The organism is Hungatella sp. L36 (assembly GCF_014288035.1).
On record NZ_JACOPC010000001.1, the window covers coordinates 519044 to 634386 of the forward strand.

99 protein-coding genes and 1 tRNA gene (2 of these 100 running past the window's edge) are annotated in these 115343 nt (G+C 50.2%); 87 read left to right on the top strand and 13 right to left on the bottom strand.

The features are described from left to right. From H8S80_RS02175 to H8S80_RS02240, 14 genes are all read left to right on the top strand, one after another. Positions 1-280 carry the end of a carbohydrate ABC transporter permease gene (locus H8S80_RS02175; protein ID WP_002600522.1) on the top strand. Its footprint begins 560 nt before the window's first position, so only the last 280 of its 840 coding nucleotides appear in the window; its start codon lies off the left edge, out of view; it ends in the stop codon at positions 278-280. A 171-nt stretch (positions 281-451) separates the two neighbouring features. Next, positions 452-1840: an ABC transporter substrate-binding protein gene (locus tag H8S80_RS02180; protein WP_117630116.1), complete on the top strand. Its 1389-nt coding sequence runs from the start codon at positions 452-454 to the stop codon at positions 1838-1840. 80 nt (positions 1841-1920) lie between these two features. Further along, positions 1921-2730 (top strand): sialate O-acetylesterase, encoded by an 810-nt coding sequence (locus H8S80_RS02185; protein ID WP_117630117.1) that lies wholly within the window; start codon positions 1921-1923, stop codon positions 2728-2730. Further along, positions 2730-4466, top strand: coding sequence for a DUF2264 domain-containing protein (locus H8S80_RS02190; protein WP_117630118.1), 1737 nt, complete (start codon positions 2730-2732; stop codon positions 4464-4466). The genes H8S80_RS02185 and H8S80_RS02190 overlap by 1 nt, the downstream gene beginning before the upstream one ends. Further along, entirely contained in the window at positions 4450-5583 is a 1134-nt protein-coding gene (locus H8S80_RS02195; RefSeq protein WP_117630119.1) for a glycoside hydrolase family 88 protein, read from the top strand. The genes H8S80_RS02190 and H8S80_RS02195 overlap by 17 nt, the downstream gene beginning before the upstream one ends. 199 nt (positions 5584-5782) lie before the next feature. Then, on the top strand, positions 5783-7579 hold the full coding sequence (locus H8S80_RS02200; protein WP_181987844.1) for an ABC transporter substrate-binding protein: 1797 nt from the start codon (positions 5783-5785) through the stop codon (positions 7577-7579). Positions 7580-7588: 9 nt separating this feature from the next. Then, positions 7589-10123 carry a hybrid sensor histidine kinase/response regulator gene (locus H8S80_RS02205; RefSeq protein ID WP_117630121.1) on the top strand — a complete coding sequence of 845 codons (2535 nt, stop codon included), beginning with the start codon at positions 7589-7591 and terminating at the stop codon, positions 10121-10123. A gap of 509 nt (positions 10124-10632) precedes the next feature. After that, entirely contained in the window at positions 10633-11496 is an 864-nt protein-coding gene (locus tag H8S80_RS02210) for a metallophosphoesterase (protein ID WP_117630122.1), read from the top strand. Positions 11497-11610: 114 nt separating this feature from the next. Then, entirely contained in the window at positions 11611-12459 is an 849-nt protein-coding gene (locus tag H8S80_RS02215; protein WP_002600516.1) for a segregation and condensation protein A, read from the top strand. Next, positions 12419-13150: an SMC-Scp complex subunit ScpB gene (gene scpB, locus H8S80_RS02220; RefSeq protein ID WP_117630123.1), complete on the top strand. Its 732-nt coding sequence runs from the start codon at positions 12419-12421 to the stop codon at positions 13148-13150. Before H8S80_RS02215 ends, scpB begins: the two co-directional genes overlap by 41 nt. A gap of 60 nt (positions 13151-13210) precedes the next feature. After that, entirely contained in the window at positions 13211-13648 is a 438-nt protein-coding gene (locus tag H8S80_RS02225; protein WP_117621778.1) for a dUTP diphosphatase, read from the top strand. Positions 13649-13671: 23 nt separating this feature from the next. Further along, positions 13672-14466 carry a tetratricopeptide repeat protein gene (locus H8S80_RS02230; RefSeq protein ID WP_110326821.1) on the top strand — a complete coding sequence of 265 codons (795 nt, stop codon included), beginning with the start codon at positions 13672-13674 and terminating at the stop codon, positions 14464-14466. Positions 14467-14481: 15 nt separating this feature from the next. Further along, positions 14482-15729 (top strand): GTPase HflX, encoded by a 1248-nt coding sequence (gene hflX / locus H8S80_RS02235; RefSeq protein ID WP_117630124.1) that lies wholly within the window; start codon positions 14482-14484, stop codon positions 15727-15729. 268 nt (positions 15730-15997) lie between these two features. Then, positions 15998-18361: a ribonucleoside triphosphate reductase gene (locus H8S80_RS02240; protein ID WP_117630125.1), complete on the top strand. Its 2364-nt coding sequence runs from the start codon at positions 15998-16000 to the stop codon at positions 18359-18361. 35 nt (positions 18362-18396) lie between these two features. Here the strand turns inward: H8S80_RS02240 and H8S80_RS02245 are convergent, their stop codons facing one another. After that, positions 18397-19272: an AraC family transcriptional regulator gene (locus tag H8S80_RS02245; protein ID WP_117630126.1), complete on the bottom strand. Its 876-nt coding sequence runs from the start codon at positions 19270-19272 to the stop codon at positions 18397-18399. A 176-nt stretch (positions 19273-19448) separates the two neighbouring features. Here H8S80_RS02245 and H8S80_RS02250 point away from each other — a divergent pair, with 176 nt between their 5' ends. Then, complete coding sequence (locus H8S80_RS02250; RefSeq protein ID WP_117630127.1) at positions 19449-22031, top strand: glycoside hydrolase family 3 protein; 2583 nt, start codon at positions 19449-19451, stop codon at positions 22029-22031. A 115-nt stretch (positions 22032-22146) separates the two neighbouring features. Here H8S80_RS02250 and H8S80_RS02255 read toward each other — a convergent pair whose 3' ends face one another. Both H8S80_RS02255 and H8S80_RS02260 read right to left on the bottom strand, forming a co-directional pair. Next, complete coding sequence (locus H8S80_RS02255; RefSeq protein ID WP_117630128.1) at positions 22147-23163, bottom strand: response regulator; 1017 nt, start codon at positions 23161-23163, stop codon at positions 22147-22149. Between the two features lie 13 nt (positions 23164-23176). Next, complete coding sequence (locus H8S80_RS02260) at positions 23177-24955, bottom strand: sensor histidine kinase (RefSeq protein ID WP_029465977.1); 1779 nt, start codon at positions 24953-24955, stop codon at positions 23177-23179. A gap of 210 nt (positions 24956-25165) precedes the next feature. On the opposite strand from H8S80_RS02260, the gene H8S80_RS02265 reads away from it, so the two are divergent. The 8 genes from H8S80_RS02265 (at position 25166) to H8S80_RS02300 (ending at position 35273) form a co-directional block, all read left to right on the top strand. After that, entirely contained in the window at positions 25166-26536 is a 1371-nt protein-coding gene (locus tag H8S80_RS02265) for an ABC transporter substrate-binding protein (protein ID WP_117630490.1), read from the top strand. 45 nt (positions 26537-26581) lie between these two features. Further along, on the top strand, positions 26582-27493 hold the full coding sequence (locus H8S80_RS02270) for a carbohydrate ABC transporter permease (RefSeq protein ID WP_002600505.1): 912 nt from the start codon (positions 26582-26584) through the stop codon (positions 27491-27493). Further along, positions 27493-28365 carry a carbohydrate ABC transporter permease gene (locus tag H8S80_RS02275; protein ID WP_002600504.1) on the top strand — a complete coding sequence of 291 codons (873 nt, stop codon included), beginning with the start codon at positions 27493-27495 and terminating at the stop codon, positions 28363-28365. Before H8S80_RS02270 ends, H8S80_RS02275 begins: the two co-directional genes overlap by 1 nt. Positions 28366-28426: 61 nt before the next feature. Beyond that, positions 28427-30163: a glycoside hydrolase family 2 protein gene (locus H8S80_RS02280; protein WP_117630130.1), complete on the top strand. Its 1737-nt coding sequence runs from the start codon at positions 28427-28429 to the stop codon at positions 30161-30163. A gap of 21 nt (positions 30164-30184) precedes the next feature. Continuing rightward, positions 30185-32308: a glycoside hydrolase family 88/105 protein gene (locus tag H8S80_RS02285; RefSeq protein WP_117630131.1), complete on the top strand. Its 2124-nt coding sequence runs from the start codon at positions 30185-30187 to the stop codon at positions 32306-32308. A gap of 194 nt (positions 32309-32502) precedes the next feature. Next, the gene (locus tag H8S80_RS02290; protein ID WP_002600501.1) at positions 32503-32838 is read left to right on the top strand and encodes a hypothetical protein; all 336 of its coding nucleotides are present in this window, start codon (positions 32503-32505) and stop codon (positions 32836-32838) included. Next, positions 32835-33761 carry a DUF7916 family protein gene (locus H8S80_RS02295; protein WP_181987845.1) on the top strand — a complete coding sequence of 309 codons (927 nt, stop codon included), beginning with the start codon at positions 32835-32837 and terminating at the stop codon, positions 33759-33761. The genes H8S80_RS02290 and H8S80_RS02295 overlap by 4 nt, the downstream gene beginning before the upstream one ends. Positions 33762-33908: 147 nt before the next feature. After that, positions 33909-35273: a sodium-dependent transporter gene (locus tag H8S80_RS02300; RefSeq protein WP_117630132.1), complete on the top strand. Its 1365-nt coding sequence runs from the start codon at positions 33909-33911 to the stop codon at positions 35271-35273. A gap of 167 nt (positions 35274-35440) precedes the next feature. On the opposite strand, the gene H8S80_RS02305 is transcribed toward H8S80_RS02300, so the two are convergent. Both H8S80_RS02305 and H8S80_RS02310 read right to left on the bottom strand, forming a co-directional pair. Continuing rightward, a complete protein-coding gene (locus H8S80_RS02305) occupies positions 35441-36163 on the bottom strand; it encodes a tRNA threonylcarbamoyladenosine dehydratase (RefSeq protein ID WP_002600498.1) in 723 nt (240 codons plus the stop codon). Next, entirely contained in the window at positions 36153-36587 is a 435-nt protein-coding gene (locus H8S80_RS02310) for an RrF2 family transcriptional regulator (protein ID WP_002600497.1), read from the bottom strand. The genes H8S80_RS02305 and H8S80_RS02310 overlap by 11 nt, the downstream gene beginning before the upstream one ends. Positions 36588-36757: 170 nt before the next feature. On the opposite strand from H8S80_RS02310, the gene H8S80_RS02315 reads away from it, so the two are divergent. The 8 genes from H8S80_RS02315 to H8S80_RS02350 all read left to right on the top strand — a co-directional run bounded on the left by H8S80_RS02315 (position 36758) and on the right by H8S80_RS02350 (position 43937). Further along, positions 36758-37315: a putative signal transducing protein gene (locus H8S80_RS02315; RefSeq protein WP_117630492.1), complete on the top strand. Its 558-nt coding sequence runs from the start codon at positions 36758-36760 to the stop codon at positions 37313-37315. 222 nt (positions 37316-37537) lie between these two features. Further along, positions 37538-38992 carry a glutamate--tRNA ligase gene (gltX, locus tag H8S80_RS02320; RefSeq protein ID WP_025531858.1) on the top strand — a complete coding sequence of 485 codons (1455 nt, stop codon included), beginning with the start codon at positions 37538-37540 and terminating at the stop codon, positions 38990-38992. An 81-nt stretch (positions 38993-39073) separates the two neighbouring features. After that, positions 39074-40918, top strand: a complete 1845-nt coding sequence (locus H8S80_RS02325; RefSeq protein ID WP_117630133.1) for an ATP-dependent helicase — start codon at positions 39074-39076, stop codon at positions 40916-40918. 13 nt (positions 40919-40931) lie between these two features. Beyond that, positions 40932-41456, top strand: a complete 525-nt coding sequence (locus H8S80_RS02330; RefSeq protein ID WP_117630134.1) for a cob(I)yrinic acid a,c-diamide adenosyltransferase — start codon at positions 40932-40934, stop codon at positions 41454-41456. 150 nt (positions 41457-41606) lie between these two features. Continuing rightward, a complete protein-coding gene (locus H8S80_RS02335; RefSeq protein WP_002600492.1) occupies positions 41607-41951 on the top strand; it encodes a DUF1292 domain-containing protein in 345 nt (114 codons plus the stop codon). A 147-nt stretch (positions 41952-42098) separates the two neighbouring features. Continuing rightward, on the top strand, positions 42099-42749 hold the full coding sequence (yedF, locus tag H8S80_RS02340) for a sulfurtransferase-like selenium metabolism protein YedF (protein WP_117630135.1): 651 nt from the start codon (positions 42099-42101) through the stop codon (positions 42747-42749). Further along, positions 42749-43255, top strand: coding sequence for a DNA-deoxyinosine glycosylase (locus H8S80_RS02345; protein WP_002600490.1), 507 nt, complete (start codon positions 42749-42751; stop codon positions 43253-43255). Before yedF ends, H8S80_RS02345 begins: the two co-directional genes overlap by 1 nt. Positions 43256-43451: 196 nt before the next feature. Further along, the gene (locus H8S80_RS02350) at positions 43452-43937 is read left to right on the top strand and encodes a DUF6465 family protein (protein ID WP_117630136.1); all 486 of its coding nucleotides are present in this window, start codon (positions 43452-43454) and stop codon (positions 43935-43937) included. A 133-nt stretch (positions 43938-44070) separates the two neighbouring features. Here the strand turns inward: H8S80_RS02350 and H8S80_RS02355 are convergent, their stop codons facing one another. After that, the gene (locus tag H8S80_RS02355) at positions 44071-44649 is read right to left on the bottom strand and encodes a hypothetical protein (protein WP_002600488.1); all 579 of its coding nucleotides are present in this window, start codon (positions 44647-44649) and stop codon (positions 44071-44073) included. 207 nt (positions 44650-44856) lie between these two features. Here H8S80_RS02355 and H8S80_RS02360 point away from each other — a divergent pair, with 207 nt between their 5' ends. Then, positions 44857-46284, top strand: coding sequence for an RsmF rRNA methyltransferase first C-terminal domain-containing protein (locus H8S80_RS02360; RefSeq protein ID WP_117630137.1), 1428 nt, complete (start codon positions 44857-44859; stop codon positions 46282-46284). Here H8S80_RS02360 and H8S80_RS02365 read toward each other — a convergent pair. After that, positions 46236-47171, bottom strand: a complete 936-nt coding sequence (locus tag H8S80_RS02365; protein ID WP_117630138.1) for an RluA family pseudouridine synthase — start codon at positions 47169-47171, stop codon at positions 46236-46238. The genes H8S80_RS02360 and H8S80_RS02365 overlap by 49 nt on opposite strands. A 90-nt stretch (positions 47172-47261) precedes the next feature. On the opposite strand from H8S80_RS02365, the gene H8S80_RS02370 reads away from it, so the two are divergent. Together H8S80_RS02370 and H8S80_RS02375 are read left to right on the top strand one after the other, a co-directional pair. Further along, positions 47262-47531 carry a hypothetical protein gene (locus H8S80_RS02370; RefSeq protein ID WP_055660989.1) on the top strand — a complete coding sequence of 90 codons (270 nt, stop codon included), beginning with the start codon at positions 47262-47264 and terminating at the stop codon, positions 47529-47531. Between the two features lie 48 nt (positions 47532-47579). Next, positions 47580-48455, top strand: a complete 876-nt coding sequence (locus H8S80_RS02375; protein ID WP_002600484.1) for a YitT family protein — start codon at positions 47580-47582, stop codon at positions 48453-48455. A 58-nt stretch (positions 48456-48513) separates the two neighbouring features. Here the strand turns inward: H8S80_RS02375 and H8S80_RS02380 are convergent, their stop codons facing one another. Then, a complete protein-coding gene (locus tag H8S80_RS02380) occupies positions 48514-49845 on the bottom strand; it encodes a DNA polymerase Y family protein (protein WP_117630139.1) in 1332 nt (443 codons plus the stop codon). A gap of 159 nt (positions 49846-50004) precedes the next feature. Between H8S80_RS02380 and H8S80_RS02385 the strand changes: the two genes are divergently transcribed. After that, positions 50005-51276: a D-alanyl-D-alanine carboxypeptidase family protein gene (locus H8S80_RS02385; protein WP_117630140.1), complete on the top strand. Its 1272-nt coding sequence runs from the start codon at positions 50005-50007 to the stop codon at positions 51274-51276. A 117-nt stretch (positions 51277-51393) separates the two neighbouring features. Further along, entirely contained in the window at positions 51394-52245 is an 852-nt protein-coding gene (locus H8S80_RS02390) for a tyrosine-protein phosphatase (RefSeq protein ID WP_002600481.1), read from the top strand. An 11-nt stretch (positions 52246-52256) separates the two neighbouring features. On the opposite strand, the gene H8S80_RS02395 is transcribed toward H8S80_RS02390, so the two are convergent. Next, positions 52257-53888, bottom strand: coding sequence for a potassium/proton antiporter (locus H8S80_RS02395; RefSeq protein WP_117630141.1), 1632 nt, complete (start codon positions 53886-53888; stop codon positions 52257-52259). A gap of 176 nt (positions 53889-54064) precedes the next feature. On the opposite strand from H8S80_RS02395, the gene H8S80_RS02400 reads away from it, so the two are divergent. The 14 genes from H8S80_RS02400 (at position 54065) to H8S80_RS02465 (ending at position 71387) form a co-directional block, all read left to right on the top strand. After that, positions 54065-54910, top strand: a complete 846-nt coding sequence (locus tag H8S80_RS02400) for a YitT family protein (protein ID WP_117630493.1) — start codon at positions 54065-54067, stop codon at positions 54908-54910. A 112-nt stretch (positions 54911-55022) separates the two neighbouring features. After that, positions 55023-55619 carry a hypothetical protein gene (locus H8S80_RS02405; RefSeq protein WP_002600478.1) on the top strand — a complete coding sequence of 199 codons (597 nt, stop codon included), beginning with the start codon at positions 55023-55025 and terminating at the stop codon, positions 55617-55619. 272 nt (positions 55620-55891) lie between these two features. Then, the gene (locus tag H8S80_RS02410; protein WP_002600477.1) at positions 55892-57346 is read left to right on the top strand and encodes an acyl-CoA carboxylase subunit beta; all 1455 of its coding nucleotides are present in this window, start codon (positions 55892-55894) and stop codon (positions 57344-57346) included. A 17-nt stretch (positions 57347-57363) separates the two neighbouring features. After that, positions 57364-58131 (top strand): OadG family protein, encoded by a 768-nt coding sequence (locus H8S80_RS02415; protein ID WP_117630142.1) that lies wholly within the window; start codon positions 57364-57366, stop codon positions 58129-58131. Between the two features lie 20 nt (positions 58132-58151). After that, on the top strand, positions 58152-58529 hold the full coding sequence (locus H8S80_RS02420) for a biotin/lipoyl-containing protein (protein WP_002600475.1): 378 nt from the start codon (positions 58152-58154) through the stop codon (positions 58527-58529). A gap of 48 nt (positions 58530-58577) precedes the next feature. Further along, positions 58578-59723, top strand: coding sequence for a sodium ion-translocating decarboxylase subunit beta (locus tag H8S80_RS02425; RefSeq protein WP_002600474.1), 1146 nt, complete (start codon positions 58578-58580; stop codon positions 59721-59723). 24 nt (positions 59724-59747) lie between these two features. Next, positions 59748-61160 (top strand): oxaloacetate decarboxylase subunit alpha, encoded by a 1413-nt coding sequence (locus H8S80_RS02430; protein ID WP_002600473.1) that lies wholly within the window; start codon positions 59748-59750, stop codon positions 61158-61160. 194 nt (positions 61161-61354) lie between these two features. Then, positions 61355-62944 carry a response regulator transcription factor gene (locus tag H8S80_RS02435; RefSeq protein WP_117630143.1) on the top strand — a complete coding sequence of 530 codons (1590 nt, stop codon included), beginning with the start codon at positions 61355-61357 and terminating at the stop codon, positions 62942-62944. Beyond that, positions 62937-64757: a cache domain-containing sensor histidine kinase gene (locus tag H8S80_RS02440; protein ID WP_117630144.1), complete on the top strand. Its 1821-nt coding sequence runs from the start codon at positions 62937-62939 to the stop codon at positions 64755-64757. Before H8S80_RS02435 ends, H8S80_RS02440 begins: the two co-directional genes overlap by 8 nt. Before the next feature lie 90 nt (positions 64758-64847). Then, positions 64848-66254, top strand: coding sequence for an extracellular solute-binding protein (locus H8S80_RS02445; protein WP_055655644.1), 1407 nt, complete (start codon positions 64848-64850; stop codon positions 66252-66254). A 29-nt stretch (positions 66255-66283) separates the two neighbouring features. Continuing rightward, positions 66284-67174: a carbohydrate ABC transporter permease gene (locus H8S80_RS02450; RefSeq protein ID WP_117630145.1), complete on the top strand. Its 891-nt coding sequence runs from the start codon at positions 66284-66286 to the stop codon at positions 67172-67174. A gap of 14 nt (positions 67175-67188) precedes the next feature. After that, on the top strand, positions 67189-68022 hold the full coding sequence (locus H8S80_RS02455; protein WP_117630146.1) for a carbohydrate ABC transporter permease: 834 nt from the start codon (positions 67189-67191) through the stop codon (positions 68020-68022). Positions 68023-68035: 13 nt separating this feature from the next. Continuing rightward, entirely contained in the window at positions 68036-69967 is a 1932-nt protein-coding gene (locus H8S80_RS02460) for a hypothetical protein (RefSeq protein WP_117630147.1), read from the top strand. 19 nt (positions 69968-69986) lie between these two features. Beyond that, positions 69987-71387 (top strand): sulfatase family protein, encoded by a 1401-nt coding sequence (locus tag H8S80_RS02465; protein ID WP_117630148.1) that lies wholly within the window; start codon positions 69987-69989, stop codon positions 71385-71387. Between the two features lie 72 nt (positions 71388-71459). Here the strand turns inward: H8S80_RS02465 and H8S80_RS02470 are convergent, their stop codons facing one another. Beyond that, positions 71460-71738, bottom strand: coding sequence for a helix-turn-helix domain-containing protein (locus tag H8S80_RS02470; RefSeq protein ID WP_055655634.1), 279 nt, complete (start codon positions 71736-71738; stop codon positions 71460-71462). Between the two features lie 269 nt (positions 71739-72007). Between H8S80_RS02470 and H8S80_RS02475 the strand changes: the two genes are divergently transcribed. The 24 genes from H8S80_RS02475 (at position 72008) to H8S80_RS02590 (ending at position 100193) form a co-directional block, all read left to right on the top strand. Further along, positions 72008-72442, top strand: coding sequence for a hypothetical protein (locus H8S80_RS02475; protein WP_117630149.1), 435 nt, complete (start codon positions 72008-72010; stop codon positions 72440-72442). Positions 72443-72456: 14 nt separating this feature from the next. Further along, the gene (locus H8S80_RS02480; RefSeq protein WP_243007794.1) at positions 72457-73683 is read left to right on the top strand and encodes a bacterial transcriptional activator domain-containing protein; all 1227 of its coding nucleotides are present in this window, start codon (positions 72457-72459) and stop codon (positions 73681-73683) included. 126 nt (positions 73684-73809) lie between these two features. Beyond that, positions 73810-74274 (top strand): hypothetical protein, encoded by a 465-nt coding sequence (locus H8S80_RS34090; RefSeq protein WP_243007795.1) that lies wholly within the window; start codon positions 73810-73812, stop codon positions 74272-74274. Between the two features lie 40 nt (positions 74275-74314). Further along, the gene (locus H8S80_RS34730; protein WP_147338517.1) at positions 74315-79309 is read left to right on the top strand and encodes a vWA domain-containing protein; all 4995 of its coding nucleotides are present in this window, start codon (positions 74315-74317) and stop codon (positions 79307-79309) included. Beyond that, positions 79302-79961, top strand: coding sequence for a hypothetical protein (locus H8S80_RS02495; RefSeq protein WP_117630151.1), 660 nt, complete (start codon positions 79302-79304; stop codon positions 79959-79961). Before H8S80_RS34730 ends, H8S80_RS02495 begins: the two co-directional genes overlap by 8 nt. A gap of 2 nt (positions 79962-79963) precedes the next feature. Continuing rightward, on the top strand, positions 79964-80590 hold the full coding sequence (locus H8S80_RS02500) for a BsaA family SipW-dependent biofilm matrix protein (RefSeq protein ID WP_181987846.1): 627 nt from the start codon (positions 79964-79966) through the stop codon (positions 80588-80590). 75 nt (positions 80591-80665) lie between these two features. Further along, a complete protein-coding gene (locus H8S80_RS02505) occupies positions 80666-81559 on the top strand; it encodes a BsaA family SipW-dependent biofilm matrix protein (protein ID WP_117630153.1) in 894 nt (297 codons plus the stop codon). 31 nt (positions 81560-81590) lie between these two features. Beyond that, entirely contained in the window at positions 81591-82544 is a 954-nt protein-coding gene (locus tag H8S80_RS02510; RefSeq protein ID WP_117630154.1) for a BsaA family SipW-dependent biofilm matrix protein, read from the top strand. A 21-nt stretch (positions 82545-82565) separates the two neighbouring features. Next, positions 82566-83090 carry a signal peptidase I gene (locus H8S80_RS02515; RefSeq protein WP_117630155.1) on the top strand — a complete coding sequence of 175 codons (525 nt, stop codon included), beginning with the start codon at positions 82566-82568 and terminating at the stop codon, positions 83088-83090. After that, a complete protein-coding gene (locus H8S80_RS02520; RefSeq protein WP_117630156.1) occupies positions 83071-83910 on the top strand; it encodes a BsaA family SipW-dependent biofilm matrix protein in 840 nt (279 codons plus the stop codon). Before H8S80_RS02515 ends, H8S80_RS02520 begins: the two co-directional genes overlap by 20 nt. Before the next feature lie 32 nt (positions 83911-83942). Continuing rightward, the gene (locus tag H8S80_RS02525; RefSeq protein WP_117630157.1) at positions 83943-84902 is read left to right on the top strand and encodes a BsaA family SipW-dependent biofilm matrix protein; all 960 of its coding nucleotides are present in this window, start codon (positions 83943-83945) and stop codon (positions 84900-84902) included. 70 nt (positions 84903-84972) lie between these two features. Then, on the top strand, positions 84973-86565 hold the full coding sequence (locus H8S80_RS02530; RefSeq protein ID WP_117630158.1) for a BsaA family SipW-dependent biofilm matrix protein: 1593 nt from the start codon (positions 84973-84975) through the stop codon (positions 86563-86565). Positions 86566-86571: 6 nt separating this feature from the next. Beyond that, positions 86572-87384: a class B sortase gene (gene srtB, locus H8S80_RS02535; protein ID WP_117630159.1), complete on the top strand. Its 813-nt coding sequence runs from the start codon at positions 86572-86574 to the stop codon at positions 87382-87384. A gap of 176 nt (positions 87385-87560) precedes the next feature. Next, positions 87561-89666, top strand: a complete 2106-nt coding sequence (locus tag H8S80_RS02540) for an SH3 domain-containing protein (protein ID WP_117630160.1) — start codon at positions 87561-87563, stop codon at positions 89664-89666. Positions 89667-89686: 20 nt separating this feature from the next. Beyond that, positions 89687-91882, top strand: coding sequence for a cadherin-like beta sandwich domain-containing protein (locus H8S80_RS02545; protein ID WP_117630161.1), 2196 nt, complete (start codon positions 89687-89689; stop codon positions 91880-91882). A 168-nt stretch (positions 91883-92050) separates the two neighbouring features. Continuing rightward, on the top strand, positions 92051-92437 hold the full coding sequence (locus H8S80_RS02550; RefSeq protein ID WP_038256689.1) for a GntR family transcriptional regulator: 387 nt from the start codon (positions 92051-92053) through the stop codon (positions 92435-92437). Positions 92438-92757: 320 nt separating this feature from the next. Continuing rightward, complete coding sequence (locus tag H8S80_RS02555) at positions 92758-93333, top strand: UvrB/UvrC motif-containing protein (protein WP_002600466.1); 576 nt, start codon at positions 92758-92760, stop codon at positions 93331-93333. Then, complete coding sequence (locus H8S80_RS02560) at positions 93326-94360, top strand: ATP--guanido phosphotransferase (RefSeq protein WP_187049035.1); 1035 nt, start codon at positions 93326-93328, stop codon at positions 94358-94360. The genes H8S80_RS02555 and H8S80_RS02560 overlap by 8 nt, the downstream gene beginning before the upstream one ends. 73 nt (positions 94361-94433) lie before the next feature. Then, positions 94434-96884, top strand: coding sequence for an ATP-dependent Clp protease ATP-binding subunit (locus H8S80_RS02565; RefSeq protein WP_002600464.1), 2451 nt, complete (start codon positions 94434-94436; stop codon positions 96882-96884). A 99-nt stretch (positions 96885-96983) separates the two neighbouring features. After that, complete coding sequence (locus H8S80_RS02570; protein WP_002600463.1) at positions 96984-97397, top strand: hypothetical protein; 414 nt, start codon at positions 96984-96986, stop codon at positions 97395-97397. A 63-nt stretch (positions 97398-97460) separates the two neighbouring features. Further along, the gene (radA, locus tag H8S80_RS02575; protein ID WP_117630162.1) at positions 97461-98864 is read left to right on the top strand and encodes a DNA repair protein RadA; all 1404 of its coding nucleotides are present in this window, start codon (positions 97461-97463) and stop codon (positions 98862-98864) included. 94 nt (positions 98865-98958) lie between these two features. Continuing rightward, on the top strand, positions 98959-99435 hold the full coding sequence (locus H8S80_RS02580) for a metallophosphoesterase family protein (protein ID WP_117630163.1): 477 nt from the start codon (positions 98959-98961) through the stop codon (positions 99433-99435). Continuing rightward, positions 99432-100004, top strand: a complete 573-nt coding sequence (locus H8S80_RS02585) for a DUF6434 domain-containing protein (RefSeq protein WP_029466002.1) — start codon at positions 99432-99434, stop codon at positions 100002-100004. Before H8S80_RS02580 ends, H8S80_RS02585 begins: the two co-directional genes overlap by 4 nt. Positions 100005-100019: 15 nt before the next feature. Further along, entirely contained in the window at positions 100020-100193 is a 174-nt protein-coding gene (locus H8S80_RS02590; RefSeq protein WP_117630164.1) for an acetyltransferase, read from the top strand. 278 nt (positions 100194-100471) lie between these two features. Here H8S80_RS02590 and H8S80_RS02595 read toward each other — a convergent pair whose 3' ends face one another. Beyond that, complete coding sequence (locus H8S80_RS02595; RefSeq protein WP_117630165.1) at positions 100472-101359, bottom strand: LysR family transcriptional regulator; 888 nt, start codon at positions 101357-101359, stop codon at positions 100472-100474. A 153-nt stretch (positions 101360-101512) separates the two neighbouring features. Here H8S80_RS02595 and H8S80_RS02600 point away from each other — a divergent pair, with 153 nt between their 5' ends. The 11 genes from H8S80_RS02600 (at position 101513) to H8S80_RS02650 (ending at position 112828) form a co-directional block, all read left to right on the top strand. Then, on the top strand, positions 101513-101956 hold the full coding sequence (locus tag H8S80_RS02600) for a MarR family winged helix-turn-helix transcriptional regulator (protein WP_025530268.1): 444 nt from the start codon (positions 101513-101515) through the stop codon (positions 101954-101956). Between the two features lie 2 nt (positions 101957-101958). Next, on the top strand, positions 101959-103737 hold the full coding sequence (locus tag H8S80_RS02605; protein WP_117630166.1) for an ABC transporter ATP-binding protein: 1779 nt from the start codon (positions 101959-101961) through the stop codon (positions 103735-103737). Continuing rightward, positions 103734-105635 carry an ABC transporter ATP-binding protein gene (locus tag H8S80_RS02610; RefSeq protein ID WP_117630167.1) on the top strand — a complete coding sequence of 634 codons (1902 nt, stop codon included), beginning with the start codon at positions 103734-103736 and terminating at the stop codon, positions 105633-105635. Before H8S80_RS02605 ends, H8S80_RS02610 begins: the two co-directional genes overlap by 4 nt. 120 nt (positions 105636-105755) lie before the next feature. After that, positions 105756-107816: a methyl-accepting chemotaxis protein gene (locus H8S80_RS02615; protein WP_117630168.1), complete on the top strand. Its 2061-nt coding sequence runs from the start codon at positions 105756-105758 to the stop codon at positions 107814-107816. Between the two features lie 162 nt (positions 107817-107978). Then, a tRNA-Trp gene (locus tag H8S80_RS02620) sits at positions 107979-108049 on the top strand. A 192-nt stretch (positions 108050-108241) separates the two neighbouring features. After that, entirely contained in the window at positions 108242-108583 is a 342-nt protein-coding gene (locus tag H8S80_RS02625; protein WP_002600454.1) for a hypothetical protein, read from the top strand. A gap of 96 nt (positions 108584-108679) precedes the next feature. Beyond that, positions 108680-109201, top strand: coding sequence for a metallophosphoesterase (locus H8S80_RS02630; RefSeq protein ID WP_002600453.1), 522 nt, complete (start codon positions 108680-108682; stop codon positions 109199-109201). 327 nt (positions 109202-109528) lie between these two features. After that, positions 109529-109771 carry an HPr family phosphocarrier protein gene (locus H8S80_RS02635; protein WP_002600452.1) on the top strand — a complete coding sequence of 81 codons (243 nt, stop codon included), beginning with the start codon at positions 109529-109531 and terminating at the stop codon, positions 109769-109771. A 44-nt stretch (positions 109772-109815) separates the two neighbouring features. Continuing rightward, complete coding sequence (locus tag H8S80_RS02640) at positions 109816-109968, top strand: hypothetical protein (protein ID WP_181987847.1); 153 nt, start codon at positions 109816-109818, stop codon at positions 109966-109968. Beyond that, positions 109944-112322, top strand: coding sequence for an ATP-dependent DNA helicase (locus H8S80_RS02645; protein ID WP_117630169.1), 2379 nt, complete (start codon positions 109944-109946; stop codon positions 112320-112322). The genes H8S80_RS02640 and H8S80_RS02645 overlap by 25 nt, the downstream gene beginning before the upstream one ends. Further along, on the top strand, positions 112319-112828 hold the full coding sequence (locus H8S80_RS02650) for a GNAT family N-acetyltransferase (protein ID WP_117630170.1): 510 nt from the start codon (positions 112319-112321) through the stop codon (positions 112826-112828). Before H8S80_RS02645 ends, H8S80_RS02650 begins: the two co-directional genes overlap by 4 nt. Before the next feature lie 61 nt (positions 112829-112889). Here H8S80_RS02650 and H8S80_RS02655 read toward each other — a convergent pair whose 3' ends face one another. Further along, positions 112890-113765: a LysR family transcriptional regulator gene (locus tag H8S80_RS02655; RefSeq protein ID WP_002600449.1), complete on the bottom strand. Its 876-nt coding sequence runs from the start codon at positions 113763-113765 to the stop codon at positions 112890-112892. A 274-nt stretch (positions 113766-114039) separates the two neighbouring features. Between H8S80_RS02655 and H8S80_RS02660 the strand changes: the two genes are divergently transcribed. Together H8S80_RS02660 and H8S80_RS02665 are read left to right on the top strand one after the other, a co-directional pair. Continuing rightward, positions 114040-114636 (top strand): sigma-70 domain-containing protein, encoded by a 597-nt coding sequence (locus H8S80_RS02660; RefSeq protein ID WP_002600448.1) that lies wholly within the window; start codon positions 114040-114042, stop codon positions 114634-114636. Next, positions 114633-115247, top strand: coding sequence for a histidine phosphatase family protein (locus H8S80_RS02665; protein WP_002600447.1), 615 nt, complete (start codon positions 114633-114635; stop codon positions 115245-115247). The genes H8S80_RS02660 and H8S80_RS02665 overlap by 4 nt, the downstream gene beginning before the upstream one ends. Before the next feature lie 15 nt (positions 115248-115262). Here H8S80_RS02665 and H8S80_RS02670 read toward each other — a convergent pair whose 3' ends face one another. Further along, positions 115263-115343: the final stretch of a hypothetical protein gene (locus H8S80_RS02670; protein WP_002600446.1), read on the bottom strand. Its footprint extends 93 nt past the window's final position; only the last 81 of its 174 coding nucleotides appear in the window; its start codon lies off the right edge, out of view; its stop codon occupies positions 115263-115265.

Here is a 115343-nt window from a genome sequence, read left to right on the forward strand (position 1 = left end):
TCTGGCGCCGCTGATGAAGCCCTCCATTTTCTCCGTTATTATTTTTCAGACGCTCTGGAGATGGAACGATTACTTCAACAATCTGGTGTATATCAGCAGCGTGAAGAACTATACGCTGTCGCTGGCCTTAAAGATGTCGATAGACAGCCAGGGCGCATCTACACCGTGGAACCAGATACTGGCCATGTCTTTTCTGTCGCTGATTCCGCCGGTGCTGCTGTATTTCTTCGCACAGAAATACTTTGTGGAAGGAATCACAGCCGGAGGCATCAAGGGATAAGCACGTTATTATTTCACAGGACGAGTTTTCCTGTGAAGTAATAAAATGATAGGCTTATAATATGAAGATAGAATCTTATGATAGGCACCTGCAATCTGAGAAGGGGCTTGGAAAAATGGATTTGTGATAGAATACAGGTAAAGGGAAAACGATGAAGGAGGAAATATTATTATGAAGAAACAGTTAATGAAACGCGCGGCACTGGTGATGGCCGCTTCCATGGCGGCGGTGTCCTTGATGGGATGCGGATCGGGAGCAGGAGATAAGAAGACAGATACGACGGCGGCGGAAAGCAGTACTGCGGCAGCAGGCGCCAATGACAGTACGGCAGCTGGAACCACAGAAGCCAGCAAAGAACCCGTGACACTTCGCTTTTCCTGGTGGGGGAGTGACAGCAGGCATCAGGCGCTCCTGGCGGTGATCGAGGCCTATGAAAAAAAGAATCCCAATGTGAGCGTGGAGGCGGAATATCAGGGATACGATGGTTACTATGAAAAAATCATGACGACACTCTCCAGCAATACAGCGCCGGATATCATACAGCTTAGTAAGGAATGGCTGCCGGATATTCAGGGGGCGAAACACTATCTGGCGGATTTATCGACGCTGCCGGTGGATTTGAGTACGCTGAAGGACAATCTGCTGGAGATATCCGGCACTTATCGGGGAGAACCCAATATATTCCCGTGTACGGTCGGCGGTTCCACAATCGTATATGTCAATACTGACTTCGCAGAACAGTACGGAGTAGACCTGACGAAGAAATATACCTGGGATGAGATCAAAGAACTGGGTAAATCGATTCATGAAAAGGATAGTGACGTATACTTGATGACGGCTGATGCTGACATGCTGAACCGTCTGTACGTTCAGCCTTATCTGGCACAGATAACAGGAAAGCCTCTGATTGACGAGGAGACCTATACGATGAACTTTACAGAGGCAGACGCGGCAGCAGCATTCCGGAATATTGAAGAATTATATTCAACCAATACGATAGAACCATTCGGTGAGGCGGCGGCCTTTGCGGGGCAGGCAGACCAGAATATGAAATGGATCAACGGCAAGGTTGGCATGATCGTGGATTATACAGGAAGTGCACCGAAGTATATCGCCTCGATCGACAGCCCCCTGGAAGTAATTCCTCTTCCGGTCATTGAAAATGCAAAGACCAGCGGATCAATCTATGGAGGCGACCGCGGATACGCTATTAATGATAATTCCATAAATAAAGAGGAAGCTGCAAAGTTCCTGGATTTCCTGATGAACGATCCGGAGTCTATCAAAATCTGTAAAACAGATGTGGGTTACTGTCCTACCAAGCAGTCGGATGATATTTTGATAGCGGAAGGGGTTATAAGCGAGGTACAGAAAAAGGCAGTAGAAGTTTCTGCGGAGAACTCCTATACGAATAATATGATCAGCGGAAACACGGAACTGGAAGTAGTCCGAAAAGACCTGATTCAGGAGGTTATCTATGGAGATATCACACCAGAAGAGGCAGCAAAAGAACTGGTGGAGCAGTATCAGGAAATTTTGGATGAGCTAAAAACGAACTAATAGTAATATAACGTCAGGGCGCTGTGAAATATTTGGATTTTACAGCGCCTTTGCCAACCTTCAAAACAGATGGAGCTGATATGAAAACTGAAGCAGTGGATTTAATCATGTTTATGGGACAAAGCAACATGGCCGGAAGAGGGGATTTTAGAGCAGCTCCGAAAGTAGAATCGGGAGCTGCATATGAGTACCGCGCTGTTTCTGCGCCGGATGGCCTGCTGCCTTTAAAAGAACCGTTTGGTGTATGGGAAAATGATAAAGACGGAGTATATGAACCTGGTATGAAAACAGGCTCTCTGACCGCTGCTTTCGTTAATGCCTGCTTTCAGCAGACTGGGGTTCCGATTGCTGGGGTATCCTGTTCTAAGGGAGGCACCTCCATTTTGGACTGGATGCCGGAACAGGCCTATTATAAAGACGGTGTCAGGAGAATGAAACGGTGTGAACACTGGCTGAGTGAAAACGGATACATAATAAGACATCGCCTGATGGCATGGTGTCAGGGCTGTACAGACGGTGATCGCGGAATGGATAAAAAAGAATACCGGGAATATACAAGAAGATTTTTACATGCATTTATGGCTGACTGCGGGATTGAGGTCTGTTTTTTAATTCAGACAGGCAGCCATCGGGATAATCCGGAGCTTTATGTTCCCATACAGCTGGCACAGGAAGAGCTTGCGGCTGAAGAGAAAAACGTGATTATGGTGAGCAGGCAGCTAAAAACCTTTGCAGGCAGGGGACTTATGAAAGACGAATTTCACTACTGTCAGGAAGCCTATAATTTGACAGGGGACGAAGCTGGAAATAACGCGGGTAAGTATTTGCAGAGTCTGAAAACAGGAAAAGGAGATATCGCGCCGGAGAAAAAGGATCAGGAGGAAACATAATGAAAAAATTGTATTATCAGAATATGTTTTTAAAGATGGTAGAACCGCTCAAACCACACTACAGCAAAGACTGCGCCCATCTGGAACTGGGGGCGGCCGCGGCTGGATACGGCAGCCAGATCGCCGGAATGGAGGGATTCTCACGGGTTTTGTGGGGGCTGGTTTCGTACTGGGCCGGCGGAGGCACGGATGAAAGTCTTCTGCCGGTTTACCGGAAAGGCCTTTCTGCGGGCACGGACCCGGAGTCGGAGGCATACTGGGGGGATTTACACGACAAGGATCAGCGGATGGTCGAAATGGCTGCGATCAGCTACGGGATCCTGATGGTTCCGGAAAAATTGTGGGATCCGCTGGAAGAGAAGGAAAAGAACCGTCTGGCGGACTGGCTGTATCAGATCAACCGGTACTCCCAGGCAGACAACAACTGGCAGTACTTTAAGGTGATCACCAACCTGGCGCTGCGCAGCGTGGGAAGGAAATGGAGTGAAGAACAGGTAAAGGATGCCATGGACCGGTACGAATCCTTTTATATTGGAAATGGCTGGTATTCCGATGGAAAACGGCCGCAAAAGGATTACTACACATCCTTTGGAATTCATTTTTACTGCCTTCTCTATGCGGCTTTCATGGGACAGGACGATCCGGAGACTGCAGAACGGTTCAAGTGCCGTGCGGCGAAATTTGCAGAGACCTTTCTCTATTGGTTCGATGATGAGGGGAAGGCGCTTCCTTTTGGCCGTTCCTTAACCTACCGCTTCGCGCAGGCAGCATTTTTCAGCGCCTGCGCCCTGGCCGGTGTGGAGTGCATTTCATGGGGCGTGATGAAGGGGATTCTGGAACGCCACATGGAATACTGGATGGCGCAGCCGGTCTTTGACAATGGAGGTGTCCTCACCGTCGGTTATACGTATCCGAATCTGCTGATGTCGGAGAGCTACAATGCCCCTGGCTCGCCCTACTGGTCGTTTAAGACCTTCGTATGCCTGGCTCTGCCTGACAGCCATCCGTTCTGGAAGGCAGAAAGCGAGCCGCTTCCGAAGCTTTCGGAGGTTCTTGCGGTGAAGGAATGCGACATGGTGCTGTGTCACCGGAAACACGAGGTTGTGGCCCTGACCGCAGGCCAGTATCCGGTGATGGAGCATCCGTTTGCGGCGGAAAAATACGCCAAGTTTGCCTATTCGTCCGTATTTGGATTCTGCGTATCCCGCTCCTTTCATCAGCTGGAACAGGCGGGAACCGACAGCATGCTGGCTTTTTACGCGCATGGCATGTACTACGTCCGGAGGGCGTGTCTGGAATACCGTGTTTCGGAGAACGGTGTCTATTCCAGATGGAGCCCGGTGGAGGGCATCGAAGTGGAGACGTGGCTTCTGCCGGTGAAAGGCGGCCATAAGCGCAGACATAAGATAACCAGCACCATATCCTGCGTAGCTTATGACTGCGGTTTTTCCTATCCGAACTGTATGGAGGAGACGAAAAAGACGGAGGGAAGAGGAGCTGCGGAGGTATCCGATGATCATGGCAAAAGCCGGATCGAAGCCGAACATGGAGTCGGAGACGGCATTGTCATTACGGCTCTGCCCAATATGAATCTCATTTTCCCCAATGTCTGCATACCGGCAGTCCGTTTCGCGGTTCCGGCAGGAAAAATGGAGATCGGGACACTGGTAGAAACAGAATTTACGGATCGGAAGATTGTGATCGGAGGAGGAAACTGTTATGCTCTGGGAGATTGATGGTGAGACCCATATCTGGGCGGAGGAAATCTGGGGGAAATTAGAACGGAAGCTGGAGGCCCAGTGTCTCCGTCTAGGCTCCATGATGCCCTACGTTCCTGTAAACGGCGTCTACGAAGATATGGGAAAGAAGGAGCTTGCGGCCTGGACAAATGGGTTCTACAGCGGAATTCTGTGGCAGATGTATCATGCGGCAGGAAAGGAATGTTACAGAAAGGCCGCGGAGGGAATTGAGATGCGGCTGGATGAGGCTCTCGCTTCCTATATAAAGCTGGATCACGATGTGGGCTTCCTCTGGCTGCATACGGCTGTGGCCGACTACCGGCTGACCGGCAGCGAGGCTTCCAGAACGAGAGGCCTTCACGCGGCGGGAATTCTGGCAGGCCGCTATAATCCGAAGGCCGGATACTTAAGGGCGTGGAACGGGGAACGGTCCGGAATCGCGATTGTGGACTGCCTCATGAATCTGCCGCTTCTCTATTGGGCAGCGGGAGAGCTTCATGACAGCGCACTCCGTCAGATCGCGGTGAATCATACCGGCATGGCGCTGAAATACATCATCCGGCCGGATGGCTCCTGCAACCATCTGGTGGAATTTGACCCGGAGACCGGAGAATATCTGGGAAATCCGGGAGGTCAGGGCTATGAGAGCGGTTCCTCCTGGAGCCGGGGGCAGGCGTGGGCCATCTATGGCATGGCGCTGGCCTACCGGTATACCGGAAACACAGCGTATTTGGACGCATCGAAGCGGGTGGCTCACTATTTCTGCGCCAACGCGGCGATAAACGGATATGTGCCGCTGATCGATTTCCGGGCGCCGGAGGAGCCGCGCTACCTGGATACGACGGCGGGGGTCTGCGCCGCGTGCGGACTTTTGGAACTGGCCGGACACGTGAAGCCGCTGGAAAAAAATCTGTACGTGAAGTCGGCTGTCCGCTGCTTAAAGGCGGTTACAGATGAGTACTGCGAGTGGGACCCCAAAAAGGATTCGATTGTCTCCCATGGCTCCGCCAGATACGACCGGGCCGCCGACCGGGAGGTGCCTGTTATCTATGGAGATTACTTTTTGGTGGAAGGAATTCTCCGCCTTTTGAATAAAGACTTTTTGATCTGGTAAAGGAATCAATACTGTTTTTATATCGAGGTAATCTGTTCCGTAAAATGTCTGTAATAAAGGTTCCCTCCATTGTTCGTTCCAGTTTTTTATGTTATACTACATCGTGTACTCTGTCCATATGTGATTCTGATATGCAGAATGGATAGAAAACGAAATTGTGGAGGAATGAAAAGTGGGAAAATATAAAAGAGGGATGATTATGGGATTTTTGGTTTTTGCAGCAGCTGCAGGGTGTGTCGGCTGCGGAAGCCGGACGGTTCAAGCAGATAACCACATTAAGGTAAGTCTTTACGATTTTAATCTGTTGGGTGAATATACGGACTATGTGGAAGCGCAGGTGCCGGACGCAGAGATTGAATGGAGTGTGGGTAAGAACACACTGAATTTTTATACCTATCTGCAAAAGCATGACGATCTGCCGGACATTATGACAAGCCGGCGTTTTTCGGTGTTGGATGCGCAGACTCTGAAGGACAGTCTTCTGGATTTGAGTGAGACGGACCTGGCTTCCTCCTACCACAGCGTTTACTTAGATAAATACAGAAACGAGGAAGGCACGGTGAACTGGCTGCCGGCTCCGGGGATATTTGACAATCTGGTTGTCAATAAGGCGTTATTTGACCAGTATCAGATTCCGCTGCCCACGGATTATGACAGCTTTGTAGAAGCCTGTCTTGCGTTTGAAGAGAATGGAATTCGTGGGTTTGTCAGCGATTATGCCTATGACTATACCAGCATGGAGATCATTCAGGGGCTTTCCATCGAGGCTCTTTCCTCACTGGAGGGGAAAACATGGCGGCGCAAATATGAGAACAGGATGACAGGAGGGCTGGACAATGTTGTATGGCCGGAAACCTTTGAGCGTATTCAGGATCTGATTGATAAGGGCGTCATAAAGGCGGATGAGGCAGACTGGGATTATTATAAGGTGAAGGAGGAATTTGTCAACAATCGTATCGCGATGATCCGGGGAACCGGCGCAATTGTCTCGGATCACGTCAATAATGACAAGATGGATGCGGTGGCACTGCCTTACTTTGGAAGCTCCGGGGAAGAAAACTGGGCGCTGACCTACCCGGTATTCCAGACGGCGGTTAATCGCAGTACAGAGAAAGACGAGAACCGTAAAAAGCTGGTGCTGGACGTGCTGAATGCCATGTTAAGCCGGGACGGGCAGCTTATTTTAAACGAAAAGATTGGCGCGCAGATCTCCTACAACAAAGACATTACCCTGCCGCTGCTGGAGGAAATGTCCCGGATGGAGCCGCTGATTAAAAAGAATCATATTTACATCAGAATCGCTTCCAATGACTTTTTTAAGACTTCTCTGGAGGTCTTTTCTGGGATGATGTCAGGGAAATACGATGCAAAACAGGCGTATCAGGCATTTGATGCCAGCCTGAATAGCGCAGGGGATGAGCCGGAGCAAACAGCGGTTACCTTTGAACAGAGTTATCCGTATACGTGGGATTCCGAAAAAGGGAATGTAGCCGGTTCCAGTGTCGCCAACACGGTCTGCGAAGCGTTGGGGGCAGACGTGCTGGTCATGCCGTTTTTTAACGTTACATGCGGAATTTATGCCGGTGAGCAGACCAAGGAGGAAATAGGATTTCCCGCCCAGGGGCACTCGATTGTCATGGGGACAGTCACGGGAAGCGAGCTGGAGAATTTATTGAAGCAGTTGGTTGCACAGACCAGTGTGGTATATCAGCTTCCGGTCGTCAGTGGAATCACTATGGAAATCAAAGAGACGGAGAATGGCTTTGAACTAACTGGCCTGAAGATCAGGGGAACAGAACTGTCCCAGGATAAGGTGTTTACCTTTGCTTATTCCGATAAAGCCGGGAAAAACGTGAAAAATGCGCTTCAATACGTCGGGGGAAGCGATAAGTTTTCGGCAGTGGAGGGCGAGAGCCTGCAGTCGGTCTGGACAGGATATCTGACCAGGGGGAATCAGCCGCTGCCGCCATCGGACTATCTTGTAATAAGCAAATAGGAGAGAACTATGAAGGTAAAGCTGCGTCGCATTATCCTGCAACTTTTATTAGGTGTGGCAATTATACTTCTGTTATTTGTCCCATATACCCGGTATATGAACCGCCAGGTTCGCAATGAGAGCGCCCAACATCTGGAAGAGCTGTTTCTTCAGGTCAACAACACATTCTCCAATGTTGTGTCCCGCACATGGAATATTCTGCATGGCTGGGAAATGCCCATTCAGGAAAAAAGCGGAGATCAGAAAGGTCAAGGGCAGCTGGAAGCGTATATGGAAGAGCAGAAAGAAGCCTGGGACTTTATCGATGTCTACTTCCTGGATAAAAACGGAAATTACATGACTCTTTCAGGAGAAAATGGCTATTTTGATTTAGGGGACAGTCTCTTTTCCCTGATGAACGAGGATATGGATATCGTAGTCAACAATACGCTCAGCACAGGGGAACCGATCTTTCTGTTTGCGGTTCCTATAAACGAGGGCAGGCTGGGTGACTTTACTTATCGGTCGGTCGGTGTCTCCTTTCATCAGAATACCTTGATGAATTTGTTGAAAATCAACGCCTTTGACAATCAGGCGAATTGCTTTGTCATTTCGCCAAATGGTGCAATTGCCATGTCCGGACTGGAGAAAAAAGAGAAAATAACCTACAATTTCTTTGCTTATTTGGAAAACAACGCCCGCTTCCGGCATGGAACTCTGGATTCATTTCGCTCAGATATCCGGAACAAGAAAATGGGAATGGTAGAGTTCTATGAGGACGGCGTGGATTACTATCTGTCTTATCTTCCGGTTGGTCTGGAGAATTGGACGATGCTGGGACTCGTTCCCAAGGATGCGGTCAATGCCAATACCAACAGCCTGCGCATGGTCACGACTGCTGTAATCGGAGCGCTGTTTTTAGGACTGTCTGTTGTGGTCATATTCAGTCTGATGCGCAGAAACCGTGATTTAATCCATGGCAAGGACGTAGAACTGAAATACCGGGAGCAGTTGTTTAACCTGCTGATTACCAATGTAGATGATATCTTTGTCATGTATAGCCCGGGGGCGGTAAGTGCCGAGTATGTGAGTCCAAACGTGGAACGGCTGCTGGGGCTTTCCCAGAAGCAGGTTCAGGCGGATGTTTTAAAATTGGAGTGCGCCGTACTTGGGGATACATTATTGTTTTCGGATTTGGGAGAACTTCCCATTGGGGAGAGCCGCCGTCAGGATGGTTACATGCGCAACTTAAGCACAGGGGAACGGCGCTGGTACTGCGCTGTGATGTACCATGAGATGGTGGAGGGCAGTGAAAAATACATCCTCATCCTGTCGGACCGCACCGATGAGAAGAAGAATGATGAGCGTCTGGGCCAGGCCCTGGATGTCGCGCGGAATGCAAATGCTGCAAAAAGCACGTTTTTATCAAATATGTCCCACGATATCCGGACACCTCTCAATGGGATTGTCGGAATGACAGTCATTGCTCAGGCCAACCTGGACAATCGGGCCAAGATCGAGGACTGTTTAAATAAAATTTCGTTTTCTTCGAAACATTTGTTAGGATTGATCAATGATATTCTTGACATGTCGAAAATCGAGAGTGGTAAAATGACGCTCAATTACGAACGCTTTTCCATTGAACAGCTGGTGGAGGGCATTATGGAAATCATACAGCCCCAGACGGTGGCGAAGAAGCAGACGTTGGAGACTTCAATACAGGTTAAGAACCATGAACTGCTTGGCGATACCCTGCGGCTGAACCAGGTGCTTCTCAATCTGCTGTCAAACGCCGTGAAATATACGCAGGAAGGCGGGAAAATCCTGTTCTCCGCAGAAGAGCGGGAGAGAACATCGGCTAACTATGTAGGATTTCGTTTTACGGTAGAAGACAATGGGCGGGGAATGACAGAAGATTACATAAAGACCCTGTTTGATCCTTTCTCCAGAGAGAAAAGCGCGGAGGTGTCTAAAATACAGGGGACCGGGCTGGGCATGTCCATCTGTAAGGGCATCGTAGAGCTGATGGGAGGAATTATTCAGGTAGAAAGCGTCCCTGGGGAGGGCAGTACGTTTACGGTAGATTTGTCTCTGCGAATCGAGAAGGAGACGCTTGTAATTCAGGAAAGTGCCAAAGCCGGGGAGTATGGTAATTTTGACTACCACAACAAACACTTTTTGGTCGCCGAGGATAATGAATTGAATGCGGAGATCATTTGCCAGCTTCTGGCTATGGAGGGAGCCGATGCTGTCTTAGCCGGCAATGGCCGGGAGGCAGTAGAGATATTTAAACAGTCCGGTGAGCAGTGTTATGACGCTGTCCTCATGGATGTCCAGATGCCGGTTATGAACGGTTATGACAGTACACGGGCGATCCGCGGTCTTGACCGGCCCGATGCCCGGAGGATTCCGATTATAGCGATGACGGCAGATGCTTTCGCGGAGGATATCCAGAAGGCGAAGGAGGCGGGCATGAATGCCCATGTGGCAAAACCTATTGATATGAAGCTATTGTCGGAGGCACTGAGAGAAGTAGTGGGGGAACGTGAAGATACGATTGTGTAAAAGCATATCCCGCCCGCGTGTTTGCTCCTGTTCCATCGGCTCACTGTATGGAATGACAGCCCGTTATCGCTGCTCTACGCCAGGGGCAGAGCAAGGCTTTGGCTGGGCCCAACATCATAAACTTAAAAAGTTATAAAAGGAATCTGTCACACCCAGGCGGATTCCTTTTATTAGGTATTAGGGAAAAGTGACAGTATGAGTAATGGGTGAACAGACTCTACTGTAATGTGTTCTTGAAATCTGAGACCATCTGCCCGTCTCCCCTTTTATATTTCTCTTCTAAAAAAGATAGTTCCATTTTGCGTCCTGTAAACATAGCAATCCTTCTTTCTAATCCCATTCAGGAAAGCCCGTTCGGATAAACGCGAAAGCTTAAGTATGCTTTGCCTTGACGCAGCATACTTTTTCAGTGTATGATGATACAAAATCAAAAGCTGTCAAAAGAAATAAAATGAAATAATATTAAATAAAATGAAGTGGAAGACTGGTGAAAGATGAGGAAGAATGATATGTGGCTTGCCGCCGGTGTGCTGTCCGCCGCTGCAGGAGCGGGACTTTTGCTTCGCTCGCAGTATGAGAGGGAGCAGCTGTCCGTAGAGAGGACGGAGATTCTGACTGAAAAGATAACGAGAGACTGCCGGATGGTGTTCCTCTCTGATTTACATGATCATGAGTTTGGTGATCATAATAAACGCCTGCTCCATGCGGTCGATGAGGTAAAACCTGACGTGATCCTGATCGGGGGCGACATGATGGTCAGCAGGGAAAGCGCGGATCTGCGGGTATCCCTGGAACTGATCGGGGAACTGACGAAACGCTGCCCCGTCTATTACGGCAATGGAAATCATGAGACGCGGATGAACCGGGAACGGAAGAATTTCGGGATGCAGTATGACATCTATGTGAGGAAGCTAAAGAAAATGGGAGTCCATTTCCTTTCCAACAGGACAATGGAGTTCCGGGATGATATCGCCGTCACCGGAATCGATCTGGCAGAACGGTATTATAAGAAGTTCCATCCCGACCATCTGCGGCCGGAGGAGATTGGAAGGCTGGCGGGACCGGCTGAACGGGAGCGGTTTCAGATCCTGCTCTGCCATTCGCCCCTCTTTTTCGATTCCTGCCGGAAATGGGGCGCGGATTTGACGCTGTCCGGCCATTTTCATGGGGGAACCATACGCCTTCCGTATCTGGGCGGGGTCATGACCCCTCAGTTTCAGTTCTTTCTGCCGTGGTGCGCCGGAACATTTGAGGAGAGCGGGAAGTACATGATCGTGAGCCGCGGCCTGGGGACGCATTCCATCAATATCAGGCTGAACAACAAACCGCAGCTTGTGGTGGTGGATTTAATAAGATGCAGCCGTACTCTGTGAACTGCAACGTTCTTAATGCCCAATCAAAGAGAAAATCAGGTTAAATATTTACAGAAGCCGATGGATTTGATATACTAATCGGTAGCGCTTACTTTCTGATGCCGGGAGGAAACTATGGGAATATCCTATAAGCTGGAGAATTTTGAGGGTCCTCTGGACTTGCTGCTCCATCTGATTGAAAAGAATAAATTGAATATTTATGACATTCCTATTGTGACGATTACGGAGCAGTATCTCGATTACGTGAGCCACATGGAGACCGAGGATTTAAACATTGTCAGTGAATTCCTGGTGATGGCGGCGACGCTCATCGACATCAAATCCCGCATGCTCCTGCCGAGAGAAGTGAATGAGGACGGCGAGGAGGAAGATCCGAGGGCTGAACTGGTGGCGCGTCTTCTGGAATATAAGTATTACAAATACATGGCGTTTGAACTGAAGGAGAAGGAGGTCGGCGCGGACCGCCTGCTTTTTAAGGGGCCTACGGTGCCTCCGGAGGTGGCGAAGTATGAGCCGCCGGTGGACTTGGATGGCCTGTTGGACGGCCTGACGCTGGCAAAGCTTCAGGAGATTTTCAAGTCCGTGATGAAAAGGACAGAGGACCGGATCGACCCTGTGAGGAGCCGGTTCGGTAATATTACGAGAGAACCGGTGAGTCTGGAGGACAAGATCACCTCGGTTCTGAGTTATGCCAGGCTGCACCGCAAATTCTCTTTCCGGGGAATGCTCGAAAGGCAGGCGGACAAGACGGAGGTCGTGGTGACGTTTCTTGCGCTTCTGGAGCTGATGAAGATCGGTAAGATTCATCTGACCCAGGAGCATTTATTCGACGATATGTTTATTGAGACGCTGGAGCCGGAAGGCGAGGAAGAGGATCTGGACTTATCGGAGTTAGAGGAAGATATCGAAGGGTATAAAAAAGATGAAGAAGAAGTGGGAAGCGCAGGAGTCGCTGCCGATTGAGGAACTGAGAGAGATTACGAATGAAGAGCGGGAGTATGAGGCCGTGATCGAAGCGGTCTTATTTACCATGGGTAATTCCGTCGAGGTGAGACAGCTGGCAGCCGCGATCGGACAGGACGAGGAGACGGCAAGATCCGCCGTAAAACGGCTCATGAAGCAGTATGAAGCCGGACGGAAGGGGATGCAGATTATCGAACTGGAGAGCAGCTACCAGATGTGCACCAGGCCGGAGTATTATGAGAATCTCATCCGTGTGGCCGCCACCCCGAAAAAACAGGTGCTGACGGATGTGGTCCTGGAGACGCTGTCGATCATCGCCTATAAGCAGCCGGTCACGAAGATGGAGATTGAGAAGATCCGCGGCGTCAAGTCCGATCACGCGGTGAACAGGCTGGTGGAATATAACCTGGTATACGAGGTGGGCCGTCTCGATGCTCCGGGCCGCCCCGCACTGTTTGCCACGACAGAAGAGTTCCTTCGCCGGTTCGGAATCGGCTCGACTCAGAATCTCCCCACTCCGGACCCCGAAACCGCTGCCGAGATCCGCATGGAGGTGGAGGAGGAGTTAAAGGGAAGCGGAGAGCTGCTCCCCGAAGATGAGGCGCTTCTGGAGGAAATCCCCCTCACCGAGTTGGGAGACGGGATCGCGGAAGCGGCTGTAACCCGTGAGGACGATGGAAACACAGAATAATTACTGCACGCAGGCGGCTTAGAGACAGTCGTTTCGTGCTCACAATCAGGAGGACATACAGTGACAGAGAAGATCAGAATAAAATATTTTACAGATAAAATCGAGCGTTTATGCTACATTGGAGGCAAATCCGACTGGATCGATTTACGTGCGGCGGAAGAGGTTGAACTGAAGGCGGGAGAGTTTCAGTTGATTCCGCTTGGAATCGCCATGGAGCTGCCGGCCGGCTATGAGGCCCATGTGGTGCCGAGAAGCAGCACGTTTAAGAATTACGGTGTGATCCAGACGAACAGCATGGGAGTCATCGATGAGACGTACTGCGGGGACAATGACCAGTGGTTTTTCCCGGCTTATGCCCTTCGTGACACGGTGATTCACGCCAATGACAGAATCTGCCAGTTCCGTATCATGAAGCACCAGCCGGAGCTGTCATTTGAGGAAACGGACAGGCTTGACCATGAGGACCGCGGAGGCCACGGAAGTACCGGAAAGCAGTAACTTCCCCGGATGGAGAATTTAAGATGAAAACATGTTCCAGAGTAAAAATGGGTTCCAGATTAAAGCTTCTCGTCCTGACGGCAGGCGTATGCATGAGCTTAACCGTAGGATGCGGAAAGAGTGAAAATAAATATACGTACCGCGATGCGGGAATAGAAGCGCTGAATGCTGGGGATTATGAGAGTGCGATCGCTTCTTTCGACGAGGCGATTAATGCCTCCAACGCGCTGGTGGGCGCATTCGATATTGACGTACTGAAATACCGTGCGGAGGCGGAATACCGTGCCGCAGATTACCAGGCTGCCTCGGATACCTACGGTATCCTGATCCAGGTGGATAAGGAGCGGCCGGAATATTTGAACATGCGCTGCGTCTCCAAAGCGCAGACGGGAGACTTAAGCGGGGCGCTGGACGATTATAAGCGTGCAGCCGAACTGGATACGGAGAAAAATGCTCCGGGCAGGGCGGAGGCGATTCTCGCGGCCGGAGCGGCGCTGGAGAACCAGGGAGCATCCGCCGAGGCCATGACGCTCTATGAGAGCGCCCAGGCGGAAGGAATCGAAAATGCCGAGCTGTACAACCGGATGGGCCTCTGCAAATTCGGGGAAAAAGATTATGAGACGGCTATTACCTATTTCGCCCAGGGATTATTAAAGCCGGACGCGGCCTCGGTGCCGGACCTGATCTACAATCAGGCGGTTGCATACGAGTACAAGGGAGACTTTGACAAGGCGCGGGAGCTGATGGAGCAGTATGTGGCAGGAAACAGCTCAGACGAAGAAGCCGCGCGGGAACTGGAGTTTTTAAAAACAAGGTAATGGATTAGGAGATCAATGGCTGATTTAGTGGAGTTAAAGGAAATCGAAGAGCGGGTCATTCTGGTGGCCGTGAGCACGGAAGAGGAAAGCCTGGCAGCAGCCTCCTTAGAGGAGCTGGAGGAGCTTGTGGAGACGGCGGGAGCCGTCACGGTGGACAAGATCATCCAGAACCGGGAACGGATTCATCCGGGGACGTATCTGGGCAAGGGAAAGATCGAAGAGGTGAAGGAGCGCGTCTGGGAGCTGAATGCCACTGGCATTGTCTGCGATGACGAGCTGTCGCCCGCACAGCTTCGGAATCTGGAGGAGGCACTGGATACGAAGGTGATGGACCGTACCATGGTAATTCTCGACATTTTCGCTTCCAGGGCGACAACCAGGGAAGGTAAGATCCAGGTGGAGCTGGCCCAGTTGAAGTACCGGGCGGCCAGACTGGTGGGACTGAGAAATTCGCTCTCCCGTCTGGGCGGCGGAATCGGAACGAGAGGTCCCGGCGAGAAGAAGCTGGAGGTGGACCGTCGTCTGATTCACGACCGGATCGGCCAGCTGAAAGCGGAACTGGAGGATGTGAAGCGCCACAGGGACGTGGCCAGGCAGCAGCGGACAAGGAACCATACTCCGGTGGCAGCCATTGTGGGTTACACCAACGCGGGAAAGTCCACGCTGCTCAACACGCTTACGGACGCCGGAATTCTGGCGGAGGACAAACTCTTTGCCACGCTGGACCCGACAACGAGAAACTTAGAGCTTCCCGGCGGGGAGCAGATTCTTCTGACTGACACGGTCGGATTTATACGGAAGCTGCCCCATAATCTGATCGAGGCGTTTAAGAGCACACTGGAGGAGGCAAAATACTCGGACATCATTCTTCATGTGGTGGACTGCTCCAATCCCCAGATGGATATGCAGATGTATGTGGTCTATGAGACGCTGAAGGATTTGGGCGTTCACGACAAGGAAGTGATCACAGTCTTTAATAAGATAGACGCGGCAGGTGAGATGAGGATTCCCCGCGACTTATCTTCCGATTACCAGGTGAAGATTTCGGCAAAGACCGGGGAGGGACTGGACGAGCTCCTGAATCTGCTGGAGAGTATTTTGAGGAGCAGGAAAGTATTCCTGGAGCGGATATACCCCTATCAGGATGCCGGAAAGATACAGCTGATCCGGAAATACGGCCAGCTTTTGAAGGAAGAGTACCGGGACGACGGTATTTTTGTCAGCGCCTATGTGCCTGCGGAGATGTATGCAAACCTGATTTAAAATGGCAAAAAGCATAAATGTACGGCTGCGGAGCACACCGGTCGAATTGGTGGTTGAGAAACTGTGTAAGGTGTGCTATACTGACAGACAGTCCGCAGTTTTGCGATAAGTGACTCGAAGCTTATAAGAAAACATAATAAGACACAATATATGGTTTTAATGTTTTTTGCGAAACCAGATATTGTGTTTTTGTTTCTCTTCTGCTATAATAAACAATGCACCGGTTAAGGCGGTGTCAGGGTTGTAAAAGGAAAGGAGTCAGGTATAAATGATATCAGTATTGAAAAGAGATGGGGAGGTCGCTGAATTCAGTCTGAATAAGATAACGGAAGCGATAAAGAAGGCATTTAAGGCTACAAAGAAGGATTTTAATAATGAGATTCTGGAGCTGTTGTCCCTCCGTGTTACGGCGGACTTTCAGGAAAAGATGAGAGACGGCCAGGTAACGGTTGAGCAGATTCAGGACAGCGTTGAGCACGTCCTGGAGCAGACCGGTTACACGGATGTGGCAAAGGCCTATATTTTATACAGAAAACAGAGAGAAAAAATCCGTAACATGAAGAATACCATCCTGGACTATAAGGATGTGGTGAACAGCTATGTGAAGGTGGAGGACTGGCGTGTCAAGGAGAACTCGACCGTTACCTATTCCGTAGGCGGCCTGATCTTAAGCAATTCCGGTGCGGTTACGGCAAATTACTGGCTGTCCGAGATATACGATCAGGAGATCGCGGATGCCCACAGGAATGCGGATATCCATATCCACGATTTGTCCATGCTGACAGGCTACTGCGCGGGCTGGTCCTTAAAGCAGCTTCTCATGGAAGGTCTGGGCGGCATTCCGGGCAAGATCACATCATCCCCTGCAAAGCATTTATCCGTGCTCTGCAACCAGATGGTCAACTTTTTAGGCATAATGCAGAATGAATGGGCAGGCGCTCAGGCATTTTCCTCTTTCGATACCTACCTTGCTCCTTTTGTAAAGATAGATAACTTAACCTACCCGGAGGTGAAGAAGTGCATCGAGTCCTTCATCTACGGCGTTAATACGCCAAGCCGCTGGGGTACTCAGGCGCCGTTCTCCAACATCACGCTGGACTGGACCGTGCCGGGCGATATGGCAGAGCTTCCGGCTATTGTAGGCGGTAAGGAAGCGGACTTCAAGTACAAAGACTGTAAGACAGAGATGGACATGATCAACAAGGCCTTCATCGAGACGATGATCGAGGGAGACGCCAACGGACGCGGATTCCAGTATCCGATCCCGACCTATTCCATCACCAAGGACTTTGACTGGTCCGATACCGAGAACAACAGACTGCTGTTTGAGATGACCTCCAAGTACGGTACGCCTTACTTCTCCAATTACATAAACAGCGATATGGAACCCAGCGATGTCAGAAGTATGTGCTGCCGTCTGCGCCTCGATCTCCGTGAGCTGCGCAGGAAGACGGGCGGGTTCTTCGGATCAGGCGAGAGTACCGGATCGGTGGGCGTCGTAACCATCAATATGCCGAGAATCGCTTACCTGGCAAAGGACGAGGCCGATTTCTACAGCCGTTTAGACCATATGATGGACGTTTCCGCAAGGTCCTTAAAGACGAAGCGGGAAGTGATCACCAAGCTGCTGAACCAGGGACTGTACCCTTATACCAGGAGATATCTGGGAACCTTTGAAAATCATTTCTCCACCATCGGCTTAATCGGCATGAACGAGGTTGGCCTCAATGCCGGATGGCTGGGCGAAGACATGACAAGTGTACAGACACAGGAATTTACAAAGAATGTATTAAACCATATGAGAGAGCGCCTTTCCGATTATCAGGAGAAATACGGCGACTTATACAATCTGGAGGCTACACCGGCGGAGTCCACGACCTACCGTCTGGCCAAGCATGACAGGAAGAGATATCCGGATATTAAGACGGCCGGAGCCGAAGGGGATACGCCTTACTATACCAACAGCTCTCATCTGCCTGTCGATTATACGGCGGATATATTCGATGCTCTGGATATTCAGGATGAGCTGCAGACCTTATACACCTCGGGAACCGTATTCCATGCCTTCCTGGGCGAGAAGCTTCCTGACTGGGCGGCCGCGGCGAGACTGGTGCACACCATTGCGGAGAACTACAAGCTTCCGTATTACACGCTGTCACCGACGTATTCCATCTGTGCAGAGCATGGCTATCTGATCGGCGAACACAGCGTCTGCCCGATCTGTGGAAAGCGCGCTGAGATCTACAGCCGTATCACCGGCTACTACAGACCGGTACAGAACTGGAACGAGGGCAAGACGCAGGAATACAAGAACCGTACCACCTACGACATCACTGGATCGGTACTGAAGAAGGGAAGCAAGAGTGCGGAGACGGTGAAGGAAGCCGTTCACAACGCAGAGATTCCGGCTGGTTCCTACCTCTTCACGACCAAGACGTGTCCAAACTGCAAGATGGCAAAGCAGTTCTTAAAGGACGTGGATTATGAGGTAGTGGATGCAGAGGAGAACGCAGAGCTGGCGGAACAGCTTGGCATCATGCAGGCGCCTACCCTGGTAGTCGTGAGAGATGGCCAGGTGAAGAAGATCGCCAATGCCTCCAACATCAGGAAGTATGCGGAGACCATCGCATAATACATCATGAATCAGTAAATATAAAATGCCGCAAATCACGGAGTAAAAAGTGATTCTGCGGCATTTTTTGCTGCGGATTTTGCAGCAGATTTCCGTATCTTCTGCGGAGTTGTCCCATACATTTCCTTAAAAACCCGCATGAAGACCTTGTAATTCGTAAGGCCGTTCTGTACCATCAGCTGCGTAATGCTTTCATCCGATTTCAGGAGCTCTTCGTAAAAATTCATGGTGCGCACAGAATTTACGTATGCCAGAAATGTCTGGCCCGTATATTTCTTAAACAGGCGGCAGAAATACTCCCGGCTTAGGCCCTGGGAAGCGGCGGCATCGTTAAGCGTCAGCGGCCTGCGGAAATTCCGGCGGACGTAGTCCATAATTCCGGCAATCCGCTTCATATCCCGGCTGGAATTGTCGTCGCCTCCCGATTCGTTCCAGTGGGAACAGCAGCGGTAGAGATAATAGAGAAACTCATAGAGGTGGGCGGTTACCAGAAGCTGATAGCCGTCCGCCTGTTTTTCGTATTCGCTCACCATGGCTTCCAAATGGAAGAACATCTCCTTTTGATCCGGGCTTTGGATTCCTTTCGTGATCAGTGTCTGGAAATGGAGCGCCTCAAAGTTTGGGAAAAAGCGCCTCATCTGCTCCGCCGAAATCTGAAGCAGCACATAGGTGGTAAGGCCTGCGGTCTGTGTCATATGAAGCTCGTTGGAATTGATGACCAGCAGGCTTCCCGGCTCCGGCTGATACGTTTCGGCCTGGATGACTGCCGTCAGGCGGCCGTCGATCAGGCACAGGATCTCTAAGTATTCGTGCCAGTGAGCCGGTATGGTCATGGGCATACAATGGACGAGCTCCAGCTTTGCCGGCAGATTGATGTTCTCGGAAACTTCTTCGTGAATGATGTGATCCATCCTGCGTTCCTTTCTCTGTTGTATATCAATAGTGACAGGAATATCTGCTTTTATTCTACTAAAAGTTTGCGATTATATCAATATCAACCTATAAAAGGTTAAAAAAGTATCTAGCGGCCGTCGAGGCAATCGTGCATAATAGAGAAAAACAGACAGATACCATTTGGAGGTCAGATATGAAGTTAAAAAACAGGACATTTACCGGTTCCACATCAGACGCGGTAACGAAAAGAGAGCAGGAAAACAGGGAGATCGCCCGCAGAGCGGCTTCCGAAGGATTTGTACTTTTAAAAAATGACGGTCATCTGCTGCCGCTTGCTGCAAAGGGAAAAATCGGGCTTTACGGAGCAGGGGCAGTAAAGACCATAAAAGGGGGCACCGGCTCCGGCGATGTCAATGAGCGGGACTGTGTTTCCATTTATCAGGGGTTAAAGGCCGCAGGCTATGAAGTGACCAGCGATGCATGGCTCTCCTCTTATGAGACCATTTACGCGGATGCAAGACAGGCCTGGAAAGAGGCGGTCCTGGATAAACTGAAACAGTATGACGGCAACTTTTTCCAGGCGTACTCCACCACACCGTTTGTCGTTCCCTGCGGCAATACGCTGGACGAGGAAGCTGCAAAGGCGGATGGAGCCGACACGGCGGTATTTGTGCTCAGCCGTATTGCAGGGGAAAATGCGGATCGTCACGATACGGAAGGCGATTACTTCATCACAGAAGAAGAAAAAGCGCTTCTGGCACAGGTTTCTGCTTCCTATGACAACGTAGTTCTCGTTATCAATACGGGAGGTCTGATTGACCTGGCCTTTACTGAGGCGTTTGCAAATATAAAATCCATCGTGCAGTTCATGCAGGCCGGTCAGGAAGGCGGTTCGGCGTTTGCGGATATCCTTTCCGGCGCCGTAAATCCAAGCGGAAAAATGACGGATTCCTGGGCTTATACCTACGCAGATTACCCCAACGCCCAGACCTTCAGCCATAAGAACGGCAACATAGAGACAGAGAAGTACGAAGAGGGGATTTTCGTCGGATACCGTTATTTCGATACCTTCGATGTACCGGTTCGCTACGGTTTCGGCTTCGGATTGTCCTATACGGAATTTTCCGTTGTGGGAACCGGAATCAGCGCTTCCGGTTTGGACACAGACCAGCCGAAAATCTCCGTTACGGCTTCCGTGAAGAATATCGGACATACGTATGCCGGAAAGGAGGTTGTGGAAGTCTACGTATCCTGTCCGCAGAATGATATGCCAAAAGAGTTCCGCCGTCTGGCCGGATTCGGAAAGACCGCGCTTTTATCTCCTGACGAGACCCAGGATTTAACGATTACCTTCCCGCTGTATCAGCTGGCCTCCTATCATGAAGATAAGGCGGCATGGATCCTGGAATCGGGTACATACGGCATCTGGGTGGGGAATTCCCTGGAAGCCTCCAGTTTATCCGCTACGATCTGTCTCGACGCGGACGTCGTGATGGTGCAGTGTGAAACGATCTGTGAGAGAAAAGAAGACTTAACGGAACTGGTGCCGGATGCCGGTAAGACGAAGGCAAAAGAGGAAGCGTGGAAGAGTCTGGCGGAATCCTTAAAGCTTCCTGGCATATCGGTCTGTGCGGACCAGATCGTGACAGAAACCGCCGTGTATCCGGAACACTTAGGCGTGACGGAAGGAAAAGCCGGAGAGATCGTGAGCACCTTATCCGAGGAACAGCTGATTGCACTTGCCACAGGCGATCCTGGAAAAGGCCAGGAAAGCGCCCTTGGCTCCGCAGGACTTACGGTGCCGGGAGCTGCGGCTGAGACATCCTCCGCTGCAATAGATTCCCCATGGAATGTGGCCAGCATGGTACTGGCAGACGGACCTGCCGGTTTAAGGCTCCATAAGACGTATCAGGTAGTGGACGGTATGATCAAAAAAGGCGGGTTCCTCCAGGCCTTTGAGGGCGGCTTCTTTGCCGATCCGGAGGAAGTGGAAGGCACAACCTACTATCAGTACTGTACCGCAATCCCGGTCGGTACGCTTCTGGCACAGACATGGGATGTCAGTCTTCTGAAGGAAGTCGGTGAGATGATCGGCCGTGAGATGGAACTGTTTAACGTGACGCTGTGGCTGGCGCCTGGCATGAATATTCACCGGAATCCGCTCTGCGGCCGGAACTTCGAATACTATTCCGAGGATCCGCTTCTGTCCGGTATGATGGCGTCCGCAATCACTCTCGGTGTCCAGAAAATTCCGGGATGCGGAACTACGATCAAGCATTTTGCCTGCAACAATCAGGAGGATAACCGTATGGGGTCTGATTCTGTCCTTTCCGAGAGAGCGCTGCGCGAGATCTATTTAAAGGGATTTGAAATCGCAGTGAAGAATTCGCAGCCCATGTCGATTATGACGTCCTACAACCAGATCAACGGCGTCCATGCGGCAAATTCCTACGATATCTGCACAAAGGCAGCCAGAGACGAGTGGGGCTTTGCAGGCGCAATCATGACAGACTGGACCACCACAACAGCCTCCACCGCAGGCGTATGCACGGCCGCGGGCTGTATGCGGGCAGGCAATGATATGGTAATGCCGGGCGTGAAAGCAGACCATGACAATATCCGTCAGGAGCTGAAAGAGGGAACTCTGGAGCCTGGAGCACTGCAGAGATGCATCTGCAATACCGTGAGTCTGGCTCTGCAGTCTAACCAGTATGAGGAGGCAGTCAGCTATGGCAGCCAGTTTGATGGGCTGGGGACATATATGACGGTGGATTAATATAACAGGAGTACGAAACAGGAACATAATACAGGAACATGATATGATAGAGCCCCGGACCGCAAAAGGTTTCGGGGCTTTTGCGCGGCGTCAGGTAAAGTACGGCGGGAGCAGCCTATTTATTCTCTGCAAATTGTGACGGCGTAGAGCCTGTATATTTTTTAAATACCTGGCTGAAATACTGGGGATTGCTGCCGAATCCCACAGCTTCCGCGATGACGTGAATGTGATCGGCGCCGCTCTGGCGCAGAAGTCTCTGGGCTTTCTCGATGCGGCTTCGGTTTATGTAATTGGAAAATTTCTCACCGGACTGCTTCGTAAAGGTTCGGCTCAGATAGCTGACATTGATGTACAGCAGGTTTTCAGCAATGTATTTTAATGAAAGGTTTTCATCGTCTAAGTGAGCGGACACATAAGCCTTCACTGTATCGGCAAGAGACGTTTTCGCAAAAGCTGATTTCTGTTTGCTGTCGGTAAACAGAAGGCTTATAATCTGTCTGCTGATAATGTCTCTCAAATTCATCACATTCTGTTCGCTCAGGATCTGTTCCGTAAAATGAGACAGGTCTTCGGCGGAAGGCGGCAGGAATTGGGTATGAAGCTCCATTAGCAGATTGAGGCCGACAGGACGCAGCTCTGCCGGTTTGGCAAAATGAGTAAAAAAGTGATCTAACAGCAGCCGGGCCTGTTCTGTATTCCCTTCCTGGCGGCAGACTAAAAGACGGGATACCAGATCGGCAATACCGGGATTACTGTAGACCGGGAGAGACTTTTTTACGTGGTTTACAGCATCTATAATCGCCTCCTCACTGATAGGCTTTAATAAGTATTCACGAACACCGTATTTTATTGCGCGGCGTGCGTAGTCGAATTCCGGGTATCCGGTGAGAATGATGAATTGAATATGAGAATCCAGGCTTTGGAGCTTCTCGATTAAGTCCAGTCCGTCCAAACCGGGCATGCGGATGTCGGTCATTACGATGTCTGGTGCCGTATCCATGATTGCATCCAGGGTTTCCATGCCATTTTTACAGCTTGCGGTAATCTGGATATCCAGGGCCTCCCAGTCGATTAATTCCACAATGGCTTCACGGATAAGTTTTTCGTCGTCTGCAATTAGTAATTTATGCATAGTAATACTCCTTTCACGATAGGTCAGAAGAGGAGGCTTCTGCCTTCCTGGGAATTGAAAATGACACAATGGCCATATTATTTCTGTTATCAAAATTTAAGTGGTAATCGTCTCCGAATAGGATGCGGAGGCGGGAATCGATATTCAGGAGGCCGATTCCATTTCCTTTCGGTTTCACCGTCTGATCCTTTAGATGCTCCAGAATCCGGGTATCGATGAAGGAACCGCTGTTTTCCACCTGTACCTTTATGAGCGTGTTGTTTTCCTCCGTAACGGACAGACGGATCACGTATTCATCCTGCGGTTCCTCCTGGGAATGGAGTATGGCATTCTCCACCAGAGGCTGGATGGTCATCTTTGGAAGCTCTGATTCCAGTGCGGACGGATCAATGTTCATTTCTACTACCAGGTCGTCAAACCGGATCTGCTGGATCTTAACGTAGCAGGATACGATTTCCAGCTCTTTTTCAATGGAAATCATATTTTCCTGGTTATTCAATGTGCTCTGAAGCATACTTCCCAGGGACTGGGCAATGGTGGATATATCCTTTGACCCAGCTCTCTTAGCCAGCCAGTTAATACTGTTTAAGGTGTTGTAGAGGAAATGCGGATTTACCTGCTGCTCCAGTGCCTTAAGCTTTGCCTGGGTAATGAGAAGCTCATTTACATAGCTGTCCTCAATCAGCTTTTTTAACTCTACAACCATCTGATCAAAGGATGCATTTAAAATGGTCATTTCGTCCTGACTGTTGGTGGATGGCGTCAATGCAGCCTGCGGTTTCATAATTCCCTCTTTTTTAATCCGTTCCATTTTTTCCACCAGCATATTGAACTGATAGGAAATATTTTTTACAATGCGTCCGGCCAGAAATGTAGCAATAGAAATCGACAGAATCAGAGAAAACACGAACACAGGAATCAACCGGTTAATAGAATGGAAAATATTATCATAGGGAACAGCCAGGGAGATCCGCCACGTTCCGTTTTCAACCGGCAGTTTTGCAAAGGTTATAAACATGCGCCTGCCGTCAATATTTTTAATGGCGTAGGGCTGGGTATCAGAGAAAAGCTTCTGGTAATGACGGAGATAGCTTTCATTGTCGGCCGGATAGATCAGCTGTTCGCCGCTGCTGATGAACAAATCAAAATGCTGACCGTTGGAATAGCGGGACTTTAAGATGTCCTGTACCGTATCCTGCAAGTCAATTTCAATGATTAAATATCCCATGGGTTTTAAACTTAAATTTTTTACCTTCAGTATTTTGCGGGCGCAGAGAAGGCGGGCACCTTTTTCGGAAGGACGCCAGACCAGGCGCCCGTTGGCATTGTCACATGCCTCCATCAGACGTTGTGTGGCTTCCTCCGATTCAGAATAGCTTGTTTTCCCCCACCAGATTTTCTTTCCATTAGGCGTAAGGGTAGTTAGATGAACCATGTCAGACGTATAATACTGGTTAAAGATAGCAATAATTTCGTTTCTTGCCTTTTGTGCAGGAAGCGGCGACGATTTGGAGGTGCTGCAGACGGCCAGGTTTTCCTGAAAGGCGGAACCGTAAGCGATATAGGAGGAGACCGTCTCAATGCTTTCCAGCTGATACATTAATTCGTCAGAGACGAAGGAAAGCGAGTTGGCAGTCTGGCCATACAGAAGTTTGTTATACTGGTGGATTACATAGTTGAACCCAAATAAAGTAAAACCGGTAATGGTAGCGGCCACAACAATAATGATAAGAATCAGTCTGTGTTTTAGTTTTAGATCGTTAAACGAATAGGTAAAATGCGGAAGCTTCATAAGCAGTATCCCCTGTGTAAAATGCCGGATTATATCCTGTGTTTGGTTTGTAATATAGCATGATTTTGGCCGAAAGTACAGGCTGTTTGTGTAAAAGGTAATGAAATTGAACAAAACAGGTAAAGAAATTTGATTAAAATGTACGAAAAAGCGTGATATGATTTTACCAGCAGCGAAAATCAAAATCATGAAGAAGAGAGGTTGACGATTATGAAAGTTTGGAAGCGTGTAGCAGCACTTGCTATGACAGGGGTCCTTGCAGCGGGCATGTTGGCAGGGTGTGGTTCTAAGGATTCGGAAAAAACGGCAGCAGGAACCGCAGAAGGGACGACAGCAGGAAATGCTGAAACAACGAAAGGGGCAGCAGCGGAGGGACAGACCGTAATCCGTGTATGCTGGTGGGGAAATCAGACCAGAAATGACGGGACCGTTAAGGCTCTTGAGATGTATGAAGCAGAGCATCCGGAAGTAAAATTTGAAGTGGAGTTCTCTGACTGGAATGGCTACTGGGATAAACTGGCGACACAGGCGGCAGGAGGAAATCTTCCGGATATTATTCAAATGGATTATGCATTCTTAAGCCAGTATCAGGAAAAAGGGCAGTTAGTAGACTTGAATCAATATATTGAAAGTGGTGTGATTGATACCACTAACGTACCAGACAGTATTATGAAGAGTGGTGAGATCGATGGAGGTACCTACGCCATTGTAGCAGGAACCAATGCAAAAGCGCTGTTAGTTAATACCGCAGTAATGGAAGAAGCTGGTGTAACACTTCCCAAACAGCCAACCTATGAAGAGTTCTTTGCAGCTGCAAAAACGATTTATGAAAAAACCGGCCAGCAGATCGCGATTCCAAGCAACGATGAACAGTCCATGCTGTTTATGGCAAGAGCCCTTGGACAGACTATGTTTACGAAAGACGGAACAGCACTCGGAATGCCGGATGATACGGTAGCCCTTCGTTATTACACCAGACTGAAGGAGACGCTTGATGAGGGCTTCCATGTTTCCCCGGAGGTCATGGCAGAATCATCTACCAATCAGTTAAGCAACTTTGCAGCAGGAAAAGAGTGGTGCCAGCTGACCAACTCCAACATGATTGTCAATACCATTGCCCAGTGCGAAGATGATGTACAGTACGATATTTATATGTACCCGACAGAAGCAGATGCAGTTTCTCAGCCGATCTTCATTAAGCCGTCTCAGTTTTATAGTGTGACGAAAGACTCTGAAAATCCGGAAATTGCGGCAGATGTCATCAACTTCCTGACAAACTCTGTAGAGGCTAACACAGAAGCCTTAAAGGGAGAGAGAGGCGTGCCGATCTCCAGTGTTGTGACAGAAGCTGTTAATGGAGTGGTAGATGAGTGCACCGGAAGAATCAATGCTTATGTGGCGGAGGTTGCAAAAGTAGCTGCGGAAATCGATCCTCCGTTCCCTCCTGCATCGGCGGAAATCGGCAAAATGATCAGCGATCTGGCAGATGCAGTTCGTTACCAGGAGATTACTCCGGAAGAAGCGGCTCATAGCTTCTATGAGCAGGCAGCAGAGCTTCTTCAAAAAGGTACGGCAGAATAATTCAGACTCTTGCAAAGGGGCTGGCGGCCAGGAGGTGGCGCAGTGATGAAAAATGAAAAGCGGATGAACTCCGCAGTAAGAAGAGAAGCAGTTGCGGGATATCTGTTTATTATGCCATTTATTATCGGTTTTCTGGCATTCTCCGCGATTCCCATTCTGATTTCTTTATATCTTTCTTTTACAGAATACGATGTTTTGGGAAGTCCGAAATTTATTGGACTCCAAAATTACATAAGAATGTTTACGGCTGACCCGAAGGTTTGGAAAACCTTCGGAGTCACATTCTTCTACGCAGCAGTATCGGTTCCTCTAAAGCTGATTATGGCACTGGCTGTTGCCATGCTGTTCTTAAAAAATACTCGTTTTACAGGCTTTATGAGAGGGGTCTACTACCTGCCTTCCATCATGGGCGGAAGTATCGCCGTAGCCGTTTTATGGAGAAGACTGTTTGCCAGCGACGGTGTCATAAATGCTCTTATGGCTCTGGTGGGGCTGCCGGGCGATATTGCGTGGCTGGGAAGAAAGGATACAGCCATCTGGACCCTGATTATCCTCGCCGTATGGCAGTTCGGTTCTTCCATGCTGATCTTTCTTGCGGGCTTAAAACAGATTCCGGCCAGTCTTTATGAGGCAGCTACCGTAGACGGCGGCTCCAGGTTCAGACAGTTTATAAGCATTACGCTTCCCATGCTGACGCCGGTTCTCTTCTTTAATCTGGTGCAGCAGACGATTAATGCGTTTATGGCCTTTACACAGAGCTTCGTGATTACTGGCGGCGGCCCCAGGGATTCAACCCGTTTTTACTGTGTTTACCAGTATCAGAGGGCCTTCGAGTTTCATGAGATGGGATACGCCAGCGCCATGGCCTGGTTTATGCTCGTGGTAATTGGTATCCTGACAGCTCTGATCTTTCAGTCGTCAACCAGGTGGGTTTATAATGAATCGAAGGAAGGGTGATGCGCATGAAACATAACAGTTCCGTAAGAACACAGGAAAAAGTCAGCGCCGGACAGGTGATAACCACAATTCTGGTTATTTTAGGCGGACTTACGATGATATATCCGCTGCTGTGGATGGTTATGAGCTCCTTGAAAGAAAACAATGAGATATTCAGCAGTGCAAGCAGCCTGATTCCAAAGGAATTCCATTTTGAAAATTATGCAAACGGCTGGCGCGGATTTGCAAAGATCAGCTTTGCCACATTTTTTAAAAATTCCTTCTTTATCGCTGCAGTGGGAACCATCGGCGCTGTCTTTTCCTCGGCATTTATTGCATTTGGATTTGCAAGACTGAAGTTTAAGGGACGTAATTTCTGGTTTATCTGCATGCTTGTTACCATGATGCTTCCATTCCAGGTTATTATGATTCCGCAGTATATTATTTTCAACAAATTGGGCTGGGTAGGCACATTCCTGCCCCTGATCGTACCGAGCTTTTTTGGCGGATCTTTCTTTATATTTCTGATTATTCAGTTTATATATGGAATTCCAAAGGATCTCGATGAGGCTGCTAAAATTGACGGATGCGGCTACCTGGATATCTTTATCCGCATTATCATACCGTTAATCGTGCCGGCTCTTGTGACCTGCGCTATCTTCTCCTTCATGTGGAAATGGGATGATTTCATGGGATCACTTCTGTATTTAAACAAGCCGAGCATGTATCCGGTAACGATGGCTCTTAAAATGTTTGCAGACCCGACCTCAATTACTGACTGGGGCGCCATGTTCGCCATGGCTACGCTGTCTATTATCCCGATTTTCCTTATATTTGTATTCTTTCAGAAATATCTGGTAAATGGTATCAGCACGGAGGGCTTAAAGGGATAGCGCGTATGCTCTGCGGAGTGAAAAGCAACGAAAATTAAGTATGCAAAGAGGAGATAAAAACGTGGGTACAGAGATGAATGCAGTTTTGCGCCCGGAATTTCCGCGTCCGGATTTTGTGAGAAATGAGTGGAGTCCTTTAAATGGGACCTGGCAGTTTTCCTTCGATCAGCCGGTGTTCGACCGGAGTATTACAGTTCCATTCTACTATCAGTCCACCATGAGCACCATTGGAGAGACGGAGGACCATGATGTGGTATGGTACCGCCGTGAATTCCTTGTGGAAGCTGAAAGGCTAACAGGAAAACGTCTTCTGCTGAAATTTGGCGCAGTGGATTCCGAGGCCTCCGTATGGATTAACGGTGTCTATGCAGGCGGCCATACAGGCGGTTATACTTCTTTTGAACTTGACATTACAGAACTTGTAAAAGAAGGAAGCAATGAAGTAACGGTAAAGGCCGTGGATGATACAAACAGTGACAAGCCGAGAGGAAAACAGACATGGACCGGCGAGAAATTCGGCTGCTGGTATACCCCTGTTACCGGTATCTGGCAGAGTGTCTGGCTGGAGTACGCAGGAGCATGCTATTTAAAGAGAGTGAAGGCAACACCGCAGTTAAGCGATTTGACGGCTCTCTGTGAAGTGTTTGTCTCCTGTGATGAAGAGGTGGAAGCAGAGGTTACGGCTTATCTGGAGAATGGGAACGTATTTCTATGCAGGCAGACGATTCCCTGCCGTCATGGCTACGGCAAGTTAAGCCTGGCATTCCCGGACTATGATATAAGGCGGGGAGAGCTGCTCTGGACGCCGGAAGAGCCGAATCTGATTACCTTAATTGTGAAAATAACCGGTAAAGGTGGGTGTGCCGACGAGGTGGCAGCGTACTTCGGAATGCGAAGCATTGAATGGGAAAATGGAATCATCAGCTTAAACGGCAGCCCTTATTACCAGCGTCTGGTACTGGATCAGGGCTACTGGCCGGAATCCATACTGACGCCGCCAAGTGACGAGGCCATCCAGGAGGATATCCGTCTGACAAAGGCGATGGGCTTTAACGGCGCCAGAAAACATCAGAAGATCGAAGATCCCAGATACTATTACTGGGCGGATAAGATGGGGCTTCTGGTATGGGGCGAGCTGCCGAGCGCCTACGAATTCAATGACAATGCGATGGAAGCCTCTTCCAGGGAATTGATGGAATTTGTTAAACGTGACTATAACCATCCCTGTATCGTGACCTGGGTCCCGGTCAATGAGAGCTGGGGAGTCCGGTCCATAAGAGGGAATTTACAGCAGCAGAATTACTGCCGTATGCTGACGTACCTGTTAAAAGCCATGGACCCGGTCCGCCTCGTAAGCGCCAATGATGGCTGGGAGCAGGTAAGTGACACGGATATCTGTGCCCTTCACGATTACGCTCTTTTCCCGCAAACGGAGAAAAAGTATGATGATATGGAGAACGTATTAAAGACGTATTGCGAGTCCCGCCGCTTGTTTGCAGAAGGAAACAGCTATCAGGGACAGCCGGTTATCTTAACCGAGTACGGAGGCATTGCTTTTGAAGGAGACGGAGCGGAAGGTTCCTGGGGGTATTACGGAAGAGTAAAGGATGAGGAACAGTTTCTTGGAATCCTGGAGCCGATTACGGAATTCTTAATCCGCAGCGGCCATTTCAACGGCTTCTGCTATACCCAGCTGACGGATGTCATGCAGGAGGTAAACGGGCTTTTAACGGAGGACAGAAAACCGAAGGTATCCATAGAGCGCCTTCACGATGTTTTTGCAAAGAGAATCTATTAGTATTCGGAGAGAGGGAAAGCGATGGAGACATTTAATACGTATTTTGACAGCAATATCAGTATGAAATCTGGCAATGCGCCGCTTCATGATATTTTGAGTACCGTTGCGGGGAGGTACATAGGACAGAACCCGGCCGGCTCTTTCCGATTCCGGGCGTTTCGTGATGATTCCTTTCTTCCTGATGCAGACGGAAGCTATAATCTGGATTTGAATGCTAAGCTGCCGGAGGCTTTGATGGGTCAGTATGCATTAATTGCCGCTAAGTTTTACAGCAGTGGTTCCGAAAACAGAACACTCCTGATACGGTGTTACAGTCAGGCAGATGTGTATTTTAATGGCAGCCTGCTGTGGGAATCCACTCCTTATGAAGAAAATAATGAGCAGAAGGTGACCTCCGTTGTATTGCCCTGCGGTGCCGGCTGGAATTCGCTGATGCTTCGCTGCTGTAAACGAACCTCCGGTTTCGGCTGCCATTTAGAACCGGAGCTGTCAGTCTGGAACTGGATTCCGTTTCTGACGCCTTTTGCAGAAAGAGAAGGACAGGGCGGATTGGTATACAGCCAGCCGTTTGACGGCCCAAGAGTCAATGTCCCGGACATTGATCTAAATGGAAACGAGGCGGATACAGGGCTTTGCTGGTATCCTGCTCAGACGCGTGAGACAATGGAATCTCCCGGGGATCTGGAGGCTGTCTTTGGCCGCCGGCCAGGAAAGTGGGCCTGTATATGGAGTAAAATCCGACAGAATCTGCCGGGAAAACAGACGGCTGCCTTTACCTGTTTTGGCGCTGAATTTTATTTGGATGGAAGACGGATCGAGTCCGGTGACATTACAGTAACTGCGGGAAACCACGATCTGCTGGCCTGTTCCCGCTGTCCGGAGGAGAGCAGCTGGACTGTCAGGTTTTCAGCAGAGTATGAAGACCGTACAAAGCTGAAGCTCATGAATCCTGGGGCAGATGGAGTGAAGGGGCCCTGCCTTTACCTGGGACTGTTTGATGCAAAGCCTGACTGGAAGCTTCCGGGCTTTTACGGCTTGTTCGGTGATTCTGAGAAATGCTACTGGAAAGCAGCTGAACATACGGTGGTTCGCCCCTATCTCGAGAATCCCTGTTTTGGCCGCTGGAATTATCCTTTAGGTGTAACGCTCTACGGCCTGACCCAGGCCGCCCGGGTATTAGACAGGCCGGACATTACGGAATATGTAAGAAAACATATCCATGAGTGTGCTGCCATGCATGAATACAGTCTGTGGGATGCAAAGACGTATGGTTACCCGGAGATCAATAACCAGCTTGTGGTTCTGGACTCGCTGGATACCTGTGGCTCCTTCGGCTCTGCCATGCTGGAATTTTACAAAGACAAAATGGACGGGAATGTCAAAATGACGGCCGACCGGATCGGCAGCTATATCCATAGCGGACAGTCCCGAAGGGAAGATGGGGCCTTCTGCCGCCTGGGAGAGGGCCATACGACCATGTGGGCCGATGATCTCTATATGAGTATTCCGTTTTTATGCCGGTACGCAAAAATGACCGGAGACGCAAAGTACCTGGATGACGCGGCGAATCAGGTACTGATGTTTAAAAAATATCTGTATATGCCGGAGTATAAGATCATGAGCCATGTATACGATTTTCATGTGGAAGCGGCCACACAGGTACCGTGGGGAAGAGGCAATGGATGGGCGCTGTTTTCCATATCGGAGCTGTTGGAATATCTGCCTCAGGACCATAAAGACAGAGGCAGTATCCTGGAATTCTTTACAAGCCTTTGTGAGGGATACGTGGCCTTGCAGGGAAGCAGAGGATTGTGGCATCAGGTGCTGACGCTCCCGGAATCCTATGAGGAGGCTTCCTGTACCGCCATGTTTATATACGGCTTCAGCCGGGCGGTCAGATTTGGCTGGATCGAAGACGCTTTAGGCAAAAAACTCCTGGCATCGGCCATGAAGGCGTGGGAAGGCTTAAAACAGACAGCTCTGGACCGTTTTGGCAATGTATATGGAATCTGCCGCGGCTCCTTCTACTCCTTCTCCGGCGATTATTACCGGGATACGCTTGGATGGACGCTGAATGATACCCATGGTATTGGGATTGTATTATTGGCGGGAATTGAGCTGGACCAGGCAGTTCGTATGGAATAAAGAGAATGAATGAAGTATGACTGCTGAAGCGGCTGCGCTCCGGCGCGAGAGTCCGGCTTGCCGGACTCTTTTTCGTTTTAGGAATAGTTGCTGGCTGTTGCAGTATATGAAACAGGCTATGCAAAATAATTGTATTATGGGGATTCTTCCTTTATAATAGTATCAAGTATTAAATATAAAGGGGGCGGGGATATATGGATTTTATTTTTCTGTTTACGGGTATGATATGTCTGGGGGAGGCAGTTTTCCTGTTTCTGGGGAAAGACATGCTGATCTTTAACGGAACGACATTTAAACAGAAGGACTACGATATGAAACGTCTTTCCAGGGTGGAAGGGGCGCTGTTTCTCGTGGATGCGGCCGCTTGTCTGGCGCTGGGGGCGCTTCATCTGGAGATGAGATATCAGATGGTCTGTCTCGGTATCGTGTTTGTTACGCTTCTGTTTCACGGAAGGAATTTCAGCAGCGGGAAATATAAGGTGAAACACGGGAACCAATCATTTCCAACGGGAAAGGAGAAAAAGCAGTGAAACGTTTTTTAAATTGCAATGCATCGGATTTTGAGAAAATGAACGGAAAAGAACTGGTGGAATCCATTGCCTCCAGCGAGGGCCGGGTGCTGGTCTGTGAGACCATCGGAAATTTGCAGCCCATGCTGGGAGATGTGAGCAATGCGGAGCTGGCTGCGGCCATGGGCGCCGATGTGATTCTGTTAAATATCTTTGATGTGGATAACCCTGTAATCAACGGTCTTCCGCCTGTTGACAAAGGGAATCTGATCCGGAAGGTGAAGGAGCTGACCGGGCGTCCTGTGGGCATCAACCTGGAGCCAAAGGAACAGGGCGTGGAAAGCTCGGTGGAGGCGGACTCCATGTGGGGAATCACGGGTGGCCGTCTGGGAACGCTGGAAAATGCGAGGAAGGCGGTCGATATGGGTGTCGATTTCATCGTTCTGACAGGGAATCCGGGTGTCGGTGTCACCAACCGGGCCATCGAGGAGACGCTGGCGGTCTACCGGAAGGAATTCGGTGACAGCATTGTCCTGGTGGCCGGAAAGATGCACGCGGCGGGAATTCTCTCTGAGGCGGGAGAGAAGATCATCACGCGGGAGGATGTGAAGCTGTTTCGCGAAGCGGGAGCCGATGTAATTCTTATGCCGGCTCCGGGGACGGTCCCGGGAATTACCATGGAGTATATCCGGGGGCTGGTCTCCTTTGCTCATGAGCTGGGGGTTCTGACGCTGACGGCGATAGGAACCTCCCAGGAGGGCTCAGATCCGGCTACCATCCGGGAGATTGCGCTGATGTGCAAGATGACGGGAACGGATATGCATCACCTGGGAGACGCCGGATACGGCGGCATGGCACTGCCTGAAAATATCCTGGAATATGGAAAGGTGATCCGCGGAGTGCGCCATACGTACCACCGGATGGCGGCTTCCATCCGGCGTTAGAAACGGTATCGTATACAGTATAATATGAAGTAGCCACAACAGAGATTCTGTGCTATAATGGTACAGAATCTTTGCCGTTTTGGCCAGAAGGAAGCTTATTTTGGCTGATCCGGCGGATCGAATTTAAACAACCAGGAGAGAAAGAGTATGGGGAGAGAAAAATTTTCATCCCGGCTGGGCTTTATTCTTATTTCAGCGGGATGCGCAATCGGACTCGGCAATGTATGGCGTTTTCCATACATCGTAGGCCAGTACGGCGGCGCGGCATTCGTATTAATTTACGCGGTATTCTTAGTGATACTGGGTCTTCCGATCGTAGTCATGGAATTTGCAGTGGGACGGGCAAGCCAGAGAAGTGTGGCGCTGTCCTATGATGTGCTGGAGCCAAAAGGAACGAAGTGGCATTACGCCAAATATCTGGGCATGGCAGGAAATTACATCCTGATGATGTTTTACACCACGGTCGCCGGTTGGATGATCTTATATTTCTTCAAGATGGCAAAAGGTGATTTTACGGGTCTGGATGCCGCTGGTGTCGGCGCGCAATTCGAGGGAATGCTGGCAAATCCGGTTCTGATGGCTGTATTTATGATACTTGTGGTAATCGGATGCTTCGCGGTCTGCGCGAAGGGGCTGCAGGGCGGTGTGGAAAAGATCACCAAGGTGATGATGGTCTGCCTTCTGGTTCTGATGGTGATTCTGGCGGTACACTCGGTCATGATGGACAACAGCGGACCGGGACTGGAATTCTATTTAAAGCCTGACTTCGGAAAGATTCAGGAAGCCGGACTGGGAGAAGTAATCTTCGCAGCCATGGGACAGGCGTTCTTTACGCTGAGCCTGGGAATCGGCGCCCTGGCGATTTTCGGAAGCTATATCGGCAAGGAGCGCAGCCTGATGGGCGAGGCGATTTCCGTTACGATTCTTGATACCTTCGTAGCCTTTATGGCCGGACTGATCATTTTCCCTGCATGCTTTGCGTTCAGTATTGAACCGGGTCAGGGACCGAAGCTGATCTTTGTGACACTGCCGAATGTATTTAATAATATGGCGGGCGGAAGACTGGTGGGATCGCTGTTCTTCCTGTTTATGTCATTTGCGGCTGTATCCACGGTTATCGCCGTGTTCCAGAATATCGTGTCATTTGCCACGGATTTGACGGGCTGCACCATCAAAAAGGCCGTACTGTGCAACGCGGCTGCAGTGATTTTGCTTTCCCTGCCGTGTGTGCTGGGATTCAATCTGTGGAGCGGCTTCATGCCATTCGGCGAAGGCAGCAATGTCCTGGATTTAGAGGACTTCATTATCAGCAACAACCTGCTTCCGCTGGGAAGTCTCATCTATCTGGCCTTCTGTACCACAAGATACGGCTGGGGATTTGAGAATTTTATGAAGGAAGCCAACGAAGGAAAGGGAATTAAGTTTCCGAGATGGGTGAGAGGATATGTGACATTTGTCCTGCCTCTGATCGTGCTGGTAATCTTTATTCAGGGGTATATTGCAAAGTTCTAGAGAGGCGATATGGCGCTGAGCAGAGGCTTCACGGGTAGATAAAGTAGATAAAAGATGTATAAGAAATGGAAGCGTTTGAGAGGCCGGGATATAATGAGCGGCCCTTAAATGCTTCCGTTTTTTTTGGTTTTGCATATTTGTTTGCAGCAGAATTTACTGTCCTGCATCTAATTCTTCCCTGTCAGCCCGCGTATCACTTCCCCTGCGATGAGGAGACCCGCGACTGGGGGAACGAAAGAGACGCTGCCTGGCACGGCGCGCTTCGAGGTGACTTCTGTGCTGGTTTCCAGCGGCTTCAGCGGTTCTTCCCTGGAGTACAGGACTTTCAGAGAAGTGATGCCCCGTTTTTTCAATTCCCGGCGCATGACTTTGCAGAGCGGACAGACCGATGTTTTCGATAAATCCGTGATCTCAAACAGTTCCGGGTGAAGCTTGTTGCCGGTTCCCATAGAGGCAATGAAAGGGATTTCGTGGTCAATGGCGTATTGGGCCAGGGCCAGCTTGGCTGTGACGGTGTCGATGGCATCTATGATGTAGTTGACTTTACAGGGAATCTGTTCAAACAGATTTTCTATGTTATCGGGCAGGACAAAGGTCTCAAATGCAAAGACTTCCGCCTGTGGATTCATGTCCAGAATCCGCGTCTTCATGACCTGAGTCTTGTACATGCCGACGGTGCTGTGATAAGCGATGCTCTGCCGGTTGATGTTGGTGATCGAGACGGTGTCGTTGTCGATCAGGACGAGACGGCCGACGCCTCCTCTGGCCAGGGCCTCGATGCAGTGGGATCCCACTCCGCCGACGCCGAAGACGGCGACACAGGAGCCTGCCAGCTTTTCCATGGAGTCCTTTCCCAGAAGGAGTTCACTCCGTGAGAATTCATGAATCATGACTGTCACCATCCAGTTTCTTCTGTTCTTCCACCAGATCGGCGAGCGTAATGCTGTCCACAACCCCGTTAATCGCCTGATCCAGCTGTTTCCACACGGTTAAGGTAGCGCAGTGGCCGGAACGCACACACTGGTTTAATTCGTCCTCCATACACGCTACAGGGGCAAGGCTGCCCTCGGTGAGACGCAGGATCATGCCAACCGTATAATCGGCAGGCTCCTTCGTCAGATAATAGCCGCCCTGGGCGCCTCTCATGCTCTTGACATAGCCTGCGCGGCTTAAAATCGTCACAATCTGTTCCAAGTATTTGTCTGATATCTGCTGGCGTTCGGCCACCTGGTTGATTTTCGTACATTCACCCGGATGCAGAGCGAATTCCAGCATCATACGAAGGGCATACCGTCCCTTTGTAGAGATTTTCATGGTGTCGTTCTCCTTCCTATCATTCTTATCTGTTTAGTAGGATATAAAGTATTTTACACGATGCGGAGACAAATGTAAACAGTTTTTACACACAGGGATTTTATGGTATAATGGATGAAAAGAATGGCCGCCTGTATGCCGAAAGTGGCCCGGAAAGGGAGGTATGTGCTATGACGATGAAGTGTCCCAATTGCGGCGCGGAGTTTTTCGATGGAAGAGAGGTATGCACGGACTGCCAGACCCCGCTCGTCAAAAAAGAGGAGGGGAAAAAAGGTAATGTGGAATTTGCGTCTGAGGGTGTCGATGTGGAGATGCTGACGACGGTCAGCGATCACATAGAGGCGAAGCTGCTGCAGGGAATATTGGAGAATCATAGAATTCCATCGTACTCCATGGATGAGGAAAGCGGCGAATATATGAGGGTCTACATGGGCTACTCGATTTTCGGGGAAAAGATCTATGTGCGCGCCTCCGATCTTTTGGCTGCCCAGGGATATCTGAAGGAGTGGGAGTGCATGAAGGAGGACGCGGAGGTCGATGAGGATTATGTGGCTGCTGAGGATTCGGAAGCGGAGGGGGATTTGGACGATGACGGAGACTCGGAAGAGGAGGAGGGTGAAAACGGCTGGAGGAATCCTCTGATTTTAAAGGACAGGCGTCTGGCGGCGATTATTATTATCGCAGCGGTTATTCTGGGGATTATCTCTGTGTTCCCGCCGATTCCGTAAGGGAAGAAAAAGTGGGGGACAGCTTACCAGGAGCTGTGTACAACTGCGATCCTTTTATTCACAGCCATAATTATTCTTAGGATTATTACGGATTCCCGCCGGTTCCATATACGGCGGAGGAACCGGTGATTTCCTGCCAAATTTCGATGAAATGATTGTTTTTTCCAGTACTTCGTTATATAATAGGGTACGCGTAAAATAATAATTTAGGAGTGTGCCAAAATGAGCAAAGTAAGAACGAGATACGCACCGAGCCCTACAGGACGCATGCATGTCGGCAATTTAAGGACCGCGTTGTACGCATTTTTAATTGCAAAGCATGAAGACGGAGAGTTTCTTCTCCGTATCGAAGATACGGACCAGGAACGGTATGTGGAAGGTGCTGTCGAGATTATCTATAGAACGCTTGAGGAGACCGGACTGGTTCATGATGAAGGCCCGGACAAGGATGGCGGCGTGGGCCCTTACGTTCAGAGCGAGCGTCAGGCTTCCGGTATTTACCTGGAGTATGCGAAGCTGCTGGTGGAAAAGGGCGAGGCGTATTACTGCTTCTGTACGCAGGAGCGTCTGGATTCTTTAAAGCAGACGGTGGAAGGCCAGGAGATTATGACCTACGACAAGCATTGCCTCTCCTTATCCAGGGAAGAAGTGGAGGCCAATCTGGCAGCCGGCATGCCTTACGTCATCCGCCAGAACAATCCAACCGAGGGAACTACCACGTTCCACGATGAGATTTACGGTGACATCACCGTGGACAACTCCGAGCTGGACGATATGGTACTGATCAAGTCGGATGGATACCCAACGTATAATTTTGCCAATGTAGTCGATGACCACTTGATGGGAATCACCCATGTGGTCCGCGGCAATGAATACCTTTCCTCCTCACCGAAGTACAACCGTCTCTACGCTGCTTTCGGCTGGGACGTTCCGGTATACGTGCACTGCCCGCTGATTACGAACGAAGAGCATAAGAAGCTGAGCAAAAGGAGCGGACATGCGTCCTACGAGGATCTGATCGAGCAGGGCTTCATCTCCGAGGCTGTAGTGAACTACGTGGCACTGCTGGGATGGTCTCCGGTGGACAACCGTGAGATTTTCTCTCTGGCAGAGTTAATAAAGGAATTCGATTACCATAATATCAGTAAGTCTCCGGCCGTATTCGATATGACGAAGTTAAAATGGATGAACGGCGAATATATGAAGGCCATGGAGTTTGACCGGTTCTTTGAGATGGCGGAGCCTCATATCAGGAAGGTCATCACGAAGGATCTCGATTTAGAGAAGATCGCCGCCATGGTGAAGACGAGAATCGAGATTTTCCCGGATATTGCAGACCATATCGACTTCTTTGAGGCACTTCCGGAGTACGATCCGGAGATGTACGTTCATAAGAAGATGAAGACGAATAAGGAGACCGCATTGACGGTTCTCACAGAAGTTCTGCCGATCCTGGAAGCACAGGAGGACTTCAGCAACGACGCCTTATATGCGGCGCTGTCAGCGTATGTGGCGGAAAAGGGCTATAAGACCGGCTTTGTTATGTGGCCGATCCGTACGGCGGTTTCCGGCAAGCAGATGACACCGGCAGGCGCTACGGAGATTATGGAAGTGCTTGGCAGGGAAGAATCCATTGCAAGGATTCAGACGGGAATCGAGCTGTTGAGCCGTCAGTAAAGAGAAGATATAAGGGTTTTGAGCGTGTCTGATCAGACGTTTCAGACGCGCTCTAATTCCCTCTGAGAGAAGGGAAAACCAATGAGTTCAGAAGTAATATTTGAAGGTGCACAGAAAGCGGCGGTGACTCACGATAAGGGTCCCATGCTGGTGCTGGCCGGTCCGGGTTCGGGAAAGACATTTACCATAACCCACCGGATTAAGTATTTAACGGAGGAATGCAGAGTGAATCCGTCCAGTATCCTGGTCATCACCTTTACGAAGGCGGCGGCCATGGAGATGAAAGAGCGATATGAGAGTCTGTGCGGCGGGGGACCGTCATCTGTCAGTTTCGGCACATTTCATGCCATATTTTTCCGAATCTTAAAATTTGCATACAGGTATGACGCGCGCAACATTGTGCGTGATGAACAGCGGATGCAGTACATCAGGGAACTGATCGAGACAAACCATGTTGAGGTGGAGGATGAAGCGGAGTTTGTGAGCTCCATTTTGTCAGAGATCAGCTCCGTAAAAGGGGAAATGATCCACTTGAACCACTACTATGCGAAGAACTGTTCGGAAGAGATATTCAAGAAGCTGTATTCGGGCTACGAGGAGCGGCTGAGGAGAGCGAATTTAATCGATTTTGATGATATGCTGGTCATGTGCTACGATCTGTTTAAGGAGAGGAAGGACATCCTTGGCGCATGGCAGAGGAAGTATCAGTACATACTGGTAGATGAGTTTCAGGACATCAACCGGGTTCAGTATGAGATCGTGCGGATGCTGGCGGCTCCTGAGAACAACCTGTTTATTGTGGGAGACGACGATCAGTCCATCTACCGGTTCCGCGGCGCGAAGCCGGAGATTATGCTGGGCTTTGAGAAGGACTATCCCGATGCCGAGCGGGTCCTCTTAAATATCAATTTCCGCAGTACGAAGGACATCGTGGACACGGCTGGTAAGCTGATTGCCCATAATAAAACGCGTTTTCCGAAGGAGATCGTCACGAAGCAGGGCAGGGGAAAGCCTGTGGTTACGAGAGTCTGGAAGGATCCGCAGGAGGAGACGCTGGAGATCGTCCACGAGATCACGGATTACACCGGAGCCGGATATGCCTGGTCCGATATCGCAGTCCTGTACCGGACGAATCTGGGGCCGCGTCTGCTGATCGAGAAGCTGATGGAATACAATATCCCCTTCTGCATGAAGGACGCCGTGCCGAATCTTTACGACCACTGGATTGCGAAAAATATCATCGCCTATTTAAATGCCGCTGCCGGTGATTTAAGCCGCTCCTGCATTCTCTCGGTGATCAACCGCCCGAACCGGTACATCAGCCGGGACGCACTGGAACTGCCGGTGGTGAGCTGGGAGGCGGTCAAGTCCTTTTATCAGGACAAGGGCTGGATGGTGGAGCGGATCGAACAGTTGGAATACGATCTGAAATTCCTGAGGCAGCTGGCGCCTGCCGCCGCGGTGAATTACATACGCAAAGCGGTGGGATATGACGATTACATCAGAGAGTACGCCGAGTACCGCCGTATGAAGCCGGAGGAGCTGTTCGAGGTTCTGGACCAGCTGGCGGAGAGCGCCGCGGGATTTCAGACGGTGGAGGCGTGGTTCGCCCATATGGAGGAGTATGCCAGAGAACTGAAGCTTCAGGCCCGATCCAGGGAGAAGCGGACGGAGGGCGTTTCCCTCATGACGATGCACAGCTCCAAGGGGCTGGAGTACCGGATCGTTTACATTCTCGATGCCAACGAAGGCGTTACACCGCACCACAAGGCGGTTCTGGACGCGGATATGGAAGAGGAACGCCGCATGTTCTACGTCGCCATGACGAGGGCGAAGGAGCGGCTCCACGTCAATTACGTGAGCGAGCGGTACAGTAAGAAACAGGAGGTGTCCCGGTTTGTCAAGGAGTATCTGGGACGGGAGTAGAAAGGAGCATAACATGGATTCGTGTGTACACATCTATTGCGGCGAGGGAAAGGGAAAGACGACGGCCGCCGTCGGACTGGCCGTCCGCGCGGCCGGATGCGGCAGAAAGGTACTGCTTACCCGGTTTTTAAAGACCGACCATTCCGGTGAGGTGGCGGCGCTGGGGCTGATACCTGGAATCTCGGTCACACCGTGTGAGAAGAGCTTCGGATTTTTCTTCCGTATGACAGACGAACAGAAGAAGGAGGCGGCGGTGTATTACACGGAGCTGCTGGATATGACGCTTAGGAAAGCGGTGGATGGCGCCTTCGATCTGCTGGTTCTCGACGAGATCATGGCAGTCATGAATTATGGACTGGTGCGGGAAGAGACGGTGAGAGATTTTATAACCGGACGTCCCTCCGGCCTGGAGGTCGTGATGACCGGGCGCGGGCCGTCGGAGGAACTGATTTCCATGGCGGATTACGTGTCAGAGATCCAAAAGATCAAGCATCCTTACGATCAGGGGATCCAGGCGCGAGAGGGAATTGAGTATTAAGTATGCAGTAAACGGTGACTTATACAGTCAAGTTTATTCCGGATCAGACAGAAATCCCTTGATTTTTATACCATTGTCTGATAGAGTGGAAAGAGACGAAATAGTCGTCAAAATAATAGAAAAGAACATTACAAAAAGAGAGGTATCGACATGGCACAGGATCCGAATTTAGACCAGGAGAACATGGAAGAGCAGGAGGAAATGACCGTCACACTGACTCTGGACGATGGTACAGAAATCGAGTGTGTGGTTCTCACCATTTTTACGGCCGGCGAACGCGATTACATTGCTCTGCTTCCGATGGAAGGTGCTGAGGCGGAAGAGGGAGAGGTTTACTTATACCGTTATTCCGAGTCAGAGGATGGACAGCCGAATCTGGAGAATATCGAAGATGATGATGAATATGAGATCGTAGCCGATGCATTTGACGAATTGCTGGATGATGCGGAGTACGATGAACTGGTAGGCGAAGACGAGACAGAAGAAAACGAATAAAGAGGCTGAGCTATTGTCTTCGGATGATAGCTCTTCTTTTTTAACGGCGTTATATGTGATATTTTATACTGAATTAATGCAAAGCTGTGCTGGTGCCTCCCGACGTATTTACGCCGGGAGGCACTAGACGGCCGGAAAGGAGATAAGATGAAGAAAATCGTTGATGCAAAGGGACTTCCCTGCCCCCAGCCTGTGATTAAGGCAAAAGAGGTACTGAAAGAGATGACGGAGGGAACCGTCGAGGTTTTGGTGGACAATGAGATCGCCGTACAGAACTTAATGAAGCTGGGCGGCTATTTTGGACTGAAGCCGGTATCGGAAAAGCTAACAGAGGAAGAATTCCGGGTGAGCTACGATGTCACGGAGCGGAAGGCGGCAGATCCTCAGAAAGAGGGAAATACCGCCAATGAGGCTGCAGAAGCAGACGTGAAGGCGGAAGCCTGTATTCCGGATGCCAGGAGGAAGGGCCAGGTCGTGGTGATTTCCTCCGACTGTATGGGAAGCGGGGATGATGAGCTGGGAAGGCAGCTGATGAAGGGCTTTCTCTATGCGCAGACCCAGCTGGACGTGCTGCCCGATACGGTCCTGCTCTATAACGGCGGTGCAAAGCTGTCGGCGGAGGGATCGCAGTCTGTGGAAGATTTAAGGAGTCTGGAGGCGCAGGGAGTCGAGATCCTTACCTGCGGCACATGCCTGAACTTTTACGGCCTTTCCGAGAAGCTGGCGGTTGGAAATGTCACCAACATGTACGATATCGCCGAGAAGCTGTCCGGGGCCAGCTCCGTGATCCGGCCATAATGCAGAAGAAAAACAGAGAGGAAACGGTCGTTCATACCTTCCAGCCGGTATACGACGAAAACTCCAGAGTTCTCATGCTGGGCACCATGCCGTCTCCAAAATCCAGGGAGCAGGGCTTCTACTACGGTCATCCGCGCAATCGTTTCTGGCCGGTCCTGGCGGATATTTTAGGGGAGCCGGCGCCTGGGACGATTGAGGAGAAGAAGAGCCTGGCACTGCGCCGCCGGATCGCCGTATGGGACGTCCTTGCAGGATGCGATATCTGCGGAGCGGACGACAGCTCCATTAAAAATCCGGTACCCAACGACATGAACGTGATCCTTTCCCGGGCAGACATAAGGGCCGTGTTTACGACAGGGACAAAAGCGGACGAATTGTATGAAAGATACTGCTTTTCCCAGACGGAGATTGCCTCCATCCGGCTTCCGTCGACCAGCCCAGCCAACTGCCGGACCAGTTACGAAGAACTGAGGGCTGCCTATTCACAGATTTTAAAATACCTGTAAAATGCAAAATTTATGTAATTTTCCTCTAAAATCCTGCATAAATAAGTAAAAAAGCAGGGTTAATGCGAGTCATTTTGTTGACAAAACGATATTTTCGTTTTATAATTCACTCAGCTAAAATATAAACATCAGAAGGCAGGCTGAACTTATACACGTCAACAGTAGAAACAGATGAATCTGTTTGAGGAGGAGAATTATGATGAATACTAAGAGTGAAACTAAGGCAGCAACGAAGACGGCAGAGACGAAAGCTGTAGAGACGAAAACAGCAGAAGTCAAGACGGCAGAAAAGAAGCCGGCGAAAGCAGCTCCGTCCGAGGCTAAGAAGGCACCGGCAGCAAAACCGGCGGCTGAGAAGAAAGCGGCTGCACCAAAGAAGGCTGCTCCGGCTAAGAAGGAAGCTGCGCCGAAGGCTGCACCTGAGAAAAAGGAAGCTGCGCCAAAGAAAGCTGTTGCTAAGAAGCCTGCAGCCGGGAAGGAAGTAAAATCTTCCGTAGTAATCGAGTTTGCTGGAAAGCAGATCGCTGCAAAAGATGTTCTGGAAGCTGCAAAGAAGGCTTATGAGTCCATGAACAAGGGCGCTGTCATCGAGACAATCGAGATTTATGTGAAGCCGGAAGAGCATGCTGCTTACTACGTTGTAAACGGCGAAGGTTCTGACCAGTATAAGGTTATGTTATAATTGAATACATAGAACACGATACGGTGCTGTAAAAGGAATGGACGCGTTTTTTGCGGATGATGTTCTTTTTACAGCACTATTTTTCTGCCGGCAGCGAGTCAGATGGCGTACCTGCGGGCGGTCTGCGGCGTTTTTAGACTTTGTGCTTCAGACTGTAGTAACCGTCCCTGGATGATGTAACACGACGGTACAGTCTGATGAGCATCAGAGTACAGGATACGGTAAAGAATATTTCCAGCGCGCTGCTGACGATTCCGGCCAGACACAAGAGCATGGCCGACAGCACAGTGATGATGTTCAGACAGATGAAGTAGGGACGGTATACTTCCCGGTTCATGCAGTAGAGCTTCCACACGATCAGGTAGAGACAGGCCAGCAGCAGCACGGAGGCGCTGAAGGCGAAGATCACGTGGAGAAATGCCCGAAAGGGCCTGTTTTCGGGAAGATAGGGCGTGGTGACCGCGAAGGCCAGCAGGATCAGAGCGCTGACGCTCGTAACCGTCTCCTTCCGGTTGCGTGGGAGGTGATGAATAATTTTTCTCAGCACATAGTAAAAATAGATGCCCACGATGATTCCCCATAAGAGAAAGGCATTCTTGCGGTTGGCCAGACTGCCCAGTACGGAGAAGTTCAGCCTGAATAAATCGGTTCCCCAGGCAAAAAGAAACGTGTAAACGGGAATAATAAAGTAAGCGGTGATGTTTAATATCATGTCGTACCTCGCAGGTTCATTAGTTGAAGAATCGTTTTAACGTCTCCTATATATTTTTATCATATAGTTCGAAAATATTTATAAACAAAGTGTGTAATTTGTCGAAAAAATTGGGAAAATAAAGGAAAATTATTCCGGAACATTGACGGAAAAGGCCGAATCTGGTAATCTGGTGGAAAGAATTCTTGAGAAAAATGAGGAGTTGTGATGATAGAGCTGCCGGAGGCATTTAAAAAAAAGATGATGGGCCTTCTTGAAACGGAATATGAGGCGTTTCTGGAAAGCTACGAAAAGGAGCGGGTGCAGGGACTGCGGCTGAATCCCGGAAAGGCGGAGGCGAAGGAGTTTTTAGCGAAGGCCCCGTTTCACCTGACAAAGATTCCGTGGGCGAGGGAAGGCTATTACTACGATTCGCATGACCGGCCCGGAAAGCATCCGTACCATGAAGCGGGGCTGTATTACATTCAGGAGCCCAGCGCTATGGCAGTGGTGGAACTTTTGGAGCCGAAGCCGGGAGACTGTGTGCTGGACCTCTGCGCGGCGCCGGGCGGCAAGACGACTCAGATCGCCGGACACCTGCTGGGAGAAGGCTTTTTGCTGAGCAATGAGATCCATCCGGCCAGGGCGAAGATCCTCTCGCAGAATGTGGAACGCATGGGAATCCGGAACGCGGTGGTGGCCAATGAGACGCCGGAACGGCTGGCAGAGCGGTTCCCTCAGTTTTTCGATAAAATCGTGGTGGACGCTCCATGCTCCGGCGAAGGCATGTTCCGTAAGGACGAGGAAGCCCGCAGCCAGTGGAGCCCGGATCACGTGGTTATGTGCGCGGCGAGGCAGCGCCAGATTCTGGATCATGCAGCGCAGATGCTGAAGGCCGGAGGACGCATGGTCTATTCCACCTGCACCTTTTCCCCGGAGGAGGACGAGCAGACCATCGAGATGTTTCTTTCGGATCATCCGGAATTTGAGATCGAGGATATGGGGACCCGGGAAGGCCTTTCACCGGGGAGGCCGGAATGGGGAACCCTGTCCATGGAAACACTCCGGAAAACCTACCGGATATGGCCCCATTTATCGGAGGGGGAAGGCCACTATCTGGCCGTGCTTCGCAAGACGGGGGAGGACGACGGGACGTGGAAACGAAAGGGGCCGAAGTATTTGAAAGACAAGGCCGTGTGGAAGGAGTATGAAGGCTTCTGCAGGGAGCTGTTTACGGAACCGGAGCGATACCTGGACAGGGAAGAGTATATCCTGTTCGGGGACCAGCTGTATCTGCTTCCGCCTCAGATGATCGATCTGGCCGGCCTAAAGGTGGTGCGTCCCGGCCTTCATATGGGAACGATGAAGAAGAACCGCTTTGAGCCATCCCACGCCCTGGCGCTATCCATGAAGGAAGAGGAGGCGGTGCGCCGTTTCTCCATGAAGGCAGATGGGATGGAGGCTGTCCGGTATCTGAAGGGGGAAACGCTGAGGATCGAGGAAGCAAAAAACTGTGATTTAAACGGACAGAAGGGCTGGGTCCTGATGACCGTGGACGGCTGGTCCCTGGGATTTTCCAAACTGGCCGGTGGAATCTTAAAAAATCATTATCCGAAGGGACTGCGCTGGATGGGAGGGACGGTATTCGTCTCCTGACCGAAGAGCCGGCGCATATCCTCTGGAAGAGGGGCCTCGAAATGAAGGGGCTCCTTTTTGATGGGATGAATAAAATCCAGCTGCCAGGAATGGAGGGCCTGCCTGCCAATCAGGCGGTAGTCGGGATTATAGAGAAAATCGCCGGGCAATGGGTGGCCGATATGCTTCATGTGAACCCGGATCTGATGGGTTCGTCCCGTCTCCAGGCGCAGCTCCACTAAGGAACAGTCGGTGTCACGATTGTAACACAGCGTGCGGTAATGGGTTCTGGCAGAATCCCCGTGTTCAAAGTCCACACAGCGCTCGATGGTGGAATCGCCGGCTCTGGCGATGGGGGCGTCGATCACGCCTTCCGGGGGAACCAGACCGGAGGCCGCAGCCAGATAACATCTGCGTATGGCATGGGTACGGACCATCTCGGACAGCATGCAGGCGCTGAGTGCGTGCCTCGCCAGTATCAGCAGGCCGGTGGTATCACGGTCCAGGCGGTTAATGGCCCGGTAGGTAGCGGCCTCTCCCTTCTCCCCCAGATACCAGGCGATTCCGTTAGCCAGTGTATTATCGTGATTTCCCTGGGACGGATGAATGGGGACGCCGGCGGCCTTATTGACGACGAGAAGGTCACGGTCCTCGTACCGGATGTCCAGGTCCATGGGAACGGGAACAATATTCTCTGAACCGTGTTCTTCGGGCAGTGTGACGGCGAGGGAGTCGCCCTCGTCCAGCCTGTACGTCGTATAGACAGGGCTTCCATTCTTTAAAATGGATTGCTCCGTGTGGCGCAGCCGGCGGATCAGAGCTGCGGAATAGCCGTTTGACAGCAGAAACTGTTCTACGGTCTTTTGTATGTCCTGTTGTTGAATGAGGTATGTCATAGTCGTTTTCATGGCATAAATTTTATCATGGCTGGGTGAGATTGACAAGAAATTTTAAAAATGTATAATTGTCTTATGGAAAAGAAGAAAGGACATACGATTATGATGAACGAAGAGCTTTATGAGAAACTGGAACAGGAATTAGAGAAGAATCATGTAGAGGAAGATGTGGAGGATGTGCTCCTCGATCTGGCGGAAAATATAGCAGAACGCGGAATTATGGATAAAGAAGTCATCTTTAAGCAATCCTATGGAAGGACGGAGGTTCACGGCTGCGGAGTCTGCGCGGAGGAAGACGGAGAGACCAGCGTGCTGATCAAATGGATTCGTGTAGGGAAAAAGGAGTTTGAGATCGACGATTATTTCCTCTAGAGACAGGCCGTATCAGCTGCACGGAGATGAAATGGAGGAAAGAATCAAATGACTGGAATCAGACAGCAGTATACAGTAAAAGACCTGGGAATCGACCTGCTCTGCGATATCGCGGGCGCATTCCTTTTCAATATCGGGATCTATAATTTCGCGGTGAACGCGGAGTTCGCCCCTGTCGGCGTCTCCGGTATCGCCCTTATTTTGCGCTACTTATTCGGACTTCCCATGGGTATCGTGAGCATCCTGCTCAACATACCGATCCTGCTTGTCAGCTATAAGCTGCTGGGAAGACGGTTCCTGCTCCGCTCCATGAAGAGTATGGTGATATTCGCGTTTGTGCTGGACTATGTGATGCCCATCATTCCTGTCTATGACGGAAACCCGTTCTATGCATCGATCTGTACCGGTATCTTTTCGGGACTGGGACTTACGATTGTTTACCTGCGGGGCGGTTCCACAGGCGGCACGGACTTCCTGGTCATGGCTATCAGGAAGCTGTTTCCCCACCTGACGATCGGCCAGATCTCTCTGGTGGTGGATGCCGTAGTCATCATGGCCGGCGGCTTCGTGTTCCGCAATCTGGACGCGGTGATCCTGGGTATGATCTCCTCTATCGTGACCACCATGGTCATCGACAAGATCATGTACGGTCTCGGCGCCGGAAAGCTGATGCTTATCGTTACGTCGTGCGAGGCGGCGGTGGCAGCCGCCATCGAGGAGGCCACAGGGCGGGGCTGTACGTTTCTGGAAGGACAGGGCTCCTACTCCCTGGACGAGAAGAAGGTCGTCATGTGTGCATGCAATAACAGCCAGGTAATCCCCATCAGACGCGAGGTCCATGAGATCGATAAGGGCGCGTTTATCATTATCACAGATTCGAATGAGGTGTTTGGAGAGGGCTTTAAGCCAATTGAGATCATATGACAGTAAGAGCGGGAAGCAATCGTATTCCCGCTCAAATTCTATCTTATCAGCATTGTTATCAATACGTTTCATTCCATCCTCTTTTATAATCCCGTACTTTGCCTGATCCGCCGCCCTCTGAACCTTTTTCGTCTTCCTTTAAGGCGGAATGGGAGAGATGCTTTTGCTTGCTGGCGGCGTGATCGACGATGGAGTCCTTCTTTAAGAAGCTGGCCCGTTTGATGATGTCGGTGCCGAATTTGCTGCGGATCTGGTCAACCGCCTTTTCCATCTCCTTCATCTTCTTGGACTGCTCCGATTCGAACAGGCTGATCTGGCTGAACTCATCGTCAGATATCTTCGTTGCGCGCACTCCGATCAAGCGGAGCGGCGTGCGGTCCCAGAACTCCTTCAGCAGACGGCAGGCGTTCTCGTAAAGCACCGTGGTGGAATCCGTGGGGCTGTTAAGCGTCGTCTGGTGGGATTGTACGTGAAAGTCCCAGTCCTTGATTTCCACACAGACACAGTCACAGATCACGTGATCTGCGCGGAGCCGCGCTCCTACAGTCTCACAGAGGGACAGGAGCACGGTGAACGCCGTATCGAGGTCATCCACATCGCGGGACAGCGTGGTGCTGTTGCCGTAGCCCTTGTTGATGGGCTCGCGTTCCGCCACGGGGGAAGGATCGATGCCGCAGGCATAGTCGTGAATCTGTATGGCATACTTTTCGCCCAGAATGGGTTTTAACAGTTCCACATTGCAGGCGGCCAGCTGGCCGATGGTGTGGATTCCGATTCCCTCCAGCTTATTCTGGGCGGAACGGCCCACGAAAAACAGCTCCCGGATGGGAAGCGGCCACATCTTCTCCGGGATCTCATCGAGAAAGAGGGTGTGGCACATGTCGGGCTTCCTGAAATCGGAGGCCATCTTGGCCAGAAGCTTGTTGGGGGCAATCCCGATATTCACGGTAAAACCCAGCTCCCGGCAGATGCGTTCACGGATCTGATTGGCCGTGGTCCACGGATCCCCGAAGAGATGGATGGTGGAGCTCATGTCTAAAAAGGCTTCGTCGATGCTGAATTTTTCAATATCAGGGGTGTAGTCGGATAAGAGGTTCATCAGGAGAGTGGAATAGTGAATATAGACATCGAACCGCGAGGGGACGACACACAGCCCCGGGCACTTTCGAAGCGCCTGAACCAGCGGCTCCCCGGTGGTGACCCCATACTTTTTCGCCGGTGTGGACTTAGCCAGCACGATGCCGTGACGGGAAGCGGCGTCCCCTCCTACCGCGGAGGGAATCGTGCGGAGATCCAGCGCCTCCGGATCCTCCGTCAGACGGCAGACAGACTCCCAGCTTAAAAATGCGGAATTAACATCAATATGAAAGACAAGCGGACTCTGTGCCATAAGATTCCCTCCCTGTGTAAATGAAGAAATGATCTGCTTCTATTATATCGAATATATGTTCGCAAGTAAAGAGGAAACTTAAAGGCCAGACCTCTTAACCGGAATAAATGAAAAATAGAAGGAATAGGATAAAATAAAATCATACAGGGTGGTATGAGGATGAAGCAGGTCATACTATTTATTCTGTGCCTTGTGCTGTGCACGGGAATATGCGGCAGGGTTACGGCGCAGGCGGAGACGGACGGGCAGGAACAACAAAATCAGAAGGATGAACTGGGGCTGTATGCGCAGTCGGCTGTTCTGATGGATGCGAAAACAGGCAGAATCCTGTATGGGAAAAATGAGGGAGTGGCCCGTCCCATGGCGAGTACGACGAAGATCATGACCTGCATCATAGCCCTGGAGTATGGAAATCTCTCCGACACTGTGACGGCGTCCCAGAATGCAGCGGCCCAGCCGAAGGTTCATTTGGGCGTGTATAAGGGGCAGACCTTCCGGCTGGAGGATTTACTCTACAGCCTGATGCTGGAATCCCACAACGACGCGGCCGTGATGATCGCGGAGCATGTGGGCGGAAGTGTGGAGGGCTTTGCGGTCCTGATGAATCAGAAGGCCAGGGATTTAGGGTGCGGCGACACGTATTTTATCACACCCAACGGGCTGGACGCCAGCAAGGAGGAGAACGGCCAGATGAAGGAGCACTCCACGACTGCTGCGGATTTGGCCCGCATCATGAATTACTGCATCGGCACGTCACCGAAGAAGGATGAATTTCTGAAGATTACGGGGACACAGAGCTATTATTTCACGGATCAGGAGGGGAAACGGTCCTACAGCTGCCAGAACCACAATGCACTGCTGACCATGATGAGCGGCGTATTCTCCGGCAAGACCGGATTTACGGGCGGAGCGGGCTACTCCTATGTGGGGGCGTTAGAGGACGGAGAGCGGGAGTTTACCATCGCGCTTCTGGGCTGTGGATGGCCACCTCACAAGACGTATAAATGGTCGGATGCCAGGAAGCTGTTCGGGTATGGAAAGGAACACTATCAGTACCGGGAGGTCTACCAGGAAAAGACATTACCTGAAATTCCGGTGGAAAACGGAGTCCCCCTTTCCGGAAACCTGGGCGATCCGGTGATGGTTCACGCCGATTTAAATCTGAAGGATGAGGAGAAGAGCTTAAAGCTTCTCATGGCAGAGGACGAGGAAGTGACCGTATCCGAGGAGCTTCCGGACCGCTTAAAGGCGCCGCTTAGGAAGGGGCAGACCGTGGGAACGGTGACTTACCGCCTGCAGGGAGAGACCGTAAAGACATTTCCTGTCTATCTCACCGAGGATGTGGAGAAAATCACCTTCCGGTGGTGCATCGACCGTGTGATCCAGCTCTTCCGGTCACCATTTTCATTTGTAAATGGCATTGCGGAGTGAACAGCAACAAATGAACTGCCGGGGCGTGATGGCCTAAGCAGGGGCTTTTAGGAATGGGGCGTTTGTGATATACTATGAGCATTGAGAAAGAATGAACGAAAGAAAGAGGCGTACAGAATGGAAGAGAATTTAAACGGAACAGCAAAACATTACACAGGCAGAATCCCTCTGGAGGGGCTGCCCAATACGAGAGATCTTGGCGGCATACATACCATGGATGGAAAGCAGATTGTACCGGCACGGCTGATTCGGAGCGGAGCGCTCTATGAGGCTACGCCGGCGGACATAACGCGTCTGGCAGGGGAGTGCCGTCTGGGGACGGTGGTGGATTTCAGAACCTCTGTGGAGAGAAGCCAGAAGCCGGACCCGGAGATAGACGGCGTCATCAACATTTTCAATCCGATTCTGAATGAGGAGACGGTGGGGATCACCTTTGAGGACGAGGAGGAGGGAAAGCCGAAGCAGGATGCCATAATCGGAATGCTGGAACACGCCTCTTCCCTGGGCGGGAATCCGGAGCTCTATGTGGATAAGCTGTATGAGAATCTCGTCATGGATGAACATGCTGCGGCGTATTACAGCCGCTTTTTCGATATCCTTCTGGAGGCAGACGACCGCGCGGTGCTCTGGCACTGTACCGCCGGAAAGGACCGGGTGGGTGTGGGAACAGCCCTTCTGCTGTCCGCCCTATCCGTAGACCGGGATACGATTATCCGGGATTTTATCCGGACGAATGATTACGTGATGGAAAATGCGGTGAAGACCGCGGATATGGTGCGGGAAAAGACGAAGGACGTGAGGCTTGCAGAGTGTGTGAAGGTGCTTTTGACGGTATCGGAGGATTATATCCGCCATGCGTTTTCCGCCATGGAAACCGCCTGCGGTTCCGTGGATGCCTATCTGAATGAACGGATTGGCATAAATGAGCGGAAGCAGGCGGAACTGAAACGAAAATTTCTTATTTCATAAAAAAGCGGATTTCATAAGATAGCGGAAGCCGCCGCCGTGTGCGTTACCGGCTGCGCATTCAGAATCAGGACATCTCCGTCGCGGACGTGGGTCTGGCCCGTCGGAACGAGGGAGCGGCCGGCCCTGCGTATGAGAAAGATCAGGGTGTCTGCGGGAAGCGTAAGCTCCGACAGCGGTTTGTTCACCCATGGATGGTACCGGCCGATCCGGACTTCGCGGAGCTTCATGCCGCTTTTGTCCGCATAGGCCGGACTGTTCAGGATGATGGTGTCATCCGCTGTGATGAACGTGCTTCCGTTGGGAATCAGCGTCTTCCCATCCCGCAGTACCATGACGGCCAGCATATCCTCCGGAATGGAGATATCCTGGAAGGTATGGCCGATCCAGGGATGTCCCTCGGGGAGACGGACCTCGGTCAGATGGATGGACTGGTCTTCCTGATAGTCGTTAAAGGTCTTGAAGATATCGTCGGTGGAACCGATTACTTCCAGCTTCTTCGCCATCCATGGAAGCAGAGAGCCCTGAATGGCGACAGACAGGAGGCAGACGCAGAACACGATATGAAAGATGTCGTATTCCATGGCGGCCGGACTCAGGACTGTGGTGATGGCAAAGACGATGGAGGCGGCTCCCCGCAGGCCGGCCCAGGAGATCAGCAGCTGCTGGCGGAATGGAACTTTAAAGGGCCGCAGTATGATGTAGACGGCCACAGGCCGCGCGATCAGAAGCATGAAGGCCATAATGCAGACGGAAGGGACCAGTACGGGAATGATCCTGGACGGAAAACACAGGAGCCCCAGCAGGAAAAACAGAATAATCTGCATCATTCCGGTGATGCCGTCAAAAAAGTGGACGAGTTCCACTTTTCCTTTTATCTGGCTGTTGCCCAGGATAATGCCGGCGATATAGACGCTTAAGAAGCCATTGCCGGAGACTGAGGCCGAGAGACCGTAGGTTAGGACTGCAAGGGCCATGGTGAGAATCGGAAGCATTTCCCCGGAAAAAAACTGTTCGGAGTTTAAAAGCTTCGATCCGGCCAGGCCGGCTGCCACGCCGAACAGGATACCGTACAGCACCTGCGCCGAGAAGACGAGGGCGACGGAGCCGGCGGAAGAGTGGCCCGCCATCATGCCCAGTACGATTGTAGTCAGCATATAGGCGACGGGATCGTTGCTTCCGCTCTCCACCTCGAGGATGGACGCCATGCCGTCTACAAGGTTAAGCTTTTTCATGCGGAGAATGGAAAATACGCTGGCGGCATCCGTGGATCCGAGTACGGAGCCGATTAAAAGTCCTTCCAGCAGGGAAGTCTTCAGAATAAAATGGCAGAAAAGGCCGGTTAAGAGTGCGGTAAGTATGACGCCGGCGCTGGAAAGCAGCACGGCTTTTTTTGCCACAGGCCTGGCGGCCTCCCAGTTGGTGCAGAATCCTCCATAAAACATGATGAAAATCAGGGCGACGGAACAGATGCTCTCCGCGAGCCCATAGTTGGAAAAGGGAATCTGCAAGATTCCGTCTGTCCCGAACATCATGCCCAGAATGATGAAGAGGAGAAGGGAGGGGACGCCGATGCGGGTTGACAGGCTCCCTGCAAAGATGCACAGGATGCAGATAAATGCAGCCATAATTAAATATAACTCCATGTGTTCGCTCCTTTCTGAGTATAAATTTTCATCATAAAGTATAACAGGAGGACGGCGGAAAAAGTAAAACGGAGAGGAATTGAAACGAAATCTTAACGGCGGGGGTTTTAAGAAACCGGGGATTATGCTATACTGGGAGGCGGTGTTATTTACCGATGAAAGGAAGACAGATCTGTATGAATATGAAAAAAATAATAACCGTGCTGGCGGGAAATACGCTCTACGCCCTGGCCGTGTCCCTCTTTATCCTTCCAAACGGCCTCATCACCGGCGGGACGACGGGTCTTGCATTGGTGGCCCAGTATAAGTTCGGGATTCCCATCGCGGCGTTCGTCGGCGTTTTTAATGTGGTGATGTTTGCGGCGGGTGCGGCGGTTCTCGGCAAAGCGTTTGCATTTACGACAATCATCAGTACCTTTTACTATCCGTTTATTCTCGGCGTTTTTGAAGGACTGTTCGGTTCCTCTCCCATCACCGGGGATACGATGCTGGCGACCGTCTTTGCCGGACTCTTGATCGGCGCGGGAATCGGCATGGTGATCCGTGCGGGGGCATCGACCGGAGGCATGGATATACCGCCGCTGATTCTCAATAAGAAGTTCCGCCTTCCGGTCTCCATGACGATGTCGGTGTTCGACTGCCTGATCCTGCTGACCCAGATGGTGTTTGCAGGCAAGGAGAAGATCCTGTACGGAATTCTGCTGGTGCTTCTCTACACCATGGTGCTGGATAAGGTGCTGATGATCGGACAGAACCAGATGCAGGTCAAGATCATCAGCGAGCAGTGCGAGATCATCAGCGAGGCGATCCAGAACCGGATGGACCGGGGAACGACGCTGCTCCTGATCGAGGGAGGCCATTTGAGAAAGGCATCCTATGCGGTGCTCACGGTCGTATCGGGCCGGGAGCTGTCGAAGCTGAATGAACTCGTCATGGGGCTGGACTCCAATGCATTTATGATTATCAACCAGGTCAGCGAGGTGCGCGGCCGTGGATTTACCCTTCACAAGGAGTATAAATAAGGGAAGAATCTTACAGAAAACTGACTAACATTTACAGTTTTGGAAACTCTATTGACTTCCGCTTCTGCGTGGTATATACTTTGCCCGAAGCGCAGAAAGGAAGTGTGCACTTATGGTGAGAAGAGGAAAGATTCTGGCCGTTCTGCTGGCTGTCATCACAGTGCTGGCGGCGGGCGGCTGTTCAGGGAAAAGCGCGTCTGAGGCAGTGGGAGCCGCAGAGACGACAGCGGCGAAAGCCACAGAGGCTGCGAAGGATGAGGCGGCGCCGTTTCGCGCAGAGATAGAAAAAGAGGAAGAGACGACTCCGGAAGATATGGAGAAAGAGGCCCGGGCGGCAGCTGGTCCGGGAGCAGAGGACGGCGGCGCGGCAGAATCGGAGGCAGGAGATAAGGATATCGAGGCATTTGCAGAGCTGGTCCAGGAAGCGGTAGCGGACAGGGACATGGAGGCTTTGGCAGATCTGGCCGCGTTCCCCTTAAATCTGGAGACCGCTGATGGAGAGAAGATGACTTTTGCAGACAGAAACGAGTTCTTAAAACAGAATCCGGATCTGATCTTCGGGGACGATTTGATGGTGGCGATCGCAGGAGTTGACACGGCGACACTGGAAGCGAACGCGGATGGCGTGACCATGGGAGAGGAAAATCCCCATATCCGCTATAAAAAGACAGAGGATGGTACATTTCGCATAATGGACATCCGGGAATGACGTGTGCAATAGTTACAAATTAGACAACGAAAACTTGTGTATTTCGCTGGAAGTTAAGAAAGATTGTGAAAAAATGCTGACAAGTTATTAGGACTGCATGATGTGGATTATGAAAAATCCATAGAATGCAGTTCTTTTTTTTCCAAAAAAACCTTGAAATTTGTCATAATTAATTATACAATTATAATCGGCAGAAATTGGTGTTATTCTACGGATCTTTGTTAATTACTTAACAGAGCCCGTACAAATATTACAAAATGGAGGATTGCAAAATGAGTAATTCAGCACAGACATCAGCAAGCAACAGAATCAATGCTTTGCTTGATGAGAACAGTTTTGTTGAAGTCGGCGCCTATATCACGGCCAGAAACACAGACTTCAACATGACATCAAGGGAAACCCCTGCTGACGGTGTTGTTACCGGTTACGGTACCATCGAAGGATGCCTTGTGTATGTGTACAGCCAGGACGCATCCGTACTGGGTGGTTCCATCGGCGAAATGCATGCAAAAAAAATCGTTAATCTTTATGCGGCGGCCATGAAGACGGGCGCTCCGGTCATTGGCCTGATCGACTGCGCAGGCTTAAGACTTCAGGAAGCTACCGATGCCCTGGACGGATTTGGCCAGCTTTATTTAAGCCAGACCATGGCTTCCGGTGTGATTCCGCAGATCAGCGCAGTGTTTGGAACCTGCGGCGGCGGTATGGCGGTTTCCACAGCTATGGCTGATTTCACATTTGTGGAAAGCAAGAACGGAAAGTTATTTGTGAATTCCCCGAACGCACTGGCTGGCAACTATACCGGCAAATGCGACACGGCATCCGCTGATTTCCAGAGTAAGGAAACCGGACTGGCAGATTTTACAGGCGATGAGGCGGAGATTTTAAGCGGTATCAGAACCCTGGTTACCATCCTCCCGGCCAATAACGAAGATGACATGTCCTACGACGAGTGTAACGACGATTTAAACCGTGTGTGCTCCGACCTTGCAAACTATGTGGGAGACACGGCTATCGCGCTGACACAGATTTCTGATGATAATTTCTTCATGGAAGTGAAGAAGGATTACGCTCCTTCCATGGTAACCGGATTCATCCGTATGAACGGAACGACGGTGGGCGCTGTTGCCAACCGCACAGAATCCTATGATGAGAGCGGCTTAAAGACTGCTGAGTACGATGCGGTTTTAACCTCTCAGGGCTGCACCAAGGCTGCGGAATTCGTGGAGTTCTGCGATGCATTTAATATCCCGGTGCTTACGCTTGTCAATGTAAAGGGCTATAAGGCCAGCAAATGCACAGAGAGAAAGATCGCCAAAGCGGCGGCCAAGCTGACGTATGCATTTGCCAATGCAACAGTTCCGAAGGTAACGGTTGTCATCGGACAGGCGTTCGGAACCGCTTATTTAACAATGAACAGCAAGTCAATCGGCGCCGATATGGTTTACGCATGGCCGGACGCTTCCATCGGCATGATGGATGCGAAGGAAGCGGCGAAGATCATGTATGCGGATGAGATCGGCAAGGCGGACGACAGCGTTTCCTTAATCAATGAGAAGGCGGAAGGCTATCAGACTTTACAGTCCAGCGCACTGGCCGCTGCAAAGAGAGGCTATGTTGATGATATCATCGATGCAAGCGAGACAAGAGCCCGCGTGATTGCTGCATTTGAGATGTTATTCACGAAGAGAGAGGATCGTCCGGATAAAAAACATGGCACGGTCTAGAATGAGGTGACAGGTATATGAAACTGAATATGAAACGAGTAGCATTAGGACTTTGCATGGCAGCCTGTCTCTTTTCATTATCTGCCTGCAGTAAGGCTGACACCGCTTCCTCAGAGATCGATGTCAACATTCAGGCTCAGTTAAGCCAGATGGCTTCCGGATATTTAAGCTCTTACGTGAACATTCCGGATGATCAGCTGGACGAGGTGAGAAGCCAGACTGCAAAACAGAGCGAAGCTCTTGCCGAGGGTGTGGACTCCTGGAAGAACGTCAAGCATGACCTTGGCGCCATGATTTCCGTAGAGGACACGGCTGAGGTAGAAGAGATTGACAGCGGCTACAGCGCAACGGTTCATGCGGTTTTTGAGAAGAGAGAGATGGACTTCGGTATCACGACCGACAGGGAAGGTGCGATTACCAGCGTTTCCTTTGTCCCGGAGTATACGTTAGGCGAAAACATGGAACAGGCCGCCATGAATATGGTTATGGGTATGGGAACCGTATTTATTGTCCTGATCTTCATCAGCTTCCTCATCGGCTGCTTCAAATATATTAACCGTTTTGAAGAGAAGATGAAGAACAAGGGAAAGAAAGAAGATCCGGAACCATTAGCGGCAGCAGAACCGGCACCAGTTTACCAGGCAGTGGAAGAGAACCTGGCCGATGATCTGGAACTGGTAGCAGTCATTACAGCTGCGATTGCAGCATCTACAGGAACGAGCCCAAGCGGTCTTGTCGTACGCTCCATCAGACGTGCACCGGCAGGGAAATGGAAAAAAGCATAATAATCAGGAGGATTATCATCATGAAGAATTATACAATTACAGTTAATGGTAATGTTTATGACGTAACCGTAGAAGAAGGAACCGGAAGCGCAGCACCAGCAGCGGCACCAAAGGCAGCGCCGGCGGCAGCACCGAAGGCAGCTCCTGCAGCACCGAAGGCAGCAGCACCGGCCGGAGCAGCCGGATCCGTAACGGTAGCGGCTCCAATGCCAGGCAAGATTTTAGGCGTGAAGGCAAATCCTGGACAGGCAGTGAAGAAGGGCGACGTAATCGTTATTCTTGAAGCCATGAAGATGGAAAATGAAATCGTAGCTCCTCAGGATGGAACAATTGCAAGCATTAATGTAGCAACCGGCGATTCCGTAGAAGCAGGCGCAACACTGGCTACATTAAACTAAGGCAGAGCTTCCGCCAGATAGAGGCGGATTCCATATGGAGGGATTAACATGGATATATTTAGCACATTGAACAATCTTCTTCATCAAACAGCATTCTTTAATCTGACAGGCGGCAATCTGCTCATGATTCTGGTTGCGTTCGTATTCTTATATCTTGCGATCAGACATGGATTTGAACCGTTACTGTTGATTCCTATTTCATTCGGTATGCTGCTTGTTAATATCTATCCGGATATTATGAAGGAAATTGGTGCAGATGGTTCCGGCGGCGGACTTCTGCAGTACTTCTTTAAACTGGACGAATGGAGCATCCTGCCTCCGCTTATCTTCATGGGCGTCGGCGCGATGACGGATTTCGCTCCGTTAATTGCCAATCCGAAGAGCTTCTTACTCGGTGCGGCTGCACAGTTTGGTATCTACAGCGCCTATTTCCTGGCGATCCTCTTAGGATTCAACGGAAAAGCGGCAGCTGCTATCTCCATTATTGGTGGTGCTGACGGCCCTACTTCCATCTTCCTTGCGAGCAAGCTGGGACAGACGGCTTTAATGGGACCGATCGCCGTGGCGGCTTACTCCTACATGGCCCTCGTTCCGATCATCCAGCCACCGGTTATGAAACTGCTTACTACCGAGAAGGAACGTAAGATCAAGATGGAGCAGTTACGTCCTGTATCCAAGCTTGAGAGAATCTTATTCCCGATCATCGTAACCGTTGTCGTTTGTATGATCCTCCCGACCACAGCGCCACTCGTTGGTATGCTGATGTTAGGTAACTTATTCAGAGAGAGCGGCGTTGTGAAGCAGCTGGCAGAGACAGCAAGCAACGCGTTGATGTACATCGTAGTTATCCTGCTGGGAACTTCCGTAGGCGCAACCACGAGTGCAGAAGCATTCTTGAACTGGAACACATTAAAGATCGTATTCCTTGGTCTGGTAGCATTTATCGTTGGTACGGCAGCCGGAGTGCTGTTCGGAAAGCTGATGTGCGCGCTGACTCACGGAAAAGTAAATCCGCTGATCGGTTCTGCCGGTGTATCCGCAGTTCCAATGGCGGCACGTGTATCCCAGAAGGTCGGTGCCGAGGCAGATCCTACCAACTTCCTGCTGATGCATGCGATGGGCCCGAACGTGGCAGGCGTTATCGGTACCGCAGTTGCGGCCGGTACCTTCATGGCTATCTTCGGAGTGAAATAATAAAGATTATTAGGAGGTAAAATAATGGCAGAAATAGAGAAAAAGCCAGTTAAGATTGTAGAGACTGTCCTTCGTGACGCTCACCAGTCTTTGCTTGCTACGAGAATGACAACCGAGCAGATGCTTCCGATTGTCGATAAGATGGACCAGGTCGGCTATTACGCTGTGGAGTGCTGGGGCGGCGCCACATTTGACTCATGCCTTCGTTTCTTAAAGGAAGATCCGTGGATCAGACTTCGCAAGCTGAGAGACGGCTTTAAGAACACAAAGCTGCAGATGCTGTTCCGTGGACAGAACATTTTAGGCTACAATCATTACGCTGACGACGTGGTAGAGTACTTCGTTCAGAAGTCTTTATCAAACGGTATTGATATTATCCGTATTTTCGACTGTCTGAATGATATCCGTAACTTACAGACAGCTGTAAAAGCCTGCAACAAAGAAAAGGGCCACGCACAGGTTGCACTTTGCTACACTCTGGGCGATGCTTATACACTGGATTACTGGAAAGATATTGCCAAGAGAATCGAGGACATGGGCGCCGATTCCATCTGTATCAAGGATATGGCAGGCCTTCTGACACCTTATAAGGCAGACGAGCTGGTACGCGCGTTAAAGGAATCCACCGCGCTTCCGATCGATCTTCATACCCACTACACCTCAGGTGTTGCTTCCATGACCTACTTAAAGGCAGTAGAAGCAGGCTGCGATATCATCGATACCGCAATGTCACCTCTGGCACTGGGAACCAGCCAGCCGGCTACCGAGGTTATGGTTGAGACCTTCCGCGGAACACCGTATGACACAGGCTTTGATCAGAACCTGCTGGCTGAGATCGCTGACCACTTCCAGCCGATCCGTGAGGAGGCTCTTAAGAGCGGCCGCTTAAATCCGAAGGTTCTTGGTGTCAATATCAAGACCTTACAGTACCAGGTACCTGGCGGTATGCTTTCCAACCTGGTAAGCCAGCTGAAGGAAGCAGGCCAGGAAGACAAGTACAGACAGGTTCTGGAAGAAGTTCCGAGAGTAAGAAAAGACTTCGGCGAGCCGCCGTTAGTTACCCCGTCTTCTCAGATCGTGGGTACGCAGGCCGTATTAAACGTGATCAGCGGCGAGCGCTACAAGATGGTAACAAAAGAGTCCAAGAAGATCCTTATGGGCGAGTTCGGCCAGACGGTAAAACCGTTCAATGCGGAAGTTCAGAAGAAGATCATCGGCGACGAGACACCGATCACCTGCCGTCCGGCAGACTTGATCGCTCCGCAGCTTCCTCAGTTCGAGAAAGATTGCGCGCAGTGGAAGCAGCAGGATGAGGATGTACTGTCCTATGCGCTGTTCCCGGCTGTAGCGAAGGAATTCTTCGAGTACAGAGCGGCTCAGCAGACCGGTGTGGATTCTGCTGTGGCGGATAAGGGGAGCAAGGCTTATCCGGTATAAAGTAAAATAGAAAAGGATTGTGTTTTTAATCGTTCTGATTAAGAACACAATCCTTTTAAACATTCCCGGTTCAAAAACCGGACAGAACAACTGACAGGAAACGATCACCGTATGCTTTTTGTACGAGTTACCGTAACAATCAGAAGGCGGGCGCGTAGACCCGCCTTTTCTATAATATGGAGAAGGAATGAAACATGTACAGACTGATTATTGTAGACGATGAATGGGAGGCCCTTAAGGGGATGAGGGATACTCTTCCATGGGAACAATGGGGATTTGAAGTGGCAGGCGCGGCATCCAGCGGAGAAGAGGCCTGGTCACTCGTTGAAACAATCATCCCGGATGTGCTGCTGACGGATATCCGGATGGACGAGATGAGTGGGATTCAGCTGATTGATCGTGTTCATCAGAAATATCCGGAGATACGGTCCGTGATTATAAGTGGATACAGCGATATTGAATATTACCGAAAGGCATTGGAGTACAAAGTCTTTGATTACATATTGAAACCGTCACGAGAGGAAGACTTTTCGAAGATTTTTGGTAATCTTCGGACGACTCTGGATCAGGAACGGAGCAAGGAAGAGCGATACCATTATTTTAAGGAACATTGGAACAAGAGCAGGGAGGCCCTGCTGGAAAGTTTTTTCTGTGATCTGTCAGAGGGAATTTACCGGGAGATCGGAGAAATTAGCGAGAAGGCGTCGGAATTCGGTATCTTACTGCCGCTCAAAGGTTATGTGGTGGAAATTGGCTTGCGCGTAGAAGACGGAGAAGAGGACGATGCGGGCAGAACAGAGATAAGAAGATGTGCGCAGAAGTATTTCCGGGGAAATGACGGCTTTGTATTTGTGAATAAAAAACAGTTGGTGACAGTGATTTCTCCGGAGGTTGTGGGCGAGGCACAGCTGGAGAGAAAGATTCGGGAAATGCTGAGGGAAGCGTGGGCTGAATGGGGAATCGGGCTCTGTTTTGGAATCAGTTCCTTAGTCGGTATGAAAGAGATGGCGGAAGGACTGAAAGAGGCGGATATTGCACTCCATCAGATGATATTTATGGAAACGGAACAGATATTCAGCTATCAGGATCTGATTTTCGACGAAGACTGTGTAGTGGTTCAGTTACCGGTGGAGCCGGTTGTTAACGGTGTTTTTTTAAATGGTGAAGCCGACTGGGAGCGGGAGCTGGAACGCTTTTTCAGCCATTTTAAAGGGAAATACATCTACGACTACAACCATTTGGATTTCTTGTGTATACAGATGTATCTGGAACTTCTCCGTTATGCAGATAAGCGGGAAATTGTTGTATTGGAGACGTGTTCCAGAGCAGAATTCGCAGAAGAACTGGCAAACATTTATTCTCTGAGCGGGAAACAGGCGTTCTTGACTGCAAAAATAAGCCAGATGGCCCATTCTGCTATGGGAACTGAGGTGAAATCAAGGCTGGTACGGGATATTGAACATATTATCAAAGAGGATTATTCCAGTGCCAATATGTCTTTAAACTATATTGCAGATAAGACTGGGCGGACGGTGAATTATCTTTCTGCTGTTTATAAAAATGAAACCGGTAAAAACATTAATGATGAGATTGTGCGGTACCGTATGGAAAAGGCAAAACGCCTGGTGGGAGATGGACAGATGAAAATGTACCGGATCGCAGAATCCATAGGCTATACGGATAGTTCCTATTTTGCAAAGCTATTTAAACGCTATACAGGACTCAGTCCGGCAAGCTATCGGGAGACCGTTGCCAGGCAGAAAGAGGAGAAACTCTATGATTAGGAAATGGACCCTGAAGCGCAATCTTGTAGTGGTGAATGTTATTCTGCTGACTGCCGCTCTGCTGTACAGTTCGATCATGCTGATTCGTTACAGCGGAGAGGTATCCTTGAAGAATCTGATTAACAGTTCGTATGATATGCTGACCTATGTATGCAGAAGTGTGGACGATTTTATCACGACTGAGGTAAAGATCAGCACGGAGATCATGCAGAGTGATTCGGATCTAAAAGAGCACCTGGAACGAAGACCAGAGGATTATGAGAACCCGCATGATAAACTGGTTGATATTTATCTCATGAACCGCTATCTGACCCGCAGAAATTCGTATTCCAGAGTGAGTGGGGCTCTGGCGGGAATTATCAATAAGAATGGAGTTGTTTATAATCTCCAGTATCCTATGGATATGGGGGATGAGGCAGAAGCATTTGCAGAGACGCTGATGAATAAAAAAAAGCGCCTGGAATACGGTTATGACTGGTATCCGCTTCAGATAAACTGCTTCGCTCCTGAAACAGGAAATATCCGTTATGACAGAATGATTCCTGTGTTTAAGAATCTTTTGCTGGATGGCGGCGGTTATCAGGGAACACTGATTTACAGCCTCAGCGAGGAACAGATATATGAACAATACAAGAAGTCAAAGCTTTTGGAAGAAGGTTATCTGTATATTATCAATGGGAATGGCAAATTAATTTCTCACAGTAATGAGGCAATGCTTCTTTGTCCAGAGGAAGTGGAGAACCAGATATATACGCAGCGGGTGATGGAAGGCACCGGAAACTATTTTATTGAAAACCGGGAAGTCGTGATGTCACAGCGTCTTAATGATGGTAATTGGATCGCAGTGGCAGTAATTCCTTTGGACAATATGATTGGTGAGGTTGTGGGAATCTATAAACGGTTTATCTTCGTAATTGCAGTGATTCTGATTATATCTGTATCCGTATCTGTCCTGCTGTCAAGAGAGGCCATAAAGCCTTTGGAAACCATGATTGCCTCTATGGAAAGAGTGGAAAACGGCGACTTTTCTGTTCGGGTGGATGAAAAGGGGCCTTCTGATATTGCACGGTTAATTCATCATTACAACAATATGCTGGAAAATACGGAACGTTATATCAGAGAAGAGTATCAGATAAAACGGATGAAAAAAGCAGCTGAACTGGATGCTCTTGTGGCGCAGATTAATCCGCATTTTCTCTATAATACACTGGAATCCATTGTGTGGCAGGCAAGAGCGGCTGGCGCATATAAGATCAGCGACATGGCTTATTCTCTGGGAAAAATGTTTAATATTATGGTAAATAAGGGACATAGTATGCTGGCTGTGGAAAAGGAGCTGGAGCATGTAAAGCTCTATGTGCACCTGCAGAATAACCGTTACAATGACAGGTTTGATCTAAGGATTGACTTAGATGATGAGGAACTGTTACAGTATCGTACCTTGAAGCTGATTCTTCAGCCGATCGTTGAGAATATTATCCTCCATGGTTTTACAAAAGAGCAGGAGGACTGTACGATTCATATCGGAGTCTATTTAAACCGCGGTATGCTGGTCTACGATGTGGAGGACAATGGAATCGGTATTCCAAAGGCTGAACTGGAAAGCATCAGGGCGGGATTGAAGGAACAGAATGTGATGGAATATGATGAACAGAATGCAAAACTCAGAAGGAACAGCGGAAGGGGAATCGGACTGCAAAACGTCCATCAGAGAATTGGCCTCTATTATGGAAATCAGTATGGCCTGGAGATATACAGCGAGGAAGGTGAAGGGACGGAAGTGATTATCCGGATACCGACAGACGAATCGTAAAAATGTACCGGAAATCGTAGTTCTTTTTTATGGCTGCGGTACGGACCCAATGCTATACTTGAGCCATAAAGAAAGAGAGGGGTAACTACCATGAAGAAAAAATTGAGTTTTGTATTGGCGCTTGCTATGGCTGCTTCTGTGATGGGCGGCTGCAAGGGGGCAGATACGGCGCAGAGTGCATCGGATCCGTCATTAGCAGCAAAGGAAGAGGGAAAGGAATCCTCTGAAAACGAGGAGTCAAAAAATGAACAGCCAGCGAGTGAGCAGTCGGGGGAAAAGGTTCACTTAAAATGGGCGGTGAAGGCCAGTGAGGCCGGACGGGCAGAATTTGAAGAGATGGCGGCTATGGCGGAAGAAGCCTGCAATGTAGATATAGAGATAATTGCACTCCCTGATCCGGGAGCGGGAGAGGCCAATAAGCTTTTGATCAGTCTGATGGCTGGAGATGAGTTTGATATTGTAGAGGATGCCTATTCCAATATGAAGCAATTTTATGAAGCCGGGGTGATCGAGGACCTGGAACCATTGGCGGAAGCAGCAGGTTACGATATCGAAAAGATCTTTGGTGATTATCCGGCGTCTTTTGACGGAAAAGTCTATGGCCTTCCTGCCTATGTAGATAAGGCGATCACGATCTATAATAAGGAGGTGTTTGACCAGGCTGGTGTCTCTTATCCGGAGGCAAAGGACTGGACATGGGAGAAGTTTATCGAGATTGGAAAGAAGCTGACAGATGAAAAGGCAGGTATCTATGGTGCGTACAATCCGGACTGGGTTCATTACAATTATATGTATGCCATGCAGAAGGGATTCAGCCACTATAAAGAGGATGGTACCTCCAATTATGACGATCCGCTGTTTAAGGAGAGTGTGAAATGGTATTACGATCTGGGAAATACTGAGAAGATTCAGCCTTCCTACCTGGTACAGAAGAGTAAGCAGATGCCGGTGGATTACTTTACCACTGGTAAGGTAGGAATGAGTGTCTGCGGCGGATGGACAACAAACTGGATTATTGATCATGATAAGTATCCAAGAGACTGGAAGGCGGGAGTACTGCCCATGCCGCATCCGGAGGGAGAAGATCCGTCTGTCAGCGTTGTAGTCAGTAACGTATGGGTTCCAACAACTTCGAAAAATAAAGAAAGAGCATTTGAAGTAGTGAAGCTGTTTGCGGAAAAACAGTATACTTTGGGATATGGACGTATTCCGGCAAGAATTGATTTGACTGACGCTGAAATCCAGGATTACATCAGAGATCAGATACTGCCGGCATTAGAACCGGACGGAATTACGGTAGAAGATATCCAGGCAATGTGGTTTGATCCGGATGTAAATATATTCGATGAGAAACCGGTTGGAACAGCGAGCACAGAGATTAAAAATATTATTGTCGATGAATGCGGTCTTTATGGAATCGGTGAACAGTCACTCGATGATACAGTGGCGCATATCAAGACAAAGGCGGACGCGGCTATTGAAACTGCTGAGAAATAACAGAATAGAGTGGAAAGGGATGATAATACGTGACTTCTTCTTTGCGTAAAAAAGAGGCACTCACCGCATGGCTGTTTATCACGCCATACTTGATTGGATTTACACTGTTTCATTTTCTGCCTGTTCTGCTGTCCGCAGTACTCAGCCTTACTGATATGAGATATATCAGCATGATTGATAAGACTCATTTAATTGGACTGGGGAACTATATTGAGATGAGCCGCGATCCGGAATTCTGGAATGCATTTCGCAACAGCATCGTTTATTCCGTATGCTTTGTACCATTCGTCATGGCTGCCGGCCTTTTGCTGGCAGTCCTGGTAAATCAGAAGATTCATTTTCGCAATGGGATACGGGCGATGATTTTTATGCCTTACGTCTCCAATATGGTAGCAATTGCCATTGTATGGTCTATTCTTTTAGATCCGGTAGATGGAATTGTGAATCAGACATTGCGCGCCTTGGGGTTCACCAATGCGCCAATGTGGCTTATGGGATCGAAGACGGCTCTTTATTCGGTGGTAATGATCGCTGTCTGGAGAGAGGTGGGGCTGCAGTTCGTTACGTATCTGGCGGCACTGCAGGAAGTTCCGACGGAGCTGAAGGAGGCAGCCCAGATTGATGGAGCTGGCCGATTCCAGCAGTTCATCTATGTAACATTGCCGCTCATAAGAAATACCACATTTTTGCTGATGATTACTTCTATTATTACTTCACTGAAGAATTTTACGATCATTCAGGTGCTCACAGCCGGGGGACCGGGAAATTCTACTACGGTGCTGCCTCTCAACATTGTTGATACGGCTTTTGCGTCCGCGCGGATGGGATATGCCAGTGCCCAGGCCATGGTCATGTTTATTCTGGTTATGGGAGTTACTATTGTTCAGTGGGTTGGCAAAAACCGCAGCGAAATTTATTAGGAGAGGGCATCGGTATGAAACAAAATAAGAAAAAGGTTGGAAAGAATGTGATGACAGCAGTGCTTCTGATTTTGGGAGCAGCAAATATTTTTCCATTTATCTTTATGCTGTCCGCTTCTTTCAAACCATTAAACGAAATATTTGTCTATCCGGTGAAGCTGATACCGGAACATTTTATCACCAGCAATTATAAAGAAGTTTTTTCCGCGCAGTACAGTTTTGTACGATGGTATTTTAATACGTTCGTTATGGTGGGAACGATACTTGTGCTGAAGGTTGGAATTGTGACTCTGACAGCATATGCGTTTGCCAGACTGCGTTTTAAGGGAAGGGATATACTTTTTGTCGTATTGCTGTCCTCCATGATGATCCCGCCGGATGCGGTTATTATACCGAAATACGTGATTTTTAAAGCATTTGGGATCACAGACTCCATGTGGAGTATCGTTCTTCCATCAATTTTTGATGTATTCTTTGTTTTTATGGTGCGCCAGTTCTTCCTGGGAATACCGGAGACGCTGAGTGAGGCAGCTATTATCGACGGCTGCGGTCACTTTAAGATTTACTCTCAGATTGTTCTCCCTCTGGCTAAGCCGGCAGTCATTACCATGATCCTGTTTACTTTTATCTGGGCATGGAACGATTATATGGGACCCTATATATTCATCACTACGCCAGCCAAACAGATGCTGTCTGTCGGAATTAAGATGTTCCAGGTGAATAATTCTGTGGACTATGGGCTTCAGATGGCTGCGGCTACGATGGTTCTGATTCCGATTATTGTGATGTTTCTGTTCTCTCAGAGATACTTTATTGAAGGAATCGCGACCAGTGGAATGAAAAATTAGCAGGAGGCCTGAAATGAACTATATATTGCGCGCAGTGATTCATGAGGATCAATGGGAGCGGCAGCTGGATGATATCGTCTGGGTGTGTCATGAAGCAGGGATTGAAGAGGTTTATTTAAAGGAACAGTGTCATCAGATACTAATGTCCCCATTTCCTATGGAAAAGCACCGCAGGATGGCAGAGATATATGGGAAAATGGCGGAGCGGCTAAGAGAAGAGAGAATTACATACAGTATTAATCTTGCTACCAGCGTAGGACATGTGGACTGCAGGCTAAAGGATAAAGATCTCCTCCCATATGGAAAGTTTACAGGGGAGAGTCTACAGCCGGCAGATTCTGTATACTGTATTCTGGATGAGGGATGGCAGAATTACATTGCAAGTGTATGTGCTGTCTATGCATCTACTCACCCCGCTGTTCTGATGGTGGACGATGACTTTCGAAGCCTGAATCATTCGGCTGCATTTGGCTGCTTCTGTCCGATCCATGCGAAGGCTGTGTCTGAAAAACTGGGGAGAGAATTGGATAGCGGCCAACTTCTGGCTGCGGTTACACGCAATTCGGAAGAAGGGAGATCGGTGAGAAGAGCGTGGCTGGAAGTCAATTTTGAGGGCCAGAAGAAGGCGGCAGCAGGAATAGAACAGGCGGTGCACCGCGTCGATCCTGCTATAAGAATTGGATTGATGAACAGCGGGGAGGCGGCTCATGCACTGCAGGGGAGGGACATGGAAACGCTCCTGCGCACGTTTGCAGGAGCGAACAGGCCCCTGTCAAGGCCTCTTGGAGGAGCGTACTACGACTGTCTTCATCAGGATCTGGTCGCGGTCCATCAGGGAATGGCACTTAGTATGGCCCAGCTTTCTCCGGAAGTGGAAATTATCAGTGAAGTAGAAAACTGGCCTCATACGAGATTTACGAAGAGCCTGAACATGACAGGACTGCAGATGGAGCTGCATACACTGGCGGGGGCGGATAAGATTTCTCTGAATGTTTTTGATTTTATGGCAACACCTTATATACAGGAAAAGCCCATGGTTGAATTGATCAGGGACAGGAAACAGGAACTTGATAAGGCGGCAGAGCTTCGCAGGGGAAAAGCGCAGGATGGGCTGGGGCTCTTATGGTATCCGGGGCAGGAAAATCTGCTGGAGACACCAGGAGGAAGGCTGGAAGAGCTGATTATAAAGAGGGAGTTCGATACACTCTTTCCGCTGATTGGTATTCCTGTATGTTTCCAGGAGCGGGAGGTGAACCTGCTGTCTGGAGTCAATGCGCTCTGCTGCAGCCGTGAGGAACTCATAAGGCTGCTGAAAAAGGGTTTGATTCTGGATGGGGACGCGGCCAGATATGTATGCAGGCGTGGGCTGGGAAGTTATATCGGCTGTGATGATGTGGGGGACGAGTTAAATTCGCCATCGGCAGAGCTTTTATGTGGGGAAGAATTCCATGGAACATTTGCCGGGAATCTGCTTCCAACTGACTGGCTGCGGCTGGAATATAAAAAAATCAGAATTCCTCTGCTTCAATATGATTCTGCCTGCAGAGTTCTGACTAAATTTGTTGACAAAGACAAGAATGTATTGGGAAATGGAATCACATTGTACGAAAACAGACTGGGGGGAAGAGTCTGCGTGATTCCCGGATATATAGGAACATGGCAGTTTGCTTATCGCAGCAGGAGCTGGCAGATGATGCGTATTGTGGATTGGCTGTCAAAGGGGGAGTTTCCTGTTCTTGTGGAAGACAGTCCCAATATTGCGCCGCTTTATTATCTGGACAGAAAGACAGGAGAAGGTCTTTTGGCCCTTGTAAACACGGGACTGGATAAACAGAGGGTCTGCCTTCGCTGCGGTCCAAAGCTGTGTATATGTGAAGACGATATGGAGGAAGTATACAGACTGGAGCCATTGGAACTGCGCATGCTCAGAACGTGCATAAAATAAATGAAAGGGAGAGTGAATCATGAAAAAGCCTAATCTGCTTGTCGTGTTTGCAGATCAATGGAGAAATACAGCAAGAGGTCTCCACAATCCTCAGATTGCAACACCTAATATGGACCGGTTTGCGGAGGAGGCGTTTAGCACCGATCAGGCAGTGAGTGGCTGTCCGTTATGTTCACCCTATCGAAGTGAACTGCTTACTGGACGCCGTGCCGTTCATACAGGAGTCATTGGAAACTGCATGACAGGATATGATATGTGCCTTTCTCCGGATGAATTATGCATCAGCCAGGTGCTTAAGGAGTCTGGATATCGGACCGGCTATATAGGAAAGTGGCACTTGGACAGTCCTGAGCTAAACTCAGGCAGTCAGCCATTATCAGGAGCGGAGGGCTGGGATGCTTATACGCCACCGGGAAAAAAACGGCATGCTTTTGAGTACTGGCATGCGTATAATGCATGGAACGATCACCTGCATATGCATTATTGGGAAGAGAGCTGCGAAAAAATCTTCACGGACCTCTGGTCGCCGGTTCATGAGACGGATAAAGCACTGGAGTTCATGGAGAGCAGGAAGAAGGAGCCTTTTGCACTGTTCCTCTCCTGGAATCCGCCCCATCCTCCTTTTGAAAAGATACCGGAAAAGTATTATGACCTTTACCGTGATTTAGAACCGGATTATTCGCCTAATGTCGAAGGGGACCGTTTTGACAATCAGACGGGAGAACCAGGGTTCAAGAGCCGCGAAGAACTGGACGAGGCGATCCGTTGCTACTATGCGGCGGTTACGGGACTGGATGAACAATTTGGCCGAATTATTACCTGGCTGAAGGAGAAGAAGCTTTACGACCAGACTATCGTTTTATTAACTGCTGACCATGGCGAACATTTGGGGGCTCATGGTTATGTGGGAAAACACACCTGGTATGAGGAATCCATCAATGTTCCCTTTCTGCTGAGATACCCGGAAAAAATACCGGTAGGCCGCAATGATATCTCGATAGAGACCGTGGATATATTTCCTACGCTGTTAGGGCTTATGGATATTGCAATACCTCCTTCTGTGGAGGGGCGTTGTCTGGCAGACTGGCTTATATGTGGTAAAAGACCGGAGAATGAAGCGGTATATTCCTCCGCCTATATCAGCCGTGACATTTTTTTAGAAGCTTACAGGGAGAAAGGGCTGGATCCTAAAAGAAGCGGTTGGCGCTGTATCAGAACACCAGAATACAAATATGTGATTGAGAAAGGGTATTTGCCGGAGTATATACCAAGATATTTATTGTTTAACAGGAAGGCAGATCCATATGAAATAAATCCGTTGATATCTCATTCTCCCTGGGAGCACACTTTGATGGCACAGATGCACAGACGGCTGATCAAGCATCTGGAGGAGACGGGAGATTTTATTAAATTAGAGTAAAAAGGGGCTGCCGCACGAAAACGTGCGGCGGCCCCTTTTTCTGCTGCAGATAACTGTGTAAACAGAATCGGATCAATGGCGTCGGATATCGTTAATAATTTGCTGGATATGTGCAATTTGTTCCACGGTCAAGCCTGAGACTTCCAGATAGAAGCGGTTATCCAGCTCCAGAAGATAGTCGGTGCTGACGGAAAAATAATGGGAGATCTTTACCAGCATATCAATAGAGGGAAGTATATTATTATTTTCCCAGTTCGATATCGTTTGTTTGGTCACATTCAGTTGAGCAGCCAGTTGTACCTGATTCAAATTTCTTGATTTTCTCATCATTTTAAGCATTTCACCAAACATATGATTCTCCTTCCCCATAAGTTTATCCTGAAAAAAGAATGTTTACAAAATACTAAAGTATTGCTATAATGGACTTTGTAACGGAAGAAAAATGTACATAAAAGTCGATATATAGACCATAGATTAGTTGTTTACAAATCGTGGAAAAGATATTCTTGTATAAACTAAAAAATACTTATATAAAAGTAAAATATACTTTTGTAAAAAAAGGCGCATTTCCGTAAAAAGAAATAGGCGGTCAGGAGTACAAGAGGAAGTCAGGTGATGGCATGGAAATCAGCTATGACGGTATGATACCCGGAGGAGTGATCATCAGCGTGGATCACTATGAAAATGATGAGATGAGCGGAAGGCTGTATCATCTTTACGCAGATGAGTGTGAGAAATTTCACAGTGTATTGGATATGGTGAAGACTCTGGAACGGTTATTTGACAGGATACAATCTCCAAAACGTGCAATGGAAGAGAGATATTTCCATTCGGAGACAGAATCTCAGAGGGTAAATGAGGAAAGACCGGATGTTCCGGTTATGAAGCGTCCCATTGTGCGAAAAGGCATGAAAGCGACCTTTGCGGTCTATGTATGCTATCGCCGGAATGCCAGCTGGCAGGGACAGGTGATGTGGGAAGAGGAAAAAAAGAAAGTGAATTTCCGAAGCGTGCTGGAACTGCTGAAGCTGATGGACAACGCGATGGGAGATTAACAGAGGGAACAGAGATGGAGAACAGAATGTTTGGAACGATGGAGATTCGGATGCTGGGGGGATTTACCATATCTTACGATGGGCAGGAGATAGCCCTGGGACGCAGCAGCACAGCCAAATTTATTCAGCTTCTTCAGATCGTATGGCTCCATGGGGAAAAGGGCATCTCGAAGGAACAGGTGATGAACAGCCTTTATGACAGGGAGCAGGTTTCCAATATTAATAACAGTTTGAATAATCTGATTTACCGTATGCGCAGACAGATGGTGCAGGCCGGATTGCCGGAAGCCATGTATATCTGCAATCAGGACGGGCTCTGCGTAATCGATGAGTCGATTCCGGTAAATGTGGATGCAGCTGAATTTAAAAGATTGATGGAAAAAGGAAATCTTTCAGTTGGAGAGAGTGAAAAAGCTTCTTATTACGTGAAGGCGGCAAAGCTTTATCAGGGAGAGTTTCTGCCGGCGCTGTCCACGGAAACCTGGGTTATGATGGAAAGCCTTCAGTTAAAACGTGTATTTGAAACGTGTGTCAGGTGGCTGGGAGACTATTTAAAGAAGCAGAAGGATTATGAAGCGGCATACCGGCTCTATACGAGAGCGGCGAAGATCTATCCCTTTGACGACTGGCAGGTTCACCAGATTGACAGCCTGATCTGCCGGGGAGAATATAAGGAAGCGTACCGTCTTTATGATAAGACTGTGAAACTGTATTCCGATGAACTTGGAATCCCGCCGTCGGGTCCCATGCTGAAATGTTATCAGAGGATGAGCGGGAAATTAACCTGCTGTCCCAATGAGCTGCAGGTGATCAAGTCGGAACTGGAAGAATTTGAGGAGGAGGGAGGCCAGTATGGAGAGGGCGCATACTGCTGCTCTTATCCCAGCTTTCTGGATGCGTACCGTTTGATGAGCCGTATTATGGAGAGAAGCGGCCAGTCCGTTTTTTTGATGCTCTGTACACTGGTTGACTATGAAGGGAAAATGATTCAAAACCAGGAAAAACTAAAAAAACGCTCGGATCTCCTGAAGAATGCAATACAGCAGTCTTTGCGCCGCGGAGACGCTTATACAAAATACAGCAATTCTCAGTATCTCGTACTGCTGGTGGGAACGAAGCAGGAGGACTGCTCGGTGGTATACCGCAGAATTAACCGTAAATTAAAGGAACTGGCGGGGCCGAGAGCAGAACTGAGTTTTAACGTCACATCACTTTCCAACCTGCACAGGGCCCTGGATTAGAATAAAAGTATCCGCATATCAGAGGATACTTTTATTGCGTTCAGAGCAAAAAATACAAAATTTTCCATTTGCGTGATGGGTTTGATGATATGTGAATTGATAAAGTAGATACATAAGGTGATCAGTATGGAAAATATTAAGAGAATGATTTCAGCACCAAACCTGCTGAATATTTGTATAGACAGCAGTAAAAACGGAGAGTGCGGCGGACGAATCTGGTACTTGTATAAGAACTGGCCCGTCCCATTTTCAAATACTGTAGATTTAATAAAGAAGATGGATGGTTTTTTCGATACGTTGAATTACCCGGAGGCATCAACGGTAAGCCGGACATTTTATATGGAAGAGAAAAGCCGGAAACCGGAGGAGAAAAAGGAGGCAGTGGCGCAGATGGCTGTTCAGGAATTGTTGGAGAAAAAGGGCGATGAGGCTACATTTATTATTTACGTAAAGTACAGACAGAACGCAACCTGGCAGGGTGAAGTCATCTGGGCGGATAAAAAGAAAAAGAAGTGCTTCCGCAGCGCACTGGAACTGCTGAAAATGATAGACAGCGCGTTGGATCATGGAAAGATTGATACAGAAGGCTGAACGAAAGGGTCTGAGAAAGGCAGGAGTTATGATGAGTTTTGTGAATAGACAATTTTATGAAAAACATAAAAAACGCCGGCTGGAGAAGCTGTGGCGGCGCAGCCTGGCCTGGCTTCTGGCCGTTTGCATCTGTCTGGGAAATGTGAACATTGCTGCTTTTGCTGCGGAATCCGTGGAAACAGGAGGAACTGGTGCGACTCCCAGCAATGCAAAGAAAGAGAATTCTGCAACACCGAGCAACGCAGACCGTTCTGCATCGGAAATATGGCTTCCTGATGGAATGATGAAGGGAGCAGAGCTGTTAGAAGAAGCGGAACGGGCGGTTACGAATGATTACCGGTTCGATTTTAACAATTTAATGAAAATGATCGATGCAGGGAATCCGGACGAAGAGGATGACGAAGCGGAAGATGAATCGGATACCGGCAGCGCTGAGCGGTATAAGAAGTTATTTAAGGGATATGACAGTTTTACTCTGTTTTACGATAATGGAAAGTTTGGCCGCCTGGGAGGCGACAGCGAGGAAGCGTATGCATATATCCTGGTGCGTGTTCCAAAAGAAGCCTATCATGCTTATCTTACCGGAGAAGATTCCGTCAGGACCGCAACTGCTTCGGAGGCTGATGCGGCAGAAGGCGGCTACAAGTTAAAGGGGGATGAGGATATCATCTTCCTCTATGTAAATGCCGGTGAGCAGGATGTGTCCTTTTACTTGAATCTGGAGGATGTCGAAGCTGGTGAGGTGACAGTTCCAAACGCGGATGCGATTTGGGAAGAACCGGATAAGCCTGATAAACCGGAAGTGAGTCTGCCGGCTGAAGGCGGTGTAAATGGAACGCCGGCGGAAAGCCCGGATCCGGATACAGCGGCTGATCCCGGCAAAAATAAAGATGAGGCAAATCCGGAGAACCCCGCACCTGACCGGAATGAAGAAATTGGTGAAAATGAGGAGAGCGGGGGAGCGAAGGAAACCGGAGGGACGCAGGAGAACGGCGGAAAGGCGGAGGCCGGAGTGACGCAGGAGAGTGGCGGAAAGGTGGAAGTTGGAGGAACGCAGGAAAGTAGCGGAAAGGTGGAAGCCGGAGGAACGCAGGAGAGTGGCGGAAAGGTGGAAGCCGGAGGAACGCAGGAGACCGGAGGAAAGCAGGAAGCCGGAGGAACGCAGGAGACCGGAGGAACGCAGGAAGCCGGAGGAACGCAGGAGACCGGAGGAAAGCAGGAAGCCGGAGGAACGCAGGAGAATGGCGGAAAAGCGGAGGCCGGGGGAAAGCAGGAGAATGGCGGAAAACAGGAAACCGAAGTAAAGCAGGAGACCGGAGGAAAGCAGGAAGCCGAAGTAAAACAGGAGACCGGAGGAAAGCAGGAAGCCGAAGTAAAACAGGAGACCGGAGGAAAGCAGGAAGCCGGGGGAAAGCAGGAGAATGGAGGAAAGCAGGAAGCCGGGGGAAAGCAGGAGAATGGCGGAAAGTCGGAAGCCGGAGGAACACAAGAGGGTGGAGGAAAGCAGGAGAATAACGAAAAACCAGAAACTGGAGGATCGCAGAAAACCATCAATACTGCCGGAAATAAAGCTACATTTATAAACGCGGATACAAGCAATAGGAAAGAAAACTCTGAAGCCTCAGAAACGGAGAAATCGGCAGGAAATGATACTCAGAATCCTGAAGCGAAATCGAATGCCGCTGCTAAAACAGAGTTAAAGATTTCCAGTTCCAGACATAACGTGTTTACTTTAATGGAACCGTTGGCCGATGAGGAAGAACTGAATGAGTCTGAGGACGAGATGACCTTTGAAGAGTGGCAGGCGATGATAGGGGATGATCAGGACGAGGATGAGTATGATGACAGCGATAATGCGGTTTATGATGAGGAAGAGGGAATTATCCATTTAAGTCTGAATGTTCTTCCGGCAGCCGTGGCGGAAGTAAAGAAAGAACAGACAAAAAGAAATTTCTTCAGCAGAGCGCTATTTAAGGCACAGGATACTACAGAACGAGCGGTGCTGCAGGCGGGTGTTACCAGTGTAAGCAATTTAGTGCCGAAGGTTTCGGGGGCGCATAAGCAGATTGAATACCTGGGCGGAGATGATTACAGGCTGCATCTGGATATTGCGGGAGGCGGAACTCCGCTGGATATTTTACTGGTGATTGATACTTCAGGGAGTATGGCGTGGAATTTGACAAACGACAGTATGAACTTTAACGGAAATTCAAGACTGGATAAGATAAAAAAGCTGCTTGGCTATAAAAGTGGGCGAACAGAGGTGGATGGATTTATTGACAGTATTCTGGAGAAAAATTCAGAGAGCCGATTTGGAATTGTTTCCTTTGATCAAGCGGCGAATGCGAAATTGTCGTGGTCGAATAACTTAAGTAAGATAAAGGAAGCGGTGGGCAGCTTAACTGCTCAAAATGGAACCAACTGTGAGGACGGATTATGGGAAGCGTCTAAGATGTTAAAGAATGTTGAATCAGGCCATATTCCCTATATGATTTTTCTCAGTGATGGTCAGCCTACCTTTTACATGTCACAAGGCAAGTATGGAGGAGCGGATACATTTGAGGGTATTGATTCAAATGGTACAAGACGCGGCTCCGGTTATACGAATGAAGATTATACAAGTCAGACTATTTCAGCAGTTACCTGTAAAAATGGATTCAGAGAGTTAAACAGAGGATTGATTTCTTATGCTGTCAATATAGGCGGCGGTGCCAGCAATAAGTTACTAAATGCCATTGCAGAAGATCCGGGCAGAGTCATTACCGCAGCGAATGATACAGCACTGACATCAGCATTTACGGCAATTTTAGAGTCTATGGAATTAAAGAATGTAAAGATAACAGATACTCTTAGCCAGTGGGTTGAGCTGAAAGATCAGTCTCTCTCAAATGCGGTAGTTAAGGTGACGACAGATGGCGAAGAAAAGGTACTCGATCACAGTAAATACCGTTTGGGTTACGATAACCAAACGAGAACAGTAACACTGGATTTATCAAAAGCTACTTCCAATGGTATTTTTAACAGAGATGCAGCTTACAGTGTCTCTTTTGAAATAAAGGTCAGCGATAGTGCAAAAGACTATTATCATGAGACGGGTCAGTATCCCGATACGGGCGAAGATGAAACGGACTATGGGGGAAATACTACCAGCAGCGGCCAGCCAGGGTTTTTCTCAAATGACAGTGCCAAAGCAATCTGGAGCGGCAATACAGAAGGTTTTACATATCCCAGGCCAGTTGTGCAGGCTCCATATGAACCGGATTATCAAAAATACATTAAGGATAACGGCAATGGAACGTATGATCTGACTCTCAATGTAAGATCAACAGTAGAGTCCACAAGCAGCACAACGACAGAAAAAGTTCCGGCTGATATTGTGTTTGTACTTGATAAATCAGGAAGTATGGCACAATCAATGTCAGGTGGGGATAATCCTGCAAAAGGTAAATCCAGACGAGAACTCGTCAATGCGGCTGTAAAAAAACTTATCGAAAGTCTGGGCAAAAAGGGGTGCGATGTAAGATATGCGGGAGTGCATTTTTATGGAATTAGCTGGTATGGCCAATACTATGGAAAAGCAGATCAGGTGCTTCCCGCCAATGGGGAGAATGAGTGGCCAAGCGTAACAGACAAATATAGAACGGAATTAAACATTGAGAATCCTGTATTGGGAACTTATCCGTATCTGGGTCTGGAGAAAGCGATTGAATTACTGGGTACAGGATCAACGGCACACCAGGGTGCAGAAAACCTGAAACGATACATTGTGTTTTTGACGGATGGAGAGCCTTCAGAGGATGATGAAAAGGAAGATGCGACAAAATCCAAAGTTCAGCTTGAGAAGCTAAATAAGCTGGGCGATGTTACCTTTTTTGCAATTGGGTATTCTCAAGATGCGCTGAGTGAAGATGGTTATTTAAATATAATTGAGAACTATATGAAGACTTCAACACCAAATATCAAGACAAATTTCCTGCCAGCGGCTGGAGAAGGAGATACGGATCCCGTATTCAATGCCATTGAGAACGAAATTCTGAATACACTTCAGAAAAATACATATGGTGTGACCGGTGTAACAATTACAGATGAGTTAAGCGATTACGCCGATTTTGTTACGACGGATCCATCAAAAGTAACGATAGCCATCAACGGTAAGGCAATGACTGCTGAAGAGTATGGGAAAGCAGTTTCAAGCATAGCGATTTCTGAAAGAACCGGAGAGGCGCCGGCGAAAATTGTCGTAACATTTAAGGCAGACTATGAATTGAAAAAGGATGCTGTATACAGTGTAACATTTGGTGTGAAACCGACGGACAGAGCGTATCAGGACTACGCAGCCAATACAGCCGTGAATCCTGACGATCCCTATGGTGGAATCATGGGTGACAGGGGTACCGATGCTCCTGGCAATGATACCAGTTCCGGCAAACCCGGATTTCATACAAATGCGGAGGCGACTCTTCAGTATTCTGTAGGCACCTCCCATGGGACTCTGGAATACGATCATCCGGTACTTCAGGTAAGTGTCGGGAAGGTAAGACTTACAAAGATTGTCGATGGAGCCGCAGGAGATCCGGAGGATCAATTTCTCATCCATATGTACCAGGGGGATTCCAGTTATACGTCGGCTGCCTTGAAAAACGGAGAGATAAGTCCATATATCCCTGTTACGAAAAGCGGGGTATTCCGGATTGATGAATCGGTTCCCATGGAATATCGGAAGGCCGGGACATTCCTTGTGGTGAAGGATGCAAAAAGTGGTAATGTGGCAGACGGACGGCTGAACGGAACGGAAGTTACGGTGAATCCGGGTGATGATTTATTGATTGAGGTTCATAACGAATTCGGGCACAAACCGTATTTTCACGCGGCAGCAGCAGTAACGAATTATACCAATGGAAGCGCGGAGGTCCCCTTTAATCAGGAGGGACCGGTAAATACCTCACTTCCGGAATCACCGGTAGCAGCTGCCGTAGATCCGGGGGAACGGCGTGTGGCAATCAAAATATTAGAGGAGGATGAGAGGCTTGCCTGAGAAAAAACGAAATATTGTAAAAATAATGAGTCTCGTCTTTCTTGTGATTGCGGCTGTTGGAATCGGAGTTACGGGAGCAAGTATCAGCCACAGAATGGAGCTGACGAACCAGATTCGAACACCGACGGTGAGTGTGGAGGTTCGTGAAGAGGTTGGATCGGTAGAGGAAGGACTGAAGACAAAAAAAGTAAAGTTTGAAAATACAGGTAATGCAGATGTATTCCTCCGCGTCTCATACGGTGAGACATGGACTTATCAGGAAGGGGAGCAGCGTATGATTCTTCCCAATGAGCCGGAGGGAAAAGAAGCTGCTGTAAAAAATTGGAATACAGACGGAAGCTGGCAGGAGGGCGGAGATGGCTGGTTCTACTATACAAGGGTTTTAAAACCGAAGGAAAGTACGCCGTATATACTGACGGCCGTAGATTTTAGAAGAACTGCGGAACTGTCTGACCAGCGTTACCGCACAGCTGGGTACGAACTGTATTTCCGAACAGAGACGGTGCAGGCCAGCGACCAGCTGGAGGCTGCGTTGGACGCGGTGGGAGCCGTATTCGAAACCAGCTTTCAGGTGAAAGATCAGAGGCTGACAACGGAGCTCTGGAAGAGCAGCAAAGATTCGTTATTACTTGACTGGAGAGGAGGAAACTGATTTTGAAAAGGAAATCCCTAAAATTAGCTGTTATCCTCGCAGCCTTTGTCCTTTTAACAGGGATAGGAGGAAGCTGGGCCAGCTATAGTAATACGGTACAGATCAGAAATCCCCTTGCAACAGAAAAGAGTGGTGTGGAACTGGTAGAAAATTTTAATCCCAACAGCACATTCCTTCCGGGAGAAACCGTTGAGAAGAAGCCCTTTTTCCGGAACACAGGCGAGTTGGATTTGATTCTTCGGGTTAAGGTTTTAGAAAGCTGGAAGGACAGCCAGGGGAATCCCGTGACGACAAATCCGCCGGATACCGAAAAAGTGAGCAAAAACTGGACAGATTCGTGGAAAACAGACTGGTTTCTAGTCGGTGATTATTACTACTATAAACATGTTTTGAAGAAATCCGGATCAGAAGGAAGTGTGACGGAAGATATTTTAAAGAGTCTGACACTCAGCCCGGAGGTGAGCAATGATCATCATGACTATGATTACAGCGGCCTCGTCTATGAACTGAAGTTTACGTCAGATGCAGTACCTGCGGACAGTCTTTCTCTGGATAGCTGGAGCGGACAGATTAACGGGGAAAATACGAAGGGGATTGCCTTTGACTGGAAGGGACTTCTCGCACCGTAAGAATGAAAGGTTTGTTATCAAAGGCGGTTTTATCCGTCTGCAAGATAAAAAGGAAAATTCAGGAGGAAAATCATAATGAAAAAGAAAAACGTATTAGCTTTGGCAGGGGTACTGGCCGTTTGTGCAGTTGGAGGAACCATGGCGTATTTTAATCAGACCATGGAGGCAGAGAACGTATTTGATACAGGAAAATATGGCAGCACCATGGTGGAGGATTTTAAACCGTCAGAGGGCCAGAATTGGGAGCCGGGTGCAACCGTAAATAAGGTGGTTAAAGTAGTCAATACCGGAAATTTACCGGTTGTAGTACGTGTAAAGATGGATGAAAAATGGATCAATAAGGATAAGGATACGTTAATCAAAGAAGTCAGCACGGCAAAAGCGGCATCTGATGCTGCGAAGGCAGCTGGCGTGGCTGGAGCGAACCAGTTGGTAACGGTTTATCAGGGAGATCCGGAGGATGGACAGTGGGCAGTCGATGATTCCGTAGTAAAGAAAGCATTGAACGAATCCGGGAAATGGATCTACCGTGAAGAAGATGGCTATTACTACTATGCCGATGAATTAGGAGCGGGTGATCCGACCGAAGCGTTCCTGGAGTCAGTAACACTGATTGAGAATGCGGATATGGGACAGTATGCCAAAAAGAAATACTATACGTTTGATGCAGATGAAGCAACGGAAAACTGGGTGGAGTTTCCGACCAACAGTAAGGGTGAATACGTATCGGAAAAAGATTTGAAAGCAGAAATAGGAGAAGAGAATTATGCTAAAATACAGCATTTCAAATCGGATATTATACCTGGGGCAAATCCTGGATACAGCAATGCCGACTATACGCTGACCATTACAAGCCAGACCGTACAGGCGACAAAGCAGGCAGTAAATGCAGTTTTCGGAAATAACAGTGAATTTACACTTACAGGAACAAGCTGGTCATTGAGAGATGAGACGGTCGGCAATCAGTAATTATTGAAAAAAGGAACAGGAGGAATTACATATGAAATTAAATAAGAAAATATTTGCAGTAAGTGGTCTGGCGGCACTGGCAGTGGTTGGCGCTACATGGGCTTACTTCAATCAGTCAACATCCATTACGAACCCGTTGAGCACAGGAACTTATGCAACCTCCATGGTTGAGCGGTTCACCCCTAAGACAGATTGGCAGCCGGGCGTAACCGTTGACAAGTGGGTCGCAGCAGAGAATACCGGCGATTACGATGTGCTGGTACGTGTAAAAATGGATGAGTCATGGACGAGAAAGAGCGAGAGTAAGCCGTTCGCTACGATTAAGAGTATTAACGGAGTACCTTTTACAGACGTGGATGCGGAAAGCCTTCTGGCTATGCAGTATGATGGAAAGGCCTTCTCGGAGGACGGAGCCAGAGACGGCCTGGTACCGGCCTATGAAGCTGTCTCGGATGATGCCGCTTTTGATGCACAGGATCACACGGTTGTGTATAAGAATCTGGACGCAGCAAACTGGGAATATCATACCGACGGTTACTGGTATTATAAGAAAGTATTGCCGGCAGCTGCGAAAGCTGCCGATGGCAAGGCAGTTGCCTCCACAACAGAGACTCCGCTTATGACTGCAATTACGCTTGCTAAGAACGTAGATACCGGTAAGTATACAGACGGAACACTTCTGGATTATGCAGTAACAGAAGAAGGCGATAAGAGTAAGATTGCAGATGATGTCTGGAAATCAAGCGGACTCTCTTCTTTAACAGATATCTATGATAAGAAATTAAGTGAGGCTGAGAAAGCGGAGATTGATGCAGGGAGAGAATATCTCTGGAGCCGTTCCACATCGAAGACAGAGGATGGTCTGGAGGGCTACTCTGATGCCAACTATGCATTAAATATCACGACAGAATTCATTCAGGCGACGAAAGACGCGGTAGAGAGCGAATGGGGAACAAATTTACCCGTTTCAGGATTGTTACAATAATAAACCCAGCAGGGAGATACCATGAAAATAGTAAAAGGATTGGTCGGCATAGCATCCGGGATCGTTTACGCCTGTATTCTCTGCTATCTGCTGATCGCCTCACCAATGATCGCCGGATACAAACCGGTTGTAGTACTCAGCGGCAGTATGGAGCCAACGTACCATGTAGGAAGTGTAATTTACTATAAACACACCGCTTTCGCCAATATCCAGGTAGGTGACACCATCACATTCCGTGCAGGAACGGATGGTATGGTAACCCACAGGGTGACATCGAAGAGTGAACTGTCAAGAACCTTTACGACAAAGGGAGATGCAAATCCAAGCGAGGACCCCTCTCCTGTGGAATACTCGAATGTAATTGGTAAAGTTCTGAAATTCAGCGTTCCATATGCGGGATACTTCGTAGCATACAGCAAGAATTTTACAGTAATCGGTATGATGGCTGGTATTATCATACTGAATATAATTTTAGACAGCCTTTTCCCCAAAAAGAAGAAGGAGGAAGAAAGGACAGAGAATAAAAATGAGGAGAAACTATCGTAAGGCAAGACAAATAGTTTCCCTGGGAGCACTGGCCGTTGTTCTGATTATTGGCGGTACCCTGGCCTATTTTAATCAGGATTTGTCAGCCTCCAATGTATTTCTGACCGGCAAATATGATACAGACCTCCATGAGGAATTTAAGCCTCCGGGAGACTGGCAGCCGGGGGTGGAAATTCCAAAGAAGGTCGACATAAAAAATAAAGGAAATGTAGATGTTGTGGCAGTAGCCAGGATGACAGAGAGCTGTGTGCGAAAAGAGGATGTCTTCATAACGACCTATGAAACGGTGGATGGCCGGAAGACAGAACGCCAGGAAAAGGTAGCATCGAAAGGTGATGTGCTTCCTTTGCAGTTTGAAGCTTCAGATGGGACGCAGCAGGAATTTGCTCTGAAGAATTTTGGCAGTGATGTCGTGCCGTATGCAGAAGCGAAATCGCCCGAAGAGTATCGCAACAAATGGGTTTACACCTACGATGAGAACAGTAAGGCGTATTACTTTATCTATATGGGGCTGATTGAAGGCGGAAATACTTCGCCCGGTCTTCTTGAGAGTGTTACCATGAATCCCAGGGCACAGGCAACCGTAACACATACGAAGCTGGTATCGGATTACGATAAGGAGAATAAAAAAGACCGATATACATTCTCTTATGATACGAATTCGTTTGGTTACGACAGTGCGGAGTATCGGCTGAATATTACGGCAAAGACCGTCCAGGCCACAAAGGACGCGGTTGACGAAGTGCTTACAGGGAACCGGGAAATGGTTCCGGAAAACTTTGATAAACTGGCTGCTTCTTTAAAAGAGATGTGCCGGTGAGAACAAGATGAAAAAGAAAGAGGATAAAAAAGATGAGAAAAAATAAAAAAGCATTCATGGGCCTCGCCGCCCTTGCAGCAGTAGCCGTAATCGGAGGAACCTGGGCATACTGGAACCAGGATTTAAGCGCGGTCAACGAGTTTGAAACAGGCAAATACGATACGGACATTACCGAGACCTTTACCCCTCCGGCTCCTGGCGAATGGGTTCCTGGCGTAGAGGTGGAGAAAAAGGTAACCGTTACCAATAAGGGCGACGTAAAACTGGCGGCTCTCGCAACCGTTAATCAGGTATGGGTCAGAACCGAGGATGTAATCGATACGGATGACGAGAACGAAGGCCAGCCGATTCCTCCAGAGGCAGGAGAATATTTTGACCTGATGTTCCAGAACGGTGATGCGATGGAATACGCTTCGATTGTAAGCTGGGGCAGCGAAGTGGTGGCGCTTGAATCCGTAAAGGATGCGGCAGCAGGTATGGGCATTACAGCAACGGTAAGCGGTCTTGACGATACAGCAGCAGCTGGAAAATGGGTGATGGTAAACGCAGTGAATACGAAGGATACAGACGGAAAAGAAACAAACTCCGACGGAAAAGGCTTTTCTGACGTACAGTTTATCTACAACGGAATTGTTGAAGCAGAGGGAACCGACGGCAAAGATGCAACCCCCTTGCTGTTAGAGGGCGCTACTTTGAATAAGGCCATCAATACGACCATCACCGCGAAAAAGACAACCACCTCTGTCGATGAAAACGGAAATACGGTAACCAGGACAGAGACTACAAAGAATGCAGCCTCTGGTTATGACAGTGCGAAGTATACCATGACAATCAATGCCACCACCGTTCAGGCGACAAAAAGTGCGATTGAAGCGATTTTCGGCGCTAAAAATATAAACAAGGACCAGATTGATGAATTCCTTGCTGTAAATGGAAATCATCTGATGGCGGAAGAACTGCCGGCAGAGACGAATGAAACCGTACAGCCATAATCCGGTGAGCGGTGGAGGCCCCTGTTATCAGGCCCCTGATTTTAAAGCAGCAGACAGGAGATAGAGAGATATGAGGAAAGGCGGACACAAATTATTAGGGCTGGCGGCGCTGGCATCACTGATGCTGATCGGTGGGACGTGGGCGGCATGGACTCAGGAGATAACGGCAGGCAATGAGTTCATGCCTGGGACCTATGAGACCTCTCTTGACGAAAAGTTCACTCCTCCAACGGACTGGTCCCCGGGTACGGAACAGGAAAAAAGGGTCCGGATCAGCAATAAGGGGACCGTTCCGGTGATGGCTAAGGCTGTTATTACGCAGAGCTGGATTCGCAGGGAGGATGTCTATGCCACACGGTTAAACGCTTCCGGTGATGTTGTGCAGGAGCCGGTGGCACCTTTCAAAGGCGAAGCGTTTCCTCTGACCTTTCAGACGGATGAAGGTGAGGAGTATGCCTCTATCCCTAATTTCAATAAGAATGCAGTGGTACTCCTGGACTCCGGAAAGACGGCGGACAGCTCGCTCAGCCTGGGGCTTTCGGCGGTCAGTACCGTGGACGCGGCCAGAGGGAAATGGCTTCTGTTGAATGAAGTGCCGGACGCAAAGGGCCAGTACACGCTTTATTACATGGGAATCATCGAACCAGGCAGTTCTACGCCGGAATTTCTGGAAAGCGTGACGCTGAACCGGAAACTGGGAAGGACGATTACCGGAAAAGAAACCCGTTTTATCAAAATGGAGGACGGTTCCACAAAGAAGGTTACCATAGACAGCGTCAACGCCGAGTTTGGATATGACTCTGCCAAATACACCATGGACATCAAGGGCTCCACCGTGCAGGCGACGAAGGCGGCTGTGGAGGAGATCTTCGGAACGGGAGATGAGACGCTTGCCTATCTGGCCGGCCAGGTGGCGGAAAGCGGGATATTTGAATCCGCCGAGGTGAAGACCCTGAAATTTGAGGAGTCAAACGGCAGGATGGTATACGTTCCATACAGAAGTGAGGAAGGAGCCGAGACGGGCAACTGGTTCATGAGCTTTACCGACATGGTTCCGGGCGGAATCTATAAGGATAAGCTGTCCATAGAAAATGCTTCGAAAAAGAAATACAGACTCTATGCACAGGTGGTCCCGAGAGAACAGGATACAGTCAAAGCCCAGCTTCTGGACTTAATTACTATGAAAGTATACTATCAGGGGACACTGATTTACGATGGAAAAGCTACGGGAGCGTCTCTCATTACCGAGGAAGGACTGAACCGGGCGGTTCCGCTTGGAACCTATGCCTCCGGGGATAAAGGAGTCATCGAGGTTGAGTTATCGCTCGATCCGACGCTTAAGCTGGGAGACGGAAGAAGTGAGAAGTATGCAGGAGTTCTGACGAAGGTTGACTGGAAATTCATGGTGACCGAGGTGAAAGCTCCTGATGGAGGCGGCTCAGACAATCCGGGTAAGCCTGATCATAATACAGTCGTTACCATTCCCGACAGCCCGGTTCCGGCAGGCGACTTAACGGTAATTGAAGACAGTCCGGTGCCCCTTGCCCTGATTCCAAAGACCGGAGATACCACACCCTTAATCCCAATGATTGCGACAGTCATCGGAAGCGGTATCGCCTTACTGTACCTGGCCGAAAGGCTTCGAAGGAAAAAAGAAGATTAAACCGATATGAAAAGAAGAGTATATCAGATTTTATTTCCAGTGATATTGGCCGTGTTCCTGATTTCGTCCGGATTCCTTGTGAAAACACTGTATGAATACCGGAAAGCAGAAGAGGAATACGCAAAAATAGCCGGGCAGACGGTAAAAGTGCTGCCCGGCACTTCTTATAATAAGAGTGCGGATAATAAAAGTACAAATAGTAAAAATACAAATAGTAAGAATACAGAATCCGTGGATTTGGAGCGGATTCTGGTGATTGATTTTGACAGCCTGCGGCAGACAAATCCTGATATAACCGGATGGCTTGATATTCCAGGGACATCGATCAGTTATCCGGTGGTCCAGGCGCAGGACAATGCCTTTTATCTGAGCCACGGAGTCGGCAGGCAGAAAAGCGGATCGGGCGCTGTGTTTATGGATTACAGAAATGAGGCCGGTCTTTCTGACGATAATACGATTCTCTATGGCCATAACATGCACAGCGGCTCGATGTTTGGCGGTCTGAGAAAATACAGGGATTCCGAGTACCGGGAAAGCCGGCCGTTCGTTGATTACTACGTGCCAGGCCTGCGGATCCGTTATGCCGTCTATGCCTGCTATGAAGAGGAGGCCGAAGCGGAAAAGTATTCCGTGAAATTCGGCGGTGAAAGCGAAAAAGAGGCATTTATCTCCGATGCAGTCGAAAAATCACTTTATGCTACAGGAATTGTTCCCGATCCGGCCAGCCATACGATGATGCTCTCCACGTGCACGGGAAACGGATATACCAGGAGATGGGTCGTACAGGCGGTCGAGCAGGAGCGCCTGCCGCTGGAATAAGACGGAATAGCGTCTCCCCAAGAGTTTGAAGATTTTCTTACAAATACTGCCAATTGTGTGAACTTTTCGTGTTGAGGTTGACACATGGCAGTATTTGTCATTATAATAAATTGAATGCTAAATTTACATAAATTAGTATAATTGGAAAAATACTGAGGACATGTTGGGAGAGACAGATGAGGAGATATAAAAAAGCTCGTAAAATGGCGGCTTTACTGGCCAGTGTCCTGGTGATTGATTCCCTTGTGGGATACGTTTCACCGCACATAGAGAGTATGGCATACATGGAGAGGTCGGCGACGGTTAACGCTTCTTCGCTGAATGTGAGGAGCGGTCCTGGTACGACCTATTCTATCGTTACGAAGCTGACCAGCGGGGCGGCAGTAACGGTTATAGATGAGAAGACGGCCTCAGACGGCGCGTTATGGTATCAGATCCGGGTTAAGGGCTCAGGAGGAACTGAGACGACCGGATATGTTTCAAAGAGTTATTTAAAATTCCCGGTTTCCTACACGAGTGACGCCGATTTTGAGGCGTATTTAAACTCGGAGAGATTCCCGGAGAGCTATAAGGTGAGGCTGCGTGAGCTTCATGCGCAGTACCCGAAGTGGGTATTCCGGGCTCAGCATACGAACTTGGACTGGAACACGGCTGTTAAAGAGGAGAGTCAGGTGGGACGCAACCTGGTTCACACAAACAGCATGTCTTCCTGGAAATCCATCGCGGATGGCGCATTTAACTGGGACAGCAGTACATGGCCCGGCTTCGACGGAAGCTCCTGGGTGGCGGCATCCGAGGATATTGTAAAGTATTACATGGATCCGAGAAATTTTCTGGATGAGACGAATGTTTTTCAGTTCCTTACCCATACATACGACAGCAACAGCCACACGGTGGAAGGACTTCAGACCATGGTAAAGGGATCCTTTCTGGCCGGTACCGCGGCAGGCGGCGGGAGCTCGTCTCCGGGAGGCAGCAGCAGTCCGGGCGGCAGCGGCAGTTCGGGCGGCGGTGATTCTTCCTCGTATGGTCCCGGTGTTTCCGGCGGAGGGCCGGGGGTTAATCTTCCAAGTAACGGAGGGTCTTCTTCTGGTTCAGGAGGATCTTCATCTGGTTCCAGCGGCTCCGGTACAGTCGAGAGCGCCGCTCCCAGCAAGGGCAGTACGCCGGGAGTCAGCCAGGAATCGCCTCACGCTTCCATCACACCGAACACGCCGCGCGTGCTCATGGAATACGGCCCGGGAGTCAGTCTGACCGGTCCTTCGGCAGATAACAGCAGCGGGTCTGTGACACCGAGCGGCAGCACCAACTATGTGGATATTATTATGAACGCCGGAACCCAGTCGGGAGTCAATCCCTACGTTTTGGCTGCTATGATTATCCAGGAACAGAGTTCAAGCGGAACCGGCGGCAGCATTACCGGAACAGAAGCAGGCTATGAAGGCTATTATAATTTCTTTAATATAGAGGCATATCAGTCAGGCAGTATGTCTGCCGTACAGAGAGGGCTCTGGTGGGCGTCTCAGTCAGGCAGCTATGAGAGACCATGGAATTCCCCTGAAAAATCAATTTTGGGCGGAGCTCTTTATTATGGTAATAATTACGTAAAAGTTGGACAGGATACATTTTATCTGAAGAAATTCAACGTACAGGGGAATAATCTCTATAAGCACCAGTATATGACGAATATACAGGGCGCGGCTTCGGAGGGGGCGGTCTATGCGAAGGCATATAACGACGAGATGAAGCAGACTGCGCTGGAGTTTAAGATACCGGTCTATAACAACATGCCGGATAACGCGTGCAGCCAGCCGACTACAGACGGCAATCCGAATAACAAGCTGTCGAATTTAAGCGTGGATGGATTTGTTATGACGCCAACCTACAACAGAGATACTCTGGAGTACAACTTAATTGTCGATCCTTCCGTTTCCAGTATTACGGTCAATGCCAGTGCCATCGATGGAAAGGCAACCGTGAACGGTTCCGGAACAATCCAGCTGCAGAGCGGCGCCAATGATGTGCGGATCGCCGTAACGGCCCAGAACGGCAGTGTCAGAGAGTACGTGGTTCATGTGGTTCGTCAGGATAACGGACCGACGTATTCCTCCTCTGTCGGAGGAAGCACCGGCGGAAGCAGCGGTTCATCGGCAGGCCCGGGCGGCGGAGAAGTAGGCCCTGGCGTAAGCAGCGGACCGGGCGTATCGGATCCGTCTTCCGGCGGCAGTGCGGGAACACCAGGCGGAAGCAATATCTCAATCGCTCCGGATGGTTCTAACTAAACGTAAGTAAGGAGATTTCTATGAAAATAAAACTGAAACGACTGATGGCCGGCCTGATGCTGGTCTGCATGCTGGCAGTTATGGGACCATTCGGACAGATGGTCTCCTGGGCTGCCAATACAAGAATTGCATTTTCCGACCCATCGGTCATGGTGGGCAACGAAGTGACGGTAACGATGAAGATTACCAGTGATTCCGCGTTGGGCAAGGCGGATGTCATGCTGGCCTACGATTCGGCCGCACTGGAATTTATAAGCGGCAACGGCGCGAACGGGGGAGCCGGAGCGTTGAAGCTTCAGGACACCACGGACGCTGCCGATCAGAAATCCTTTAGCTTTACTTTGAAGTTTAAGGCTCTGAAGGCGGGAAACACACAGATTTCCGTGACGTCCCAGGAGATTTACGATGCGGATTCCCAGATCGTAACGGTGGATAAGCAGGGCGGTTCCACTGTCAAGGTGACTTCCCCGGCCTCCTCCTCCAAGGATGCCGCGCTCAAGTCTCTGAAGATATCACCAGGCGAGCTGACTCCGGAATTTTCACCGGAGGTGGATAGCTACACGGCTTCCGTGGATGGCAGCACCGCAGATTTAGTCGTGAACGCAGTGGCGGCTAATGCAGGCGCCAGTGTGACGCTTCAGGGTGACAAGGGCTTAAAGGCCGGAGAGAATCAGGTCGTGGTCAACGTTACGGCAGAGGATGGCCAGACCGTTAAGAACTACACAATCGTAGTGACGAAGGCGGAAGGCGGTGAGACGACACCGGGCGGAAGCAGCGGAGCGGACGTATCCGCAGAATTTGGTGATGCCGCTGTGACGGTGAACGGTACGGAATATAAGGTGGCGGCTTCCTTCGACGAGTCAGCACTGCCGGAAGGCTTTGAAGCGAGCACCTATGATTATAAGGGAACGGAAGTTATGGCCGGAAAGGGTCTTGAAAAAGATCTGACTCTCCTGTATCTCCAGGATGCGGGCGGAAACGGCGGCTTCTACATCTATAACGCAGAAGCAGATTCCTGGTCACAGTTCGTCTCTGTGGAGACAAGCTCCAAGGCGATTGTTATCGTGCCGCTTGATGCGGGTATAACGGTTCCGGAAGGCTTCGAGGAACGACAGATCGATATCGACGGAATCCGTGTAACCGGCTGGGTACCGAAGTCTGAAGGCGATCCGCAGTACTGTCTGTTCTATGCGATGAACTGGAACGGAGAGAAGAACTTCTACCGGTATGATTTAACGGAAAAGACGATCCAGCGGTATTACGCTTCCGGCGTTTCCATGGATTCTTATAACAAGATGAAAGAGGATTACAACAGCCTCGTCCGCGATTATAACCTGCAGCGGTATATCTTAATTGGTGTGGGTGTGCTGGCATTTATCCTTCTGATCGTGATTATCGTCCTTTTAAAACGGGGCGGCAATGGTTCTGACGGAGGTTTCCGGGAAGAACGGCGCGGCAGAGATGAGGTGCCGGAAGGCTTTTTCACAGAACCGGAGAGCCAGGCAGGCCGTGTGCGCCGCTATAGCCGTGATGAGTTTGAAGGGGACGGGGAAGTGCCTCTGAAGGCACAGGAAGAACCGGAAGATGATGATTTCGAGATGGAAGACAGCCTCGATGATATGGAGAAGAAGCTGTCGGCCCATCTGGCGGAAGAAATAGAGCGGGACACAGCCGGACCGCAGAGAACCGCAAGAGAACAGACACCGGTCCGGCAACAGCCGAATGCAGCACCGCGTGTGACGCAGGAACCAGGACAGGCTGTTAGACCACAGCAGGAGAGCCATGCTGGCAGACCGCAGGCAAACGCTGCACAGGCAGGAAGAGTGCCGCAGGCGAATGCGGGGCAGGCAGGAAGGCCGCAGGCGAATGTAGGACAGACAGGAAGACCGCAGGCGAATGTAGCGCAGGCAGGAAGAGCGCCGCAGGCGAATGCGGGGCAGGCAGGCAGGCCGCAGGCGAATGCAGGACAGACAGGCAGGCCGCAGGCCAATGCTGTGCAGGCAGGAAGGCCGCAGCAGAATGCAGGAGAGGAAGGCAGAACGCAGCAGAATGCGTCCAAGACAGGCGGACTACAGGCTAAACCGGGACAGTCAGGCAGACCGCAGCCAAACGCCTCCCATGCGGGCAGACCGCAGCCGTCCAGACCGGATCCGGCAGTGCGGTATCCGGAGATGGAAGATGAAGATGATTTTGAATTCATGGATCTTGACGACTAAGCAAGATAACAAATGACGGGCAGGACTGCTTCTGGAAAAAGAAGCAGTCCTGTTGTTGTTCTTTCGGTTCTTTTTAAGGAATGTCCGATGTAAATATATTACATATTGAAAAAATAAGTCTTGTGTGCTATTATGTGTATAACAGATATAACGAAAGATGGTGAGTATATGATATTGCAAATCGATTTTAACAGTGATGAGGCAATTTATATCCAGCTTCGGAATCAGATCATTATTGGAATTGCCACGGAAACGATAAAGGAAGGGGATCCCCTGCCCTCCGTGCGCCAGATGGCTGACAATATAGGAATTAATATGCACACGGTGAATAAGGCGTACTCTGTCTTAAAGCAGGAGGGCTTTGTTAAGCTGGACCGCCGCAAGGGGGCGGTCGTGGCCCTGGACGTGGATAAGATGCGTGTCCTCGATGAGATGAGGAGAGATTTAAGCGTCGTGTTGGCCCGCGGGATCTGCAAGAATGTTACCTGTGACGAGGTGCACCAGCTTGTGGATGAGATTTTCATGCTGTTTTCCAGAGGTCAGAAGGAGGAATAGCTGCTGCTGTCTGCTCCCTGCCTGGGGCTGCCGCCGTCTGGTCCGGCTCTGCCGGTTGCCTCCCGGCTCCCTGTGACTTTGCAGGGTATTAGCAGTTCTTAACGCGTAGAATTTTTCGTTCAGGGGAAATGCCCACCTGTCTGAGCGCAGCGAGTTTGGGAATTTTCACTGGTTTTTAGAAAAATCCTGCACGTTTAGAACTGCTTATGCCCGAAACCGGAGCTGGGAGCCGGGAGGGAACCGGCAGAACCGGACCAGACGGCGGCAGCCCCAGGCAGGGAGCAGACAGCAAGGAATAGCCGGAAGAATGGAGGTTACTTATGTTATGTGAGAGATGCGGAATTCGCGAAGCGAATATCCAGTATACAGAGGTAATAAATGGCGTGAAAAAGGAACACCATTTCTGTGCTCAATGTGCAAAAGAGATGGATTTTGGACCGTATTCCGCTATTTTTGACGGAGAATTTCCGCTGGGCAAGCTGCTGTCGGGACTCCTGGGAATCGAGGATACCAGCCGGGTGCCGGATAAGCTGCACCAGGTGGTCTGTCCGACCTGCAAGACCAGCTACGATGAATTTATCAAGAACAGCCAGTTCGGATGTGCCGACTGCTACAGTGTGTTCGGCCCCCTGATGGAAGAGAGCTTAAAGCAGCTGCAGGGGAGCACCGCACATACGGGGAAGCGGCCGAAATATCAGAAGATTTCCTATAAAACGCCGGATTTAAAGGGCAGCGGGGATGAGACGGCGGGAGATGCCGTTTATGAACATGAAGAGGAGATTATGGAGCTGGATGCGAAGTTAAAAGAAGCGCTTCAGTTTGAAGACTATGAGACCGCGGCGGTATGCCGTGACAAGATCAGGGAATTAAAGAAAGGACATGAGACGAATGCTTAGATGGTTTGAAAAGACGGACGAAACACGGCCGGGTGTCATCAGCAGCCGCATTCGTCTGGTGCGAAACTGGGAAGAGTATAAGTTCCCTGCCATGCTGGGGACACAGGAGAGCGAGGAGATGGTCCGCAGGCTGGAATTCGGGCTGAAGGATCTCGCGGAGGTGGAAGGCAGGAAATACGAATACGCCATGCTGGAGGAACTGGAGGAACTGGACCGGGCGGCGCTGCGGGAGCGGAGAATCATAAACCGTGCTGCGGTGGAGAAGAAAGCCCCGGCGGGTATCATACTGTCTGAGGACGAGGATACCAGCATTCTGCTAAACGGTGACGATCACATCCGGCTTCAGCTTCTCTCTTCCGGGCTTCATCTGGAGGAATTATGGGAGCGGGCCGATGCCCTGGATGATTACATCAACGAACGGTTTCCGTATGCGTTTGACGACCGGTACGGCTACCTGACTTCTTTTCCGACGAATGTGGGAACCGGGATGAGGGCCTCGGTGGTGGTGCATCTGCCAATGCTGTCCTCGGGGCGGAAGTTCCCGGCTTTGATAGCCGATATGAGCCGGTTTGGGACGGCAGTCCGCGGCGTGTACGGCGAAGGGGAGGAGAATTTTGGCTCCCTTTATGAGATATCGAACCAGAAGACGCTGGGACAGAGTGAAAAGGAGATCGCCGATGTGGTGACGAAGGCGGCCATCCAGCTGACCAACCAGGAGATGACCGTCAGGAAGATGTCCCTCCAGCGGCGGCGCCTGGAACGGGAGGACGAGGTATATAAATCTTACGGTGTGTTAAAATATGCCAGGAGGCTTACGGCCAGAGACGGTATGATATTTTTGTCTCAGGTCATGGCCGGAGCGGCGGACGGGCTGCTTGTGATGAAGGAGCCGTGCTCCGTCTACCGCCTCATGCTCGGCCTGCAGCCGGCGAATTTACAGAAGATATCCGACAGGCCGTTAAGCAAGGAAGAACTGGATATTGCGAGGGCGGAATTTATCCGTGGAGAATTGCCTGATTTAGAGTAAAGACGGTTTATTCCGTGAAACAACAAAGCATACGAGCTGAACGGAGTGCTCATTACAAGGAGGACAGACTGACATGATAGACAGATTTACAGCAAAGGCCAGAGAGTCAATTAATCTGGCCGTCCAGGCGGCGGAGGAGCTGGGCCACAGCTACGTGGGAACCGAGCATCTGCTGATTGGACTATTGGAGGAAGGCGGCGGTGTGGCCGCCAGGGTGCTTTCCGAGAATGGTGTTAAGAAAGAGAAGGTGATCAGCCTTGTGAGCCAGCTCATCTCTCCGGACCAGACGGTCCGTATGGAGGAGAGCGGTTATACACCCAGCGCCAGAAGAGTGCTGGAGAACAGCTACAAAGAGGCGGTGCGTTTTAAGGCCAGACTGATCGGTACCGAGCATCTGCTGATTTCCATTATCCGGGACAACGACTGCGTGGCTTCCAGGCTGCTCAACACCATCGGCATCAGCATCCAGAAGCTCTATATTGACGTTCTGGCGGCCATGGGAGAGGACGCTCCGGCCAACAAGGAGGAGCTGTTAAAGGGAGCCAAGACAAAGGGCAGTACGCCCACACTGGACAGCTACAGCCGTGATCTGACGGAGCTTGCCAGGGCGGGAAAGCTGGATCCGGTGATCGGACGCGAGACGGAGATCAAGCGTCTGATTCAGATCTTAAGCCGTAGGACGAAGAACAACCCGTGTCTGATCGGTGAGCCGGGAGTCGGTAAGACGGCGGTGGTGGAAGGCCTCGCCCAGATGATTATCGAGGGAAATGTGCCGGAAACCATTGCGGAGAAACGCGTTCTGACGCTGGACTTATCCGGTATGGTGGCCGGATCCAAATACCGCGGTGAGTTCGAGGAGCGAATCAAGAAGGTGATCGCGGAGGTGATGGAGGACGGAGAAGTCCTTCTGTTCATCGATGAGATCCACACGATCATCGGCGCGGGAGGCGCGGAGGGCGCCATTGATGCCTCCAATATCTTAAAGCCATCCCTGGCCAGAGGCGAGCTTCAGCTTATAGGCGCCACCACTATCGAGGAGTACCGCAAGTATATTGAAAAGGACTCCGCCCTGGAACGCCGTTTCCAGCCGGTTACCGTGGAGGAGCCGTCGGAGGAGGAGGCCATAGCCATCTTAAAGGGCTTAAGAGGCCGCTATGAGGCGCACCACCATGTGACGATCACCGATGCGGCGCTTACGGCCGCAGTGAAGCTTTCCGCCAGGTATATCAACGACCGGTTCATGCCGGATAAGGCCATCGACGTAATCGATGAGGCAGCTTCCAAGGTACGCCTGACCGCGTTTGTGGAGCCGCCCGAGATCAAGGAGCTGGAGAAAGAGATCGAGAAGCTGGAGGATCAGAAGGAAGCCGCTATCCGGGACGAAGCGTATGAGAAGGCGGGCACCATCAAGAAGAAACAGGAAAAGAAGAAAGAGAAGATCGATAAAATTCGTGAGAAATGGCAGAAGGATAAAGACACCAAGAAGCAGGTGGTCGATGAGGAAGAGATCGCCGATGTCGTCTCCAGCTGGACCAAGATTCCCGTAAGAAAGCTGGAGGAAGGGGAGAGCCAGAGACTGAAAAACCTGGAATCCATTCTCCACGAGCGTGTGATCGGCCAGGAGGAGGCGGTTACAGCTGTTGCAAAGGCGATCCGCCGCGGCAGGGTAGGGCTGAAGGATCCGAAGCGTCCCATCGGTTCATTCCTGTTCTTAGGGCCTACCGGTGTCGGAAAGACAGAGCTGTCCAAGGCACTGGCGGAGGCCATGTTCGGCACCGAGAACGCGCTGATCCGCGTCGATATGTCGGAGTACATGGAGAAGCACAGCGTCTCCAAGATGATCGGTTCCCCGCCAGGCTATGTGGGCTACGACGAGGGCGGCCAGCTCAGCGAAAAGGTGCGGAGAAATCCGTATTCCGTCATTCTTTTCGATGAGATTGAGAAGGCGCATCCGGATGTATTCAACATCCTCCTGCAGGTTCTCGACGACGGCCATATCACGGACGCGCAGGGACGTAAGATCGATTTTAAGAACACGGTTATTATCATGACGTCGAATGCGGGCGCGGAGAGCATCATTTCCCCGAAACGTCTGGGCTTCGGAGCGGTCGCCGATGAGAAGGCGGACTACAAGGTGATGAAGGACCGTGTGATGGAGGAAGTAAAGCATTTATTCAAGCCGGAGTTTATCAACCGTATCGATGAGATCATTGTCTTCCATCCGCTTAATAAGGGCCACATGAAGGACATTGTCACCATTATGCTGAAGGAAATCATGAAGCGGACGAAGGAACAGATGAACATCACACTCTCCGTGGATGAAGCTGCAAAAGAGTTCCTGATTAACAAGGGATATGATGAAAAATACGGTGCAAGGCCGTTAAGACGTACCATTCAGAGCAGTCTTGAGGATAGGCTGGCAGAGGAAATTCTGGATGGAGCGGTGAAAGAAGGGGATGAAGTTCTGGTGAGCCAGGGAGAATCGGAGTTAAAATTTTCTGTTCCCGAGCTCATAAAGAACTAGCCATTTGATTTGATTTCGTGTATAATGATGACAAGCGAAATCATTAATGAGCGCTTCGCAAAAAGGATAAGTAAACAAGAATACTAGGAGGGCGTACAGATGCCGGTAATTGAAGAATTAATCCGCACAGAGCAGGATGGAACAATCAGTTTTGGTAATTACAAGTTAAGCACAAAGTCAAAATTACAGGATTTTGAGCACGATGGTGATTTATATAAAGTAAAGACGTTTTATGAGATTACGAAACTGGAGCGCAACGGCATGTTTGTCTATGAGTCTGTGCCGGGAACCGCTGTGGAACATTTTACCGTTTCGAACAACGGCGTGGAATTTTCCGTCGAAGGAGACAAGGACGCGCAGCTGACCATTCAGCTGGAGGATGATACCGAATATGAGGTATTCGTGGACGACGCGGCAGTGGGAAGCATGATGACCAACATGAGCGGCAAGCTGTCTGTCAGTGTGGAACTGAACGAGGAAGAACCTGTGTCTGTTAAAGTCGTAAGAAGATAAAATCAGAATGGCAGAAAGAGGCTGGCGGTTTACCAGCCTCTTTTTTAGTAGGAAAGGAGCAGCATGGCAAAAGCGAAAGCGACATCATTTTTCTGCAAAGAATGTGGATACGAATCGCCGAAATGGCTGGGACAGTGTCCCGGATGCAGGCAGTGGAACACCTTTGTGGAAGAGCTGACGGCAAAGAAGGAACCGGCGGCGAAGAGAGGTCTTGGAGCTTCCTATGGGAACGGCCAGGGCGGCGCAGGGGAAGGCGGCATGTCAAAGATCAGGCCTTCCTATCTATCGGAGATATCGCTGGATGAACAGGACCGCATGCAGACCGGATACGAGGAACTGGACCGGGTGCTGGGCGGCGGCGTGGTGAGGGGCTCCCTCGTTCTGGTGGGCGGAGACCCGGGAATCGGCAAGTCTACTCTGCTCCTGCAGGTGTGCAGGAATCTGGCCGCATCAGGACAGAAGGTGCTCTATATTTCGGGCGAGGAATCGTTAAAGCAGATCAAGCTGAGGGCCAACCGGATCGGAACTGTGACAGGGGAACTGAAATTTCTCTGTGAGACGAATCTCGATACGATCGAGGGCGCCATCTCCGGGGAGAAGCCGGATGTGGTGATTATTGACTCCATTCAGACCATGTTTCGGGAAGAGGTGACTTCGGCTCCCGGCAGCGTGGGGCAGGTGCGGGAGTCCACGAATCTCCTGCTCCAGATCGCAAAGGGAGTGGGAATCGCCATTTTCATCGTAGGTCATGTGACGAAGGAAGGCGTGGTGGCCGGCCCGAGAGTATTGGAACACATGGTGGACACGGTGCTATATTTCGAGGGGGACAGAAGCGCCTCCTACCGGATTATCCGCGGTGTGAAGAACCGTTTCGGCTCCACTAACGAGATCGGCGTCTTTGAAATGAGGGAAAGCGGGCTGGAAGAGGTGAAGAACCCGTCGGAATACATGCTGAGCGGCCGGCCGGAGGACGCGTCAGGCGCCGTGGTAGCCTGTTCCTTAGAGGGGACGAGGCCGGTGCTTTTAGAGGTGCAGGCGCTTATAACGCCTACTCTGTTCGGTATGCCCAGGAGAACGGCCGCGGGCACGGACTATAACCGGGTAAACGTGCTGATGGCGGTGCTGGAAAAGCGGTGCCACTATGAGCTATCCCGGTATGACGCCTACGTGAATATTGCAGGCGGCCTGCGGATGAATGAGCCGGCCCTGGATCTGGCCATCGTCATGGCCGTGATCTCCAGCTTAAAGGACAAGCCTGTGAACCCGAGAACGATTATCTTCGGTGAAGTCGGCCTGGCCGGTGAGGTGCGCGCCGTTCCCATGGCGGAACAGCGGGTGAATGAGGCGAAGAAGCTGGGATTCGAGACGTGTATACTCCCGAAGACCTCACTGGACAAGATGAGGAAGATGGAGGGAATCCGCATGGTCGGAGTGGAAAATATTCGGGAGGCGATTTTACTGCTGTAAGAGTGATAAATAGGGTGGGGACTGCCATTGCGGCAAAACCTGTAATGGCAGTGCATCAGCCATCACCATAATAATGAAAGAAAGGAAAGCTGGTATGAGAGTCGGAATTCTGTCGGATACCCATGGCCTTTTACGGCCGCAGGTAAAAGACGTATTAAAGACGTGCGATGTAATTTTACATGGCGGCGATATAAACAGAGAAACCATTATAAAAGAACTGGAAGCCTTTGCGCCTCTCTATGTGGTGCGCGGCAATAACGATAAGGAGTGGGCGGAGGGGATGCCGGAGGAGTTGAGCTTCTCTCTGGAGGGCGTGTCATTTTACATGGTCCACAATAAAAAAGGGGCATCCAGCGAAGGCGTATCCGGTGCCGATGTGGTTCTGTACGGCCATTCCCACCGCTACGACGAACGGGTCATCGACGGCACGCTCTGGCTGAATCCGGGAAGCTGCGGTCCGAGACGGTTTCATCAGCCGATCACCATGGCGGTAATGACCATCGAAGGCAGAGCATACCAGGTGGAAAAGCTGGAATTTGCCCATGAGGAAGCGGGAGGAGCAGGAACATGAGTGAGCGGCCCAGGCTGGACAGGACGCTGGACGGGAAGACCTTTAGAAGCTACTATTATCTGAAGGAAGAGCTGGCGGCATTTTGCAGGGAAAACGGGCTGCCTGTCTCCGGCGGCAAGATCGAGATTACGGAGAGAATCGCCTGTTTCCTCGATACGGGAGATGTGCTCCCGGCTTCTGCAAAGACAAAGAGCAGGCCGGATGTGGGAGCGATCAGCGAGGACAGGAAGATCGAACCTGATTTCGTATGCAGTGAAAAGCACCGGGCCTTTTTCCGGGAAGCTATCGGCAGCGGATTTTCCTTTAACGTGGCCTTTCAGAAATGGCTGAAAAGCAACACAGGAAAAACCTACAGAGAGGCCATAGACGCTTACGGCCAGATTCTGGAGGAGAAGAAAAAGGGAAAGACAACGATCGGCCGGCAGTTCGAGTACAACACGTATATCCGGGATTTCTTCGCGGACAATGAAGGACGCACCCTGGACGAGGCGATTCGGTGCTGGAATTATAAAAAAGGGATTCAGGGACACAACCGTTATGAAAAATCAGATTTATCAGCCCTTTCATGAGAGACTAGAGGAGCCATGCAGATAAGGAAAAGGAGAATAGAGGATTATCGTGGAATTGGAAGCGCTCTGATGGTATTTGACCGCAATGAAACAGGGAACAAATTCTGGGAAAACCGCGGATTTACGGTGAGAAACGATCTGGTTTACCGGATCAAAGCCGTGAAGGAAATGGTCAGGATCGATACGTGATCCGGGAAAGTATGGCCTGTCCGGCATCAATAGAATAAAGCAGTATGGAGAACATCGATGGAAGCTGTATTCGATTCCCCATACTGCTTTTTTTAATTTCACAGGAAAGTCCGTCCTGTGAAATAAAAACCCTCCGGGAGAATGCGCACTTCGCGCTAAGGAAGTATGGCCGCTGAAGCGGCCGCGCTCCGGCGCGAGAGTCCGGCTCGCCGGAGTCTTTTTGTACAAAAAAGAGGCATCCAGGAAAACAAAAGCCTTCCGAAGCATTCTTTTCTCTACTACCTGGCATATGGAAAGTGCTCCTTCATGATGCGGATAAAGCTCTTTAGCATCTCGTTTCCCTGAAGCGTCTTATAATACGCCCCGAAGGAGAGCGGCTCCAGCCCGGCTACGGGAATCCGGATGAGGGAGGGATCCGGGGGAATCAGCAGATCCGGGAGTACAGAGATGCCGTAGCCGGCCTTTACCAGGACCGTCTCGGCTTCACAGGATTCGCAGAAGTAGAAGTCGGAAGGGGAACGGCCGCCCATCAGCTGTCCCTGGAACTGGGCGACAGCAGCCGGCGTCTTGGCCGGATCGTTTAAGACCAGTTTTTCCTTTTCTAAATCCGCCACCGTCACGGTTTCCAGGGCAGACAGGGGATTGTCCCGGGAGCAGACACAGGAGATGGTGACCTTCCGCAGCTCTTTGTAGAATCCGGGTACTTTTCTGGAGTCAGGCTCCTGAAATCCGATGACCGTATCCACCTCTTCCTCCTCCAGAAGACGGTAGAGCTGCCGGAACGGCACGACGCGAAGCTCCGGATGCACCGTTGGACAGGTGGCGGCCAGCAGGCGGAGAACATCGGCCAGAAGGAACATGTGGGAGTAGCTGTGGCAGCCGATGGAGAACAGCTGTATTTCCTGTTCCAGGGGATTCTCGAACCGTTTTGTGGCCCGGATGGTCAGGGCGAGTATGTTCCTGGCGTCGTTTAAAAAGAGCGTACCTTCCTGTGTCAGGTTCACCGTGCGGGTGGTGCGCACGAAGAGCTTCACATTCAATTCTGTCTCCAGGGAGTGGATCTGATGCGTGACGGCCGGCTGGGTGATGCTTAACTGTTCTGCGGCTCTGGCGAAGCTCAGCGTCTCCGCGACAGCCAGAAAGCAGGAAAGTTGAAAGGTATTCATGGATTTACCTCCTCTGATTAATAAAAGTATTTTATTGATGATAACATTTTTTGAATTCACTTACAAGGGAAAATCGAGTAGAATCATTCGTAACCGGTCTGTTAACCATGAAACAGTTAGGGGCCGAATAATCAGAAAGGAGTTAGAAAAGGCATGTATGAGAGTAATATCATCTGGCTTTTGAAACAGTTGAATATTTCCCTGGACCAGTATGGAAGGGAGGAGATGAAGAGTGAGGATATTACTCCGTCACAGGGCTGGGTACTGAATTATCTGTTCTCCTGCGGGGAACAAGCCACGTATGCCACGGATATCCACGCGGAATGCGGGATTTCCAGGGCCGCGATCTCTTCCATGCTCAAGGGGCTGAAGAAGGGCGGTTATATCGAGATGAGGGCGGTCTCCGGTGACGACCGGAAAAAACGGATCACCCTGACTGCGAAGGCGTACAGGGCCAGAGAGACGATCGAGAGCGTCCTGAAACGGCAGATGGAGCGGCTATGCAGCGGGCTCTCCGGGGAAGAACTGGAGCTCTTTACATACACCTTGAACAGAATGATTTCAAACATAAAAACAGATTGTGTAAAGGAGGAATAACTATGATAAAAACACTGCTTAAGCAGGTGAAACAGTATAAAAAGGAGTCACTGCTGACTCCGCTGTTTACCGCGCTGGAGGTGCTGATGGAGGTGCTGATCCCGTTTATAACGGCTTCCATCATAGATAAGGGAATCGAACAGGGGAACATCGGCCAGGTGTATTTCTACGGAGGGCTGATGCTCATTATGGCATTTTTAAGCCTTCTGTCCGGTGTTCTGGCGGGGAAATATGCGGCAGCGGCCTCGTCGGGATTTGCCTGTAATTTGAGAGACGGAATGTATGAAAACATCCAGAGATTTTCATTTTCAAACATCGACAAGTACAGTACAGCCGGCCTGGTCACCCGAATGACGACCGACGTCACCAATGTACAGAACTCTTACCAGATGATACTGAGGATCGCTGTGAGGGCGCCGTTAATGCTGGTATGCAGCATGGCCATGTGCTTCTTAATCAATGTAAGACTGAGCCTGATTTTCCTGGCGGCTATCGTGGTTCTGGCGGCTGCGCTGGGGCTGATCATGACCAGGACGACAAAAATCTTTGACGAAGTGTTCCGCAAATACGACGACTTAAACGCCAGCGTGCAGGAAAATGTATCAGCAATCCGCGTGGTCAAGGCGTTTGTGAGGGAAGAACACGAAAATAACAAATTCACAAGGGCCGCAGAAAATCTATACCGCCTGTTTGTGAAGGCGGAGGGCCTTCTGGCTCTCAACAATCCGGTGATGATGCTGGTGGTCTACGGCTGTATCATCTCCCTGTCCTGGTTCGGCGCGAAGTTCATCGTCGTGGGCGGACTGACGACAGGAGAGCTGACCTCCATGTTCAGCTACGTTATGAGCGTTCTGATGTCCCTGATGATGTTGTCCATGATCTTCGTCATGGTGACAATGAGTGCGGCCAGCGGAAGGCGTATCGCTCAGGTGCTGGATGAGAAGGCGGACTTGACGAACCCGGAGAATCCCCTTATGAGCATTCCCGACGGAAGCATTTCCTTCAGCCATGTGAGCTTTTCCTATAAGCACGGAAGCGGGGAAGAGACGCTTCATGACATCGATTTACAGATCAGGCCGGGTGAGACCATCGGTATCATCGGCGGTACCGGAAGCGGAAAATCCAGTCTGGTGAACTTAATCAGCCGTCTCTATGATGTGGACAAAGGCGTCGTCCGCGTAGGCGGAAATGATGTCCGCCGCTACGACATGGAGGTGCTGAGAGACCAGGTGGCCGTCGTACTGCAGAAAAATGTCCTGTTTTCGGGAACGATTCTCGACAACCTGCGCTGGGGCAGGGAGGACGCCACCTGGGAAGAATGCAGGGAAGCGTGCCGCCAGGCGTGTGCAGACGAGTTTATCGAACAATTTCCGGATCAGTATGAAACCTGGATTGAACAGGGAGGCAATAACGTCTCCGGGGGGCAGAAACAGCGGCTCTGTATAGCGCGGGCGCTGTTAAAGAAACCGAAGATTCTGATTCTGGACGATTCCACCAGCGCGGTGGATACCGCTACGGACGCGAAAATCCGTGAGTCCTTCGTGCAGAAGATCCCCGGCACCACCAAGCTGGTGATCGCCCAGAGAATCTCCAGTGTGCAGGATGCGGACCGGATTCTGGTGCTGGATGACGGCCGGATCAGCGGCTTCGATACCCATGAGAATCTGTTGAAGACAAATGAAATTTACTGTGAAATCTATGAGACGCAGATGAAGGGCGGCGGCGACTTTGACCAGCCTTCGGCTGCGGCAGAGACAGGAAAGGATGGTGTGAGAGCATGACAGAAGAGAGAACAGGGACGAAGGGCCAAAAGAGTGATACGAAAATGCTGGGCCATGTCATGAAACGGATCCTGGGCTATATGCTGAAAAATTATAAATTTTCGTTTTTTATGGTGGTAGTCTGTATTCTGGGGGCGGCCCTGGCCACGCTTCGCGGAACGCTGTTTATGCAGAGCCTGATCGACGACTACATTGTGCCCCTTACGAGTGCCCGGACACCGGATTTTTCATCTCTGGCAGCCGCCCTGAGGTCACTGGCAGTCACCTACGGGCTGGGTGTTGTATGTGCCTATGCCTACAACCGGATTATGGTCAATGTAAGCCAGGGAACCATGAAAAAGCTGAGGGTGGAGCTGTTTACCCACATGGAGTCACTTCCTGTGAAATACTTCGACACTCATGCGCACGGCGACATTATGTCTGTCTACACCAATGACGTGGATACCTTGAGACAGCTGATCAGCCAGAGCATTCCGCAGGTGGTAAGTTCAGCCGTCACCATCGTGACAACGCTGGTCAGCATGATCGTGCTGGACATTCCGCTGACCGCGGTGACGCTGATCATGACAGGGCTCATGCTGTTTGCCACATCGAAGCTGGGCGGCAAATCAGCGGCCTATTTTATCCGGCAGCAGAAAGATCTGGGAACCGTAAACGGTTACATCGAGGAAATGATGGATGGGCAGAAGGTGGTCAAGGTGTTCTGCCATGAGGAGAAGAGTCTGGAGCAGTTCCGCAGGATCAATGAGGAGCTGCGGGAGAGTGCCAATCTGGCCAACAAGTTTTCGAATATCATGATGCCTGTCAACGGGAACCTTGGAAATATCAGCTACGTGCTTTGTGCAGTTGTCGGTGCGGTCATGGCGCTGGGCGGCAATTGGGGGCTGACGCTGGGAACGCTGGTTTCATTTTTAACGCTTAATAAGAACTTTACGCAGCCTGTGACCCAGATCAGCCAGCAGATGAACAGCATCGTCATGGCCATGGCCGGGGCGGAGCGTATTTTCCGAATGCTGGACGAAGAGCCGGAGGAAGATCACGGCTATGTGGAACTGGTCAACGCGGATATGACGCCTGACGGCAGCATCACGGAAACAAAGGAGAGAACCGGCATATGGGCGTGGAAGCATCCCCACAGGGAGGACGGGACCATTACCTATACAAAGCTGGAAGGCGATGTGACGTTCAACGATGTGGATTTCGGCTATGATGACAACAAGATCGTGCTGCACGGCATCAGGCTTTACGCCACGCCGGGACAGAAGATCGCGTTCGTCGGAAGCACGGGAGCCGGAAAGACCACCATCACCAATCTGATCAACCGGTTCTACGACATTCAGGACGGAAAGATCCGCTATGACAACATCAATATCAATAAGATCAGGAAGCCGGATTTAAGGCGGTCCATGGGAATGGTCCTTCAGGATACCCATTTGTTTACCGGAACCGTTATCGATAACATCCGGTACGGACGCCTTGATGCGACGGATGAGGAGTGTATCGCGGCCGCGAAGCTGGCCAATGCCCATGGCTTTATCAAACGTCTTCCGGATGGCTATGATACCATGCTGACCGGAGACGGGGCGAACTTAAGCCAGGGCCAGCGGCAGCTTCTCTCCATTGCCAGGGCCGCGGTTGCAGACCCGCCTGTGCTCATTCTCGACGAGGCTACCTCCTCTATCGATACGCGCACCGAAACGCTGGTGCAGGAAGGCATGGACCGGCTCATGAAGGGGAGAACCACATTTGTGATCGCCCACAGGCTGTCTACCGTGCGCAATTCAGACTGCATCATGGTCCTGGAACAGGGCAGAATTATCGAGCGGGGAACCCATGAGGAACTGATCGGGGAAAGGGGCCGGTACTACCAGCTGTATACCGGAAATGCGATCGGATAACCGGCCTGGGCCGGCGCCTGGCGTATCTGTGCTGTATCTGGCATATTGCCGGAACTTTTTTACAAATCGTTTGCCCGTTATACCTTTAAGTATTATAATGGTCAGTAAGGAGGGGGCAAAATGATCGAAAATGTTGAAAAAGCAAAGAATCACGCGCCGGAAAAGACGGGGCGAAAGGAAAAACGGGCGACCGTATCAGGAAAGATTAACAAGCGCCTGATCAGCATCCTGTTCCCGGCGCTGGCAGTTCTGATTTTTGTTACCTGCTATATCGCCGCGCTGGCGGTTACCAACCTGAGCTATCAGGTGACTGAGGGCCAGACGAAGAATGCGGTGGACACGGTAGATGAGTTCTTTAACGGCAAGAAGAGCGCCGTGGGAATTTTAAGCTATAATGAAGAGCTTCGCCGGCTGCTGGAAGAGGCGCCGACCGCGGAGCAGATTGCCGGGGCGCCGGGGAAAGAGGCGGCGGTTACGCTGCTGGAGCGGGCCTACGACACCATGGTTTCCGACGGCGTGCAGGCCGTATGGCTGGCCGGAATTGGCAACGACACGTATCTGATGCAGACCGGAGAGGCGTGGGCCGCCGATCTGGCCGGTATCGACTGGGACGAACAGGTTCTGGAGACGATGGGACCGGTCGTGACGGATCCGTTTCTCGATCCGGTTACCGGAAAGATGGTTATCTCCGTCGTGGCCCCGGTTCTCTCTATGGATGACAGCAGTATCACCGGATACGTTGGATTTGACGTATTCCAGGATCATTTTTCACAGCTGCTCCAGGATATCAGAATCGGAAAGGGCGGCACGCTGGAACTGGTTACCGGCGATGAGTCACTGGTATACAGCTTCGATGCCAGCCTTATTAACAGGACGGTGGATGAGGTGGATAACCTGAGCCAGGAATACATAGACGGCATCCGGAACCAGTATACCGGAGCCATGACTTATAGATATGAAGGGAAAAAGTATTACTCCATCTTTGCGAAGAGCGAAGCGACGGGATGGGCCACAGTCGGCAGCATACCGGTGGAGGAGATCAATGCCCCCAGGAATCAGCTGATCGCGGTCATGGTGGTGATCTCGGTTCTCATACTGATCGCGGTTATGGTCATAGTGATCAGGCTGGTAAGAAAACTTCTTTCTCCGCTTTACGACATTGCGGTCAAGGTGGAAGGCTTTTCCAGGGGAGATTTCAGCGTGGATCTGAAGAACGACAGCGACGATGAGATCGGCCTGCTGGCGGCCAGTGTGAGGGGGACTATCCAGTCTCTCAAGGACATGATCTCCAATGCGACAACGGTCCTCGCAGAACTCTCTGACGGAAACCTGCGCCTTACGGTAGACGGTGTCTATGAGGGAGAATTCGGGAAGATCAAGGAGGCGCTGGAGGAAATCGCCGCTTCCTTAAATGATACGCTGGGGCGGATCTACGAGAGCGCCGATCAGGTATCCGAAGGGGCGGCACAGCTGTCCTTCGGAGCCCAGTCCCTCTCCCTGGGAGCGGCCGAGCAGGCGGGAGCCATCGAGAATCTGGCTGCGGCCATTCATGAGGTCTCCAACCAGGTGGATCATAATGCGGGGAATGCGAAGGCGGCCAGCGATAAGTCGAAGGAACTGGGCGGTGAGATCCTGGAGCAGAACCAGCAGATGAAGAAGCTGATTGCGGCCATGGACGAGATCCGGAAGAATTCCGGCGAGATCGGGGAGATCATCAGGGTTATTGAAGACATCGCGTTTCAGACGAATCTGCTGGCGCTGAACGCGGCCGTGGAAGCGGCAAGGGCCGGTGACGCGGGCAGAGGCTTTGCCGTAGTGGCGGAGGAGATCCGCAGTCTGGCCGGAAAGAGCGCCGAGGCGTCGAAGAGCACTGCGGAGCTGATCGAAAAGTCGGTCAGATCCGTGAAGCACGGGGCAGGGATCGCCGACACGGCGGCCCAGGCGCTGGAAACCGTGGCCCAGGAATCCGTGAAGATGACCGATACGGTCGACCGGATATCGAAGGCATCGGCGGAACAGTCCCGCTCCATTACCGAGATAACCAGGAACATCACTCAGATTGCCTCCGTGGTGCAGACCAACTCGGCGACAGCGGAGGAGAGCGCAGCGGCCAGCGAGGAATTATCGAGTCAGGCGCAGCTGCTGAAGGACTATGTCTCCAGATTTCAGCTGGATAAATAAGCCTTGAGATTCAGCCTTAACACAGGGGACTGCCGGCGGCAGTCCCCCGTTTCTGGATAAACTTTCGAATTTTTGTATTTTTTATAAAAAACTGTTGCAATTTAAAAACAGGTATGCTATACTCTCATAGTGTTCAGATGAAACATGAATGAAACAAGCCATAGGGGAATAGTTCAATGGTAGAGCAACGGTCTCCAAAACCGTAAATGGGGGTTCGAGCCCCTCTTCCCCTGCTCAGTAAAAAGTGTGAACGGATAAGAAAAAGCTGGAAAGTCCTTGATCAGTAAGGAGTTCCGGCTTTTCTTTTTTTGCGGAGTAAGAGTGGCATACGCATTCTTTATGCTTCCCTTTGAATACCGGATGTGTTATAATCTTAAAAAGAATATACGTTCGGGCTGAAGACCACTTGATGATGAGGTGCCTATATGAAAAAAGCGATACTATACAAGATCAGTTATCTGGTTGAGGTGGATGAAGAAGAGGTCAGCGACCATAAGGGGAAAGAGAAGTTCTGGAAGCTGGCGTGGGGCAAACTGCCGGAGCAGGAGATTGTGCTGGATGATCAGCATAAGGCGGAATGGCAGTCAACCAGCACGATTTATCTGGATCCGCTGACGATGAACTGCGGCCAGTGCGCGAAGTGTCATGGCTGGACCACGGACCGGGAGAAGCCTGATCCGATCCGGGGATTGTCGAACGGAGCGACGGTGAACGGCGAGCTGCTCTGTGACGAGTGCCTGCCGGAACACCATCCGTGGGCTTTTTGAGACTGTGAAGTGCCCGGGAATCGGTTGCTGTTAATCCCCTGGGGAATATGATATACTAAACGAATTCGTATTTGTAAAAAACAGCCGGGAGGAATTATGGGAGATATCTATCTGATTTCTGACACACACTTTGGTGATTCGGGGGCCATCCTCAGATATGAGGGAAGACCCTTTCAGGACGGAAGAGAAATGAATGAACAGATGATCGAGAACTGGAACCGTGTGGCCGGAGCGGAGGACACGGTGTACCATCTTGGGGATTTTGCCTGCTACCTGAGCAGGGAAGAGATTAAGGAGATTGCGAACCGGCTGAATGGGAGAAAGATACTAATTGCAGGTAATCATGACCGGATGTTTACGACCAGGGACTGGCTGGACTTTGGCTTCGATGAGGTGTATTTTCTGCCTGCCGTGCTGGCGGATTTTTACATCCTGTCCCATGAGCCTGTGTATGTGAATATCAACAGCCCTTATGCCAATATCTTCGGTCATGTACATGGGAATCCCATGTACCAGGACGTATCCGCCAGGAGCTTCTGCGCCTGTGTGGAGCGGATCGGTTATGCGCCTGTCCCCTTCGAATCGGTGAAGCAGGCGATCCTGGATCAAAACAGGTAGAGGAGCGTTTTTTACCGGCATGTCCCTGTAATACGGACAGTTGTGCGGGGAGGCACGAACCCTCTGGTCGTTTTATATGAAAATAATAGGGTATTTCTGTAAAAATAGATGACGTACAAAGTTATAAATGAGAATCATTCCCGACATTAGTATTTGGTGATTGCAAAAGTGCATAGTGGTAAATCACAGACATCCTTCAAACAAAGCAAAATGCACAAGAAAAGGTGACATTTCTCTTCATGAAACGTAATTTGACAAATTGCGTCAGAAGTGATATAAATGTTTCAACAACTTTTTAACTGTTTATTTTGAGAAGGAGTCATGATTATGAAACAGTATAAGATTATGTTACCAGGCGTTGCCGAAGCAAAAGAGTTTGTTGCTGCTGCTACAAAATGTGATTTCGATATAGACGTATATTACAATAGAGTGACCATCGACGCAAAGTCTATATTAGGTGTGTTGAGCCTTGATTTAACGAAGGCTCTTACCGTGGAGTTTAACGGAGAGAATGTAGAATTCGAAACATACTTATTGGAAAAAGCACCGAGCAGGATTCATGCGGCATAAGCAGCAGGACACTCGACAAGCGACAGGAAAGGGAATTGTGATCCATGGGGACACAGTTCCCTTTTTCTGTCTGCTGGCCGCGATGCGGGGTGGGGCTGGCAGCAGCGGCAGTGGTTATGATGGCTGTCACAGGCTGGTTTAAGAACTTCGTTCAGGAAAGGAGGGTACCGGAATGGCTGACGGGGAAAAGAAAGTAATTAAAATATCGGTCCGTAACCTTGTGGAATTCGTGATGCGTTCCGGTGACCTGGACAACAGGCGGACTGCAGGGGCAGAGAAGACGGCCATGCAGGAGGGAAGCCGGATACACCGGAAGATCCAGCGGCGCATGGGGGCGGATTACCACGCGGAGGTGGTATTAAAGCATCTGGTGGAGGAAGAGCAGTTTGAGATCCTGGTGGAGGGCCGGGCTGACGGCATTATTGAGAAGCCATCGGGCGTCACCATCGACGAGATCAAGGGCGTCTACATGGATCTCTATTATCTGAACGACCCCATCGAGGTCCACATGGCTCAGGCCATGTGCTACGGCTACTTCTACTGCTTCGATCATCAGCTGACCGGGGCCGTGATGCAGCTGACCTACTGCAATATCGAGACAGAAGAGATCAAGCGTTTCCAGTCGGAAAAAAGCTTTGAGGAGCTGGAAAACTGGTTTGCCGGACTGATCCACGAGTACGTGAAGTGGGCCGATTACTTATACCACCACGGCCTGCGGCGGGATGAGTCCATTAAGGATCTGGAATTTCCCTATCCTTACCGGAAGGGGCAGAAGGAGCTGGCAGTATCGGTCTACCGCAGCATTGCGCGTAAGAAGAATCTGTTTATTCAGGCGCCCACCGGTATCGGAAAGACGCTGTCCACCGTCTATCCGGCGTTAAAAGCCATCGGCGAGGGCCTTGGGGACAAGCTGTTTTATCTGACGGCGAAGACCATCACGCGCGGTGTGGCGGAGGAGACGTATGAGATCCTGCGGAAAGGCGGCCTGTACTTCAGCACGGTCACGATTACGGCAAAGGAGAAGCTCTGCTTCCTGGAGAAGCCGGAGTGCAATCCGGACGCCTGCCCCTATGCCAAAGGCCATTTCGACCGGGTGGGGGATGCGGTGTTTGACGTGATTCACCAGGAAGCGGGGATCACCAGGGAGACGGTCTTAAAGTATGCGGAGCAGCACCGGGTATGTCCTTTCGAATTCTGCCTCGATATCAGCAACTGGGTCGACGGTATCATCTGCGACTACAACTATGTATTTGACCCCAATATCAGGCTGAAACGGTATTTTTCCGAGGGAATATCGGGAGACTATCTGTTCCTTGTGGATGAGGCGCACAATCTCGTGCCCAGGGCGAGGGAGATGTACAGCGCGGTGGTGTATAAGGAGGACTTTCTTCTTATTAAAAAGATCGTGAAACCGAAGGACCAGAAGCTGGCCGGGCTTTTAGACCGGTGCAACAAGCAGCTGCTGGAGATGAAGCGGGAATGCGAGGGCTACACGATCCTGACGGATATCAAACTGTTTATGACTGCCGTCATGTCGCTGTTCGGTGAGATGGAGAAATTCATGGACAGCTTTCCGGAATTTGAGGACCGCGATCTGGTGCTGGATTTTTACTTTGCGCTCCGGGATCTGCTGAACACCTATGACCGGGTGGATGAGAATTACCGGATCTATACGGAATTTTTATCGGATGGACGCTTTATGCTCCGGCTGTTTAATATGAATCCGGCGAGGAACTTGAAAGAGTGCCTGGATAAGGGCAGCAGCACTGTGTTTTTCTCTGCCACATTGCTGCCTGTCCAGTATTACAAGGAGCTGCTGAGCGGGAATCAGGAGGAATACGCCGTGTACGCGGAATCCCCCTTCGACCGGGACAAACGGCTCCTGCTGGCGGCAAACGACGTCAGCAGCCGCTACACGAGAAGAAATGAGCGGGAATTCAAGAAGATCGTCGAGTATATCCGGAGGATTGTCTCGGCCCATGCGGGTAACTATATGGTATTTCTGCCGTCCTATCAGTATATGCGGGAGGTGGAACAGCTGCTTGCCGGGCTGGACGAGGGTGGGAAGGAGTTCGCATGGCTCGCCCAGTCGTCCCACATGACAGAACAGGAGCGGGAGGTTTTTCTGGAGGAGTTTCAGGAGGACAGGGAGGATTCCTTCGTGGGCCTGTGTGTGATGGGCGGCGTGTTTTCGGAGGGGATCGATTTAAAGGAAGGACGGCTCATCGGGGCGATTATCGTGGGGACGGGGCTTCCCATGGTGTGCACGGAGCAGGAGATCCTTAAGGGATATTTCGATGAGAAGGAGCAGAAGGGCTTCGACTACGCGTATCAGTATCCCGGCATGAACAAGGTGATGCAGGCGGCCGGGCGGGTGATCCGAACCGTGTCCGATGAGGGCGTGATCGCCCTGCTGGATGACCGTTTTTTAAAACCGGACTATCAGGCACTGTTCCCCAGGGAATGGGATGGCTATTACGCCGTGAACTTAAACAGCGTGTCCGGGATTGTGACAGAATTCTGGGAAGAAAGGGAGAGACAAAGGCTATGATGAAACTGAGACTTCGGCCCTGCAAGAGGGAAGACGGCAGGGAAGTAATGAAATGGTTCTCCGATGAGAGGCAGATGCGCATGTGGTGCCGCGACGGATTTACCTTTCCGCTGACGGACGGGCAGATGGACGCCTATTACGCGGAGCTGGAGCGCGATCCCCGTGCATGGGGCTTTACGGCCCTGGATGAAGACGGGAAACTGGTCGGAAGCTTTAAAATGGCTGCGGCGGATTATGAGGCGGACAGCGTCCATATGGGATACATTGTCCTGGCGCCGGAGGTGAGAGGACGCGGCGTGGGGCAGCAGATGGTGTCCATGGCCGTAACGTACGCCGTGGAGCTTCTCGGTATGAAGCGGGTGACGCTCAAGGTATTCGACTGCAATCCAGGCGCGAAGCACTGCTACGAAAAGGTGGGATTCCGGGAAGAGGAGTATCGAAAGGAAGACTTTCCTTACCGGGAGGAGATGTGGGGGAATTCTCTGATGGCATACAACCGGCGCTGACCGGGCGGTCCCTGCCGAAGCGTGTGTGAAAATCACTTTCCGACACGCTCCGCCGGGGCGCTTACATCATGTCCATAAACTGTTTGGAAGCCTGGGAAACGGGAAGGCTTTCATTATAGGCGACGATCATCTGGCGTGCGGGCATCTTTTCCGTGAGCTTGACGATGAATAAGTCTTTGTCATTTTCCGGGATGCAGAAATCGGGAACAAAGGCGATTCCCAGGCCGATTCGTGCCAGATCGATCAGCAGATCGTTGCTGCTTAGCTCGATCTCCGGAACCAGATCCAGCTGTTCCCGCTGGAACATATGGTGCAGGAATTCGCTGGTAGTGCTCTTCCTGTCCAGCATCAGGATGGGGTATGTCTGCAGCTTCTGCAGGCTGACCGTCTCGCCCTTCAGCGGGAAATACTCCTGATTGGCGACGAAGACGTCGTGAAATTCATTGATCACCCGGACGTTCTGTGAATTGGAGAGGCCCGAGTTAGGATAGTTGGTGATGATGAAATCAACCTGTCCGTTCTCCAGTAAGTGGGCGCACTCGATGGAGGTCTGGTTGGTGACTTTTATATGAACGTTGGGGTAAGCCTTGTGGAAGCGGTTTAAGTACGGAATCAGATAGTAACGGCAGATGGTGTCGCTGGCGCCGATGCGCAGCTGGCCGCCGTTCAGGGTGTTGGCCTCCAGAAGCTGATTTTCCCCTTTTTGAATCAAATTGATGGCGGGTTCCACGTGTTTTAAGAGAATCTCGCCTTCCGGGGTAAGTTGGACTTTTTTCGTGCTCCGGATGAAGAGCGTCTGATTCAGCTTTTTCTCCAGCACTTTGATGGACTGGCTGACCGCCGACTGTGAAATAAACAGCTGTTTCGACGCTTCGGAGAAGCTCAGAGTGGCAGCAACATGGTAAAATACTTTATACAATTCATAATTAATATCCATTATTAGTCCTCCTTATAAATCTAAGGACATTCTATCACGAATGCGATGGATTTGTAAAGGAAATTGACAAAAATACCAGATTATGGTAACTTGGTGTAACAGTTCAAACGGCGGAAAAATCAGTGCAAAGGCGGGCGTTAAGCTTGCTTATAAGACCGTTTTTGCACTGATTTTTACATCGGATGGATATCCGATGCTTCTTGACCGTTTTTGGGTCAAGAAGATGAGCTGTCTGAACTATTACAACTTAGCAGTCAGAAGGAGAGTAAGATTTATGCATGACGATTTTTATCAGATGTACCTGGAAGAAATGAAAGCGATCACTCCCTGTACGCAGGAGGAGAACACGCAGCTGTTAAATGACGCCGCGGCCGGGAATGAGGGGGCGAAGAAGCGCCTCATCGAGGGGAATCTGGAAGCCGCCTTAACCTGTGCGAAAGCGTATGACGGAAAGGGAGTACTTTTGACGGACCTGGTCGCCGAGGCGAACATGGCGCTGACCATGGCCGTGACGGAATTCTTAACCAATCCGGGAGACGGTGATTTCGAGGGCTTTTTGACGGCACGGATGAAGGAAGCGCTTGATCTGGCTGTGGAGGAGGAAGAGTCCGCGGAGCAGACCGGAGAGGAACTGGCTGCCAGAGTCAACGTACTGCAGACCGTATCCCAGGCGCTTGCCAGGGAGCTGGGGCGTGAGGCTGCGGTGGAAGAGCTGGCGGATAAGATGAAGATGACTGTAGATGAAGTGAAGGACATCATGAAGATGGCCATGGATGCCATGAGCATGAATGCGGAAAACGCGGATCTGGAAGAACTGGCAGAAGTGGAAGGAATAGAAATTACTGAGGCTGCGGAGGATGAAGAGGAATGAAACTATATCTGATACGCCATGGACAGACGGACTGGAATATCCAGGGAAAGATTCAGGGCAGTCACGACATACCCTTAAATGACACGGGAAGAGCCCAGGCGAAGCTTGTGGCGGAGGGGATGGACAGCCGGCCGGTGACAAAGATATTTTCCAGCACGCTGATGCGGGCGGTGGAGACGGCGCGGATGATCGGCGACCGCCAGCAGGTGGAGACTTATCTGGTTCCGGGACTCATCGAGGTGGAATTCGGCAAATGGGAAGGCATGACCTGGGACGAGATAAAGGAACAGTATCCGGCAGAGTATGAGCGCTGGTCCATCAATCCGGTGGATGTGGCGCCGCCCGGCGGTGAAACCCAGATGGAGGCCATGGAACGGGTAGCAGGGGCCATCGAAGCCGTCATGGAGATGACAAACGGCCGGGAAGATATCGCGGTCGTGTCCCACGGTGCGACCATGGCTTATATTGTCGCCTATTTAATGAGAAACCATCCGGAAGAAGCGGAGATTATAGTAGATAACGCCAGCATTACTACCGTGAATTACAATCCCATCACGCAGGATTATATGCTGCTGGAGGTGAACGACACCGCGCATCTCTGTAAGAGGTAGCGGCACTCTGTACGTTTACCGGGGCACGGAATGAGACAATTGGATAAAGAGTATTGCAAACAGCATGGGAATCACCGCATATCCGGGGCTTACCTG

Bases quoted from the DNA above. Each gene is read 5' to 3' on its own strand.
- H8S80_RS02180 (WP_117630116.1), top strand. From the start codon at position 452: ATGAAGAAACAGTTAATGAAACGCGCGGCACTGGTGATGGCCGCTTCC.
- H8S80_RS02185 (WP_117630117.1), top strand. From the start codon at position 1,921: ATGAAAACTGAAGCAGTGGATTTAATCATGTTTATGGGACAAAGCAAC.
- H8S80_RS02190 (WP_117630118.1), top strand. From the start codon at position 2,730: ATGAAAAAATTGTATTATCAGAATATGTTTTTAAAGATGGTAGAACCG.
- H8S80_RS02195 (WP_117630119.1), top strand. From the start codon at position 4,450: ATGCTCTGGGAGATTGATGGTGAGACCCATATCTGGGCGGAGGAAATC.
- H8S80_RS02200 (WP_181987844.1), top strand. From the start codon at position 5,783: ATGGGATTTTTGGTTTTTGCAGCAGCTGCAGGGTGTGTCGGCTGCGGA.
- H8S80_RS02205 (WP_117630121.1), top strand. From the start codon at position 7,589: ATGAAGGTAAAGCTGCGTCGCATTATCCTGCAACTTTTATTAGGTGTG.
- H8S80_RS02210 (WP_117630122.1), top strand. From the start codon at position 10,633: ATGTGGCTTGCCGCCGGTGTGCTGTCCGCCGCTGCAGGAGCGGGACTT.
- H8S80_RS02215 (WP_002600516.1), top strand. From the start codon at position 11,611: ATGGGAATATCCTATAAGCTGGAGAATTTTGAGGGTCCTCTGGACTTG.
- scpB (WP_117630123.1), top strand. From the start codon at position 12,419: ATGAAGAAGAAGTGGGAAGCGCAGGAGTCGCTGCCGATTGAGGAACTG.
- H8S80_RS02230 (WP_110326821.1), top strand. From the start codon at position 13,672: ATGAAAACATGTTCCAGAGTAAAAATGGGTTCCAGATTAAAGCTTCTC.
- hflX (WP_117630124.1), top strand. From the start codon at position 14,482: ATGGCTGATTTAGTGGAGTTAAAGGAAATCGAAGAGCGGGTCATTCTG.
- H8S80_RS02240 (WP_117630125.1), top strand. From the start codon at position 15,998: ATGATATCAGTATTGAAAAGAGATGGGGAGGTCGCTGAATTCAGTCTG.
- H8S80_RS02245 (WP_117630126.1), bottom strand. From the start codon at position 19,272: ATGGATCACATCATTCACGAAGAAGTTTCCGAGAACATCAATCTGCCG.
- H8S80_RS02250 (WP_117630127.1), top strand. From the start codon at position 19,449: ATGAAGTTAAAAAACAGGACATTTACCGGTTCCACATCAGACGCGGTA.
- H8S80_RS02255 (WP_117630128.1), bottom strand. From the start codon at position 23,163: ATGCATAAATTACTAATTGCAGACGACGAAAAACTTATCCGTGAAGCC.
- H8S80_RS02260 (WP_029465977.1), bottom strand. From the start codon at position 24,955: ATGAAGCTTCCGCATTTTACCTATTCGTTTAACGATCTAAAACTAAAA.
- H8S80_RS02265 (WP_117630490.1), top strand. From the start codon at position 25,166: ATGAAAGTTTGGAAGCGTGTAGCAGCACTTGCTATGACAGGGGTCCTT.
- H8S80_RS02270 (WP_002600505.1), top strand. From the start codon at position 26,582: ATGAAAAATGAAAAGCGGATGAACTCCGCAGTAAGAAGAGAAGCAGTT.
- H8S80_RS02275 (WP_002600504.1), top strand. From the start codon at position 27,493: ATGCGCATGAAACATAACAGTTCCGTAAGAACACAGGAAAAAGTCAGC.
- H8S80_RS02285 (WP_117630131.1), top strand. From the start codon at position 30,185: ATGGAGACATTTAATACGTATTTTGACAGCAATATCAGTATGAAATCT.
- H8S80_RS02290 (WP_002600501.1), top strand. From the start codon at position 32,503: ATGGATTTTATTTTTCTGTTTACGGGTATGATATGTCTGGGGGAGGCA.
- H8S80_RS02300 (WP_117630132.1), top strand. From the start codon at position 33,909: ATGGGGAGAGAAAAATTTTCATCCCGGCTGGGCTTTATTCTTATTTCA.
- H8S80_RS02305 (WP_002600498.1), bottom strand. From the start codon at position 36,163: ATGATTCATGAATTCTCACGGAGTGAACTCCTTCTGGGAAAGGACTCC.
- H8S80_RS02310 (WP_002600497.1), bottom strand. From the start codon at position 36,587: ATGAAAATCTCTACAAAGGGACGGTATGCCCTTCGTATGATGCTGGAA.
- H8S80_RS02315 (WP_117630492.1), top strand. From the start codon at position 36,758: ATGACGATGAAGTGTCCCAATTGCGGCGCGGAGTTTTTCGATGGAAGA.
- gltX (WP_025531858.1), top strand. From the start codon at position 37,538: ATGAGCAAAGTAAGAACGAGATACGCACCGAGCCCTACAGGACGCATG.
- H8S80_RS02325 (WP_117630133.1), top strand. From the start codon at position 39,074: ATGAGTTCAGAAGTAATATTTGAAGGTGCACAGAAAGCGGCGGTGACT.
- H8S80_RS02330 (WP_117630134.1), top strand. From the start codon at position 40,932: ATGGATTCGTGTGTACACATCTATTGCGGCGAGGGAAAGGGAAAGACG.
- H8S80_RS02335 (WP_002600492.1), top strand. From the start codon at position 41,607: ATGGCACAGGATCCGAATTTAGACCAGGAGAACATGGAAGAGCAGGAG.
- yedF (WP_117630135.1), top strand. From the start codon at position 42,099: ATGAAGAAAATCGTTGATGCAAAGGGACTTCCCTGCCCCCAGCCTGTG.
- H8S80_RS02345 (WP_002600490.1), top strand. From the start codon at position 42,749: ATGCAGAAGAAAAACAGAGAGGAAACGGTCGTTCATACCTTCCAGCCG.
- H8S80_RS02350 (WP_117630136.1), top strand. From the start codon at position 43,452: ATGATGAATACTAAGAGTGAAACTAAGGCAGCAACGAAGACGGCAGAG.
- H8S80_RS02355 (WP_002600488.1), bottom strand. From the start codon at position 44,649: ATGATATTAAACATCACCGCTTACTTTATTATTCCCGTTTACACGTTT.
- H8S80_RS02360 (WP_117630137.1), top strand. From the start codon at position 44,857: ATGATAGAGCTGCCGGAGGCATTTAAAAAAAAGATGATGGGCCTTCTT.
- H8S80_RS02365 (WP_117630138.1), bottom strand. From the start codon at position 47,171: ATGAAAACGACTATGACATACCTCATTCAACAACAGGACATACAAAAG.
- H8S80_RS02370 (WP_055660989.1), top strand. From the start codon at position 47,262: ATGATGAACGAAGAGCTTTATGAGAAACTGGAACAGGAATTAGAGAAG.
- H8S80_RS02375 (WP_002600484.1), top strand. From the start codon at position 47,580: ATGACTGGAATCAGACAGCAGTATACAGTAAAAGACCTGGGAATCGAC.
- H8S80_RS02380 (WP_117630139.1), bottom strand. From the start codon at position 49,845: ATGGCACAGAGTCCGCTTGTCTTTCATATTGATGTTAATTCCGCATTT.
- H8S80_RS02385 (WP_117630140.1), top strand. From the start codon at position 50,005: ATGAAGCAGGTCATACTATTTATTCTGTGCCTTGTGCTGTGCACGGGA.
- H8S80_RS02390 (WP_002600481.1), top strand. From the start codon at position 51,394: ATGGAAGAGAATTTAAACGGAACAGCAAAACATTACACAGGCAGAATC.
- H8S80_RS02395 (WP_117630141.1), bottom strand. From the start codon at position 53,888: ATGGAGTTATATTTAATTATGGCTGCATTTATCTGCATCCTGTGCATC.
- H8S80_RS02400 (WP_117630493.1), top strand. From the start codon at position 54,065: ATGAATATGAAAAAAATAATAACCGTGCTGGCGGGAAATACGCTCTAC.
- H8S80_RS02405 (WP_002600478.1), top strand. From the start codon at position 55,023: ATGGTGAGAAGAGGAAAGATTCTGGCCGTTCTGCTGGCTGTCATCACA.
- H8S80_RS02410 (WP_002600477.1), top strand. From the start codon at position 55,892: ATGAGTAATTCAGCACAGACATCAGCAAGCAACAGAATCAATGCTTTG.
- H8S80_RS02415 (WP_117630142.1), top strand. From the start codon at position 57,364: ATGAAACTGAATATGAAACGAGTAGCATTAGGACTTTGCATGGCAGCC.
- H8S80_RS02420 (WP_002600475.1), top strand. From the start codon at position 58,152: ATGAAGAATTATACAATTACAGTTAATGGTAATGTTTATGACGTAACC.
- H8S80_RS02425 (WP_002600474.1), top strand. From the start codon at position 58,578: ATGGATATATTTAGCACATTGAACAATCTTCTTCATCAAACAGCATTC.
- H8S80_RS02430 (WP_002600473.1), top strand. From the start codon at position 59,748: ATGGCAGAAATAGAGAAAAAGCCAGTTAAGATTGTAGAGACTGTCCTT.
- H8S80_RS02435 (WP_117630143.1), top strand. From the start codon at position 61,355: ATGTACAGACTGATTATTGTAGACGATGAATGGGAGGCCCTTAAGGGG.
- H8S80_RS02440 (WP_117630144.1), top strand. From the start codon at position 62,937: ATGATTAGGAAATGGACCCTGAAGCGCAATCTTGTAGTGGTGAATGTT.
- H8S80_RS02445 (WP_055655644.1), top strand. From the start codon at position 64,848: ATGAAGAAAAAATTGAGTTTTGTATTGGCGCTTGCTATGGCTGCTTCT.
- H8S80_RS02455 (WP_117630146.1), top strand. From the start codon at position 67,189: ATGAAACAAAATAAGAAAAAGGTTGGAAAGAATGTGATGACAGCAGTG.
- H8S80_RS02460 (WP_117630147.1), top strand. From the start codon at position 68,036: ATGAACTATATATTGCGCGCAGTGATTCATGAGGATCAATGGGAGCGG.
- H8S80_RS02465 (WP_117630148.1), top strand. From the start codon at position 69,987: ATGAAAAAGCCTAATCTGCTTGTCGTGTTTGCAGATCAATGGAGAAAT.
- H8S80_RS02470 (WP_055655634.1), bottom strand. From the start codon at position 71,738: ATGTTTGGTGAAATGCTTAAAATGATGAGAAAATCAAGAAATTTGAAT.
- H8S80_RS02475 (WP_117630149.1), top strand. From the start codon at position 72,008: ATGGAAATCAGCTATGACGGTATGATACCCGGAGGAGTGATCATCAGC.
- H8S80_RS02480 (WP_243007794.1), top strand. From the start codon at position 72,457: ATGGAGAACAGAATGTTTGGAACGATGGAGATTCGGATGCTGGGGGGA.
- H8S80_RS34090 (WP_243007795.1), top strand. From the start codon at position 73,810: ATGGAAAATATTAAGAGAATGATTTCAGCACCAAACCTGCTGAATATT.
- H8S80_RS02505 (WP_117630153.1), top strand. From the start codon at position 80,666: ATGAAAAAGAAAAACGTATTAGCTTTGGCAGGGGTACTGGCCGTTTGT.
- H8S80_RS02510 (WP_117630154.1), top strand. From the start codon at position 81,591: ATGAAATTAAATAAGAAAATATTTGCAGTAAGTGGTCTGGCGGCACTG.
- H8S80_RS02515 (WP_117630155.1), top strand. From the start codon at position 82,566: ATGAAAATAGTAAAAGGATTGGTCGGCATAGCATCCGGGATCGTTTAC.
- H8S80_RS02520 (WP_117630156.1), top strand. From the start codon at position 83,071: ATGAGGAGAAACTATCGTAAGGCAAGACAAATAGTTTCCCTGGGAGCA.
- H8S80_RS02525 (WP_117630157.1), top strand. From the start codon at position 83,943: ATGAGAAAAAATAAAAAAGCATTCATGGGCCTCGCCGCCCTTGCAGCA.
- H8S80_RS02530 (WP_117630158.1), top strand. From the start codon at position 84,973: ATGAGGAAAGGCGGACACAAATTATTAGGGCTGGCGGCGCTGGCATCA.
- srtB (WP_117630159.1), top strand. From the start codon at position 86,572: ATGAAAAGAAGAGTATATCAGATTTTATTTCCAGTGATATTGGCCGTG.
- H8S80_RS02540 (WP_117630160.1), top strand. From the start codon at position 87,561: ATGAGGAGATATAAAAAAGCTCGTAAAATGGCGGCTTTACTGGCCAGT.
- H8S80_RS02545 (WP_117630161.1), top strand. From the start codon at position 89,687: ATGAAAATAAAACTGAAACGACTGATGGCCGGCCTGATGCTGGTCTGC.
- H8S80_RS02550 (WP_038256689.1), top strand. From the start codon at position 92,051: ATGATATTGCAAATCGATTTTAACAGTGATGAGGCAATTTATATCCAG.
- H8S80_RS02555 (WP_002600466.1), top strand. From the start codon at position 92,758: ATGTTATGTGAGAGATGCGGAATTCGCGAAGCGAATATCCAGTATACA.
- H8S80_RS02560 (WP_187049035.1), top strand. From the start codon at position 93,326: ATGCTTAGATGGTTTGAAAAGACGGACGAAACACGGCCGGGTGTCATC.
- H8S80_RS02565 (WP_002600464.1), top strand. From the start codon at position 94,434: ATGATAGACAGATTTACAGCAAAGGCCAGAGAGTCAATTAATCTGGCC.
- H8S80_RS02570 (WP_002600463.1), top strand. From the start codon at position 96,984: ATGCCGGTAATTGAAGAATTAATCCGCACAGAGCAGGATGGAACAATC.
- radA (WP_117630162.1), top strand. From the start codon at position 97,461: ATGGCAAAAGCGAAAGCGACATCATTTTTCTGCAAAGAATGTGGATAC.
- H8S80_RS02580 (WP_117630163.1), top strand. From the start codon at position 98,959: ATGAGAGTCGGAATTCTGTCGGATACCCATGGCCTTTTACGGCCGCAG.
- H8S80_RS02585 (WP_029466002.1), top strand. From the start codon at position 99,432: ATGAGTGAGCGGCCCAGGCTGGACAGGACGCTGGACGGGAAGACCTTT.
- H8S80_RS02590 (WP_117630164.1), top strand. From the start codon at position 100,020: ATGCAGATAAGGAAAAGGAGAATAGAGGATTATCGTGGAATTGGAAGC.
- H8S80_RS02595 (WP_117630165.1), bottom strand. From the start codon at position 101,359: ATGAATACCTTTCAACTTTCCTGCTTTCTGGCTGTCGCGGAGACGCTG.
- H8S80_RS02600 (WP_025530268.1), top strand. From the start codon at position 101,513: ATGTATGAGAGTAATATCATCTGGCTTTTGAAACAGTTGAATATTTCC.
- H8S80_RS02605 (WP_117630166.1), top strand. From the start codon at position 101,959: ATGATAAAAACACTGCTTAAGCAGGTGAAACAGTATAAAAAGGAGTCA.
- H8S80_RS02610 (WP_117630167.1), top strand. From the start codon at position 103,734: ATGACAGAAGAGAGAACAGGGACGAAGGGCCAAAAGAGTGATACGAAA.
- H8S80_RS02615 (WP_117630168.1), top strand. From the start codon at position 105,756: ATGATCGAAAATGTTGAAAAAGCAAAGAATCACGCGCCGGAAAAGACG.
- H8S80_RS02625 (WP_002600454.1), top strand. From the start codon at position 108,242: ATGAAAAAAGCGATACTATACAAGATCAGTTATCTGGTTGAGGTGGAT.
- H8S80_RS02630 (WP_002600453.1), top strand. From the start codon at position 108,680: ATGGGAGATATCTATCTGATTTCTGACACACACTTTGGTGATTCGGGG.
- H8S80_RS02635 (WP_002600452.1), top strand. From the start codon at position 109,529: ATGAAACAGTATAAGATTATGTTACCAGGCGTTGCCGAAGCAAAAGAG.
- H8S80_RS02640 (WP_181987847.1), top strand. From the start codon at position 109,816: ATGGGGACACAGTTCCCTTTTTCTGTCTGCTGGCCGCGATGCGGGGTG.
- H8S80_RS02645 (WP_117630169.1), top strand. From the start codon at position 109,944: ATGGCTGACGGGGAAAAGAAAGTAATTAAAATATCGGTCCGTAACCTT.
- H8S80_RS02650 (WP_117630170.1), top strand. From the start codon at position 112,319: ATGATGAAACTGAGACTTCGGCCCTGCAAGAGGGAAGACGGCAGGGAA.
- H8S80_RS02655 (WP_002600449.1), bottom strand. From the start codon at position 113,765: ATGGATATTAATTATGAATTGTATAAAGTATTTTACCATGTTGCTGCC.
- H8S80_RS02660 (WP_002600448.1), top strand. From the start codon at position 114,040: ATGCATGACGATTTTTATCAGATGTACCTGGAAGAAATGAAAGCGATC.
- H8S80_RS02665 (WP_002600447.1), top strand. From the start codon at position 114,633: ATGAAACTATATCTGATACGCCATGGACAGACGGACTGGAATATCCAG.